Annotated in this window: 76 protein-coding genes, 1 tRNA gene and 1 riboswitch; of the genes, 40 read left to right on the top strand and 37 right to left on the bottom strand. The window is 71.6% G+C overall.

Features of this window, described 5'->3' with window-relative positions; translation table 11 throughout:
- The first annotated feature begins 205 nt into the window (after nucleotides 1–205).
- Together ACIPEP_RS06300 and ACIPEP_RS06295 are read left to right on the top strand one after the other, a co-directional pair.
- Complete coding sequence (locus tag ACIPEP_RS06300; RefSeq protein WP_402716781.1) at nucleotides 206–328, top strand: hypothetical protein; 123 nt, start codon at nucleotides 206–208, stop codon at nucleotides 326–328.
- The gene (locus tag ACIPEP_RS06295; RefSeq protein WP_402716780.1) at nucleotides 325–1,677 is read left to right on the top strand and encodes a glycosyltransferase; all 1,353 of its coding nucleotides are present in this window, start codon (nucleotides 325–327) and stop codon (nucleotides 1,675–1,677) included. Before ACIPEP_RS06300 ends, ACIPEP_RS06295 begins: the two co-directional genes overlap by 4 nt.
- A gap of 39 nt (nucleotides 1,678–1,716) precedes the next feature.
- Here the strand turns inward: ACIPEP_RS06295 and ACIPEP_RS06290 are convergent, their stop codons facing one another.
- Nucleotides 1,717–2,574, bottom strand: a complete 858-nt coding sequence (locus ACIPEP_RS06290; RefSeq protein WP_139219755.1) for a glycosyltransferase family 2 protein — start codon at nucleotides 2,572–2,574, stop codon at nucleotides 1,717–1,719.
- A 107-nt stretch (nucleotides 2,575–2,681) separates the two neighbouring features.
- On the opposite strand from ACIPEP_RS06290, the gene ACIPEP_RS06285 reads away from it, so the two are divergent.
- The 6 genes from ACIPEP_RS06285 (at nucleotide 2,682) to ACIPEP_RS06260 (ending at nucleotide 12,089) form a co-directional block, all read left to right on the top strand.
- Complete coding sequence (locus ACIPEP_RS06285) at nucleotides 2,682–4,847, top strand: DUF6350 family protein (RefSeq protein ID WP_402716779.1); 2,166 nt, start codon at nucleotides 2,682–2,684, stop codon at nucleotides 4,845–4,847.
- A 23-nt stretch (nucleotides 4,848–4,870) separates the two neighbouring features.
- Nucleotides 4,871–5,464, top strand: coding sequence for a phosphoribosylglycinamide formyltransferase (gene purN, locus ACIPEP_RS06280; protein WP_070417751.1), 594 nt, complete (start codon nucleotides 4,871–4,873; stop codon nucleotides 5,462–5,464).
- Nucleotides 5,461–7,095, top strand: a complete 1,635-nt coding sequence (purH, locus tag ACIPEP_RS06275) for a bifunctional phosphoribosylaminoimidazolecarboxamide formyltransferase/IMP cyclohydrolase (RefSeq protein ID WP_402716778.1) — start codon at nucleotides 5,461–5,463, stop codon at nucleotides 7,093–7,095. The genes purN and purH overlap by 4 nt, the downstream gene beginning before the upstream one ends.
- Before the next feature lie 705 nt (nucleotides 7,096–7,800).
- A complete protein-coding gene (locus ACIPEP_RS06270; RefSeq protein ID WP_261647072.1) occupies nucleotides 7,801–9,624 on the top strand; it encodes an ABC transporter ATP-binding protein in 1,824 nt (607 codons plus the stop codon).
- Between the two features lie 110 nt (nucleotides 9,625–9,734).
- Nucleotides 9,735–11,543: an ABC transporter ATP-binding protein gene (locus ACIPEP_RS06265; protein ID WP_374474842.1), complete on the top strand. Its 1,809-nt coding sequence runs from the start codon at nucleotides 9,735–9,737 to the stop codon at nucleotides 11,541–11,543.
- Nucleotides 11,544–11,663: 120 nt separating this feature from the next.
- Complete coding sequence (locus ACIPEP_RS06260) at nucleotides 11,664–12,089, top strand: DUF805 domain-containing protein (protein WP_071294760.1); 426 nt, start codon at nucleotides 11,664–11,666, stop codon at nucleotides 12,087–12,089.
- A gap of 9 nt (nucleotides 12,090–12,098) precedes the next feature.
- Here ACIPEP_RS06260 and ACIPEP_RS06255 read toward each other — a convergent pair whose 3' ends face one another.
- Both ACIPEP_RS06255 and ACIPEP_RS06250 read right to left on the bottom strand, forming a co-directional pair.
- Nucleotides 12,099–12,434 carry an MGMT family protein gene (locus ACIPEP_RS06255; protein ID WP_070417756.1) on the bottom strand — a complete coding sequence of 112 codons (336 nt, stop codon included), beginning with the start codon at nucleotides 12,432–12,434 and terminating at the stop codon, nucleotides 12,099–12,101.
- Complete coding sequence (locus ACIPEP_RS06250; RefSeq protein WP_070417757.1) at nucleotides 12,431–12,889, bottom strand: GNAT family N-acetyltransferase; 459 nt, start codon at nucleotides 12,887–12,889, stop codon at nucleotides 12,431–12,433. The genes ACIPEP_RS06255 and ACIPEP_RS06250 overlap by 4 nt, the downstream gene beginning before the upstream one ends.
- A gap of 108 nt (nucleotides 12,890–12,997) precedes the next feature.
- Between ACIPEP_RS06250 and ACIPEP_RS06245 the strand changes: the two genes are divergently transcribed.
- The 7 genes from ACIPEP_RS06245 to ACIPEP_RS06215 all read left to right on the top strand — a co-directional run bounded on the left by ACIPEP_RS06245 (nucleotide 12,998) and on the right by ACIPEP_RS06215 (nucleotide 24,459).
- Complete coding sequence (locus tag ACIPEP_RS06245) at nucleotides 12,998–14,242, top strand: ROK family transcriptional regulator (protein ID WP_070417759.1); 1,245 nt, start codon at nucleotides 12,998–13,000, stop codon at nucleotides 14,240–14,242.
- Between the two features lie 188 nt (nucleotides 14,243–14,430).
- Nucleotides 14,431–16,902, top strand: coding sequence for a lamin tail domain-containing protein (locus tag ACIPEP_RS06240; protein ID WP_402716777.1), 2,472 nt, complete (start codon nucleotides 14,431–14,433; stop codon nucleotides 16,900–16,902).
- A 129-nt stretch (nucleotides 16,903–17,031) separates the two neighbouring features.
- Nucleotides 17,032–17,871 (top strand): PhzF family phenazine biosynthesis protein, encoded by an 840-nt coding sequence (locus ACIPEP_RS06235; protein WP_402716776.1) that lies wholly within the window; start codon nucleotides 17,032–17,034, stop codon nucleotides 17,869–17,871.
- Nucleotides 17,872–17,992: 121 nt separating this feature from the next.
- Nucleotides 17,993–19,351 (top strand): extracellular solute-binding protein, encoded by a 1,359-nt coding sequence (locus tag ACIPEP_RS06230; RefSeq protein ID WP_229085244.1) that lies wholly within the window; start codon nucleotides 17,993–17,995, stop codon nucleotides 19,349–19,351.
- A 113-nt stretch (nucleotides 19,352–19,464) separates the two neighbouring features.
- A complete protein-coding gene (locus tag ACIPEP_RS06225; protein ID WP_083295172.1) occupies nucleotides 19,465–20,415 on the top strand; it encodes a carbohydrate ABC transporter permease in 951 nt (316 codons plus the stop codon).
- 68 nt (nucleotides 20,416–20,483) lie between these two features.
- Nucleotides 20,484–21,314, top strand: a complete 831-nt coding sequence (locus tag ACIPEP_RS06220; protein WP_181015180.1) for a carbohydrate ABC transporter permease — start codon at nucleotides 20,484–20,486, stop codon at nucleotides 21,312–21,314.
- A 31-nt stretch (nucleotides 21,315–21,345) separates the two neighbouring features.
- Nucleotides 21,346–24,459 (top strand): alpha-mannosidase, encoded by a 3,114-nt coding sequence (locus ACIPEP_RS06215; RefSeq protein ID WP_402716775.1) that lies wholly within the window; start codon nucleotides 21,346–21,348, stop codon nucleotides 24,457–24,459.
- 274 nt (nucleotides 24,460–24,733) lie between these two features.
- Here ACIPEP_RS06215 and ACIPEP_RS06210 read toward each other — a convergent pair whose 3' ends face one another.
- Both ACIPEP_RS06210 and ACIPEP_RS06205 read right to left on the bottom strand, forming a co-directional pair.
- Nucleotides 24,734–25,579, bottom strand: coding sequence for a hypothetical protein (locus ACIPEP_RS06210; RefSeq protein WP_402716774.1), 846 nt, complete (start codon nucleotides 25,577–25,579; stop codon nucleotides 24,734–24,736).
- Between the two features lie 53 nt (nucleotides 25,580–25,632).
- Entirely contained in the window at nucleotides 25,633–26,070 is a 438-nt protein-coding gene (locus ACIPEP_RS06205; protein ID WP_402716773.1) for a YdeI/OmpD-associated family protein, read from the bottom strand.
- Nucleotides 26,071–26,289: 219 nt separating this feature from the next.
- Here ACIPEP_RS06205 and ACIPEP_RS06200 point away from each other — a divergent pair, with 219 nt between their 5' ends.
- The 4 genes from ACIPEP_RS06200 to ACIPEP_RS06185 are packed head-to-tail and all read left to right on the top strand — an operon-like array spanning nucleotide 26,290 to nucleotide 30,396.
- A complete protein-coding gene (locus ACIPEP_RS06200) occupies nucleotides 26,290–27,432 on the top strand; it encodes an ABC transporter substrate-binding protein (RefSeq protein WP_402716772.1) in 1,143 nt (380 codons plus the stop codon).
- A 5-nt stretch (nucleotides 27,433–27,437) separates the two neighbouring features.
- Entirely contained in the window at nucleotides 27,438–28,424 is a 987-nt protein-coding gene (locus ACIPEP_RS06195; RefSeq protein WP_402716771.1) for an ABC transporter permease, read from the top strand.
- Nucleotides 28,421–29,329, top strand: a complete 909-nt coding sequence (locus ACIPEP_RS06190) for an ABC transporter permease (protein WP_229085249.1) — start codon at nucleotides 28,421–28,423, stop codon at nucleotides 29,327–29,329. The genes ACIPEP_RS06195 and ACIPEP_RS06190 overlap by 4 nt, the downstream gene beginning before the upstream one ends.
- A complete protein-coding gene (locus tag ACIPEP_RS06185; protein WP_402716770.1) occupies nucleotides 29,326–30,396 on the top strand; it encodes an ABC transporter ATP-binding protein in 1,071 nt (356 codons plus the stop codon). The genes ACIPEP_RS06190 and ACIPEP_RS06185 overlap by 4 nt, the downstream gene beginning before the upstream one ends.
- 61 nt (nucleotides 30,397–30,457) lie before the next feature.
- Here ACIPEP_RS06185 and ACIPEP_RS06180 read toward each other — a convergent pair whose 3' ends face one another.
- Complete coding sequence (locus ACIPEP_RS06180) at nucleotides 30,458–30,937, bottom strand: NUDIX domain-containing protein (RefSeq protein ID WP_309777185.1); 480 nt, start codon at nucleotides 30,935–30,937, stop codon at nucleotides 30,458–30,460.
- A 61-nt stretch (nucleotides 30,938–30,998) separates the two neighbouring features.
- Here ACIPEP_RS06180 and nagB point away from each other — a divergent pair, with 61 nt between their 5' ends.
- Nucleotides 30,999–31,784 carry a glucosamine-6-phosphate deaminase gene (gene nagB / locus ACIPEP_RS06175; protein ID WP_402716769.1) on the top strand — a complete coding sequence of 262 codons (786 nt, stop codon included), beginning with the start codon at nucleotides 30,999–31,001 and terminating at the stop codon, nucleotides 31,782–31,784.
- A 9-nt stretch (nucleotides 31,785–31,793) separates the two neighbouring features.
- Here nagB and ACIPEP_RS06170 read toward each other — a convergent pair whose 3' ends face one another.
- The 3 genes from ACIPEP_RS06170 to ACIPEP_RS06160 all read right to left on the bottom strand — a co-directional run bounded on the left by ACIPEP_RS06170 (nucleotide 31,794) and on the right by ACIPEP_RS06160 (nucleotide 35,903).
- Nucleotides 31,794–32,981, bottom strand: a complete 1,188-nt coding sequence (locus ACIPEP_RS06170; protein WP_402716768.1) for a MalY/PatB family protein — start codon at nucleotides 32,979–32,981, stop codon at nucleotides 31,794–31,796.
- A gap of 26 nt (nucleotides 32,982–33,007) precedes the next feature.
- The gene (locus tag ACIPEP_RS06165) at nucleotides 33,008–35,149 is read right to left on the bottom strand and encodes an acyltransferase family protein (protein ID WP_402716767.1); all 2,142 of its coding nucleotides are present in this window, start codon (nucleotides 35,147–35,149) and stop codon (nucleotides 33,008–33,010) included.
- Nucleotides 35,150–35,237: 88 nt separating this feature from the next.
- Nucleotides 35,238–35,903, bottom strand: coding sequence for a hypothetical protein (locus ACIPEP_RS06160; RefSeq protein ID WP_402716766.1), 666 nt, complete (start codon nucleotides 35,901–35,903; stop codon nucleotides 35,238–35,240).
- Nucleotides 35,904–36,012: 109 nt separating this feature from the next.
- On the opposite strand from ACIPEP_RS06160, the gene ACIPEP_RS06155 reads away from it, so the two are divergent.
- Nucleotides 36,013–38,469: a GH92 family glycosyl hydrolase gene (locus ACIPEP_RS06155; RefSeq protein WP_402716765.1), complete on the top strand. Its 2,457-nt coding sequence runs from the start codon at nucleotides 36,013–36,015 to the stop codon at nucleotides 38,467–38,469.
- Between the two features lie 12 nt (nucleotides 38,470–38,481).
- Here ACIPEP_RS06155 and nagA read toward each other — a convergent pair whose 3' ends face one another.
- The 8 genes from nagA to clpS form a co-directional block, all read right to left on the bottom strand.
- On the bottom strand, nucleotides 38,482–39,654 hold the full coding sequence (nagA, locus tag ACIPEP_RS06150) for an N-acetylglucosamine-6-phosphate deacetylase (RefSeq protein ID WP_402716764.1): 1,173 nt from the start codon (nucleotides 39,652–39,654) through the stop codon (nucleotides 38,482–38,484).
- Entirely contained in the window at nucleotides 39,651–40,049 is a 399-nt protein-coding gene (locus ACIPEP_RS06145; RefSeq protein WP_083295174.1) for a YrdB family protein, read from the bottom strand. Before ACIPEP_RS06145 ends, nagA begins: the two co-directional genes overlap by 4 nt.
- Before the next feature lie 7 nt (nucleotides 40,050–40,056).
- Nucleotides 40,057–40,944 (bottom strand): formyltetrahydrofolate deformylase, encoded by an 888-nt coding sequence (gene purU, locus ACIPEP_RS06140; protein WP_229085257.1) that lies wholly within the window; start codon nucleotides 40,942–40,944, stop codon nucleotides 40,057–40,059.
- Between the two features lie 244 nt (nucleotides 40,945–41,188).
- The gene (locus tag ACIPEP_RS06135) at nucleotides 41,189–42,523 is read right to left on the bottom strand and encodes an MFS transporter (protein ID WP_402716763.1); all 1,335 of its coding nucleotides are present in this window, start codon (nucleotides 42,521–42,523) and stop codon (nucleotides 41,189–41,191) included.
- A gap of 164 nt (nucleotides 42,524–42,687) precedes the next feature.
- On the bottom strand, nucleotides 42,688–43,119 hold the full coding sequence (locus ACIPEP_RS06130; protein ID WP_402716762.1) for a MarR family winged helix-turn-helix transcriptional regulator: 432 nt from the start codon (nucleotides 43,117–43,119) through the stop codon (nucleotides 42,688–42,690).
- Nucleotides 43,120–43,170: 51 nt separating this feature from the next.
- Complete coding sequence (locus tag ACIPEP_RS06125; protein ID WP_402716761.1) at nucleotides 43,171–44,112, bottom strand: GNAT family N-acetyltransferase; 942 nt, start codon at nucleotides 44,110–44,112, stop codon at nucleotides 43,171–43,173.
- A complete protein-coding gene (locus ACIPEP_RS06120; protein ID WP_070417774.1) occupies nucleotides 44,109–44,585 on the bottom strand; it encodes a DUF2017 family protein in 477 nt (158 codons plus the stop codon). The genes ACIPEP_RS06125 and ACIPEP_RS06120 overlap by 4 nt, the downstream gene beginning before the upstream one ends.
- On the bottom strand, nucleotides 44,582–44,881 hold the full coding sequence (gene clpS, locus ACIPEP_RS06115; protein WP_083403394.1) for an ATP-dependent Clp protease adapter ClpS: 300 nt from the start codon (nucleotides 44,879–44,881) through the stop codon (nucleotides 44,582–44,584). The genes ACIPEP_RS06120 and clpS overlap by 4 nt, the downstream gene beginning before the upstream one ends.
- 37 nt (nucleotides 44,882–44,918) lie before the next feature.
- Nucleotides 44,919–45,004, top strand: a riboswitch (ZMP/ZTP riboswitch).
- Between the two features lie 59 nt (nucleotides 45,005–45,063).
- On the opposite strand from clpS, the gene glyA reads away from it, so the two are divergent.
- From glyA to ACIPEP_RS06095, 4 genes are all read left to right on the top strand, one after another.
- On the top strand, nucleotides 45,064–46,347 hold the full coding sequence (gene glyA, locus ACIPEP_RS06110) for a serine hydroxymethyltransferase (protein WP_302847420.1): 1,284 nt from the start codon (nucleotides 45,064–45,066) through the stop codon (nucleotides 46,345–46,347).
- A 26-nt stretch (nucleotides 46,348–46,373) separates the two neighbouring features.
- The gene (locus tag ACIPEP_RS06105) at nucleotides 46,374–47,285 is read left to right on the top strand and encodes a tetrahydrofolate dehydrogenase/cyclohydrolase catalytic domain-containing protein (protein ID WP_261647001.1); all 912 of its coding nucleotides are present in this window, start codon (nucleotides 46,374–46,376) and stop codon (nucleotides 47,283–47,285) included.
- Nucleotides 47,286–47,492: 207 nt separating this feature from the next.
- Complete coding sequence (locus ACIPEP_RS06100; protein ID WP_402716760.1) at nucleotides 47,493–47,945, top strand: hypothetical protein; 453 nt, start codon at nucleotides 47,493–47,495, stop codon at nucleotides 47,943–47,945.
- A 29-nt stretch (nucleotides 47,946–47,974) separates the two neighbouring features.
- The gene (locus ACIPEP_RS06095; protein ID WP_402716759.1) at nucleotides 47,975–48,478 is read left to right on the top strand and encodes a hypothetical protein; all 504 of its coding nucleotides are present in this window, start codon (nucleotides 47,975–47,977) and stop codon (nucleotides 48,476–48,478) included.
- Nucleotides 48,479–48,513: 35 nt separating this feature from the next.
- Here ACIPEP_RS06095 and galK read toward each other — a convergent pair whose 3' ends face one another.
- Entirely contained in the window at nucleotides 48,514–49,650 is a 1,137-nt protein-coding gene (gene galK / locus ACIPEP_RS06090; protein ID WP_071302107.1) for a galactokinase, read from the bottom strand.
- Entirely contained in the window at nucleotides 49,647–50,756 is a 1,110-nt protein-coding gene (galT, locus tag ACIPEP_RS06085) for a galactose-1-phosphate uridylyltransferase (RefSeq protein ID WP_070417779.1), read from the bottom strand. Before galT ends, galK begins: the two co-directional genes overlap by 4 nt.
- 64 nt (nucleotides 50,757–50,820) lie before the next feature.
- Between galT and ACIPEP_RS06080 the strand changes: the two genes are divergently transcribed.
- Nucleotides 50,821–51,699: a DeoR/GlpR family DNA-binding transcription regulator gene (locus tag ACIPEP_RS06080; protein WP_402716758.1), complete on the top strand. Its 879-nt coding sequence runs from the start codon at nucleotides 50,821–50,823 to the stop codon at nucleotides 51,697–51,699.
- Nucleotides 51,696–52,628: an aldose 1-epimerase family protein gene (locus tag ACIPEP_RS06075; RefSeq protein ID WP_402716757.1), complete on the top strand. Its 933-nt coding sequence runs from the start codon at nucleotides 51,696–51,698 to the stop codon at nucleotides 52,626–52,628. The genes ACIPEP_RS06080 and ACIPEP_RS06075 overlap by 4 nt, the downstream gene beginning before the upstream one ends.
- 242 nt (nucleotides 52,629–52,870) lie before the next feature.
- Here the strand turns inward: ACIPEP_RS06075 and ACIPEP_RS06070 are convergent, their stop codons facing one another.
- The 5 genes from ACIPEP_RS06070 to ACIPEP_RS06050 all read right to left on the bottom strand — a co-directional run bounded on the left by ACIPEP_RS06070 (nucleotide 52,871) and on the right by ACIPEP_RS06050 (nucleotide 55,695).
- Nucleotides 52,871–53,191, bottom strand: coding sequence for a hypothetical protein (locus tag ACIPEP_RS06070; RefSeq protein WP_070417782.1), 321 nt, complete (start codon nucleotides 53,189–53,191; stop codon nucleotides 52,871–52,873).
- A gap of 165 nt (nucleotides 53,192–53,356) precedes the next feature.
- The gene (locus tag ACIPEP_RS06065; RefSeq protein WP_402716756.1) at nucleotides 53,357–54,166 is read right to left on the bottom strand and encodes an SGNH/GDSL hydrolase family protein; all 810 of its coding nucleotides are present in this window, start codon (nucleotides 54,164–54,166) and stop codon (nucleotides 53,357–53,359) included.
- 63 nt (nucleotides 54,167–54,229) lie between these two features.
- Complete coding sequence (locus ACIPEP_RS06060) at nucleotides 54,230–55,333, bottom strand: acyltransferase (RefSeq protein ID WP_070417784.1); 1,104 nt, start codon at nucleotides 55,331–55,333, stop codon at nucleotides 54,230–54,232.
- 75 nt (nucleotides 55,334–55,408) lie between these two features.
- A tRNA-Lys gene (locus ACIPEP_RS06055) sits at nucleotides 55,409–55,481 on the bottom strand.
- Between the two features lie 52 nt (nucleotides 55,482–55,533).
- Nucleotides 55,534–55,695 carry a hypothetical protein gene (locus ACIPEP_RS06050; RefSeq protein ID WP_175473634.1) on the bottom strand — a complete coding sequence of 54 codons (162 nt, stop codon included), beginning with the start codon at nucleotides 55,693–55,695 and terminating at the stop codon, nucleotides 55,534–55,536.
- A 125-nt stretch (nucleotides 55,696–55,820) separates the two neighbouring features.
- On the opposite strand from ACIPEP_RS06050, the gene ACIPEP_RS06045 reads away from it, so the two are divergent.
- The 3 genes from ACIPEP_RS06045 (at nucleotide 55,821) to ACIPEP_RS06035 (ending at nucleotide 58,466) form a co-directional block, all read left to right on the top strand.
- Nucleotides 55,821–56,450: a DNA-directed RNA polymerase subunit beta gene (locus ACIPEP_RS06045; protein ID WP_070417785.1), complete on the top strand. Its 630-nt coding sequence runs from the start codon at nucleotides 55,821–55,823 to the stop codon at nucleotides 56,448–56,450.
- 538 nt (nucleotides 56,451–56,988) lie between these two features.
- Nucleotides 56,989–57,588: an ECF RNA polymerase sigma factor SigK gene (gene sigK, locus ACIPEP_RS06040; protein WP_070417786.1), complete on the top strand. Its 600-nt coding sequence runs from the start codon at nucleotides 56,989–56,991 to the stop codon at nucleotides 57,586–57,588.
- On the top strand, nucleotides 57,585–58,466 hold the full coding sequence (locus ACIPEP_RS06035) for an anti-sigma factor domain-containing protein (RefSeq protein WP_402716755.1): 882 nt from the start codon (nucleotides 57,585–57,587) through the stop codon (nucleotides 58,464–58,466). The genes sigK and ACIPEP_RS06035 overlap by 4 nt, the downstream gene beginning before the upstream one ends.
- A gap of 368 nt (nucleotides 58,467–58,834) precedes the next feature.
- On the opposite strand, the gene pstB is transcribed toward ACIPEP_RS06035, so the two are convergent.
- From pstB to ACIPEP_RS05995, 8 genes are all read right to left on the bottom strand, one after another.
- Complete coding sequence (gene pstB / locus ACIPEP_RS06030) at nucleotides 58,835–59,614, bottom strand: phosphate ABC transporter ATP-binding protein PstB (protein ID WP_070417788.1); 780 nt, start codon at nucleotides 59,612–59,614, stop codon at nucleotides 58,835–58,837.
- A 31-nt stretch (nucleotides 59,615–59,645) separates the two neighbouring features.
- Nucleotides 59,646–60,731 (bottom strand): phosphate ABC transporter permease PstA, encoded by a 1,086-nt coding sequence (gene pstA, locus ACIPEP_RS06025; protein WP_092385143.1) that lies wholly within the window; start codon nucleotides 60,729–60,731, stop codon nucleotides 59,646–59,648.
- 13 nt (nucleotides 60,732–60,744) lie between these two features.
- On the bottom strand, nucleotides 60,745–61,692 hold the full coding sequence (gene pstC, locus ACIPEP_RS06020) for a phosphate ABC transporter permease subunit PstC (RefSeq protein ID WP_229085268.1): 948 nt from the start codon (nucleotides 61,690–61,692) through the stop codon (nucleotides 60,745–60,747).
- Between the two features lie 145 nt (nucleotides 61,693–61,837).
- Complete coding sequence (locus tag ACIPEP_RS06015; protein ID WP_070417791.1) at nucleotides 61,838–62,947, bottom strand: phosphate ABC transporter substrate-binding protein PstS; 1,110 nt, start codon at nucleotides 62,945–62,947, stop codon at nucleotides 61,838–61,840.
- A gap of 267 nt (nucleotides 62,948–63,214) precedes the next feature.
- The gene (locus tag ACIPEP_RS06010; RefSeq protein ID WP_229085269.1) at nucleotides 63,215–64,162 is read right to left on the bottom strand and encodes an NUDIX hydrolase; all 948 of its coding nucleotides are present in this window, start codon (nucleotides 64,160–64,162) and stop codon (nucleotides 63,215–63,217) included.
- A complete protein-coding gene (locus ACIPEP_RS06005) occupies nucleotides 64,159–66,324 on the bottom strand; it encodes an RNA degradosome polyphosphate kinase (protein WP_071295873.1) in 2,166 nt (721 codons plus the stop codon). Before ACIPEP_RS06005 ends, ACIPEP_RS06010 begins: the two co-directional genes overlap by 4 nt.
- 90 nt (nucleotides 66,325–66,414) lie before the next feature.
- Nucleotides 66,415–67,233 (bottom strand): mycothiol synthase, encoded by an 819-nt coding sequence (gene mshD, locus ACIPEP_RS06000; RefSeq protein WP_402716754.1) that lies wholly within the window; start codon nucleotides 67,231–67,233, stop codon nucleotides 66,415–66,417.
- The gene (locus ACIPEP_RS05995) at nucleotides 67,233–67,916 is read right to left on the bottom strand and encodes a winged helix-turn-helix domain-containing protein (RefSeq protein WP_022906634.1); all 684 of its coding nucleotides are present in this window, start codon (nucleotides 67,914–67,916) and stop codon (nucleotides 67,233–67,235) included. The genes mshD and ACIPEP_RS05995 overlap by 1 nt, the downstream gene beginning before the upstream one ends.
- Before the next feature lie 127 nt (nucleotides 67,917–68,043).
- Between ACIPEP_RS05995 and ACIPEP_RS05990 the strand changes: the two genes are divergently transcribed.
- From ACIPEP_RS05990 to ACIPEP_RS05980, 3 genes are all read left to right on the top strand, one after another.
- Nucleotides 68,044–68,325 (top strand): hypothetical protein, encoded by a 282-nt coding sequence (locus ACIPEP_RS05990; RefSeq protein ID WP_083403399.1) that lies wholly within the window; start codon nucleotides 68,044–68,046, stop codon nucleotides 68,323–68,325.
- Between the two features lie 163 nt (nucleotides 68,326–68,488).
- Nucleotides 68,489–69,091: an FABP family protein gene (locus tag ACIPEP_RS05985; protein WP_071295875.1), complete on the top strand. Its 603-nt coding sequence runs from the start codon at nucleotides 68,489–68,491 to the stop codon at nucleotides 69,089–69,091.
- Nucleotides 69,091–70,176, top strand: a complete 1,086-nt coding sequence (locus tag ACIPEP_RS05980; protein ID WP_402716753.1) for a YgfZ/GcvT domain-containing protein — start codon at nucleotides 69,091–69,093, stop codon at nucleotides 70,174–70,176. Before ACIPEP_RS05985 ends, ACIPEP_RS05980 begins: the two co-directional genes overlap by 1 nt.
- Before the next feature lie 118 nt (nucleotides 70,177–70,294).
- On the opposite strand, the gene ACIPEP_RS05975 is transcribed toward ACIPEP_RS05980, so the two are convergent.
- Nucleotides 70,295–71,068 carry a class I SAM-dependent methyltransferase gene (locus tag ACIPEP_RS05975; protein WP_402716752.1) on the bottom strand — a complete coding sequence of 258 codons (774 nt, stop codon included), beginning with the start codon at nucleotides 71,066–71,068 and terminating at the stop codon, nucleotides 70,295–70,297.
- Nucleotides 71,069–71,124: 56 nt separating this feature from the next.
- On the opposite strand from ACIPEP_RS05975, the gene ACIPEP_RS05970 reads away from it, so the two are divergent.
- Nucleotides 71,125–71,871 carry a phosphoglyceromutase gene (locus ACIPEP_RS05970; protein WP_070417798.1) on the top strand — a complete coding sequence of 249 codons (747 nt, stop codon included), beginning with the start codon at nucleotides 71,125–71,127 and terminating at the stop codon, nucleotides 71,869–71,871.
- A gap of 66 nt (nucleotides 71,872–71,937) precedes the next feature.
- Here ACIPEP_RS05970 and ACIPEP_RS05965 read toward each other — a convergent pair whose 3' ends face one another.
- Nucleotides 71,938–72,486 (bottom strand): AAA family ATPase, encoded by a 549-nt coding sequence (locus ACIPEP_RS05965; RefSeq protein WP_402716751.1) that lies wholly within the window; start codon nucleotides 72,484–72,486, stop codon nucleotides 71,938–71,940.
- A gap of 49 nt (nucleotides 72,487–72,535) precedes the next feature.
- Nucleotides 72,536–73,207 (bottom strand): phosphate signaling complex protein PhoU, encoded by a 672-nt coding sequence (gene phoU, locus ACIPEP_RS05960; RefSeq protein ID WP_070417800.1) that lies wholly within the window; start codon nucleotides 73,205–73,207, stop codon nucleotides 72,536–72,538.
- A gap of 146 nt (nucleotides 73,208–73,353) precedes the next feature.
- Here phoU and ACIPEP_RS05955 point away from each other — a divergent pair, with 146 nt between their 5' ends.
- Together ACIPEP_RS05955 and ACIPEP_RS05950 are read left to right on the top strand one after the other, a co-directional pair.
- Nucleotides 73,354–74,520, top strand: a complete 1,167-nt coding sequence (locus tag ACIPEP_RS05955) for a cell wall metabolism sensor histidine kinase WalK (RefSeq protein WP_070417801.1) — start codon at nucleotides 73,354–73,356, stop codon at nucleotides 74,518–74,520.
- Nucleotides 74,517–75,197: a response regulator transcription factor gene (locus ACIPEP_RS05950; protein ID WP_022906624.1), complete on the top strand. Its 681-nt coding sequence runs from the start codon at nucleotides 74,517–74,519 to the stop codon at nucleotides 75,195–75,197. The genes ACIPEP_RS05955 and ACIPEP_RS05950 overlap by 4 nt, the downstream gene beginning before the upstream one ends.
- A gap of 167 nt (nucleotides 75,198–75,364) precedes the next feature.
- Here ACIPEP_RS05950 and ACIPEP_RS05945 read toward each other — a convergent pair whose 3' ends face one another.
- Nucleotides 75,365–75,970 carry a hypothetical protein gene (locus tag ACIPEP_RS05945; protein ID WP_071295879.1) on the bottom strand — a complete coding sequence of 202 codons (606 nt, stop codon included), beginning with the start codon at nucleotides 75,968–75,970 and terminating at the stop codon, nucleotides 75,365–75,367.
- A gap of 158 nt (nucleotides 75,971–76,128) precedes the next feature.
- Between ACIPEP_RS05945 and ACIPEP_RS05940 the strand changes: the two genes are divergently transcribed.
- Genes ACIPEP_RS05940 through rlmB form a run of 4 tightly spaced genes read left to right on the top strand, consistent with a single transcriptional unit; the run spans nucleotide 76,129 to nucleotide 80,302 of the window.
- A complete protein-coding gene (locus ACIPEP_RS05940) occupies nucleotides 76,129–76,611 on the top strand; it encodes a CarD family transcriptional regulator (protein ID WP_017888066.1) in 483 nt (160 codons plus the stop codon).
- A gap of 49 nt (nucleotides 76,612–76,660) precedes the next feature.
- On the top strand, nucleotides 76,661–77,836 hold the full coding sequence (ispD, locus tag ACIPEP_RS05935; RefSeq protein ID WP_402716750.1) for a 2-C-methyl-D-erythritol 4-phosphate cytidylyltransferase: 1,176 nt from the start codon (nucleotides 76,661–76,663) through the stop codon (nucleotides 77,834–77,836).
- A 17-nt stretch (nucleotides 77,837–77,853) separates the two neighbouring features.
- Entirely contained in the window at nucleotides 77,854–79,263 is a 1,410-nt protein-coding gene (gene cysS, locus ACIPEP_RS05930; RefSeq protein ID WP_402716749.1) for a cysteine--tRNA ligase, read from the top strand.
- A 28-nt stretch (nucleotides 79,264–79,291) separates the two neighbouring features.
- Nucleotides 79,292–80,302, top strand: a complete 1,011-nt coding sequence (gene rlmB, locus ACIPEP_RS05925) for a 23S rRNA (guanosine(2251)-2'-O)-methyltransferase RlmB (protein WP_070417805.1) — start codon at nucleotides 79,292–79,294, stop codon at nucleotides 80,300–80,302.
- A gap of 131 nt (nucleotides 80,303–80,433) precedes the next feature.
- Here the strand turns inward: rlmB and ACIPEP_RS05920 are convergent, their stop codons facing one another.
- On the bottom strand, nucleotides 80,434–81,741 hold the full coding sequence (locus ACIPEP_RS05920) for a DUF4032 domain-containing protein (RefSeq protein ID WP_092385133.1): 1,308 nt from the start codon (nucleotides 81,739–81,741) through the stop codon (nucleotides 80,434–80,436).
- Nucleotides 81,742–81,908 lie beyond the last annotated feature (167 nt).

Raw genomic sequence — 81,908 nt, 5'->3', positions numbered from 1 at the left:
CCGCCGGGCGGCGGCGCCGGCGGGCGCGGGGGACACAAAGCAGCCCCCCCCCCCCGCGTGGGGGGGGGGGGGGGGGGGTGGGGTGGTGGGGGGGGGGGGGGGGGGGGGGGGGGGGGGGGGGGGGGGGCGGGCGCCCCCCCCCCCTCCCGCATTTCCTGACGAGCGTTGGTGATATTCGACATGTTGTGTGTCGTAGATTTGCCGGGTGCAAGAAACGTTCCCGCTCCTGATCGCCTCCGCCCCGGTGGTCGTCATCGCCGCTGCTCTGGTCCTCCGCGCCTTCGCCCGACGGTGGTCGGGCGACTCCGACCGGGGAGATGCTTCGTGACCGTCGAGGAGCGCCTTCCCAGCGCCCGCCGCGTCGGACCGGTCGCGCGGGTGCTCGGCACGATCGGCGTCATGCTGTTCGCCTCGGTGGTCGTGGTGACGGTGGCGTCCCGAGGGCTCGACACACCGGCCCGTGCGGTGTTCGTCGTCATCGCCGTCGCCGCGTGGCTGCACCTGCTCTTCGCCGTGCTGCCCGACCGAGCACACCGGCGACGCCTCGTGACGGATCCGACCCACGCAGAGCTCGACGTCGCGGTCCTCGTCCCGGTCTACAACGAGGATCCCGGGGCACTGAGGCGGTGCCTCCGATCCTTCCTCGAGCAGACGCGCCGCCCGCAGACCGTGGTGGTGGTCGACGACGGCTCGACAGCGGCGGACTACGACGTCGTTCGGGCGTGGTTCCTGCGCGAGGCGGGAGCGGTCGGCGTCCGTGGGGTGTGGCACCGCACCGTGAACCAGGGCAAGCGTCACGCCCAGGTCGAGGGGGTCCGGTTCACGCCCGGAGCCGACGTCTACGTGACGGTCGACAGCGACAGCATCCTCGATCACCGGGCGATCGCCAACGGACTCCAGCCGTTCGCCGACCCGCGGGTGCAGTCGGTCGCGGCGCTCATCCTCACGACGAACTACCGCCAGAGCCTGCTCGCCCGGTGGATGGACGTGTACTGCTTGGGGCTCCAGCTGTTCGAGCGCTCGGCGTTCTCCCGCTTCCGCGCCGTGATGGTGAACTCGGGCGGTTGTTCGTTCTACCGCGCGGCTGTGATCCGGGACAACCTCGACACGTACCTCGGCGAGACGATCCTCGGCCGGCCGGTCCAGTTCTCCGACGACAGCATGCTGACCCTGTTCGCCCTCCGTCGCGGCCGTGCCGTGCAGCGCGAGGACTGCTTCGCCTTCACCCTGATGCCGGCGACCCTCGACCACCACGTCCGTCAGCAGGTCCGCTGGATGCGCGGTTCCTTCATCCGGTCGATCTGGCGGATGCGGTACCTGCCGCTCGCGCGCGCCGCGTACTGGCTCCACCTCGTCAAGTGGATGCTCTACGTCCTGGCCTCCGCGACGCTCCTGCAGTTGCTCCTCGACGGAGCGCTCTTCCGGTGGGAGACGCTCGTGAGCGGTGGGCTCGCGGCCGTTCTGCTGTACGTCACCGCCGTGCTCCGCTACGTGTTCGTGATCCGGTCCGACCAGGGGCACCTGCAGCGGTGGCTGACCTTCGCGACGGCGCCGCTGGCTGCGGTCTGGGGACTCACCGTGCTGCGGGTCATGCGCTGGTACGCCATCGCGACGTTCGCCCGCACGGAGTGGGGCACGCGTGGGGAGATCGAGGTCCGTGACGGGTCCGCTGCCTGAGCGGCGGTCGGATCGGTGGGCGCCCGGACTCGACGCTGGTCAGGCGGGCACGTTCAGCGGCACCGGGCTCGCGCGCATCGTGTCGACGAGGTGGGCGGGCCATGCGGCGGCGATCTGCCGGTCGTTGCCGGAGCCGTCGACGTTCGCCGAGGCGAGGGTCTGACCGCCGTCCGGCAGGTGGAGGAAGTCACGGTGGGTGAACGCGCCGGTGACCTTCGCGGCCGTCCCGGTCTCGACGGCGACCCGGTGGAGCCAGACGTCGTCGGCCGCCGGGGAGAGTCGCATGAACTCGCCGTGGCGGTCGCGCAGCGCCTCGAGCATCTCGGGGGTCATCGCGTGGCCCCGGGTCCCGGTGGCGAGGTTGCGCGGGGACGCCGGGCCGCGCTGCACCTCGGCCCAGGATGCGTACGGGGCGAGCCCGACGCCGGCGAACGTGACCTCGCGCGAGCGGTGCGCCGTGTTCGTGGTCGGGTCGGTGGCGTGTGCCGACATCAGTCGGGCGAGCCACTCGCGCGGGTACATGAGGTCGTCGTCGGCGGTGACGAGCGGGACGTCGTGGGTCCGGAGGGACTGCACGTACGGGTAGTACTTGGTGTGCGGCCGGTAGCCGGGCGTCGACCGGAGCTCGAGGCCGCGGCGGACGAGGCGGCGGAGTCCCTTCGGCGGGTCGGCCACGGCGTCGGCGTCGTCGAGCCAGAGGACGAGTCGGCTCGGCAACACCGTGCCGGCCGCGATGCTCTCGATGGCCAGGTGCACGGTGGCGATGCGTCGGCCGTGGCTCGTCAGGCTCACCGCCGGGCCGTCCGCGGCGCCGAAGACGGGCGCCGCAGTGGTCAGGTTGCGCAGCGCCAGCGTCGCTGCACGCTGGAGCTTCCGACTTCTGATTCCCTGATACATCACATGACAATGGTGCCGCACGCCGTCCCGCCGCACAAGGGCCGATCCTGCGCGGTGTCCCGCGCGGCTGCCCGACGAAGCGGGTCGCGGCACGTATCCTCGCTGCGATGAACCGCCTGGGAACCGCAGTGCTCGCCGCGATCGAGGCGGTCGTGACGGTCGGCGTCGGCATCGGGATCGCCCTCGTGCCGCTGACGCTCCTGTGGGGCTTCGAGTACGGACTCCAGGTCGACTGGGACGTGTTCTGGAAGGCCACGGGGAGCGTGTGGCTCGTCGGGCACGGGGTCGACGTGTCGTTCGTGCTCGGCTCGGCGCTCGCGAGGTCGTCCGGCGTGAGCGGCGCCACCGACCCGATCCACGTGACGCTCGCGGCGCTCGGGTTCGCCCTCGTGACCGCCTGGCTCGCCGGACGTGCCGGGCGCCGGTTCGCCGAGACCGAGCACCGCACGACCGGGCTCCTCGTCGGCACCGGCGTCGTCGCCGTCCTCGGGCTCCTCGTCGCACTGTCCTCCCGGTCCGCGGCGACCGTGCCGACGCTCTGGCAGGCGATCGTCCTCCCGGCGCTCTGGTTCGGGATCCCCGCGCTCGTCACGAGCGAGGTGTGCCGACGGCGACGGGGGCTCCCGGCCGACCCGGTCACCGGGCGCGTGCTCGACCAGCTCGACCGTGTCCCGACCGCCTGGCGTGCGATCGCGGCGTTCGGCCTCCGTGCCGGCACCGCCGCGACGGCTGCGGTCGTCGCCGTCGCCGGGGTCGTCGTCGCCTTCCTCCTCTTCGCCTCCTTCGCCGAGGTCATCTCCCTGTACGAGCGGTCGCACGCCGGCGTGGTCGGCGGGATCGCCCTGACGGTCGGCCAGCTCGCGTTCCTGCCGGACTTCGTCGGCTGGGCGACGTCGTGGCTCGTCGGGCCCGGCTTCGCGATCGGGACCGGTTCCAGCGTGTCGCCGATCGGCACGACGCTCGGGCCGATCCCCGGTCTGCCGGTGTTCGGCGCGCTGCCGGCGTCCGGGCACGCGTTCGGCCTGGTCTGGGTCCTCGTGCCGGTCGTGGCCGGGTTCGCGGCCGGCGGCCTCCTGCGCCCCCGGCTCGTGCAGGCCCTCGGCAGTGCGAACTCCGCCCTGCACCGGGCGCTCGGCGGCGTCGCGGCGGGCATCGTCGCCGGTGTGCTCACCGGGCTCGTGGCCTGGCTCTCGGCGGGGTCGTTCGGCCCGGGCCGCCTGGCAGACGTCGGTCCGCACGGGCTGGTCGTCGGGGCCTTCGCGGCCCTCGAGGTCGGTGTGCCCGCCGTGGTGGCGCTCGCGGCCGGCAGCGACCTCGTCCGGATGCCCGAGCGCGGGTGGGCCCGGGAACAGTGGCACGAGACGGACGACGGACCTGCGGACGCGGACGCCGAGACCGCTGCCGACGGCTCGCTGCTCGCCGCACTCGACCGCGCCGGTGCCGGTCGGACCACCGACGTGCACCGCTTCGTGGTCGAGGAGACGCACGGCGGCACCACGGCCGAGGCCGCACGCGCGGACGACGCCCATGCCGACGGCGGCCATGCCGACGGTGCCCACGGCGGCGACGCCCGGGGTCTGCCGGGGCGCGGCGGACCCGAGCAGGGCGATCGGGCACGGGTCGCCGCCACCCGGTACGACCGCGACGACGCGACCGTGGGCAGCGCCCCGACAGCACCACGCGGCGAGCACGCCCCTGGGGTCGTCGCGGAGCACGACGGCACGACGGAACCGACCCGCACCGAGACCGAGGCGGGCGGCCCGGCGGAGTCGAGCCGCGCCTCCCGAACCGCATCCGACCCCGCACCGGACCGCGACCCGGACGCCGACGTGGCGCTGCCGGACTGGGCCCGCACCGACGCCGTCGCCGCCGACCGGGTGCCCGCCGACCACGTCACCGATCGCCCGCGTGCCACCGGCCGCGGGGGAGTCGGCGCGATCCGCGACCGCCTGCGCGGAGCGGCCGACGGCGTCCGCGAGCGCGCCGGCGACCTGCGCGACCGGGTCACCGGAGCCGACGTCGACCGCGAGCCGGACGAGGCCGCCACCGCCGTGCCGCGTGCGCCGGGGACGGAGCCGCAGCCCGCGTTCCCGTGGAGCACCGAGGAGTTCGTCGCGGGTCGCGACGACGTCGACGACCGGCACGACGACCGGGCCCGTGCCGGCGGCTCGGTGTCGTCCGCGCCGCCCGTGCAGCAGCAGCGGTGGGACGCCACGGACCAGATCCCCGAGGACGAGCTGCCGTGGTGGCGCCGCCCGAAGGACGACCGGTGACCGCAGCCCGGTAGGGTTGTCCCGTGCTCGAACTGGTCGTCCTGATCTCCGGTGCCGGCTCGAACCTCCGGGCCCTGCTCGAGGCGACCCTCGACGCGGAGTACCCCGCTCGGGTCGTCGCCATCGGTGCCGACCGCGACGCCGAGGGGCTCGGTCTGGGCGAGGAGTTCTCCATCCCGACGTTCACGGTGCCGTTCTCGCGGTTCGACTCGCGCGAGGAGTGGGGCCGCGAGCTCGCCGCCCAGATCCGGCCGTGGTCGCCGGACCTGCTCGTGCTGTCGGGCCTCATGCGGCTGCTGCCGCCGGCGGTCGTCTCCGAGTTCGGCCCCGCGGTGATCAACACGCACCCCGCGTACCTGCCCGAGTTCCCGGGCGCCCACGGCGTGCGGGACGCCCTGGCCGCCGGCGTGGAGCAGACCGGTGCGAGCGTGATCCAGGTCGACGACGGCGTCGACAGCGGTCCGATCCTCGCGCAGGAGCGCGTCCCCGTGCTCCCCGGCGACTCCGAGTCGACGCTGCATGACCGGATCAAGCCGGTCGAGCGACGCCTGCTCATCCAGACCATCCTCGACATCGCCAACGGCACCACCGACCTGAAGGGCACCCCGAGCGCATGAGCGTGCACGCAGCCGACCCCAGCCTGTACCGCGACCGGGACCTCGTCCCCGTGCGGCGGGCGCTCATCTCGGTGAGCGACAAGTCCGGCCTGCTCGAGCTCGCCGGGGCCCTCGCCGACGCCGGTGTCGAGATCGTGTCGACCGGTTCCACGGCGCAGACCATCCGCGACGCCGGGTACGCCGTCACGGACGTGTCGAGCGTCACGGGCTTCCCCGAGTCGCTCGACGGCCGGGTGAAGACGCTGCACCCGTCGGTGCACGCGGGGCTCCTCGCCGATCTCCGACTCGAGTCGCACGAGCAGCAGCTCGCCGACCTCGGCATCGAGCCGTTCGAGCTCGTGGTGGTCAACCTGTACCCGTTCGTCGAGACGGTGGCCTCGGGTGCCGACACCGCGACCGTGGTCGAGAACGTCGACATCGGCGGCCCCGCGATGGTCCGCGCCTCGGCGAAGAACCACCCGAACGTCGCGATCGTCGTGTCGCCGTCGTCCTACGCCGAGGTGGTCGAGGCCGTCCGCGCCGGCGGCACCACGCTCGAGCTGCGGAAGCGCCTCGCCGCCCAGGCCTTCGCGCACACCGCCGCGTACGACACCGCGGTCGCCGGCTACTTCGCCAGCGACGTCGTGGCGGACGCCGCGGCACCGACCACGCGCGGGGACATCGAGACGCCGGGGTCGTTCGACGAGCACCTGACGGTGGACGCCGACCTCGCGGCGACGCTCCGGTACGGCGAGAACGCCCACCAGGCCGCGGCGCTGTACACGAGCGCCGGTGGCACCGGGATCGCCCAGGCGGCGCAGCTGCACGGCAAGGAGATGTCGTACAACAACTACGTCGACGCCGATGCCGCCGTCCGCGCGGCCTACGACTTCGCCGAACCCGCCGTCGCGATCATCAAGCACGCCAACCCGTGCGGGATCGCGATCGCACCGGCGGACGCGGCGGACCCGATCGCCGCCGCGCACGCCGCTGCGCACGCGTGCGACCCGCTCTCGGCGTTCGGCGGGGTCATCGCCGCCAACCGACCCGTCACGAAGCAGATGGCCGAGACGGTCGCCGACATCTTCACCGAGGTCGTCGTCGCGCCGGCCTTCGACCCCGAGGCGATCGAGATCCTCTCGCGGAAGAAGAACATCCGCCTGCTCACACTGCCGACCGACTTCGCCCTCGCCCCGCGCGAGCTCAAGCAGATCTCCGGCGGCTTCCTCGTGCAGGACGCCGACCGCTTCACCGGGTTCGACCAGTCCACGTGGACCCTCGTCGCGGGCGGACCGGCCGACGAGCAGACCCTGGCCGACCTCGCCTTCGCGTGGAAGGCGAGCCGTGCGGTGAAGTCGAACGCGATCCTCCTGGCGAACCAGGGCGCGAGCGTCGGCGTCGGCATGGGCCAGGTGAACCGGGTCGACTCGTGCCACCTCGCGGTGAACCGTGCGGGTGAGCGCGCCACGGGCAGCGTCGCGGCCTCCGATGCCTTCTTCCCCTTCGCGGACGGGCTGCAGGTGCTCCTCGACGCGGGCGTCCGTGCGGTCGCCCAGCCCGGTGGGAGCGTCCGCGACGACGAGGTCATCGCCGCGGCCACGGCTGCCGGCGTGACGATGTACTTCACGGGCGAGCGACACTTCTTCCACTGAGTCGAACAACCGGCAACTCCGGGAAACGCTTGCGCACCACGTTCGACTGTGAATAGTCTGTAAGGCTCCGCGACAGGCACGCCGACGGCCCCAGTGTCCACGACAGACACCGGCCGGCGGCACCGCGGACACAACGGTGACGATGACGACGACTGGAGTGACGATGAACACGACGACCGGAACCGTGGCGACGGCTGCCCGTGCGGGTCTCGTGCTCTTCGTGGGGACCGCTCCCGACGCACGACCGTTCGGTGGGGCACGTGGCATCCGCCCACGTCCCGCACACGCGGCCGTCGCGCCGTACCCCCACCGGGGTGCGCCCGCCGTCACGGCACCGCTGTCCGCGTAGGGCTGCCTCCCACAGCCAGCGACGAGCCGTCGGCACCGCCCGACGACGACGAGCACGCGACGAGCCGCCGCGACACCAGCGACGACGACGAGCACGGGCCAGCGCGAGCCCACGCCTGAACCCGGGGGACGACTGTCTCCCGGTGCACTCCGACCGAACCGACGCCGCGCGCGACGCGGCGGCGGGCGACCGCGACGAGGACCGAGCACGCCCCACCGGGGTGGGCACGGCCCGGGACGCGACCGACCCGCTCGGCCGACGACCACCACGCAACGGACACCGAGCCTCCAGATCGACGGCTGCGACAGCAGCGGCCGGTCCAGAGGGTCTCGGCACGACGCACGAGGACGCAATCCATGTCCAAGACGCCAGACCAGGCGCGCCCGTCCACCGACCGCCCCTCGACCTTCCGCGCGATCGCGCGGATCTACCCCTACGTGAAGCCCTACCAGGGCCGGCTCATCGGCGGCATGTTCGCCGCCATGGGCGCCTCCCTGGTCGCGCTCGCGATCCCCTACGTCCTGCAGTGGCTCGTCGACGGCCCGCTGTCCTCGAAGGACTCCGCACAGATCTGGCCCGCGGGTCTCGGTGTGCTCGCGCTCGGCGTGCTCGAGGCGTTCTTCATCGCGTCCCGGCGTCGGATGGTCATGCGGCCGTCGACGCGCATCGAGACGAGCATGCGGAACGCGCTCTACGCGAAGCTGCAGGACCTGCCGGTGGCGTTCCACGACCGGTGGGAGTCCGGGCAGCTGCTGTCCCGCTCCGTGTCCGACCTGTCGCTGATCCGCCGGTGGCTGGCCTTCGGCGTCGTGCTGCTGGTCGTCAACATCGTGACGATCGTCGTCGGCTTCGTCGTGCTGTTCACCTTCGGGTGGCTGCTCGGCCTGGTGTTCCTCGTCGCGTCGATCCCGCTGTGGATCAACGGCCTGCTGTTCGAACGCCGGTACTCCGTCGTCGCGCGCCGCAGCCAAGACCAGGTCGGCGACCTCGCCACGAGCGTCGAGCAGTCGGTGCACGGCATCCGCGTGCTCAAGGCGTTCGGGCGCGGTCGCTACAAGCTCGACGAGTTCAGCGAACAGGCCGAGGCGCTGCGCGGCACCGAGATCGAGAAGGCGAAGGCGATCGCGGGCATCTGGCTGTGGCTGCTGCTCGTGCCCGACGTCGCGTTCGCGCTCTGCCTGCTCGCCGGCATCTGGCTCGCGAGCCAGGGGGAACTGTCCGTCGGGCAGCTGTTCGCGTTCTTCGCGACGGCGACGGTGCTCCGGTTCCCGATCGAGTCGATCGGCTTCCTGCTCTCGATGACGTTCGACACGCGCACCGCGGTCGACCGCTTCTTCGAGGTCATGGACTCGGAGAACACGATCACGGACCCCGAGCACCCGGAGACGATCACGGAGCCGCACGGTGCGCTGTCGTTCAACGGCGTGCACTTCCGGTACCAGGACTCCCCGCCGCAGTTCCCGGACCTCATCAACGGGGTCGACCTGCAGCTCCGACCCGGTGAGACCATGGCGCTCGTCGGGCTGACCGGCTGCGGCAAGACCACGCTGCTGTCGCTCGTGCCACGGCTGTACGACGTCACGGGCGGCTCCGTGACGATCGACGGCGTCGACATCCGCTCGCTGACCCGTGCGGAACTGCGGCGCCACGTCGGTGTCGCGTTCGAGGACGCCACGCTGTTCTCGACGACCGTGCGCGAGAACGTGCTGCTCGGTCGCCCGGACCTGTCCGGGGACGAGGCCGAGGCCCTCATGCGCGAGGCCCTCGACATCGCCCAGGCGTCCTTCGTGGACGACCTGCCCGACGGGGTCGACACCCGTGTCGGCGAAGAGGGCCTGTCCCTCTCCGGCGGGCAGCGGCAGCGCCTGGCGCTCGCCCGTGCGATCGCGGCGCGGCCGTCGGTGCTCGTCCTCGACGACCCGCTGTCCGCGCTCGACGTCGACACCGAGGCGCGGGTCGAGGCCGGTCTCCGCCGCGTCCTCGCCGAGACCACGTCGCTCATCGTGGCGCACCGCCCGTCGACCGTGACGCTCGCCGACCGGGTGGCGCTCATGGAGAACGGCGTCGTCACGGCCGTCGGCACCCACTCGGAGCTGATGGCGAACAACGACCACTACCGCTACGTCATCTCGTCGCTCGACGACGACGACGCCACCGCACGAGAGGAGGCGATGGCATGAGCCAGCAGGAGAAGAACCTTCCGGTCGACACGTCGGCCGGTCCAGGAGGCGCGGATCCCGTCCTCGACGACATCGCCGACACGCAGGCTGCCGCGCCCGTCACCGCGTCGATCACCACGCTCGGCGTGCGCGGCGAGGAGCGCGAGGACTTCACCAAGGCGGAGAGCAAGCGCCTGCGGCGCCGCTCCCTCGCCCTGCTCGGGTCGCTCGCCGCGCCGCTCAAGGCCCGCCTCGTCGTCCTCGCCGTCGTGGTCGTGGTCTCGACCGCGGGCACGGTCGCGGGCCCGGCGCTCATCGCCTGGGGCATCGACAACGCGCTGCCGGCGGTGATGGAGCAGAACGACTGGGTGCCGGCGTTCGGCGTCGTCGCGACGTACATCGTCGTGGCGGTGCTCGGTGCCGTGCTCACGGCCTGGTACACGGTGCTGGCGGCGCGGATCAGCCAGGCGATCCTGTTCGACCTGCGCAAGCGGGTGTTCCTGCACACGCAGCGGCTCTCGCTCGAGTTCCACGAGACCTACACGTCCGGTCGGATCATCTCCCGCCAGACGAGTGACCTCGACTCGATCCGCGAGCTGCTCGACTCCGGGCTGAACCAGCTCATCCAGGGCGTGCTGTACATGGTGTTCACCGCCATCGCACTCGTGGCGCTCGACCCGACGTCCGGGCTCGTGCTCGCGGTGTCGCTCGTGCCGCTGTGGTTCCTGATCCGCTGGTTCCAGTCCAACTCGCAGACGCTGTTCCGTGCCACCCGTGTCACCTCGGCGCGCGTGATCGTGCACTTCGTCGAGACGATGACGGGCATCCGGGCGGTGCAGGCGTTCCGCAAGGAGTCCCGCAACCGCGACGAGTACGGCGGCTACGTCGAGGACTACCGGCAGGCGAACACGAAGGTGTTCAACCTGTTCGGGACCTTCGACCCGGTGCTCGTGCTCATCGGCAACGTGACACTGGCCGCGGTCGTCGTCGTCGGCGGCTTCCGGATCGTCGGCGGGACGCTCGAGGTCGGCGCGCTGCTCGCGGTCGCGCTGTACGCCAAGCGCTTCTTCGACCCGGCCCAGGAACTCGCGATGTTCTACAACGGGTACCAGTCGGCCTCGGCCGCGATGGAGAAGATCTCGGGCGTGCTCGAGGAGCGGCCGAGCGTGCCGGACCCCGCGAAGCCGGTGAAGCTGCCGGACGCCACCGGGAAGATGGACTTCGACGACGTCGTGTTCGCGTACAACAAGGGCAAGGTCGTCCTGCCCGAGTTCGACCTGCACATCCCGGCGGGGCAGACGATCGCGCTCGTCGGGTCGACCGGTGCCGGCAAGTCGACACTCGCCAAGCTCATGGCGCGCTTCTACGACCCGTCGCAGGGCTCGGTCAAGCTCGACGGCGTGGACCTGCGGGACCTCGACACGAAGGACATGCGCCGCGCGATCGTCATGGTCACGCAGGAGGCGTACCTGTTCTCCGGCACCGTCGCGGACAACATCGCGCTCGGCAAGCCGGGAGCGTCACGGTCCGAGATCGAGTCGGCCGCGAAGGCGGTCGGTGCGCACGAGTTCATCATGGCGCTGCCCGACGGGTACGACACCGACGTGAACAAGCGCGGTGGCCGGGTGTCGGCCGGGCAGCGGCAGCTCCTGTCGTTCGCCCGGGCGTTCATCGCGGACCCGAAGGTGCTCATCCTCGACGAGGCCACGGCGTCGCTCGACATCCCGTCGGAGCGACTCGTGCAGGAGGGGCTTGAGACGCTGCTCGCCGACCGGACCGCGGTGATCATCGCGCACCGGCTTTCGACCGTGGCGATCGCGCACCGGGTGCTCGTGATGGAGTACGGCCGGATCGTCGAGGACGGCACCCCGGACGACCTCATCGCCGGGACCGGACGGTTCGCGCAGCTGCACGCGGCCTGGCGGGACTCACTCGTGTAGCGGCACCGTCGATCGACGCCCTCGGACGGCCCTGTCGGACGAACCACGGATCCGACGTGGAACCACGCACTCGCGCTGGTTCCACGTCGGATTCGTGGTTCCACGTGGTTGGGTTGACCCATGAGCGACGACAGCGTGCAGCCCGGCGGCGTGGCCCTGCGCGACCCCTTCTACGGGGCACCCTTCACCGAGGCCGTCCGGCGGTTCTGGCGGAAGTACACCGTGTTCACCGGGCGGGCCTCCCGTTCCGAGTTCTGGTGGTGGTGGATCACGTCCCTCGCGATCGGCCTCGTGCTGCAGCTCGTGCCGCAGGTCTTCACGCCGGACACCCCGGTGCTCGAGAACCCGGTCGGCTCCTACCTGTTCGTGCTGTGGGGGTTGGCGACGCTGATCGGTTCCCTCGCCCTCGGCGCCCGACGGCTGCACGACGCGAACCTCTCGGGCTTCTGGCAGTTCCTGCACGTGGTGGTCGGCATCGGCTCGCTCGTGCTCTTCGTCATGTGCCTGCTGCCGTCGAACCCGAAGGGCACACGCTTCGACGCGTGACGGTGCCGCTCAGAACGGGTCGTCCGCGTCCGTGGCGGGTGACCAGCGCGCCCGACGCATGTCGATCCTCCAGGTCGTCGTCCCCTGCACGAGCGGGGTGCCCTCGGCGCGGTAGTGCTCGTGCGCCCGGGCCTCGTGGTGCACCGGGGGCAGACCGCCGGACCGCACCACGCGCCACCACGGCAGGTCGGAGCCCTCGTGCGCCATGACCTTGCCGACGGCACGCGACGCCCGGGAGCCGAGCGCCGCGGCCACGTCGCCGTAGGTCATCACGTGACCTGCCGGGATGAGCCGGACGACCTCGGCGACGGCTGCGCCGAAGTCGTCGGGGGGAGCCTCGGTCACACCAACTGCAGGACCGCGAAGTGGTCGCCGTACTGGGTCTCACGCACGACCTCGAACCCGACGGCGCGGAAGAACGCCTCGGGGCTGTCGTCGCCACCGGGCTCGTACACGACCGTGAGACGCTCGAGCCCACGGTTGCGGGCCTCGTCGGCGAGGCCGTGCACCGCGAAGCGACCGACGCCGCGGCCCTGGGCCGTCGCGGACACGTTGACGCGCCAGATCGCGCTGCGCAGTTCTTCCTCGGCGTTGTCCTCGTCGAAGGTGCCGATGATCATGCCGACGACCTCGTCGCCGTCGAGGACCACGCGCGTCCACGCCGAGCTCGGCTTCACGTCCGACTCCGCGACGCCGTAGGTCGTCGGCTGCACGAACTGCTCCTGCCCGGGCTTGAGCGTCAGGGAGTTCGCCGCCGCAGCGGTCGACGCGGAGAGTTCTTCGAGGCGGAGGTCCGTCATGCCGCTCAGGGTAGCCGTGCGACCCGTGTGGGGGCCAGCGGGGCGGGAGACCGATACCGCACCGTTGTGCCGACCGTGCACGATCGACCAGCGCGGTATGGTCGCGGCATGGCAGAGCATCGGCGCGGGGCGAACCTCCCGTCGATCGGCGGGTTCAACCGGACGGTGGTGCTCGACGCCGTGCGCCGCTCGCCGGACGGCCTGAGCCGCGTCGAACTCGCGTCCCGCACGGGCCTCAGCGCGCAGACCGTGTCGAACGTGACGCGGTTCCTCATCGAGGCGGGGATGATCGCCGAGTCCGGCACGGTCGTGTCCGGTCGCGGCAAGCCCCGCACGATCCTGCGGCTCGAGGCCGGCAGCCGCTACGCCGTCGGGGTGCACGTCGACCCGGCCGTCGTGACGTACGTGCTGCTCGACCTCGCGGGCACCGTGGTCGCGTCGAGCACCACGTCGACCCCGACCGCGGACGACCCGTCCGAGGTCGTCCGGACCATCGCGACCGCGATCGACGAGCTCGTCTCGGGGGCGCGCGTCGACGTCGAGGCCGTGCTCGGGGTGGGCATCGCCAGCCCCGGACCCATCGACGTCGACGCCGGCGTGGTGCTCGACCCGCCCTTCCTGCCGCGGTGGCGCGACGTCCCCCTGCGCGACGCGCTCGCCGAGGCGACCGGGTACCCGGTGCTCCTCGAGAAGGACGTCACGGCGGCCGTGGTGGGGGAGATGTTCCTCGCCGGGGAGTCCTCCGCGCGGAACTTCGCCTTCGTGTACTTCGGCACGGGCTTCGGCGTGGGCCTCGCCGTCGACCACGAGCCCGTCCGCGGGGTCGGGTCGAACGCCGGTGACGCCGGGCACATCATGGTCGACCAGGGCTCGCTCGCCGGGACGCCGGACGGCGAGGGCACGCGGGGCGAGGTCGGTGCGGCGGTGGCACCGGACCGCCTCGTGCACATCGCGCAGGCCCGGGGGCTCGCGCTCGGCGGCGCACCCGCGGACGTCGCCGCGGTCGACCGTGCCTGGGACGCACTCGGCGCGGCGATCGACGCCGAGGACCCGGTCGCTGTGGGGCTCGCGGCCGAGGCGGGGACCGTGATGGGCAACGCCGTCGTCCTCATCGTGAACCTGCTCGACATCGACCGCGTCGTGTTCGGTGGCCCGTTCTGGTCGCGGATCGCGAGTGCGGCCCTCCCCGCTGCGCGCGAGGCGATCGTCGGTTCGCCGCTGCTCGTGCCGAAGCACCCCGTCGTCGTGACCGAGAGCGGTCGCGGAGCGGACGTGGCCGCGGTCGGCGCGGCCTGCCTCGTCCTCGACGCGGCGCTGTCGCCGCGGGCGAGCACCCTCCTCATCCGTCGCTGACGGGGGTCGGTCGCGACCAGCCCGTGACGGGAGGCGCGGTGCGGGCCCGACCCGCGCCTCCCGTCCGACACACGGTGCCGTTCCCCGTGTCGCGCGCGACACCTGTCGTTCACCTCGCCGCCACCGGCCGGATGCCCGGATGCTGAACAGTCGTGCAGGCCCCCCCGAACTCCCGAGAAGGACTCTGCATGCATCCCCGTGCTCTGCGCCTCGGCGCGTCCGTCGCCGCCGCCCTCGTCGTCGCCGCCGGCGTGCTGACGACGTCGCCCGCCTCCGCTGCCGTCGGTGACGACGACCCGTCCGTGGGCGCCGCGAGCCCGAACGGACTCGTCGTGAACGAGGTCGAGTCGAACGGCGACGACACCGACTGGGTCGAACTGCGGAACACCTCGTCGGCGGCGATCGACCTGTCCGGGTACGCGTTCCTCGACGACGACAGCTCGCACGAGGCGTACGTCCTGCCCGCCGGTTCGACCATCGCCGCCGGCGGGTACTTCGTCATCGACCAGGTGTCGGCGACCGCTCCCGGCTTCGACTTCGGGCTCGGCGGCGCCGACACCGCCAGGGTCTACGACCCGGCGGGCGACCTCGTGCTGCGGTACTCGTGGACGGCGCACGCCGCGGTGACGTACGGGCGCTGCCCGGACGGGACCGGCGCGCTCGTGGACACCACGGCGTCGACGAAGGGTGCGGCGAACGACTGCTCCTCGCCGGTGCGCATCAACGAGGTGGAGTCCGACGGTGGGACCCCGGGCGACTGGGTCGAGCTGACGAACGTCGGGACGACCACGGTCGACCTCGGCGGGTACGTGTTCCGGGACAGCGACGACACGCACGCGTACACGATCCCGAACGGGACGACCGTCGCACCGGGCGGCTTCACCGTCCTCGACGAGCAGGACTTCGGGTTCGGGCTGGGCAAGGCGGACTCGGCGCGGGTCTTCGATCCTCGTGGCGACGTCGTCGACTCGTACACGTGGAGCGCGCACGCCGCGACGACGTACGGCCGGAACCCCGACGGCACCGGCGCGTTCGCGGAGACCTCGGTGCCGACCAAGGGCACCGCGAACCGGTTCGCCGGGGTGGTCACCGCCGAGGCGTGGCCCGGCGGTCCGGACGAGCGGGTGCTCGACGACGAGGACACCTTCACCGGTGACCTGAGCGGCATCGACTGGACGACCTCGGGTTCGACGTCGGGTTCGGCCGCCGGGCAGCTCTGGGCCGTGCAGAACGGGGACGGGCTGCTCTACCACCTCGTGTCCGACGGCGAGGGCGGATGGGCGCCCTCGAACGCGGCCGGTACGGAACTGCACTACGCCGACGGTTCTGGCACCCCGGATGCCGAGGGCGTCACCGTCACGTCGGACGACCCCGGCGCGGTCTACGTCTCGACCGAGCGGAACAACGACGTGTCGTCCACGAGCCGCCCGGCCGTCCTGCGCTTCGCCACGTCCGACGGCTCCCAGTCGACGCTGGACGCCACCGACGAGTGGAACCTCTCGGCGGACTTCCCCGGGCTCGGCGCGAACGCGGGCCTCGAGGGCGTCACCTGGGTCCCGGACTCCTGGCTCACCGCGCACGGCTTCGCGGACGAGCACACCGGCGCCGCGTACACGCCGGCGACCTACACCGGACACGGCGACGGGCTGTTCTTCGTCGGCGTCGAGGGCACGGCCAGCGTGTACGCGTACGCCCTGATGTCCGACGGTGCCTTCCAGCGGGTGGCCACGATCGCGACGCCGTTCTCCGTCGTCGCGGACGTCCAGTTCGACCCGACGCTGGACGCGCTCTGGGTGGTCTGCGACGACGCGTGCTCGGGCCGGACGGCGCTGTACGAGGTGGCCGACGGGGCCTTCGCGGCGACGACCGTGTACGAGGCGCCGTCGAACGCCGACCGGACGCTGGCGAACGAGGGCTTCGCGATCTCGGGTGTCTGCACGGGTGGCTCGCGGGCGACGTTCTACGCCGACGACAACGACACGGACGGGTTCTCGCTCCGGACGGGCACCTACCCGTGCGACTCGTCGACCCCGGGCGACGGTGGGACGCCGGGCGACGGTGGGACGCCGGGCGACGGTGGGACGCCGGGCGACGGCGGGACGCCGGGCGACGGTGGCACGACGCCGACGCCGACGCCGGGTGGTGGGTCGACGCCCGCCCCGGGTGACACCGCCCCGGGTGACACCGCGCCCGGTGGTTCCACCCCCGGAGCGGGCACCTCGCCCTCGGGTGCGCCCGCCGCACCGTCCGAGTCGTCCCTGACCGAGGCGAACCGCGGCACGCTCACCGCCCCGGCCACGGCGCGCCCCGGCGAGACGATCACGATCGGCGTCGGCACCCGGTACGCCGGGCAGGAGGTGCACGTCTGGATGTTCTCCACGCCGACGCTGCTCGAGACCGCCACGGTCGCGGCGGACGGCACGGTCACGGCGACCATCCCGGCCGACGCCCCCGCGGGCGAACACCGCATCGTGGTGACCGCCGAGGACGGCACGGTGCTGGGCTGGACCACGATCACGATCGACCCCGTGACCGGTGCGCTGGCGTTCACGGGTGCCGAGGGGCTCGGGGTCGGCGCCGTGGCGGCGTTCCTGCTCCTGGCCGCCGGTGCGGGCGTGCTCGTGCTCCGTCGGCGCCGGGGGACCCCCGCCTCGGAGTGATCCGGTGAGCAGGAATGGTCGGGTTCGTGATGCGGACCCGACCATTCCTGCTCACGAACGCGCGCCCGCGGGCCACTCGCCCGCGATCGGCCCGCGAGGCCCACGCGCCCGCGGCGGTACGGTCGCAGGGTGCACAACGAGATCCTCCGGTACACCGCCTTCGCCGCCGAGCCGGGCGGCGGCAACCCCGCGGGCATCGTGCTCGACGCGGCGGACCTCTCCGTTGACGAGATGCTCGCGATCGCGCAGGAGGTCGGGTACCCCGAGACCGCCTTCGTCACCGGGCAGACCGCCACGGGCCCGCGCCTGCGGTACTTCTCGCCGGCGGCCGAGGTCCCGTTCTGCGGCCACGCCACGATCGCCACGGCCGTGGTGCTCGCCGAGCGCGAGGGCCTCGGGCGCCGGGTGTTCACGACCGCCGCGGGGGAGATCGCCCTCGACGCCACGACCGCTCCGGACGGCAGCGTGCAGGTCGCGATGACGAGCGTCCAGCCGGCGTCCCGGCCGCTCGACCCCGACCTCCGCGACCGCCTGTTCGCCCTGCTCGGCCTGACGGTCGACGACGTCGCGGCAGGCTTCCCGGTGCTCGAGTCCTTCGCCGGCAACTGGCACCCGGTCGTCGTGCTCGCCGACGTCGAGCTGTTCCACCAGTTCCGCTTCGCCCCGGAGCCCCTCGCGGCCCTCAAGCGCGAGGCCGGCTGGGCGGGGACGGTCACGGTCCTGCACCGCACCGACGCGCTGGAGTACGAGGCGCGCAACCTCTTCCCGGCCGGCCGGATCACCGAGGACCCGGCGACCGGTTCGGCGGCGGCGTCGACCGGCGCGTACCTGCGCGAGATCGGGGCCGTGCAGCCCGGCGACCGCGTGGTGATCCGGCAGGGACGCCACGTCGGACGGCCGAGCGTGCTGCTCGTCGACGTCCCGGCGACCGGCGGCATCACGGTCACGGGCGGTGCCACTCGGGTCTGAGCCGTCCGGGAGCGTGACCGAATCGACACGCCACAGCTCTTGACACGGATAAGTCAATACGGTGGAGTAATCCTGCGCGCGGGTGACGGAGCCCGCGAACATCCCGTGCAAAGGAGCACCGATGAAACGCCGCACCCGAATCATCGCCGGACTCGCAGCCGTGGCAGTCGCCGCGGTCGGTCTGGCTGGTTGTTCCAGCTCAGGCTCCGCCTCGAGCGACACCATCAAGATCGCGTACCAGAAGTTCGGTGCCTTCCAGCAGCTCGACGCCCAGATGAAGGTCGTCAAGACGGAGTACGAGAAGGAGAACCCGGGCAAGAAGGTCACGCTCGTCCCCATCCAGGCCCAGGGCAACGACTACTACACGAAGCTCGCGCTCATGAACAAGGCGCCGGCGACCGCGCCGGACGTCATGTACGAGGACACCTTCCTCATCAAGGCCGATGCCGAGGCGGGCTACCTCCTGCCGCTCGACAAGTACACGGCGAAGTGGAAGGACTGGAGCCAGTTCTACGACAACGCCAAGCAGGCCGGGCAGGGCGACGACGGCAAGATCTACGGCGTCCCGATGGGCACCGACACCCGGGCCCTCTGGTACAACAAGGACATCTTCAAGGAGGTCGGCCTGCCCGTCCCGTGGCAGCCCAAGACCTGGGACGACGTGCTCGCGGCCGCGAAGACGATCAAGGACAAGAAGCCCGACATCATCCCGTTCAACATCTACTCGGGCAAGGCGCAGGGCGAGGCCTCGACGATGCAGGGCTTCGAGATGCTCCTGTACGGCGCGGACGGCTCCGGCAACACGCTCTACAAGGACAAGAAGTGGGTCACCGGCTCGAAGCAGTTCGAGGACTCGCTGCAGTTCATCAAGGACGTCTACCAGGGTGACCTCGGACCCACACCGCAGCAGGCGCTCGACACGAACGTCGGGACGACCATCGCCCAGACGTGGCTCCCGCAGGGCAAGCTCGCCATCGACCTCGACGGGTCCTGGCAGTCCGGCACGTGGCTGAAGTCCGGCACGGCTCCGTGGGCCGAGTGGAACGACGTGATGGGCCAGGCGCCGATGCCGACCCAGAACGGCCAGGAGCCCGGCTACAACTCGATGTCCGGTGGCTGGACCCTCGCGGTCGGCAAGAACTCGAAGAACCCCCAGGCCGCGTTCGACTTCATCGCGAAGTTCCTCGACAAGGACGGGTCGCTCAAGTACGACAGCGAGAACAGCCAGATCGCCGTCCGCAAGGACGTCGCCGAGGACACCGCCTACACGGACGCGAACCCCACGTTCAAGTTCTTCTCCGGGCTCGTCGAGCACACCAACTTCCGCCCGGCGACGAGTGACTACTCGCAGGTGTCCAACGCGATCCAGGTCGCGATGGAGGCGGTGATGACGGGGCAGCAGACGCCGAAGCAGGCGGCCGCCGCCTACGACAAGGCCGTCGAACAGGTGGTCGGCAAGGAGAACACGGTCTCCGGCTGATCGCTGCGGCGACCACCTGACGGACTGGAGGCGCGGCTCGCGTCGTGCGCCGCGCCTCCCGTCCGACCCCACCCACCTTCGGAACCCCTCTCCGCACCCGGAAGGCAACCACCGTGTCCAGCACCCCCCTCGCGCCGACGCTGTCGGCGCCCGGTGCGCCGAAGCGCACCGATCCGCCGGTCCCGCGCAAGCGGAAGCCGCTGCGGAACGTGGGACGAGCGGTCCCGCTCCTCCCCGCCGTCGTCCTCCTCGTCATCTTCCTGCTCGGCCCCGTCATCTCGTCGTTCTACGGGTCGTTCACCAACTCGGCGCTGACCGGGGTCGGCGCCGCCGACCAGCAGTTCGTCGGCTTCCAGAACTACGTCGAGCTGTTCCAGGACCCGGACTTCCCGAAGTCCGTCATCCTCACCATCGTGTTCCTGCTCGCGTCCGCGGTCGTGGGCCAGAACGTGCTCGGGCTCGGGCTCGCCCTGCTCATGCGCTCGGCGAACAAGGCCGTCCGCGCGATCGTGGGCACGTTCGTCGTCGCCGCGTGGGTCCTGCCCGAGATCGTCGCCTCGTTCGCCGCGTACGCGTTCTTCAACGACGAGGGCACGCTCAACGAGTTCCTGCGGTCGATCGGGATCAGCGGCCCGAACTGGCTCTACACGTACCCGATGCTCGCCGTCATCCTGGCGAACATCTGGCGCGGTACGGCCTTCTCGATGCTCGTCTACTCCGCCGCCGTGCAGGAGGTCCCCGAGGAGATCACCGAGTCCGCCGAGGTGGACGGAGCCGCCGGCTGGCAGCGCCTCGTCTACATCACCCTGCCGGTCATCCGCCGGTCGATCTCGACGAACCTCATGCTGACGACGCTGCAGACGCTGTCGGTCTTCACGCTGATCTTCGTCATGACCGGCGGCGGTCCCGGGACCAACTCGTCGACCCTGCCGATCCTCGCCTACCAAGAGGCGTTCAAGTTCTCGCAGCTCGGCTTCGGGACGGCGATCGCGACGATCCTGCTCGTGGTCGGCGCGGTCTTCTCGATCATCTACATCAAGGCACTGAAGCCGGAGGTGGACTGATGGCCATCACTGCCCCGTCCCTCGACCAGACCACCACCCGTTCGGTGACCGCACCGGGCTCGCTGCACATGACCTCCCCGCGGGGTCGGACGATGCGCTGGGTGTCGAACGTCGTGCTGCTCGTCATCGCGGTGTGCTTCGCGGTCCCGCTGCTCTGGCTCGTCCTCGCGTCGGTCGACACCCAGGCGTCGCTGTCCGTGAAGATGCCGACGCAGTTCACGCTCGACAACTTCACGAAGGTGCTCACGCCGGAGCTGTCGTTCATCCCGCTCGCGAACAGCCTGCTGCTCTCCGGCGGCACGGCGGTCGTCACCGTGGTGTTCGCGCTGCTCGCCGCCTACCCGCTGTCCCGCTACAAGATGCGGGTCAACAAGCCGTTCCTGTACAGCATCCTGTTCGGGACCGGCCTGCCGATCACCGCCATGATGGTGCCCGTCTACGCGCTGTTCGTGTCGCTCAACCTCATCGACAACGTGTGGGGCTGCATCTTCTTCCTCGCCGCCACCTCGCTGCCGATGGCGATCTGGATGGCGAAGAACTTCATGGACTCGGTCCCGGTGTCACTCGAGGAAGCGGCGTGGACCGACGGTGCCTCGATGATGACGACCCTGACCCGCATCGTGATCCCGCTCATGCGCCCGGGGATCGCCGTGGTGTTCATCTTCGTGTTCATCCAGGCCTGGGGGAACTTCTTCGTCCCCTTCGTCCTGCTCCTCTCGCCCGACAAGGTGCCCGCCGCGGTGAGCATCTTCAACTTCTTCGGGCAGAACGGGGCGGTCGCGTACGGGCAGCTCGCCGCGTTCTCGATCGTGTACTCCGTGCCCGTCATCGCCCTCTACGTGCTCGTGTCCCGGGGCCTCGGCGGCGGCAACGCCCTCGCCGGCGGCATCAAGGGCTGACACCCGTCCCTGCTGGAAAGGAACCACCTCCATGCACCACGACGAACCCCTCGTCGAAGCCCGCATCGCCCGGCTCGTCCGGGACCGCATCGACCCCGCCGTCCTGCGCCGGTCCGCACCGGTGGAGATCGCCGCCTGGACCGTGCCGGACGAACCGGTCCCGTTCGACGTCGCGGTCGCGGCCGACTACGAGCCGTTCACGGTGGGCGGCTCCTGGGGCGGCCGACCGTGGGGGACCACCTGGTTCCGGATCCGCGGCACCGTGCCCGAGGACTTCGGGACGGCGCCGGGCACCACGGCGGAGCTCCGGGTCGACCTCGGCTTCACGAAGCGCCACCCCGGGTTCCAGGCCGAGGGGCTCGCGTGGCGACCGGACGGCACGACCGTCAAGGGCATCGAGCCGAAGAACGACACCGTCCCGCTCGAGGTCGGTCCCGGTGAGTCCTTCGAGCTCTACGTCGAGGCCGCGGCGAACCCGGACATCGGCGGCGACTCGTTCCAGGGGGCGACCCCGCTCGGGTCGCGCTCCACGGCCGGGACGAAGCCGATCTACAAGGTGAAGGCGCTCGAGATCGTCGAGCGGGACGACACCGTGTGGGAGCTCCAGCAGGACTTCTGGGTCCTCCGCGGCCTGATGGCCGAGCTGCCCACCGACGGCACCCGCGGCGCGGACGTCCTGCGCGTGCTCGAACGCGCCGCCGACGCCCTCGACCCGGACGACGTCGCCGGGACGGCCGCCGACGCACGAGCGGTCCTCGCGCCCGTCCTCGCCGTGCCGGCCAGCGCCGCCGCGCACCGGGCGATCGCCGTCGGCCACGCGCACATCGACTCGGCGTGGCTCTGGCCGGTGCGCGAGACCGTCCGGAAGTGCGCCCGCACCTTCTCGAACGTGCTCGACCTGATGGACCGCGACCCCGACTTCACGTTCGCCTGCTCCTCGGCGCAGCAGTACGCCTGGATCCGGGACGGCTACCCGTCGATCTGGGCCCGCATCAAGGAACGCGTCGCCGAGGGCCGGTGGATCCCGGTCGGCGGCATGTGGGTCGAGTCGGACACGAACCTCCCCGGCGGTGAGGCCCTCGCGCGGCAGTTCGTCGCCGGCAAGCGGTTCTTCCTCGAGGAGTTCGGCATCGACACCCCCGAGGCGTGGCTCCCGGACTCGTTCGGGTACTCCGGAGCCCTGCCGCAGATCGTCCGCGCCGCCGGCTCGAAGTGGTTCGTCACGCAGAAGCCCTCGTGGAACGAGACGAACGTCATCCCCCACACGTCGTTCCACTGGGAGGGCATCGACGGCTCCCGGGTCCTCACGCACCTGCCCCCGGCGGACACCTACAACTCGGACGTCTCACCCGCCGACCTGCACCGCGGCGAACGGCAGAACAAGGAGCGCGGCGTCGCGAACACCTCGATGCTGCTCTACGGCTTCGGCGACGGCGGCGGCGGACCCACCCGCGAGATGGTCGCCGCCGCCCGACGCCAGCACGACCTCGACGGGTCCCCCCGGGTCGACCTCGGCACCCCGGCGCAGGTCTTCGAGGAGATCGAGGCCGCACTGCCGACGCCGGCGGTGTGGTCGGGCGAGATGTACCTCGAGTTCCACCGCGGCACGTACACGTCCCAGATCCGCACGAAGCAGGGCAACCGGCGCTCCGAGCACCTGCTCCGCGAGGCCGAGCTCTGGGCGTCCACCGCCGCCGTCCGACTCGGACTCGACTACCCGTACGAGGAGCTCGAGCAGGCCTGGCACACCGTGCTCCTGCAGCAGTTCCACGACATCCTGCCCGGCTCCTCGATCGCCTGGGTCTACGAGAACGCCGAGGCGAACTACGCCGAGGTCGCCCGTGTGCTCGAAGGCCTGATCGGCAACGCCACGACGGCGCTCGCGAACGGCGGTGCCGCGGCGCTCGCCGGGGTCGGTGCGTCGTCCACCGCCCGGGCCGGCGGTGGGAGCGCCCTGCTGGACGCACCGTCGGGGGCGGACGCCGCCGGCGGTAGCGGCTCGAGCGGGAACGTCGTGCGCTTCAACGCCTCGCCGATCGCGGCGGGAGACGCAACCGCCCTGGGTGGTTCGCTGGGCGACGAACCGCGAGCCGTGCCTCCCGTCCGGAACGGCGACCGCTTCGTGTTCGACACCGGTGTCGTCACGGCGACCATCGACGCGGCCGGTCACGTCGTGTCGCTCGTCGACCACGCGTCCGGACGCGACGCCGTCGCCCCGGGTGCGGCCGCCGCGGAGTACACCGTGTTCCGCGACACCCCGAACCAGTGGGAGGCGTGGGACATCGACCGCGCCTACCAGCGCAGCGGCACGGTGCTGGAGGCGTCCTCGGTCGAGGTGTCCGGCGACGAACTCGTCGTGTCGCGGTCCTTCGGGTCCTCGACCCTGACGACTCGGTACTCCGCCGTCGCCGGCCAGTCCGAGCTCACGATCGTGACCGAGGTCGACTGGCACGAGCGCCAGAAGCTCCTCAAGCTCGCGTTCCCCCTCGACGTCCGCGCGGCGTCGGCGTCGAGCGAGATCCAGTTCGGCCACATCGACCGCCCGACCCACCAGAACACCTCGTGGGACATGGCCCGCTTCGAGACCAGCGCCCACCGCTGGGTGCACGTCGCCGAGCCGGGGTTCGGCGTCGCCGTCGCCAACGACTCCACCTACGGACACGACATCACCCGGAACACCCGTGCCGACGGCGGCACCACGACGCTCGTCCGGGAGTCGCTGCTGCGGGCCCCGACGTTCCCGGACCCGCACGCCGACCAGGGGCACCACGTGTTCCGGACGGTACTGCGGGTGGGCGCCTCGGTGCTCGACGCCGCCGATGCCGGGTACCGGCTCAACCTGCCGGTGCGCACGGTGGAGGGGACGACCACGGTCGACCCGCTCGTCACGGTGTCGTCGCCGCAGGTGTTCGTCGAGGCGGTGAAGCTCGCCGAGGACCGCTCCGGCGACGTCGTCGTGCGGCTCTACGAGGCGTCGGGCGGTCGCGCGGCCGACGTCGGCGTCGACTTCGGGTTCGACGTCGCCGGGGTGGCGGCGGTGGACCTGCTGGAACGCCCGCTGGGGGACTCGTGGGAGTCGGGGGAGCCGGTCGTGCTCACGCTCCGGCCCTTCGAGATCGTGACCCTCCGGGTGCGTCGGGCCTGAGGCAGCGGGCTCGCGCGCGAAGGACCGCGGCGCCGGACGGGACACGGGTGCGTTCCGTCCGGCGCCGTGCTGCGTCCGGGAGGCGCGGGTCGCCTCAGTGCGTCGAACGACTCGTCGACCTCCGGCATCGGCGGCGTTTGCTGTAGCCTTGAGCGCAGGAGTTCGGCTCGGGCCGCGCCCGGTTCACGACCGGGGACTTCACAGAAACGCGGAGACCCGGGTGCAAGTCCCGGCGGGAGACCGTAGCTCAACGAGAAGAGCCCCGTTTTGTTCTTCACCGTGACACCAACGCGGTGTCCACTTCGTGGCGTTCGATCGCGAGCGGACCGTAGTGGTGGCGGGTGAACCCGTGCACCTTGCGATTCGCAGCGTTCCCGCGCAGGACGTCCGGTACCGACGCCAGCGCATCGTCCACGGCGATGCGGATCCACTCCGCCCTGGGCAACCCGAGCTGGAGGAGCCGGTTGGAATCCCGCTCGACGTTCTTCGTCACCGCGAGGGCGAGCAGCATCTCGCCGTGACCGAATCGGAGGCGATCTCCTACTCGAAGCGTCGCCGGATCGTTCTTGGCGACCTTCGTCCACCCGGCCAAGGCTTCCGGTGACAGGGAGGCGATGCTGCCGACGAGACCGCTGCCCACGCGCCCGCCGTCGTGGATCACCGCGTTGCGCATACGCCTGAGCACGTCCAGCTGTTGCAGCGGGACAGAGTCGAGCGTGTCCCCGCACGCTTCCTCCAGGAGTCCGTGCTGCCCTGCCGCGTGAGCGTCCCGCGCGCGTCGGCGGGAGAGCACCCCGGCCTCGGCGAGCATGAGCAGGCTCGTCTTCATGTGGTCCTCATGGAGGGCGAGCGCGTACGCGATGCTCATCGCACCGAGGTGGACGTCAGCCTCGCCGAGGATGTCGCTCGCTGCGTCGGCCGTGAGGTTGAACCGCCGGATGTGGGGAACGTTCGGGTAGACCTCGGGCAGGAGCCGTTCCGACCCGCGGTTCAGCTGCAGGAGGTGGTTCGACAGCTGGGCGCCGGCCAGCAGTCCCATGAGCGCGTTGCTCGCCTCGATGCGGAGCGCCTCGTACTGACGATGTGCGGGGAACCGGACGACGCCGCTCGCTGATGACATGCCACATATCTTCGCCTGCGAGCGTGCGCCGCCCGCGTCACTGCCCGGCGCGCCTACGAGCGCAGGGACTCGACGGCCTTCGCGATCCGACGCGCACGAGTCTCCGGGGACTTCGCCTGCACGACCGGGTCGGCGAGGGCCCGCTGCCGCGAGTTCGACAGCGTGTCGAAGGCCGCTCGGACCCCGGCCTCCTGCAGCGCCGATGCGAGGTCCTCCGGCAGGTCGACGACGCGGGGCAGCGTGTCGACCTCGATCGTGACCTCGACGGTGTCGCCGGCCGCGACCCCGGAGGCGGCACGGTGCTCCGCCGACAGCGGGACGAGGGACTGCTCGTTCATCACGCCGATCGACGACCGGTACGTGTAGGCACCGTTCAGGGTGACGACCACGGGTGGGCGGCGCCCCGCGCCCAGCGCGTCGACGACGTCGGACGGGACCGGCAGGCCGGTGGCCGTCTTCCGCGCCTGCAGGACGGTCGTCGTGAACTGCATCCGTGCCTCCTGGACTGAACCGGGCTGACCCGGCCGGCCCGATGCGGGCCGACGCCGGTGCCGGCGCCTGTGCCGACAAGCGAAACCGTACAGGCGAACCCGCTGTTCCGCCGCCGTTCACCGCCGCAGCACTGGCCGGAAACCGGACGCGTCCACGATCGTCCAGGACCCGGACCCCGGTCCACCCCGACGCACCACAGCACCCGAAAGGCACACCCCGTGCAGCACAAGCGCACCCTCGCCGGCATCGCCCTGGCCGCCGCCGCCATCGTCACCCTCGCCGGCTGCTCGGCCACGAGCTCCGCCAGCACGACCAAGGACGACACCGACTGGAAGAGCGCCACGAGCGCCGAGTCCGCCGGTGGCATGGACGCCCTCGTGAAGGCCGCCAAGGCGGAGGGGCAGCTCAACGTCATCGCGCTGCCGCCGTCGTGGGCCAACTACGGCAAGATCATCGACGGCTTCACCAAGAAGTACGGCATCAAGATCACCTCCGCGAACCCGAACGGCTCGAGCGCCGACGAGGTCGCCGCGGTGAAGTCGCAGAAGGGCCAGTCGACGGCACCGGACGTGCTCGACCTCGGCAACGCCGTGCTGCAGCAGAACCTCGACCTCCTGACCGACTACAAGGTCGCGAACTGGAGCGACATCCCCTCGGACCTCAAGGACGAGGACGGCGCCTGGACCCGCGACTACACGGGCCTGATGTCGATCGGCTACGACTCGTCGAAGATCACGGACGCCCCGAAGGACCTGGACGACCTGCTCGGCTCCGAGTACAAGGGCAAGGTCTCGATCGCGGGCGACCCGACCCAGGCGAACCAGGCCGCGTCGGCGGTGTACCTCGCGGCGCTCGAGAACGGCGGCTCGGCCGATGACATCACGAAGGGCGTCGACTACTTCGGCAAGCTGAAGCAGGCGGGCAACTTCCAGAACGTGCTGCCGTCGCAGGCGACCGTCGCCTCGGGTGAGACGCCCGTCGTGATCCAGTGGTCCTACAACAACCTCGCGTGGGGCCCGGCGGCCGGCGCGAGCGGGAACAAGAACTGGAAGACCGTCGTCCCCGAGGGCCAGGCGCTCGGCTCGTACTACTCGCAGGCGATCAACAAGGACGCCCCGCACCCCGCGGCTGCGCGCCTCTGGCAGGAGTACATCGCCAGCCCGGACGTGCAGAACCTGTACCTCCAGGCCGGCGCCTTCCCGTCCACCCTCGCCGCGCTCGAGAAGTCGGGCAAGGTCGACCAGGACGCCCTCGACGCCGCCGGTGGCGCGCCGAAGGACTACGTCGAGCTGACCGACGAGCAGGTCACCGCCGCGGCGAAGGTGCTGTCGGCGAAGTGGGCCTCGACGATGGGCTCCTGAGCAGCATGACCACCGCATCGGCACCGGGTGTGCCCGCCCCCGCGGCGGGCACGACCGCATCGGCACCGGTCGCCGGGGCGACGCTCGTCACGAGCGAGCAGCCGGCCGATGCCACCGCCCGCCGCGTCGCCGGACCCCGTGTCCGGCGCCGCGGCGGCATCGCGTGGCTCGGCCTCACCCCGTTCGCCGCCTACGTCCTGCTGTTCCTCGCGGTCCCCGCGGTGGTCGCGATCGGCAGCGGCTTCTTCACGAGCGACGGCGCGTTCACGTTCGCCAACCTCGCCGCGTTCGCCGACCCGTCGGTCATCCGTGCCTTCGGCGGCTCGTTCGCCCTGTCGGCCGTGTCCGCCGTGATCGGTGCCGTCGTCGGGGCGATCGTGTGCTGGGCGCTCGCCGCGCTCCGACCCGACGGGCTCGTCCGGTCCGTGATCGATTCCGCCGCGAGCGTCCTCGCCCAGTTCGGTGGCGTCATGCTCGCGTTCGCGTTCATCGCCACGATCGGCGCGCAGGGCCTCGTCACGACGTGGTTGGTGTCCGTCTTCCACATCGACCTCAACGCCGAGGGCACCTTCCTCTACACGGTCCCCGGGCTCGTCATCCCCTACGTCTACTTCCAGGTGCCGCTGATGGTCCTCACGTTCATGCCCGCACTCGAGGGCGTCAAGACCCAGTGGGGTGAAGCCGCCGCCACCCTCGGCGCCTCCCGCGCGACGTACTGGCGCCGCATCGGCCTGCCCGTGCTCGCGCCGGCGTTCTGGGGATCGCTGCTGCTCCTCTTCGCGAACGGGTTCTCGTCGTTCGCCACCGCGGCGGCCCTGATCTCCCAGGGCGGGATCGTGCCGCTCACCATCCGCACGCAGCTCACGAGCGAGACGATCATCGGGCTGCAGAACGTCGCCGGTGTGCTCGCCTTCGGCATGGTCGTCGTCATGGCGGTCGTGATGGGCGCGTACTCGCTGCTGCAGCGTCGGGCATCGAGGTGGCAGCGATGAGCGCGGCCGCCCCGGTGCGTCCGTCGCGTGGGTCGGGTGAGTCGCGTCCGTCGCGCCCGTCGTCCCGTCGTCGGCCAGGAGGCGCGGCTCGCCCCGGCCGCTTCGGCGCGGCCCCGTCACGGGTCACCGCCGCGATCGTGCTCGTCGTGGTCGGCCTCGTGTTCGCCGTGCCGCTCGTCGCCCTCGCGCAGTTCACCTTCCGCCAGGGGACGGACGGCAGCCTGACGCTCGCGCACTACGGCGCACTCGTCGACCCGGTGAACGCCGCGACCTACCAGCCGGTGTTCGACGGACTCGGGGCATCCCTGCTCATCGCGCTCATCACCGTGGGGATCGTGCTGCTCGTCCTGCTGCCGGCCCAGATCATCACGGCCCTGCGGTACCCGCGGCTCCGTCGGGTCCTCGAGTTCGTGTGCATCGTGCCGATCACCGTCCCCGTGGTCGTCCTCGTCGTCGGGTTCATCCCCGTGTACCAGGTCGTCGCCCAGGTCTTCGGCTCGGGCGCGTGGACCCTGTCGTTCGCGATCGGCATCGTCTCGCTGCCCTTCGCGTTCCGACCGATCGCCGCGGCCATCACCGCGATGGACATGGCCGTGCTCTCCGAGGCCGCCCGGTCGCTCGGCGCGTCGTGGTGGACCGTCACGTGGCGGGTGCTCCTGCCGAACCTCCGCCGCGGCATCACCGCCGCCTGCTTCCTGACCATCACGGTCGTCCTCGGCGAGTACACCCTCGCCTCGTTCCTCTCCCGCACGACGTTCCAGACGGCGCTCCTGCTCGTGCAGTCGACCGACCCCTACGTCGCCGCGATCTTCTCGCTGGGCGCACTCGTCTTCGGATTCGTGCTGCTCGTCGTCATCGGCCGGGTCGGCTCCCGCCGTCGCCGTGCCCCGAAGGAGTCCGCATGACCGTCACCGCCCCCGCCGCCCCGGCATCGCTCGCCACCGACGGCGCGACCGTCGAGCTGCACGGCGTCGAGAAGCACTACGGCGCGCACCGTGCCCTCGCCGGCCTGTCGCTCCGCATCGAACCCGGCGAGTTCGTGTCGCTGCTCGGGCCCTCGGGCTGCGGCAAGACGACCGCGCTCCGGGCGCTCGCCGGCCTCGAGGCCATCGACGCCGGCTCCATCCGCATCGACGGCGTCGACGTCGCGGGCACCCCGGTGGACAAGCGGGACATCGGCATGGTGTTCCAGCAGTACTCGCTGTTCCCGCACATGACCGTGCGGCAGAACGTCGCGTTCGGCCTGGAGATGCGCCGGGTCCCCGCAGCCGCGCGCCGCGAGCAGGTCATCGACGCGCTCGACATGGTGCACCTCGCCGAGTTCGCCGACCGCTACCCGCACCAGCTCTCCGGCGGCCAGCAGCAGCGCGTCGCCCTCGCCCGGGCCCTGGTCACCCGGCCCCGTGTGCTCCTGCTCGACGAGCCGCTGTCCGCGCTCGACGCCAAGGTGCGGGTGACCCTCCGCGACGAGATCCGCCGCATCCAGAGCGACCTCGGCATCACGACCGTGTTCGTCACCCACGACCAGGAGGAGGCGCTCGCCGTCTCGGACCGCATCGCGGTGATGAACGCCGGCGACATCGAGCAGATCGGCACGCCCGAGGAGCTCTACCGGTCCCCGTCCTCGGCGTTCACGGCGGACTTCGTCGGGCAGTCGAACCGGCTCCGCGGGGACCTGCGTGGCGGCGACGTGTTCGTCTACGGGTTCAGCGTCCCGGCGCTCGACGCCTCGGTGCCGGACGGCCCGGTGCTCGCCTACGTCCGCCCGGAGGACGTCGCCTTCGCCTCGGAGGGCGTCACCGGCACGGTCGTGGCCTCGAGCTTCCTCGGGTCGATCCGGCGCACCACGGTCCGGCTCGACGACGACACCGTGGTGACGGTGCAGCACGAGGTCGGCGACCGTCGTGCGGCCGGCGAGTCCGTCGCCGTGCGCCTGCTCGGCGCGCCCGTGGCGGTCGCCCCGCTCGCGTAGCCGCGAACTGCCGGACGGGAGGCGCGGTGCGGGCCCGCACCGCGCCTCCCGTCCCGTCGGGTCAGCGCTGGAAGCGCGTGGCCGGGTCGTCGGACAGGGCCGCCTCGATCCGTGCCCGCATGGTCGCGGGCATCTCCGGCAGCGCGTCGAGCCGCGCCCAGAAGGCCTCGGTGTTCTCACCGTCGGCGGGGAAGGGCTCCCCGGAGACGTACCGGCAGGCGAACACCAGGTCGAGGTACTGCGCCCGGTCACCGTTCGGGTACGTCATCTCCGGCAGCACCTGCACCCACGCGAGGCGCTCGGCGACGGCGACGACGTCGGCTTCCTCGAGGACCTCGCGTTCGGCGGCGACCGCGGGTTCCTCGCCGGGGTCGACGATGCCGGTGACCGGCGTGAACGCGTGGTTGTCGGCCCGGCGCACGACGAGGAGCTCACGGTCCGGGCCCTCGCCGCGCGTCACGACGGCGGTGACCCCGGTGAGCCAGAGCGGCTCGTTCCCGATCTTCGAGCGGAGGGACAGGACGAAGTCAGGCGTGGGCATGCCGCCACGCTACCGACACGGGACCCTGTCGCGGACTGGTCATGACCAGTAGGCTGTCACCGTGGAGATCATCATCCTGCCCACGCCGGCTGAGGTCGGTCGCGTCGCCGCGGCCAAGATCGCCTCCGTCGTCGCGAAGAAGCCGTCCGCCGTCATCGGTGTCGCCACCGGGTCCAGCCCGCAGGGCATCTACGCCGACCTGCAGCGTCGTGTCGACGCGGGGGAGATCTCGTTCGCCGAGGCCCGCGCGTTCGCCCTCGACGAGTACGTCGGCATCCCGCTCGAGCACCCCGAGTCGTACGCCTCGGTGATCCAGCGCGACGTCATCGATCCGCTCGGGTTCGAGCCCTCCCGCGTGCGGGTCCCGGACGGCCGCGCGTCCGACCTCGAGTTCGCGGCGAAGGAGTACGACGCCGCGATCCGTGCCGCGGGCGGGGTCGACGTGCAGATCCTCGGGATCGGCGCGAACGGGCACATCGGGTTCAACGAGCCGACGTCGTCGTTCGCGTCCCGCACTCGCATCAAGACCCTCGCCCCGTCCACGCGCGAGGCCAACGCCCGGTTCTTCGACAGCCTCGACCAGGTCCCGACGCACTGCATGACGCAGGGGCTCGGCACCATCCTCGAGGCCCGTGAGCTCGTCCTCGTCGCCCAGGGCTCGTCGAAGGCCGACGCCGTGGCCGCCGCGGTCGAGGGGCCGCTGTCGTCGTTCGTCCCCGGGTCCGCGCTGCAGCTGCACGAGCACGCCACCGTCGTCGTCGACGAGGACGCCGCGGCGGGCCTCAAGCTCGCCGATTACTACACGTACACGTACGCGAACAAGCCGGCCTGGCAGCTGTTCGAGTAGGGCCGCGGATCAGCCGCCTGCACGTCGTTCGAACGCGGTGTGCAGGCGGCTGAGTCCGTCGTCGAGGGTCTCCGCCGAGCACCCGAAGTTGAGTCGCGCGAACCCGGCCCCCTGGCGCCCGAAGTCCGGTCCGCCGCCGAGCGCGACCTTCGCCTCGTCGACGAGCAGGGCTGCGGGGTCGTCACCCCACGGGAGCGCCCGCAGGTCGAGCCACGCCAGGTAGGACGCCTGCGGCTGCCGGTACCCGGTGCCGGGCAGCACGTCACCGAGTCGCTCGGCCAGGGTGCGGCGGTTGGCGGCGAGCTCGGTCAGCAGCGACGCGAGCCAGGGTCCGCCCTCGCTGAACGCCGCCACGCTCGCGGTGTACCCGAGGATCCCGGTGCGCTCGACGACCTCGCCGGGCATGCCGTCGAACCAGGCGCGGGCACGCTCGGAGGCGCCGACCATCAGGGCGCACTTCGTCCCCGCGAGGTTCCACGCCTTGCTCGCGCTCGTCAGGGTGACCCCGAGCTCCGCCGCCTCGGGGCAGGAGTCGAGGAAGGGCGTGAACGTCGCGTCCGCGTGCACGAGCGGCGCGTGGATCTCGTCCGAGACGACCACGGCGTCCCACTCGGCGGCGAGTCGGGCGAGGGCGGCGAGGTCCTCGCGGGTGTGGACGAGTCCGAGGGGGTTGTGCGGGTTGCAGAGCAGCACCGTGCGGGCCCCGTCCGCGAACGCCCGGCCGATCCCGTCGAGGTCCATCCGCCACCCGGCCGTCGTGTCGAACGGGTCCGCGGTGCCCTCGGGTGCGAGCAGCGGGACCTCGGTCACGGAGCCACCGGCCTCGGCGACGTACTCCCAGAACGGCGGGTACACGGGCGGCATGATGACGACCTGGTCCCCGGGCTCGATGACCCGGCGGAGCGTCTCCACCGCAGCCACCGAGACGTCCGTGGTGGTCCGCACGAGGTCCGGGTCGAGGCGCCACGACCAGCGGGCCTCGGCGAAGTCGGCGAACGCCTCGGGGAGCGCCCGGCCGTGCCCGACGTACCCGGTGTCGCCGTTCGTGACCGCGGCCACGAGGGCGTCCCGCACGGGTTCGGCGAGCATGCTGTCCATCTCCGCGACGAACATCGGCAGCACGTCCGGCGGGTAGGCCGTGTACTTCTCGCTGGTGCGGGTGCGGTGCGCATCGAAGAGGGAGACCATGACGCTCATGCGGCCATCCTCGCAGCGCGGCCCGGTCAGACGCCGAGTGCGTCGCGCATGACGGCCCCGAGACGCTCCGACATCTCCGCCGTGAGGTGCAGGGGGTCCGGCCGGACCAGGGTGCCGTCGATGATCAGCGGGCATGCTCCCTCGGGCGTGCACAGCCAGCTCGTGGTCGGGACGTAGTGCGTGTCGCCGCCGACTGCGGACACGGCGCGTTCTTCGGCGGCGCGCTTCTCCGCGACGATCGGCCGGACGGTGCCGGTGCACTCCGCGACGCCGGTGATCCGGTTGGCACACGCGGTCGGGGAGTCGACGTCGGGGGTGCCCTCGAGCAGGACGACACGGCCTGCGGATGCCTCGAGCGCACGGAGGCTGTCCTCGGTGGACCGCTGCCACGCCGCGGCCGCCGTGGAACCCGACGGCACCTGCATGTGCTCCGGGTAGGACTCCGCGGACGACGCGATCACGAGGTCGGGCCGCACGTCGGCGACCGCGTCGAGCATCGCCTGCTGGGCTCGCTCGCACTGTCCGGGGTACCGGAGCTGCGTGCCGATGACACCCGGGGTGAACCGGCCGACCGGACACAACGCGTACCCGACTGCGATCACCCGCCAGTCGTCGTCGAGCGCGGAGACGACGGCCGGTGTCCAGCTGAGGGCCACGGAGTCGCCGATCACCACGGCGGTCTTGGGAGCATCTGGTGCACCCCACTCGCAGGTTCGGGGATCGGTGATGTCGCCGTCGTGGAGCCCGTTCCGGCATCCGTCCGCGGCCAGTGCAGGGGCCAGTGACTCCGGCGTCGCCGCGCGGACGAGGCTCGACTCCGTGCGGCCCGCGGCGGCGTCCTGGACGGCTTGCGAGACCCGTCCGGGGAGGTCGTCCGGGGTGAACGCTGCACGGGGAGTGGAATCGGCGGGTGCCCCGTCGGTGATGCGCGCCGCGAGTTCCTGTGCTGGCCTGAACACCGACGCTCCGCGGAGCTGATCGAGGCTGAGTGCTCCGAGCACGACGATCGTCACGCTCGCGAGGGAAGCTTCGACCACACGGCGCGCACGCGTACGATCGCCCGTGTCGGACCGGTGGCGCCGGGGGGCCGACCGGAGGAACGGCCGCTCGACCCAGCGTTCGCTGGCCGCCGCGAGCGCCAGCGAGCCGAGTACCGCGATCGACATCGGGAGGACGCCGGTGCCGTACACGCCCGCGACGATCACCACCACGGGGAAGTGCCAGAGGTACAGCGAGTACGAGATCCTGCCCACCCACCGCAACGGCCGGTTGCGCAGCACGGCTCCGGACCGCCCGACCCGATCGCCGGCGGCCAGGACGAGGACGGTGCCGACGACCGGCGCGAGCGCTGACGGCCACGGGAAGGCGGTGCCCGACGTCACGAGGAAGGCGCTGGCGGCGATCAGGGCGAGCCCGGTCCAGAAGAGCACGGTGTGCACGCGTGGTGCCAGCCGACCGAGCACCGGGCCGGCCATGGCGAGCACCGCGCCGGCTCCGAGCTCCCAGGCCCGGGAGACGCTGTCGAAGTACCCGATGCTCGGGGAGATCGTGCTCTCGACAGCGGCGAACGTCATCGAGGCAGCGGTCAGGACGACCGCGACGATGAGCGGACCGCGGCGCCCGAGCACCCGGCGCGCAGAGGGAACGGTGGCCAGCACCATCACGATCGGCCACACGGCGTAGAACTGTTCCTCGACCGCCAGCGACCAGAAGTGCTGCAGCGGGCTCGCCGGATCGGTCGCGTGCAGGTAGTCGGTGCCCTCCGCGATGAGGTGCCAGTTCTGGACGAAGAGCGCAGAGGCGATCCCGTCGAGGGCGATGGCCCAGGCCCGCGGGCTGAACCAGACGAGTGCCGATCCGGTCACCGTGACGAGGAGCACGAGCAGCGCTGCGGGGAGGATCCTCCGTGCGCGTCGACCGTAGAAGCCGATGATCGAGACGCGGCCCGTCCGGTCGACTTCACGGAGGAGGATCCCGGTGATGAGGAAGCCCGAGATGACGAAGAAGACATCGACGCCGGTGAAGCCACCCCGGGGGAGCCCGAACGCGTGGTAGGCGAGGACGACGAGCACCGCGGCGCCGCGGAGGCCCTCGATGTCCGTGCGGAATCGGTGCGGTGCCGTCGATCGGAGCCTGGCGCGCTGGCGCGCGGGGGCGTCGGTGGTCATGCGGCCTCCATCGGGGTCGGGCAGGTGCAGCGCGTCCCATTGTAGCCGTGAATATATCAAATATCGATAGGTCGATCCGCTGGTCGCCTCAGTCGACGTCGGCGAGGGTGTACGGTCCGCTCGCGCCCGCGAAGGACACCACCTGCGCCCGGACGCCGACGTCGCCCTGCATGCGTGCTGCCGTGCGGAGTCCCAGTGCTCGGGTCCCCGCGTCACCGAACGGACCCCCGGCCCGCTCGGTCAGCGCGCGCCACCCGACGATCGCGCGCGCGGTGCCCTCGCGGAGCTCGGCGGCGCGCGCGGACATGATCTCGGCGCGGCGGCGGCCGTTCCAGGACTCGACCTCGGTGCCGACGCGGTCGGCGGGCGCCACCACGACGGGGTGCGCGACCGGGAAGGTGTCGATCCCGCCGCCGGCGCCGCACCAGACGTGGACACCGTCGCCGAGTTCGAGCTGCACCCTGCTCGCGAGCGTGAACGCGTCGACCCGGTGGGCGTCACGGACGGCGGCCGAGGGCCACTCGAACGACGTCCCGCTCAGCGCGTCGAACACGTCGTTCCACGCCTCGAGGTCGTGCCGCAGGGCAGCGCTGAGGCCGAGGCCGTCCGCGTCCGGATCGACGAGGCCGACGTCCTCGGAGGATCCGCGGTACCAGAGCGGCGAGTCCCCGACGCCGTACTCGGCCATCACGAGGACGATCGCCCGCGGTGGGCGCCGTCGACCGCCCGGCGCGTGCTCGTCCCCGTGGTGCATGGCGTCCATCCAAGCAGGCGCGGGCGGGACGACCGATCGACGTGAACAGCAGGAGAGCGCTCGGTGACCGATCGCGCGTCCCCCGTCCGAGGGGTCTAGCGTCGCGGGCGTGAACCGTTCCCGCGTGCACCGTCGCCCGCTCCTCCGCCCGCTACCGCTCGCCGCGGTGGCCACGATCGCCGCGCTGCTCGGGACGGGGATGGTCGCCGCGCCGGCGGCCGCCTCGCCGTCCGGGCAGGCAGGGCAGGCCGCCCGGACCGTCTCCGACCCCGCCCGGTACGTCGACCCGTTCATCGGCACGAGCGGCGACGGCAACACCTGGCCCGGCGCGACCGCTCCGTTCGGCATGCTCCAGTGGAGCCCCACCGGCACCGCGGGCGACCAGACCTCGACCCCGGTCGCGAACGGCTACTCGTACGACGTCGACCGACTGCGGGGGTTCAGCCTGACGCACCTCAACGGTGCGGGCTGCGCGCCGGGGGCCGCCGGTGACGTGCCGATCATGCCCGTCACCACACCGGTCACGACCTCGCCGTCGGCGGACTCCACCGACGCGGTCTACGCCGCCGGCTACTCGCACGACGACGAGTCCGCGAGCCCCGGCCGCTACACGGTCCGCCTCGACAACGGCGTCCGCACCGACCTCGCCGTCACCACGCGCGCCGGCATCGGCGAGTTCGCGTTCCCGGCCGGCAAGGACGCGAACCTGCTCTTCCGCACGTCGAACTCGATCAACGGCAGCGAGGCGGCGACCACCCGCGTCGACGCACGGACCCGCACGGTCAGCGGCAGCGTCCTGACCGGCGGCTTCTGCAGCCGCCGAGCGAACGGGGGCGGGGCCACGAACCCCGACCGCCGCAGCTACTACCGCCTGTTCTTCACGGCGACCTTCGACCGGGCGTTCACGAGCACCGGCACCTGGCAGGACGGCACGGTCCAGCCAGGAGGCACGTCCTCCTCCGGCGGGGAGGGGTACCTGACCGGCGCCGACCGTGCCGGACGCGGCTCCGGCGCGTGGGTCGGGTTCGACGCGCGTCGCGGTGCGACGGTGCACGCGAAGATCGGCATCTCGTACGTGAGCGCCGCAGGAGCCGTCGCGAACCGCGACGGCGAGGTGACCCCGCGCTCGACCGTCGCCAGCGTGGCGGCCGGCACCCGCGCCTCCTGGAACCGCGAACTGTCACGCCTGCGCGTCGGTGGCGGCACGGCGGACCGGACCACCCAGCTCTACACGTCCGTGTACCACGCGCTCATGCAGCCGAACACGCTGAACGACCGCGACGGCCGCTACCTGGGGCCGGACCAGCGGGTGCACCGGATGGACCGGGGACACCGGGCCGTCTACGGCACGTACTCCGGGTGGGACCAGTACCGGGCGCAGATCCAGCTGCTCGCCCTGCTGCGACCGGACGTCGCCGGGGACATGGCGCAGTCGATGCTGCGGTTCGCCGAGCAGAACGGCGGGGTGTGGGACCGCTGGCTCCACCTCGGTGCGCCGACGCACGTCATGACCGGCGACCCCTCGGCCGCGACCCTCGCCACCTGGTACGCCATGGGTGTGCGGAACTTCGACGTGCGGGCCGCCTACGCCTCGCTGAAGCACCAGGCGACCGTCGAGAACGCCGACGCCGAGAGTGACATCGGCTGCCCGGGCCAGTGCCTGGCGCAGCGACCGGCGCTCGACGAGTACCTGCAGCGGCAGTACGCGGCGAACGACGACTGCTCGTGCTGGGGTGGCGCTGCCGAGACCCTCGAGGACTCGATCTCCGACAGTGCGCTCGGGTACTGGGCCTCGTCGCTGGGGCTGCGCTCGGACGCCCGGATGTTCGCGGAGCGCGGGACCTACTGGAAGAACACCTTCAACCCGGCCGTCGGGTACCAGGCCGCTCGCCAGGCCGACGGATCGTGGACGCCGGACTGGTCGCCCTCGACCGGCACCGGGTTCGCGCAGGGGACGAGTGCGCAGTACACGTGGCTCGTGCCGCAGGACGTGCACGGACTGTCGACCGCGCTGGGCGGTGACGACGCGGCTGCGGCTCGCCTGGACGCCTTCTTCCACGACAGCTCCGGCGCGTTCGCGGTGACCGGTGGCGACCCCACCAAGTTCGACCCGACCAACGAGCCCGACATCCACACGCCGTGGATGTACAACGCGCTCGGCAAGCCGTGGAAGACGCAGGAGACCGTGCGTCGGGTCGTCGACGACGCCTACACGACCGGGCCGAGCGGGCTGCCGGGCAACGACGACCTCGGCACGATGAGCGCCTGGTACGTCTTCGCGTCGATCGGGTTGTTCCCGCAGACGCCGGGGCGCGCGGAGATGCTCATCGGCAGCCCGACGTTCAGCACGGTCGACATCCGGCGGTCGAGCGGGGAGCGGATCGTCGTCCGGTCCTCCGGCACGGCGCCGTACGTCCACGGTGCACGCCTGGACGGCCGGACGCTCGAGAGGTCCTGGGTGCCGGCGTCGTTCGTGACCCGCGGTGGGACGCTGTCGCTGCGGGTCGGGGACACGGCGGACACGTCGTGGGCGAGCGGGGCACGGGGGCGGCCGGTCGACCGGTAGGCACCGCGGCGATCAGCGGAGCGGCCGCCCGGCACCCCAGACGCGGCGGACCTCGAACGACGGCGACAACGCCACGAGGTCGGCGGCGTACCCCGGCGCGAGCCGACCCAGCCGGTCGCCGAGCCCCAGCGCCGCCGCCGGCACGCTGGTCAGCGCCGCCACGGCGTCCGGCAGCGTCTGTCCCGCGAGGGTCACCGCGTTCCGCAGCGCCACGTCCTGCGTCAGCGTCGACCCCGCGATGGTGTCCGTCCCCGCCACGTGCGCGATCCCGTCCGTCACGGTCACGGCGAGGGACCCGAGCGTGTACGAGCCGTCGGCCGCACCGGCAGCACCCATGGCGTCGGTGATGAGGGCGACGCGGCCCGGTGCCGCACGCAGCAGCATCGACGCCACGGACGGGTGCACGTGCACGCCGTCGAGGATGAGCTCGAGCGTCACGCGGTCGTCGGCCACGGCGGCCGCGATCGGCCCGGGAGCCCGGTGGTGGATGCCCGGCATGGCGTTGAACGCGTGCGTGAGCAGGGTCGCCCCGGCGTCGAACGCTGCCCGGGCCTGGTCGTACGTGCCGACCGTGTGGCCGACGGCGACGGTGACGCCCGCGGCGACGAATCGTTCGGTCGCGTCGAGGGCGCCGGCGAGCTCCGGCGCGATGGTGACCTGGCGCACGACGCCCTCGCCGGCCTCGAGCAGGTCCGCGACCGGACCGGGCGCCGGGTCGACCAGGAACGACTCGTTGTGAGCACCCTTGTTGTGCGGGGAGAGGAAGGGTCCCTCGAGGTGGACGCCGAGCACGAGCGGGTCGTCGGCCATCACCGTGCGGATGCGGTCGAGCGAGGCGGTCAGCGCCCTCACCGGGTTCGCGACGAGGGACAGGACCGAGCGGGTCGTGCCGTGCGAGCGGTGGACCTCGAGCGCGGCTGCGATCGAATCGTCCTCGTACGCGGTGCCGCCGCCGCCGTGGCCGTGCAGGTCGATGAAGCCGGGCGTCAGGACGGCGTCGCCGAGGTCCACGACCTCGTGCACCGAGGTCGCCGCAGGTGCCTCGGGGCCGGAGCCGACCGCGTGGATGGTGTCACCGACGACGAGGACCCAGCCGTCCGCCGTGGAGCCGGCCGCGTCGACCACGTGGGTCGACCGGATCAGCGTGCGCCGCGCCTCCTGGCCGCCGGAGCCGCCGACGTTCACCGGGTCTCCTTGCGGAACTGCACCACGCCCGACAGGGCCGCCACGAGGATGAAGACCAGCCCCACCACCGGGTGCCCGATCGAGATCCAGCACCCGCCGGCCGCGATCACGAGGGCGACCTCGACGATGGTCTTGCCGACGATGTCGGTCTCGATCGGCGACGCCTGCGACCGGAACAGGTACCAGACCACCGCGGCGAACACCGGCGCGCCGATCATGAACAGGATGCCGGGCATCGGGAACGGCCACGCGATGTAGCCCCAGTACGCCAGCGAGACCAGGCCGAAGGCGCACACCAGGATGCGGAGCACCGTCCAGCCGTCGAGCCTCCGCGGGCGGATGGCGTGCGGGTCCGGGGTGTCGCCCCAATCGACGGGGGACTGCGGTGCTGACATGCGGTGCCTACTTGAAGATGATGGTGCGGGCGCCGTCGAGGAGGACACGGTCCTCGGCGATCCAGCGCACCGCCTGGGTGAGCGTGCGGGACTCTTCGTCCTGGCCGATCGAGACCAGCTCGGCGGGGTCCTTCGTGTGGTCCACGCGGACGACGTTCTGCTCGATGATCGGGCCCTCGTCGAGGTCGCTCGTCACGAAGTGCGCCGTCGCCCCGATGAGCTTGACCCCGCGGGCGTGCGCCTGCCGGTAGGGGTTGGCGCCCTTGAAGCCCGGCAGGAACGAGTGGTGGATGTTCACCGCGCGGCCCTCGAGGGCGGCGCACAGCTCCGGCGAGAGGATCTGCATGTACCGGGCGAGGACGACGAGCTCGATGTCGTGCTCCTCGACCGCCTGCAGCACCCGGCGCTCCATCTCCTGCTTGCTCGCGGCGTCGGTCACCGGCCGGTGCTCGAACGGCACGGAGTAGAACGACGCGAGCTCGGAGAGGTCCGCGTGGTTCGAGAGCACGAGCGGCACCTCGATCGGGAGCTGTCCGCCGCGCTGCCGGTACAGCAGGTCGTTCAGGCAGTGTCCGGCCTTCGACACGAGGACGAGGGTGCGGAGCGGCCGGCCGACGACGTCGAGCTGGACGCGGGCGTCGTAGCGCTCGGCGACGGGGGCGAGCGCGGCCTCGAACGTGGTGCGGTCGACGGGGGCCATGACCTGGAGGCGCATGAAGAACGTGTTCGTGTCGACGCTCGAGAACTGCTGCGACTCGGTGATGTTCCCGCTCGCGGCGACGACGGCTCCGGAGACGGCGTGCACGATCCCGGGCTGGTCGTCGCAGACCAGCGTGAGGGTCCAGTGCGTGGGGGTCTGCTCGCTCGGGGCGGTCGGAGCGGTCGGGTCGGTCACCGGATCAGGGTACCGGGATCGGGCTGTCGGGAGGCGCGGCGCGGGCGCGCCGGTCGGGCTGCGGCCCGCCGGCGGTCGCGCGGGCGCGGCGGCCCCGGCGGCTCCGGCGCCGCCGGGCGGCGGCGCCGGCGGGCGCGCACAACCAAAGTCACGTCGAACCGGACGATTGCGCGGTTCGACGTGACTTTGGTTGTGCGTGCGTCTGGCCGGCGGTCGGCCGGCCGGGCGCGCTCCGCCCGCGGCGTCAGCGCGGGAGCGGCCGCGACAACGCCCGGTCGGCGATCGTCAGGACGCTCAACAGCACCGCGACCCCCACGATCACCCACGCCAGCACGTGCAGGTCCGGCGTCGTCGGGGCCTGGCCGAACACCCCGCCGATCAGCGAGGACGCCCCGATCGCCCCGATGTACACGCTCGTCCGGGACAGCCCCGCCGCCGTGCCGATGTACTCCGCGGGCACGACTCGGTAGAGCGCCGCCTGGTTCGACACGGACGCCAGGGCCTGCGGCACGCCGAACAGCGCCGGCGCGAGGACGAGCAGGAACACCGGCGACCCGGTGTGGAGCAGCAGGAGGAGCAGCCCGCCGACGATCGGCACCACGGCCGCGACGATGAGCGGCCCCCGCACGGCGGTCTTCCGGGCGATGAGGAACGACGCGACCCCGGCGACGATCGCGGCGGGCAGCTGCATGTACCCGGCGACGTCGCTCGAGTACCCCGCGACGTCCTGCACCCACTGCGAGAAGCCGTAGGTCATCGTGTACGCCAGCAGGTACACGAGGAACAGCCGCATGTACGTGCGCGAGAGGGCACCGTTCCGGGCGAGCATCCGCACGTCGACGAAGGGCCGCACGGCGCGGAGCTCCCAGAGCACGAGCGCGACGAGCAGCACGACCGCCGTGCCGAGCAGCCACCAGAGTCCGGCGGACAGGTCGAGCAGGAACACGAGCAGCGCCGACACGAAGCCGGTCATGAGCAGCATCCCGAACGGGTCGAGGGCGGTGAGGACGGGCAGGTCCTCGTCGGTCCGCGGCCGGAGCCTGTCGGACGGCAGCCACAGCGCGGAGACGACGATCCCGAAGGCGGCGAGCGGGACGTTCACGAGGAAGATCGCGTGCCACCCGAACGCGGCGATGAGCGCTCCGCCGAGGGGCGGCCCGGCGGCGGCGGACACGAGCGACGTGATCGACAGCGCACCGAGCACGAGCGGCGGGGTGGGCTTCCCGATGCGGGCGGAGTGCTGGCGCAGGGTCGTCAGCGCGGCCGGGTACGCCGACGAGGTCCCGATGCCGATCAGCACGCGCGCGAACACCGCGCCGCCGAAGCCGGTCAGGAACTCGGGCACGATCCCGGCGACCCCGACGATGACGAGTCCGGTCAGGAACACCTTCTTCGGACCGAACCGGTCGGCGAGCTTGCCCATCGTCGGCTGCGCGATGGCGCTCGCGAGGTACAGCGCCGCGACGAGCCAGATCGCCTGCGCGGCACCGATCCCGAGGTCGCGGGAGATCGGCGCGAGGGCGACCGACACCATCGTCGTGTTGATCGGGTTGAGCAGCGGTCCGACCAGGACCGGCACGAGGAGCTTCGGGCCGAAGCCGCTGCTGCCGGGGCCGGTCGACGGGGAGACGGGTGTGGACGCGGTTGCGGTGGACGTGGTCGGCTGCCTTTGCGAGGGGGTCGCGTCGTGACGGCCAGGAGGCGCGGCTCGCGTCGGTCGACGCGGGTCGCCCCTCCTGGTGGTCACGGTTCGACGAGGGGTTCGAGGATGCGGAGGGAGCGGGCGACCGTGGCACGATCGTCGGGGTCGAGCGTCGCGAGGCGCTCGGCGAGCAGGCGGGTCCGGGCGCGGTGGGACTCGTCGCGGGCGGTGCGGCCGGCGTCGGTCGCGGCGACGATGGTCCGGCGCCCGTCGGTCGGGTCCTGCGTGCGGGTGACGAGGCCGAGGTCCTCGAGCGCCTGGACGGTCGCGCCCATCGACTGCGGCCGGACGCCCTCGGCGCGGGCGAGTTCGGCGGTCGTGGTCGAGCCGTCGCGGACGAGCCGACCGAGTGCGGCGGACTGCGAGGCCGTGACGTCGTCGACCTTGCCGACCAGGGTCGTGCGGCGGATCTTGCCGTACAGCGTCAGCAGCGCACCGGCGAGCACGTCCGAGCCGTCACCGTCCGATTCCATACCGTCACGGTACTACTTCGACAGGCGAACTTGCAAGGCTGCCTTCTGAACTCAAGGCTCGAAGACGATCCGCCGCTTCGTCACCACGAACCCCGCACGCTCGAACGCCCGACGCATCGGGGTGTTCGTCGCGTCCGTCGTCCCGACCACCCGCGGTGCACCGGCAGCGGCGTGCACCCGGACCGCCTCGGCCAGCAGCCCGTCGACGATGCCGCGCCCCCGGTGCTGCGGCAGGACGCCGATGGAGCTGACGGCCGCGTCGTACGCCGTCCGGGTCGCGATGACGAAGCCGACGACGAGCCCCTCCGCGTCGAGGGCGATCCGCCACCCGTCCCGTGATCCGGGCAGCGACCGGTAGAACGCGAGGTCGTCGGCGGCCGCACCCCGCGAGCCCAGTTCGGCGACGGAGGCCAGCGTGTGTGCATCGAGGCTCCCGACCGCGACGCGCGCGAAGAGGTCCACGAACTCGGCGTCGTCGCCGCCGCGGAACCGCAGGGCCAGCGTCGACACCGACCCCGTCGCGGGAGCGCCCGGCTGTTCGAGCGCGACGCTGACCCGCTCGGTCATCCGTCCGAGTCCGGCGGCACGGGCCGCTTCCGTCCGCCACCGCACGGCCGCGACGGCGTCGTCGTCCGTGTGCCAGTCCACCGCGACGTCGACGATCCACTCCGGCAGCGAATTGAACGCGGCGGCCCCGGCGGCGATGAGTCCGGCGGCGATCTCCCGGCGCTCGTCGGGGTCGGACGACCCCGGTGCGATGAGCAGGTCGTCGAGTGTCGACGGTGCCGTGGCGTCCGCGCCGCCCCACCAGAGCGCACGGCCGACGGGGCGACCGTCCCGCAGGGCCAGCCACGACCACTCCGGGCGGTAGTTCCCCGTGGCGGACTCGGCCCGGTACCGGTCCGCACCGATCCACGCGACCGGTTCGTCCGTCGAGAAGGCGAGCAGCGCCTCCAGGTCGTCACCGTCGACGGGGCGGAAGGCGACGCTCACCGCGGACCGGTCAGGGTCTCGACCAGGTGTTCCTGCACGTACCCGAGCCAGTCGTAGACGTCCCGCAGGCCGACGCCCGCGTCGGCGGTGTACGACTGCTCCTCCGTGGCGGAGTCCACGATCCCCAGCCGGTCCGCGATCGTCAGCCGCAGGTCCGTCAGGCAGCGCAGCCAGGCCTGCTCGTCCGAGGTCTCGAAGGCGCCGTCCCGTGCCCCGGTGAGCCACGCGTGCACGGCCCGGGCGTTCTCGGTCTTCCTCGCCACCAGGTCCGACTCGGTCCACCGCCGGAACTCCGCGCTCGCCTCGGCGTCGTCGCGGTAGGCGTCCGGGAACATCCGCGCCGCGACCGGGTCGGATGCGAGGTCCCCGTCGAGCACCTGCTGCAGCTGTTCGGTCAGCGACGTGAGCACGCCGCGCTCGCCGGAGGACATGGCGAGGTGCACGCCGTCGGCACGGCGGACGAACGGGATCACGGAGCGGGCGCCCTGTCCACCGAGGCCTGCAGCCCGTACCCGTGCATGGCCTCGACGTGGGCCTCCATCGCTTCGCGGGGGCCGGTCGCGACGATCGCGCGTCCCTCGTCGTTCACCTGGCGCATGAGTCGCTCCGCCTTCGCCCGTGGGAAGCCGAAGTACTGCTGGAAGACGTAGGTCACGTAGGACATGAGGTTCACCGGGTCGTCCCACACGACGGCGACCCACGGCGTGTCCGGTCGCACGCTCGTGCGGGCGTCGGTGCGCTCGTCCACGTCGGGCGTCAACAGGGTCATGCACCCAGGGTGACACGAACCTGCTCGCTCGGTACGATCGGGGGGTCGCGACTGGCGTTGGATGGGTCACCATCGGGGAGCGACACCTGACACGGTGCGCGGCCGTACGCCTGGGCCGCGCCCACCCGTCCACCTCGTCGTGCGCGTGCGCGACGGAACAGACAACGAGGAGTCCCGTGTCCATCACCGATCTGCCCCCCGCGGCCACCAACACCGCCTTCAACGCCCCGCTGAACGAGGTCGACCCCGAGATCGCCCGCGTCCTCGAGCAGGAGCTCGGCCGCCAGCGCGACACCCTCGAGATGATCGCGTCGGAGAACTTCGTGCCGCGCGCCGTCCTCGAGTCGCAGGGCTCCGTGCTCACCAACAAGTACGCCGAGGGCTACCCGGGCAAGCGCTACTACGGCGGCTGCGAGTACGTCGACGTCGCCGAGCAGCTCGCCATCGACCGCGCGAAGGCCCTCTTCGGCGCCGAGTACGCCAACGTCCAGCCGCACTCGGGTGCGACCGCGAACGCGGCCGTCCTGCACGCCATCGCGTCCGCCGGCGACACCATCCTCGGCCTCGAGCTCGCGCACGGCGGTCACCTGACCCACGGCATGAAGCTCAACTTCTCCGGCCGCATCTACAACGCCGTCGCGTACGGCGTCGACCCGGAGACGTTCGAGGTCGACTACGACGACATCCGCGCGAAGGCCATCGAGCACCAGCCGAAGGTCCTCATCGCCGGTTGGTCGGCCTACCCGCGCCAGCTCGACTTCGCGAAGTTCCGCGAGATCGCGGACGAGGTCGGCGCGAAGCTCTGGGTGGACATGGCGCACTTCGCCGGTCTCGTCGCCGCCGGCCTGCACCCGTCCCCGGTGCCGCACGCCCACGTGGTGTCCTCGACGGTGCACAAGACCCTCGGCGGTCCCCGCTCCGGCATCATCCTGTCCAACGACGAGTCGCTCTTCAAGAAGCTCAACTCGGCCGTGTTCCCGGGCCAGCAGGGCGGTCCGCTCATGCACGTGATCGCCGCCAAGGCCACCGCGTTCCTGCTCGCAGCCACCCCGGAGTTCAAGGAGCGCCAGGAGCGCACGATCCGCGGTGCACAGGCGCTCGCCGCACGGCTGACGGCCGACGACGCGAAGGCTGCGGGCATCGACGTCCTCACCGGTGGCACCGACGTGCACCTCGTGCTCGTGGACCTCCGCACGTCCGAGGTCGACGGCAAGCAGGCCGAGGACCTCCTGCACGAGGTCGGCATCACCGTGAACCGCAACTCCGTGCCGTTCGACCCGCGCCCGCCGATGGTCACCTCGGGTGTCCGCATCGGCACCTCGGCGCTGGCCACCCGTGGCTTCGGCGACGCGGAGTTCACCGAGGTCGCGGACATCATCGCGCTGACCCTCATGCCGAACCCCGACATCGACGCGCTCTCGGCCCGGGTCAAGGCCCTGACCGACGCGTTCCCGCTCTACGCGTGAGCGGCGCCGCCCCGTCGCCCGCGCCGCTGCCGCGCGAGCGCTGGGCGGGTGAGGGCAGTGCCGTCCGCATCGACGGCACCGCCCTCGCCGCCCGCACGCTCGACGACCTGAAGGTCCGCATCGACCGGCTGCACGACCACGGGTTCCGCCCCGGGCTCGGCACGATCATGGTCGGCCAGAACGCGGGCTCGGTGTCCTACGTCGCGGGCAAGCACCGCGACTCGGCGCAGATCGGGCTCGACTCGGTCCGCATCGACCTGCCCGAGACCGCGTCGGCCGCCGACATCCGGGCAGCGATCCTGCAGATGAACGACGACCCCCGGGTCACCGCGTTCATCGTGCAGCTCCCGCTGCCGCAGGGGATCGACCCGATCCCGATGCTCGAGCTGATGAACCCGGCGAAGGACGCCGACGGCCTGCACCCGACCAACCTCGGTGAGCTCGTGCTCGCCGTCCCGGGCGGTGCCGGCACGATCGACGCACCCCTGCCGTGCACCCCGCGCGGCATCGTCGCGATGCTCGAGGCGTACGACGTCCCGATCCGGGGCCAGCACGTCACGATCATCGGCCAGGGGCTCACGGTCGGTCGTCCACTCGGGCTGCTCCTCACCCGGCTCGAGGCCACCGCGACCCTCACCCACTCCCTCACCGAGGACGTCGCCGCCGAGTGCCGCCGCGCGGACATCATCGTCGCCGCGGCCGGTGTCGCGGGGCTCGTGCAGCCGGACTGGGTGAAGCCCGGTGCCGCGGTCATCGACGTCGGCATCAGTCGCGTGGTCTCCCCGGAGACGGGCAAGGCTCGCCTCCGGGGCGACGTCGACCCCGCGGTCGCCTCGGTGGCGGGCTTCCTGTCGCCGACGCCCGGCGGTGTCGGCCCGATGACCCGCGCGATGCTGATGAAGAACGTGGTCGAGGCCGCCGAGCGCCACCTGCACTAGCGCGCGTCGCGCGCCGCGCCGCGCCGCTTGCTTCGTGAGCAGAAATGGTCGGGTCCTGTCGTGGAACCCGACCATTTCTGCTCACGAAGCACGGTCGGGAGGCGCGGGTCGGCGCCGCCACGTCCGCGCGGGCCCGAGGTGGCCGGGCACGGGGCGTGCCCCGGACGGGCGCTTCTGCCGCGGCCGGCACCGCGCTACCGTTCGAGCATGACCACCTCCGCCGCGGAGCCCCGGGCACGCGAGTCGCTCTTCACGAAGGACGCCCGCAAGCTCGTCTGGATCACGCTGCTGTGCCTGTTCCTGCAGGTCCTCGGACAGAACTGGTCCGCTCAGCCGCGACTGCCCGGCAGCACGGACGTGCACGAACTCGGCTTCGTGCAGTTCGAGGCCCGGCCGTGGATCGGGTGGGTGCTCCTCACGGTCGGCTTCGCGGTGGCCGGCTTCGTCGTCGGGGTCGCTCGGCGCGGTGCCGAACGGTGGGACCAGGACCGCGTGCTCGCGCTCGGTCTGGCCGGGGTGGTCGGGGTGACCGTGCTGGTGTGGGTGCTGTTCATCGTGCAGTGGCAGTGGGTGTACTGGGCCGTCGCGCACGGCGACCTGCACCCGTTCACGATCGGCGACGTCTCGTGGTCGATCCAGCGACTCGAGGGCGCGCCGTGAGCGTCGACCGCAGTGCTACGGTCTCGAACATGGGGGAGAACGTGCAGACCGCGCCCGTGATGGCGCACGCCGGACGGAGGCTGCGACCGCGAGCGCGGGGCCTCGTGCTGATCGGGGCCGTCGCGCTCCTGTCGTACCCGACGCTCACGATGTGGTCCGCCTCGTCGGAGTACGGCGGGACGGACGGCGACGGGCACTGGATCGACAACGCCGGCAACCCGCTGTCGAGTGCGCCGCCCACCGTGCACGTCGAGGGACACACGGCGCCGGCCGCGATCGCCGTCCTGCTCCTCGTGGTCGTCGTCGGGGTGTTCCTGCCGCCGATGCTCGCGCGGTTCGGCAAGCGATCGCTCGGCGACGTCGTCCGGTTCGCGGCGTACCTGGCCGCGCCGGTGGTCGTCGTGGTCGGCGTGCTGATCTACACCGTGTGGCAGGGGCACGTCGTGATGGACCAGATCGACCACGAGGTTCTGCACCCGCACGGCTTCCCGTGGGGCGGCGTGACCGTCACCACGGGGCACGCGACCCGCTGACCCGCGGCCCCGGTCGGCCCGCGGGACCCGGCGCGTCAGTCGCGACGGGCGCCCTGCGCGGCGTGCACCGTGAACACCGTCGGCTCGCGGTACCCGGCCGCGGCGAAGGCGGCGGTGACCGCGTCTGCGATCGTCTGCCGCGCCTCCTGGTCGACCAACGCGATCGCTGCACCACCGAAGCCGCCACCGGTCATCCGCGCGCCCACCGCACCGTGCTCCATCGCGGTCGCGACCGCGAGGTCGAGCTCCGGCACCGAGATCTCGAAGTCGTCCCGCATCGACTCGTGCGACGCGACCAGCAGGGACCCGATCGCCCGCGGCCCGTGCTCGCGCAGCGTGCGGACGGTGTCGAGGACGCGCTGGTCCTCGGTCACGACGTGCCGGACACGGCGGAAGGTCTCGTCGTCGAGGAGTTCCTGCGCGCGGGGCAGGTCGTCGACCGACAGGTCGCGGAGCGCCTCGACGCCCATCACGGCCGCACCGTGCTCGCACGACGCGCGACGGGCCTTGTAGCCGCCGGTGGCGTGCGCGTGCTCGACACGGGTGTCGACGACGAGGACCTCGAGCCCGTTCGCCTCGAGCGCCAGGTCGACCACGGCGGTGTCGAGCGTGCGGCAGTCGAGGAAGACGACCGCGTCCTGCTCCCCGAGCAGCGACGCGGACTGGTCCATGATCCCGGTGGGGGCGCCGACGGCGTGGTTCTCGGAGTACTGGCCGACCCGGGCCAGGGTCTTCCGGTCGAGCCCGAGCTCCCACAGGTCGTTGAAGGCGAGTGCGACGCCGCACTCGATCGCGGCGCTCGACGAGAGCCCGGCACCGACCGGGACGTCCGACTCGATGAAGACGTCGAAGCCGGTCTTGCCGGTGAGGTCCGCGCCCGCCTGCTCGCGGAGTGCCCACGCGATGCCGAGGACGTACGCCGACCAGCCGTCCATGCGCTCGGGCGCGAGCTCGTCGAGGGAGAGCTCGACGACGGTGCCCGCGTCGAACGCCGACGCGACGCGCAGCTGCCGGTCGTCCCGGGGCGCGATCGAGGCGGTCGTGCGACGGTCGATGGCGAAGGGCAGCACGTACCCGTCGTTGTAGTCGGTGTGCTCGCCGATGAGGTTGACCCGGCCGGGCGCGGAGTACCGCACCGCGGGCTCGTACCCGTAGACCTGCTGGAACGTCATGCGCGTTCGATCCCTCCTCGGATGAACTCGGCCGCCTTCTCGGGGACGAGGTCCCCGATCCACGCGCCCATGGCGGCTTCGCTGCCGGCCAGGAACTTGAGCTTGTCCGCCGCGCGTCGCGGGGACGTGATCTGGAGCATGAGCCGCACGGTGTCGCGCCCGGTGTGCACCGGCGCCTGGTGCCACGCGGCGATGTAGGGCGTCGGGTCGTCGTAGAGCTTGTCGATCCCGCGGGTGAGTCGCAGGTGCATGTGCGCCAGCTCGTCCTTCTCGGCGTCGGTGAGCCCGGCGAAGTCGGGGACGTGCCGGTGCGGGAGCATGTGGATCTCGATGGGCCAGCGTGCGGCGAAGGGCACGAAGGCGGTGAAGTGCTCACCGGCGAGGACGACCCGGTCGGAGGCGCGCTCGTTCGCGAGGTGCTGCTCGAACAGGTCCGGCCCGAACCGCTCGATGCTCTCGAGCAGGCGCTGGGTTCGCGGGGTGACGTAGGGGTAGGCGTAGATCTGCCCGTGCGGGTGGTGGAGCGTGACGCCGATGGCCTCGCCCCGGTTCTCGAACGGGAAGACCTGCTGGATGCCGGGCATCTCAGACAGCGCCGCCGTGCGGTCCGCCCACGCCTCGACCACGGTGCGGGCGCGTGACTCGGAGATCGACGCGAAGGAGCCCTCGGTCGCGGGCGAGAAGCAGACGACCTCGCACCGCCCGACGCTCCGGAACTGCCGGTTCAGCCCGACCTCGGTCAGGGAGTCGAGCGACGGCGGGGCGTCGTCCGCCCCGTCGGGTCCGGCGAGCATCGGGCCGAAGGACGGGGATCGGTTCTCGAACACCGCGACGTCGTACCGGCTCGGGATCTCGGAGGGGTTCTCCGCCGACTGCGGCGCGAGCGGGTCCTGGTCGGCCGGCGGCAGGAACACGCGGTTCTGCCGGCTCGCCGCGATGGACACCCACTCGCCCGTGAGGACGTCCTGCCGCATGCGCGCCGTCTCCGGCCGCGGGTCGAGGACACGCTGGTCGATACTGCGTTCTGCGGGCAGCGTCGAGTCGGCGTCGTCGAAGTAGAAGAGGTCGCGTCCGTCCGCGAGCTTCGTCACGCGCTTGGTGATCACCGCACAACCCTAGCGGCTCCACGAAGCATTGCGAAAGTGTTCGTAAGCACGCGAAACTGGTGGCATGACGGACGACGACCTCTCCTTCCTGGCCGGCGCGCTCCCCGCGCCGCTGCGGCAGGACCGCATCGTCTCGATCGTCGAGGGCGCGCCCGGACTCGTCCGAACGGCCGCCCTGGCAGCGGCCCTGGGCACCAGCGAGGTGACCGTCCGGCAGGACCTCTCCCTGCTCGACCAGGAGGCGCGGATCCGGCGGGTCCGCGGCGGTGCCGTCCGCCTCGGGGCCGGTTCCACCGAGCGCCCCTTCGAGGAGACCGCCGTCGAGCACCAGGTGGCCAAGGCCGCCATCGGCCGCGCCGCGGCGGCGCTCGTGCGCTCCGGGCAGTGCGTCGTGCTCGACGTCGGCACCACGCCCGCCGCCGTGGCGACGGCACTGGTCGCCCGCGAGGACCTCGTCGACGTCACGGTGGTCACGAACTCGCTGACGACCGCGCTCGTGCTCGAGGCCGCCGTCCCGCGCTTCACCGTCATCGTCACCGGGGGGACGCTCCGTCCGCTGCAGCACTCCCTCGTGGCGCCGTTCAACGGCACGCTGCTGCCGATGATCGCCGCGGACCTCGTGTTCCTCGGTGGCACCGGGGTCGACGTCGCGCACGGCCTCACCAACGTGAACCTGCCCGAGACCGAGGCGAAGCGGATGCTCGCGGCCGCGGCTCGGCGTACGGTCGTGGTCGCGGACGGGTCGAAGTTCGGCCGGGCCCACATCGGGGTCGTCCGCGCGCTCGAGGACATCGACGTCGTCGTCACCGCCGAGACCACGGCGGAGCAGGTCGCCCCGATCCGGGCGGCCGGCGTCGAGGTGGTCGTGGCGGACGAGCCGGCAGGACCCGCACCATCCGCACGATCCGCACCATCCGCACCGGGAAGGACCCGTACCTCATGACCGCAGCTCCCACCGGAGGCCAGTACCACCTCCGCCACGCCGGACCCGACGGGGTCGTCGAGGCGATCGTCACCGAGGTGGCCGCCGGCATCCGGGAACTCCGCGTCGCGGGGTTCGACCTCACCGAGCCGTTCCCCGTCACGTCGCAGCCACCCGGGGCGAACGGCATCGTGCTCGCGCCGTGGCCGAACCGCGTCGCCGGCGGCGTGTGGGAACTCGACGGCAAGCAGCAGCAGCTCGACGTCTCCGAGCCGAAGTACGGCAACGCGTCGCACGGGCTGCTCCGGTTCGCGCCGTACCGCGTGGTCTCCCAGACCGAGTCCGGCATCGTGCAGGAAGCCACGATCCACCCGCAGCACGGCTGGCCCTTCACGCTCGAGACCCGCGTGCACCACGAGCTCGTCGACGACGGCATCCGAGTGACGCACGAGGTCGTGAACCGCTCCGGCGTGCGTGCGCCGTTCGCGATCGGCGCGCACCCGTACCTCCGCGCCGGGGACACCCCCGCCGAGGACCTCGTCGTCCGGCTCGACGCGGCGACGGCGTTCACCGTGGACGAGCGGAAGATCCCGAACGGCACCGTGTCGGTCGACGGCACCCCGTTCGACCTGCGCTCCGGTGTCCGCGCCGGTGACGCCGACCTCGACACCGCCTACACGGACGTCACGCCCGACGCCGAGGGGATCCGCCGCACGACGATGCACGGGCCGGAGGGCGACGGCGTCGAACTCTGGCAGGACGGGTCGTTCCCGTACGTGCAGGTGTTCACCTCCCGCGAGTTCCCCCGTGGCGACGGCACCGGGCTGGCCGTGGCGGTGGAGCCGATGACGGCGCCGGCCGACGCGCTCAACTCCGGGGAGGGGCTGCGCTGGCTCGAGCCCGACGAGGCCTGGACCGGCAGCTGGGGCATCCGCCGCGTCTGGTCCTGAGCCGGGCGCGGCCGGTCCGTAGCCGAGACTCGGCCCGGCGGACAGTTTCGCGTGTCCCGCGCCGCGACGGTGTCCGCGGAGCGGAGACTCGGCCCTGCTTACACGTTCGCGCCTCGTGCGGCGCGAGGGTGTCCGCGAGGGCGAGACTCGGGCGGGCGGGTGGGGCACCCGCCGCTGGTCCGCGCCGGACACGACGAAGGCCGCCCCGGGGAGGGGCGGCCTTCGTCGTTCGTCCGGGAGGGTCAGGCGCGACGCATGCGCAGCGCCTCGACCGCGAGGGACTCGCTCGCGTAGCGGCCCACCTCGTGCGCCCACGCCGGGTCGTCGCCGCGGAGGGCGATGAAGTCCTTGCGCTGCCGGCAGACGTAGCCGAGCACCGCGGTGCCGGTCGCGACCTCGACGAAGTCCTTGCGGATGTGGCGGGTCGTGACCTGGGCGTTCCGGCGGAGCGTGTCGAGCAGGAGCTCGTTGCTCATCGTCGTGTTGGTCGCTGCTGCGAGCTCGACGATGCGGCGCGCGTCACCGGTGGTGCTGGTCTGCGTGGCTTCGATGGGCTCGATCACGGTGTACCCCGTTCGTTCTGCGATGGTGCGGTGCTGCAGGATCCGTCGATCGGATCCGGGAACGACACTATCGGCGGCAGCCCAACAGTCGGCTGAACGCGGACTGAACTGTGCAGTGGAACCACCCTGAGGCTCCTGAGGACGACTTGTACCCCGGCCGGGTGCTCAGAGGCACTGCTCGCCGTCGGGCTGCGTCGCGAGCTGCTCGAGCTCGGCGTCGATCTTGCCCGCGAGGTACAGGTACCCGGCGTCGTTGAGGTGCTGCTGGTCCGTCGCGGCGTAGCTGCCGCTGTTCATCGCGGTGAACCACTGCCCGTCGATCGCGTCGATGTACGGGACGCCCACGGCGCTGGCGCCGGCGGCCACCGCGTCGTTGATGCCGGTCGTGGCCTCGGCGCGCGGCTGGGGTGCCGACGGGCCGATCGCCACCACGACCGCGTCCGGCCACTGCACCTCGGCCTGCCGGAGCGTCCGTTCGACGGTCTTCTCGAGGGTGGCGGAGTCGGTGAGCCAGTCGTTCTGGCTGCCCTGGACGATGACGAGGTCCGGCGTGAGTGCTGCGCGCTGCTCGATCCGGGACAGGTAGACGGCGCGCGAGGAGCGACCGCGGCCGGGGTTCACGTAGCCGGTCCCTGGGTAGCCGTTGATGGTCGCGTCCCACTGCCGCTCGGACACGAGGTCCTGCGCCCACCCGTGCACGTCGTCGTAGGAACCGCGACCCGTCGTGTACGAGTCGCCGACGATGAGGACGTCGGAGCCCGGGGCGATCGCGTCCGCGACCTGCTCAGCCGAGAAGTCGGACGTCGCGGGCGCTGGCTGGCAGGCGTCGGACACGGCGGGCAGCATGACGAGCAGCCCGGCGATGCCGAGGCACATGGCGCCGAGGGCGATCGCGGGGACCGCTCGTCGGCGCCTGGTCTGCGCGGTGGACCGACGGGAGCCGCCGGGCACACCGCCGTCGGTTCGTCGAGCCACACCGGGATTGTAGGTGCTCAGCATCCGTGCCCCCGGACACCCGCCCGGCGAGGTGCTGAACCGTCAGACAGCCTGCGGGACGGGTGGACGGCTCGAGAGCGACTTCGCGATGTGCTTCGCCAAGCGGTGCGCCGGCAGTTCCACGAGCCGCGAGAACACGTAGGCGACGCCGATGCCGATCGGGATCGCGACGAGGACCAGCCAGGACGGCAGGGCACGCGGGAGGAGGTTCGCGACGGACACCGTGATGGGTTCGTGCACGAGGTAGAGGCTGAACGAGAGCCGTCCGAGCTCGCGGGGGATCGCTCCGAGCAGGAAGCGCTCGGCGGGCAACCACCTGCCGGCGAGCACGACGATCGTGCCGGCCGAGGCGAGGATGATCGCGGGCAGCACGGGGGACCACCACGCCGTCGTCGGCAGCCACCACTTCACGGTGATGCCGAGCAGGCTCACCACGAGCAGGACCCAGCCGAGCAGCGTCGGGACGTCCGGCAGGCGCTCCCAGCCGGCCGCGAGCGCGGAGCCGAGCAGGAACATCGGCAGGTACATCAGCCACTTCGAGTGCTCGTACTCGCCGAGTGCCGACAGGAAGACGGCGACGATGGCGGTCACCCACCACCAGCGTCGGGTCACCGCGGCGATCGAGACGAAGAGCGGCAGGAGCAGGGAGAAGAGGACCTCCCACGTGAGCGACCAGAGCGGGCTGTTCACGAGCGTCGGAGCGAGGAGCGTGAGGTCGTTCACGAGCCCGTGCAGGGTGAACGGCTCGGCGTGCCGGTTGATCCAGAACGACTGGTGCGGCTGGTCCTGCCGGGGCACGAGGAAGAAGAACACGAGCGCGAGTGCGATCGACGCCACCACCGGCAGGTAGAGGCGGACGAGCCGGCTCGGGTAGTAGGCGATCCAGTCCTGCGACCGGCGGAGCGCCGGGAGGGTCAGGACGAAGCCGCTCAGCACGAAGAAGACGAAGACGGCCTCGCTGCCGGCCCACACGAGGTGGGCGGGGGAGTACACCATCCAGCTCGCCCAGTCGGGGACGTCGCGGCGGTAGTTGCCGTCCGAGAGGGTCGGGATCGAGAGGAAGGCGTGGTGGACGACGACGACGGCGGCAGCGACGCCGCGGAGTCCGTCCAGTGAGCCGATCCTGCCGGTTGGGCGATCGCGCATGCCGACGATCCTACGGGAAGCCCGGCCAAGCCAAGGAACGGTCACGTTCGGTGGGCGCGACATCGGAACACGATGTGGGCCCCGTGGGGCTCGAACCCACGACCCTCGGATTAAAAGTCCGGTGCTCTACCAACTGAGCTAGAGGCCCTCACCCGCAAGGCTAGCGGGTGAGGGCCTCTGGGAAGAACCGAGGGGACGGGTCAGCTGCGACGCCCGGTGAGCGTGCGGACGAGCCACAGCACGACCGCGACGATGAGCAGCACGAGGCCGACCCAGAGCAGGAACTTCAGGCTCGCGGTGAAGCCACCGACGAACAGCAGGATGACCGCGATCACGGCCAGGATGATGAGCAGGGGGTTCATGGGAGTCCTCTTCCTTCGCGTGCGGGAGGAGCGCCTCCCGATCAGACACCGTACGCGCGACGGAGCGGTTGCGTTCTGGGCGAACGGAGGGCGGGCGCGTCACCGGCCGTGCCTACACTGACGCGGTGCCTCGCGATCACCACCGTCCCGTCCACTTCACCGACCAGGAGTTCGCCGCGATCCAGGGCGGCGAGGACCCGGCCGTGGTGAACCGCGTCGCGCACGAGACCGCGAACGCCCTGCTCCACCGCGTGCGGCAGGACCCGGACCCGGCGGTCGTCGAGCGCCTGGTGACCTACACGGACGTGCACGGCATCGACGCCATCGCCGAGCTGTGGGCGCGGGTGGGGGCGCACACGCTCCCGGGCGCACTGTGGCGGATCTACCTCGTCCGCACCGTCATCCGGCAGAACCCGGAGGAGATCGCGTACCTCTTCGCGCGCGGCACGGAGCGGATCGGCACGATCGACCAGGCCGTCGCGGGCGCCGAACAGCCGACCGGACCGGCGGAGATCCTGACGCTGGCGGACCGGATCCTGCACGGCCTCTACACGGGTGACCTCGCGGTGGCGCTCGACCGTGGTGCCGCGTTCTGCCGGCTCACGGCAGCGGGCGCGACCGCGGTGGCGGACGACGCGGACCTCACGGCGGGGGACCGGGCGTCCGAGCTCACGACGCGTGCGCTGCGCCTGTCGGAACTGGCGGCCGACCTCACCGAGGCGGCGTCGCTCTGGCGCCGCGACAGCCTGGACTGAGCGGGCCGCGGGGCGGACCCGCACCGCGCCTCCTGGCCCGAACGCGACGACGCCCACCGCACACGCGACACGCACGCAAGAAGCGGGCACGGAACGCGCACGCACGAAGCGGGCAGAGAAGAACCGGGCCGCAGAAGCGCCTCTCGGCGCGAGGCCGCTCGAAGCGGCGAATTTTGGAGCCCGGGGCTTGCTGCGGCCCGGCGACATCGATTCTACGAGACTGCGGCCGTGCACACGACCCTGTTCACTCTCGGTGGACAGAACCGACGCCGGGCGTGCCCCGAGCGTGCCCCAGCGACAAGCCATGAGAACCGCTCCAATCCGGTTGGGCGAGGGTGCCGAATCATCACCGTGACAGGCGATGAGCCGGTCACGACAGCGAGGGTCCCGCGAGACCCGGTCCGCTCCCTGGCGGTCAATTCCCTGCGGGTCACGCGGGCCCTCGTGATGTCCTGCACCACTGTCCGACCACGAGACCCGAACGCGTGGTCGGACAGGACTCACAGCCAGATCGCAACCGAGAGGAGGGAAACCTGCAATGCTTGCCATCGTGGACAGTGACACCGAGAGCTGGAGCTCGACCGAGCCGGCTCAGGCGTCCCCAGACGACCTCCTCACCCGCGTGGCGACCGGCGACCAGGCAGCCTTCTCCGACCTGTACGACGTGCTCTCGGGCCGCGTGCTCGGCCTCGTGACCAGGCTCCTCCGGGACCGCGCGCAGTCGGAAGAGGTCACGCAAGAGGTCTTCCTCGAGGTCTGGCAGCAAGCCACCCGCTACGACCGCAAGCGCGGCACCGCAGCGAGCTGGATCCTCACCATGGCCCACCGCCGAGCGGTCGACCGGGTGCGGGCATCGCAGTCCTCGCACGACCGTGACACGAAGATCGGCATCCGCGACTTCGAGGCCGGCTTCGACCAGGTCTCCGAGTCGGTCGAGATCCGGATCGAACACGAACGCGTCAGCCGGGCGCTCGCGAAGCTCACCGAGTTCCAGCGCCAGGCAGTCCAACTCGCGTACTACGGCGGCTACTCGCACAGCGAGATGGCCGACCACCTCGGTGTCCCGATCGGCACCGTCAAGACCCGTCTCCGTGACGGGATGATCAGACTCCGCGACGAGATGGGGGTGACATCATGACCGAACGACACGACGACCCCGCACTGCTGACGGGTTCACACGCCCTCGACGCGCTGTCGGAGGACGAGCGGGCACTGCTCGACTCGGCGCTCGCCACCTCTCCGGAGCTGCAGGCCGAGACCGACTCGCTGCGCGAGACCGCGCTGCAGCTCGCCTACGCCGTCACCCCGATCGAGCCGCCCTCGTCGCTCAAGGCGTCGCTGATGGCCCAGATCGCATCGACCCCGCAGGCTGCTCCGGTGCCCTCGCGGTCCGAGCCGGCTGCCACGACCGCTCCGGTCGCTGACGCGCCGGTCGGCGATGCCGGCCAGGAGGCGCGGTTCGCCCCCGCCACGGACCTCGCGTCCGCCGGTGGTGCGGCTTCGGAGAAGGCTCGCCGTCGCTGGTTCCAGCGTCCGGCAGCGGCACTCTCCGCCGCGGCCGCCGTCGCCGTGGTCTTCCTCGGCGTCGGACTCGGCGTCGGCACGTCCTTCACGCCCTCGAACGAGCCCGGCCCGGGCACGACCCAGGCGTCCGGCGGACTCGACCAGATCTACGCCGCGTCGGACTTCCAGCGCAGCACCGCGAAGGTCGCGGGCGGCGGGACGGCCACGGTCGTCTGGTCGAACGAGGTCGGCAAGTCCGCGGTCATCCTCGACGGGGTCCCCGCGGCTCCGGAGGGCAAGACCTACGAACTCTGGTACATCGGCTCCGAGGGCACCGGCGGCAAGATCAACGCTGCCGGCCTGATGGACGGGGTGTCCTCCGGGGTGCACTCGGCGGTCCTCAAGGGGTCGCTGTCGCACGGTGCGACGATCGGCATGACGGTGGAGCCCGCCGGTGGCTCGGACCAGCCGACGACGACGCCGATCATGGCGGTCCCGACCACCTCGGCCTGACCCGGGCACTGGTTCGCACGTCTCCCCGCTCGCGTGGCACGGTCCGCGGGCGGGGAGTTCGTCGTTCCCGGCGGGTGGTGGTCGCGCGGCGGGGGCGGGGGCGTGGGCGGGCGTGCGCGGGCGGTTCTTGCCCGTGCATCTTCCGACATCGCGCTCGTCGATCGACACGTGCAACGTCGACACATGCACCCGCACCGTCTGCGTGCGCATCGTTCGACGTTCCACCGGTCGATCGACTGGTGGAACGTCGGAACATGCACGGGCACGAGCGCCCGGCGCCCCGCGCACGCCGGGAGGCCCGGTGCGCGTCCGTGGCGGACGTACACCGGGCCTCCTGGTCGACCGTCAGCGCGACGGGCGGACGACGATCACCCGAAGCGGCCGGAGACGTAGTCCTCGGTGGCCTGCACGGACGGGTTCGAGAACATCGTCGCGGTGTCGTCGAACTCGATGAGCTTGCCGGGGGCACCGGTGCCGGCGATGTTGAAGAACGCCGTCTTGTCGCTGACGCGCGAGGCCTGCTGCATGTTGTGGGTCACGATGACGATCGTGTACTCCTTCTTCAGCTCCTCGATGAGGTCCTCGATCGCGAGGGTCGAGATCGGGTCGAGCGCCGAGCACGGCTCGTCCATGAGGAGCACGTCCGGCTGCACCGCGATCGCACGGGCGATGCAGAGGCGCTGCTGCTGGCCGCCGGACAGCCCCATGCCGGGCTTGTCGAGGCGGTCCTTGACCTCGTTCCAGAGGTTCGCGCCCTGCAGGGACCGCTCGACGACGTCGTCCGACTCGGAGCGGGAGAGGCGCTTGTTGTTGAGCTTCACGCCCGCGAGCACGTTGTCCTTGATGGACATCGTCGGGAACGGGTTCGGACGCTGGAACACCATGCCGACCTGGCGACGGACGAGCACCGGGTCGACGCCCGCGCCGTACAGGTCGTCGCCGTCGATCTTGACCGAGCCCTCGACGTAGGCGCCCGGGATGACCTCGTGCATGCGGTTCAGGGTGCGGAGGAAGGTGGACTTGCCGCAGCCGGACGGACCGATGAACGCAGTCACGGTGCGGGGCTCGATCGTCATGTCGACGCCCTCGACCGCCTTGAACTTCGAGTAGTAGACGTTGAGGCCGTCGACCTCGATGCGCTTGGACACTGTGTTCCTTCGGGGTGGGTGGATCCGCGCGTCAGCGCGAGAGCTTGGGGGCGAAGAGGCGGGTGATGAAGCGGGCGAGCAGGTTCAGCAGCATCACGATGAGGATGAGCAGGAGCGCTGCCGTCCAGGCCCGGTCGACGAACGGCACCGGGTTGGCGCCCTGCTGCGAGTACTGCGTGTACGCGAACACCGGCAGGGTCATCATCGGGTTCTTGAACAGGTCGTAGTTCATGCTCGCGGTGAACCCGGCGGTGACCAGCAGGGGGGCGGTCTCGCCGATGACGCGGGCGATCGAGAGCATGACGCCGGTGGTGATGCCGGCGAGCGACGTGGGGAGCACGACCTTGAGGATCGTGAGGTACTTCGGGACGCCGAGGGCGTACGAGGCCTCGCGGAGCTCCATCGGCACGATCTTCAGGACCTCTTCGGTGGAGCGCACGACGATCGGGATCATCAGCACCGACAGCGCCACCGAGCCGACGAGGCCGAAGCGGGCTCCCGGGCCGAGGAACAGCGCGAAGAGCGAGTACGCGAAGAGGCCGGCGACGATGGACGGGATGCCCGTCATGACGTCGACGAAGAACGTGATGCCCTTGGCGAGGGCGCCCGTGCCGTACTCGACGAGGTAGATCGACGTGAGCAGCCCGATCGGCACCGAGATCAGGGCCGCGAACAGCGTGATCTCGAGCGTGCCGATGAGGGCGTGCAGCGCGCCGCCGCCCTCGGAGATGACGCCGCGCATCGAGTACGAGAAGAACTCGACGTCGAAGCGGGCGAGGCCGTCCGCCAGCACCGTGTAGAGCAGGGAGACGAGCGGCAGGACCGCGATCACGAACGCCGTGACGACGAGCGAGGTGATGAGCCGGTCGACGGCCTTGCGACCACCCTCGACGATCCGCGAGACGACCACGATGAGGACGTCGAACAGGACGGTGCCGAGGAAGAGCGCCGCGACGACGTTGAAGTCCTTGACCGCGCCGCCGGCGTTGAGCAGGGCGAAGACGAGGATCAGCGCGACCCAGGAGCCGACGAGGAGCAGCCACGGCACGGACTTGTGCAGCTTGCCGTTGGCGTAGACGTTGCCGGCGACGCCGGACTGACGGATGGCGAGGGACATCGGGTCGTACCTCTCAGCTCACTCGCTTGCGGACGATGTACCGCGCGAGCATGTTGATGACCAGGGTGATGACGAAGAGGATCAGACCCGACGCGATGAGCGCGTTCAGGGCCGTGCCGGACGCCTCGGCGAACTGCAGGGCGATGTTCGCCGCGATCGTCGAGGGGTTCAGCGACGTGAGCATCTGGAAGGTGACGTTCGTCGACACCGACAGCACCAGCGCGATCGCCATCGTCTCGCCGAGCGCACGACCGAGGCCGAGCATGATCGCGGACACGATGCCGGACTTGGCGAACGGCAGGACCGACAGGCGGATCATCTCCCACCGGGTCGCGCCGAGGGCCAGGGCCGCTTCCTCGTTGAGGCGCGGTGCCTGCAGGAAGATCTCGCGCATGACCGCGGTCATGATCGGGATCGCCATGACGGCGAGGACGATCGATGCGGTCAGGATCGTGCGACCCGTGCCGGAAACCTGCCCGGAGAACAGCGGGATCCAGCCGAAGTAGGTGTTCAGGAAGACGTAGAACGGCTTCACGAACTGTGCCAGCACCACGATGCCCCAGAGGCCGTAGACGACCGACGGCACCGCGGCCAGCAGGTCGATCACGTAGCCGAGCACCGGCGAGATCCGGCGCGGGGCGTAATGCGAGATGAAGAGCGCGATCCCGAGCGAGAGCGGCACGGCGATCACGAGCGCGATGAGCGCGGACCAGACGGTGCCGAAGACGAGGGGGCCGACGTAGTCCCAGAAGTTCGTGGCGCTGTTCGGCAGCTCGCCGACCTTCGCGGAGAACGCCGGGATGCTCTGCCAGACCAGGAAGGCGGCGACGAGCACCAGCACGAAGAGGATGAGTCCGCCGGCGATGACCGACGCGGCGGAGAAGACGCGGTCGCCGATGCGGACGACGGGCTTCGGCTTGGGGGTGACGGGGGCCACTGGCTGGGCCGGTGCGGACGTCATGGGACTCCTGTCGGAGGAACGCCGGGGGAGGCGACGGGTCGGGGGTGTCCGGTGGTGCGCGGTCCGCTCGGAGCGTGGAGCGGACCGGCGAGGGCCCGGACGCCGGTCAGGTGGGTGGGAACGGCGTCCGGGCGCTCAGGGTGTCTTACTTGATGGAGGCGACGGCCTTCGCGGCCTTCTCGGCGAGGTCGGTCGAGAGGGCGGCCGACTTGGCCTCCTTCGCGGCGGCGTCCTGCGCGTCCTTCGAGACGACGTAGTCGAGGTAGCCCTTCACGAGCTTGCCCTTGTCGGCGTCCTTGTACTCCTGGCAGGCGATCGCGTAGGAGACGAGCACCAGCGGCCAGGCGTTCTCGGCCGTGTCGGTGCGGTTGATGTCGATCGCGAGGTCGTTGTCCGCGCGGCCGGAGACCGTCTCGGAGTCCGCGACGACCTTGGCAGCACCCTCGGCGGAGATCTCGGTGGCCTTGTCGCCGACCATGAGCTTCGCCTTGTCGAGGTCACCGGCGCCGGAGTCGTCGATGTAGGTGATGGCGTTCGAGGCGCTGGCCATGGCCGAGGCCACACCCGAGGTGCCCTTCGCGCTGTCGCCGACCTGGTACGGGAAGGTCTGGCTGGGGGCCTCGGTCCAGACGTCCTTGGCGTTCGCCGCGACGTACTCGGAGAAGTTCTGCGTGGTACCCGAGTCGTCGGAGCGGTGCACGACCGTGATGTTCGCGTCCGGCAGGGTCGCGTCCTTGTTCAGGTCGGCGATCTGCGAGTCGTTCCACTTCGTGATCTTGCCCGAGAAGATGCCCGCGATGGTCTTCGCGTCGAGCGTGAGGTCCTTGACGCCGTCGACCTTGTAGGCGATGGCGATCGGGGAGATGTAGACCGGGATGTCGATGGCCTTCGAGTCCGCGGCGCACAGGGCGAACGAGCCCGCGAGCTCCTCGTCCTTCAGCGCGGCGTCGGAGCCGGCGAAGTCGGCGGCACCCGAGATGAAGTTCTTGCGGCCGGCGCCCGAACCGTCGGGCGAGTAGTTGACCGTCACACCGGAGGCGACGTTCTGGAAACCAGCGGCCCAGGTGGCCTCGGCCGTCTGCTGGGCGGACGAACCCGAGCCGGTCAGCGTGCCCGAGAGCTTCGAGTAGTCGGTGCCGGAGCTCGAGCTGGACGAGGGCGTGTTGCCCGCGTCCTCGTTCGCCGCGCACGAGGAGAGCACGACCGCGCCGGCGATCGCGATTGCCGCGACCGTGCCGATTCGCTTGATGTTCACAGGGGTCCCTTCGGGAATGTCAGTGCAGGTGGGACCGCTGCTGGTCCCGTGGGCCGGTGCTGACCCGGGAGCGACTGTAGGGACGCGAGGTGACGGGGATCACCCGCCCTGGTGAACGGGAGGTGAACGAGGGGTTGTCCTGGACGGGGCGCCGTGCGTCGGAGCACGCACGGGTGCAGGATCGGGAACGCTGCGCCGTGCGCGGGCGCATGCGTGCGCATGCACACCGCAGGGGCCTGGAGGCGCGGCTCGGCCCGGGCGCTCGGCCTAGGCCGAGACGGGGTTGCGGTGCGTCTCGACGGCCACGAGCCTGCCGTCGGCGATGTGCAGCACCGAGAAGTCGCCGACCGAGAGCATCGCGGCACGACGGAGGTCGAACCGGCCGGACTCGTCGGCCGTCGCGGTCGCGATGCGGGCGATGATGTCCGGCAGCACGGGCCCGTGCGAGCACAGGACCGTCGTCTTCGCCTTGTCGAGGCGCTTCTGCACGACGCCCTTGACGTCGGCGGCACCTCGGTCGTGGGCGTCCTGGCTGATGTCCGGCGTGCTCGAGACCCCGAGGTGCGTCCGGTCGGAGAGCGGTTCGACCGTCGCGAGGCACCGGGCCGCGGTGCTGCTGACGATCTTCTTCGGACCGAAGGCGGCCACCGGCGACGCGACCGACTTCGCCTGCGACCGGCCGACGGGCAGGAGCGGACGGGTGGCGTCCGGTCCGTTCCACTCCGAGCCGGGGACCGTCTTGGCGTGCCGGAGGGCGATGAGGGCGAAGGTGCGGTGTTCCCCGGCGGCGACGCGGTCGGCGAACCGGTCGAGGATCGCGACGTCGCGCTCGTACGTCAGTCGGTGCCGGGCGTCGTCGAGCGTGACCCACTCGACCGAGGCGACCTCGTCGTTCGGGCGGAACTTGCCGGCGCGCTCGTACTCCTTCGCGGGGACGCGGGCGGACCAGTAGTGCACCACCTTGTCGCGGCCGCTCGGCAGGACGTACTCGGCGGTGCCCAGCGGAGCGCCGAGGTGCACGCGGTAGCCGGTCTCCTCGTCGATCTCGCGCACGGCGGTCGTCGGGACGCTCTCGCCCGGGTCGACCTTGCCCTTCGGGAACGAGACGTCCTTGTGGTGGTCGCGGTGGATGAGCAGCACGAGCGGGACGCCGTCCTGTTCACGCCAGACGACGGCACCTGCAGCGACGACCGGCCCTGAGGAGCCGCCGCTCACCGAGTGGAGCGCTTCCGCGCCGAGATCTTCCGCATGAGGACATTCTGCACGTCATCGAGCGGTCGGCCGTCCTCGTCCGTCGAGTGGCGCGTCCACTCGCCGTCCGACTCGAGGTGCCACGAGCTCGTCGTGTCCGCCATGGCGAGGTCGAACATCTCGTGGACCTCGTTCACGTGGCCGGGGTCGGACAGGCGCACGAGCGCCTCGACGCGGCGGTCGAGGTTGCGGTGCATCATGTCCGCCGAGCCGATGAACACGGCCGGGTCGCCGTCGTTGTGGAACGCGAACGCCCGCGAGTGCTCGAGGTACCGGCCGACCACGCTGCGCACCCGGATGGTGTCGCTGACGCCTTCCATGCCGGGCTTGAGCGAGCAGATGCCGCGGACCCAGACGTCGATCGGCACACCGGCCTGGCTCGCCAGGTACAGCGCGTCGATGATCTGCTCGTCCACCATCGAGTTGACCTTGATGCGGATCCCCGAGGGCTTGCCGGCACGGGCGTTGTCCGCCTCGGTCGTGATGCGCTTGAGCAGACCCTTCCGCAGGTGCAGCGGCGCGACGAGCAGGCGCTTGAACTTCTTCTCGATCGCGTAGCCCGACAGCTCGTTGAACAGGCGCGTGAGGTCCTTGCCCACGGTGTCGTCCGACGTGAAGAGCCCCATGTCCTCGTAGATGCGCGAGGTCTTCGGGTTGTAGTTGCCCGTCCCGATGTGGCTGTAGTGCTTGAGCGTGCCGCCCTCCTGCCGGATGACGAGCACGAGCTTCGAGTGCGTCTTCAGCCCGACCAGGCCGTAGACCACGTGCACGCCGGCCTTCTCGAGCTTGCGGGCCCACGTGATGTTGTTCTGCTCGTCGAAGCGCGCCTTGATCTCGACGAGTGCGAGCACCTGCTTGCCCGCGGCCGCGGCGTCGATGAGCGCCTCGACGATGGGGCTGTCGCCCGAGGTGCGGTAGAGCGTCTGCTTGATCGCGAGCACGTTCGGGTCGGCCGCGGCCTGCTCGAGGAACGCCTGCACACTGGTCGCGAAGGACTCGTACGGGTGGTGCACGAGGACGTCCTTCGCCGCGATCGCGCGGAAGAGGTCCGGCTTCGTGTTCGGTTCGCCCGGCTGGAACTGCACCGGGGTCGTCGGCACGTGCTTCGGGTAGTGCAGGTCCGGGCGGCCGATCTTGGCGATCTCGAACAGGCCGCCGAGGTCGAGCGGCGACGGCAGGCGGAACACCTCCTGCTCGGTGATGTCGAGTTCGCGCACGAGCAGGTCGAGCGTCACCGGGTCCATGTCCTCGGTGATCTCGAGACGGATGGGCGGCCCGAACCGACGACGGAGCAGCTCGCGCTCGAGGGCCTGGATGAGGTTCTCGGCCTCGTCCTCCTCGATCTCGACGTCCTCGTTGCGGGTGACCCGGAACACGTGGTGCTCGAGGACCTCCATCCCCGGGAAGAGGTCGTCGAGGTGGTTCGCGATGAGGTCTTCGAGCGGGATGAAGCGGAGCAGCCCGGAGTCGTCGTCCGGCAGCTTGATGAACCGCGAGAAGTTCTGCGGGACCTTGAGGCGGGCGAACTCCTGCCGCTGCGACTTCGGGTTGCGCACGCGCACCGCGAGGTTGAGCGACAACCCGGAGATGTACGGGAAGGGGTGCGCCGGGTCGACCGCGAGCGGCATGAGCACCGGGAAGATCTGCTCGTTGAAGTACTCGCGCATCCGGAGCCGGTCGGCCTCGTCGAGGTCGGACCAGTGCTCGATGTGGATGCCTGCGGCGTCGAGGTCCGGCTTGAGCGACCCGATGAACGCCTGCGCGTGGCGGTCCTGCAGCTCGTGCGCCTTCGTCGCGATGTCGCGCAGCACGTCGCTCGGTGCGCGACCGACGTTGGTCGGCACGGCGATGCCGGTGTCGATGCGGCGCTTCAGGCCGGCGACCCGGACCATGAAGAACTCGTCGAGGTTGGACGCGAAGATCGCCAGGAAGTTCGCCCGTTCGAGGAGCGGCTGCGTGCGGTCCTCGCCGAGTTCGAGCACGCGCTGGTTGAACCGGAGCCAGCTGAGTTCACGGTCGAAGTAGCGGTCGGTGGGCAGCGACTCGTGCTCGATCTCGACGACCTCGTCGAAGTCGTCGAGGTCCGGTGCGACGGAGTCGCCGTCGAGCTGCGGTTCGGTGTCCATGCCCACATCCTGCCACCCGCCCCCTGCGCCAGGAGGGCCGCACGTGGACGCTGTGGAAACGGGCGGTGAACGACGCCGTGTGGAGGAGCGTCAGCCGGCCGCGTACTGGACGTCGATCGCGTGCTGCTCGAACCCGGATCGGCGGTACAGGGCCAGCGCCGGGGCGTTGTCCCCCTCGACGTAGAGCGCCGCGGCGGAGAGGCCCCGGCCGGTCAGGCGTGCCGTCCCCGCGCGCATCAGGACGCCGCCGAGTCCCCGGCCCTGCAGGTCGGGTCGGACGGCCACGGCGTAGAACTCGCCGGTGTCGCCCTCGACCTTGAGCCAGCACGACCCGGCGAGGTGCCCGGAGTCGTCGCGGAGCAGGAGCAGGTCGTCGCCGGAGAACCAGTCGTCGGCCTCGCGGGCGCGCAGGTCGTCGAGCGTCATCCGGCCCTGTTCCGGGTGGTGCGCGAACGCGGCGGCGTTGAGCGCCAGCCAGTCGGCCTCGTCGGCGGGGTCGCCCGTCCGGAACGACGACAGGGACCAGCCGGCCGGCACCGCGGGGTCGGGGGCGACGGACGCGATCGGGGCGCGGAGCTGCAGGAGCGTGCGGACCGCCGTCCAGCCGAAGCGCGCCGCGAGTGCTCGGGCAGCGGGGTGGTCCCCGTGCGCCCACGCGAGCCGAGGGGCCGGCCCGTCCACGGGAGCGGCCCCGCCGCCCGGGGCGAGCGCCTGCCGGGCCAGGGCGGTGCCGAGACCGTGGCCCCGCGCCTCCTGGGCGACCACGAGTTCCAGCTCGCCGTCACGGACCACCGCGACCCCGCGCTCGTCGCCGAGCACGGTCGCGCGGCCGGCACGAACGTCGACCAGGGTCTGGTCGGAGAACGGCGGTGCTTCGTCCGGGACGACGAAGCGCGACAGGTCGACCACTACTGGCCCGCGAGCCGGTCGGCCTCGTCGTCGTAGACGTTGAAGCGGTACCCGACGTTGCGGACCGTCCCGATGAGGGACTCGAGGTCGCCGAGCTTCGCGCGGAGGCGCCGCACGTGCACGTCGACCGTGCGGGTGCCGCCGAAGTAGTCGTAGCCCCACACCTCGCTGAGGAGCTGCTCGCGGGTGAAGACCCGCGACGGGTGCGTGGCGAAGAAGCGGAGGAGCTCGAACTCCTTGAAGGTGAGGTCGAGCGGCCGACCGCGGACCTTCGCCGAGTAGCTGGCCTCGTCGATGACGACACCGGACGCCTGGATCTTCGACCCGGTCTGGTTCTTCGACGCGCGACCGGCCGTGAGCCGGATGCGGGCGTCGACCTCGGCCGGGCCGGCGGTCTCGAGCACGACGTCGTCGACGTTCCACTCGCTGTTGACCGCGGTCAGACCGCCCTCGGTGACGACCAGGATGATCGGCGTCGTCGAGCCGCTCGTCGCGAGGATCTTGCACAGGGCCTTGGCGCTCGCGAGGTCCGTCCGGGCGTCCACGAACATGAGGTCGCTCTGCGGGGCGTTGACCAGCTGTGCGGCCTCGGCGGGGACGTGGCGGATCCGGTGGCTCAGCAGTCCGAGGCTCGGCAGGACGTCGCCGGGCGCGGCTGAGGTGAGTACCAGGAGCTGGGCCACAGGACCTCCAGGGCGTGGGGGAGTCGTGCACACATCCTAGTGATGCTCGGGAAGCATCCCTCCCGGCCGGACGGTCGGGGACGCGTTCCGGGCACCTTCGGCACGCGGCCCTGTCATGATGGGGCGCGTGACCGAGCCTGTGCAGCCCACCGACCAGCGCCGCCTCCGGCTGACGTCCGTGCTGCCGGTCTGGCTGCTCGCGGTCGTCGGCGCCGTGCTCGTCCTCACCCTCACCGACAAGGACTCGTTCGCGTGGCTGCTCCTCGTGTTCGTGCTCTGCGTGCTGGTCAGCTTCGTGCTCCAGCTCATCACCGCGACGAAGGACGGGCTGGTCGAGCGGATCAGCATCGCGTCGTCGGGGGCGTTCGTCGTCGTGCTCGTCACCGCGGTGGTCCTGCTGGTGCGTTGACGCGCCGCCGTCCGCCTGGCGCCGTCAGGCGTGACGCGTAGACTCCAGCCATGGATTCGCTGCTTGCGCTCGAGCTCTTCTACGTGGGCCTGCTCGGCCTCGCGTCGCTCGCGATCGCGTTCGTCTCGGTGACCGTCGTCGTGAAGCTGTTCAAGGGTCAGCGTTGATCGAACTGCCGGAGGGCCTCGCGCCCGAACTCGTCCCGCTGTCGTGGCTCGTCGGCGTCTGGGAGGGCACCGGCGTGGTCGAGTACCCCGTCGGTGACGAGGACGAACCCCGGAAGTACGAGTTCGGCCAGCGCGTGAGCTTCAGCCACGACGGTCTGCCCTACCTCAACTACTCCTCCACGACGTGGCTGCTCGACGACGAGCACACCCCGCTCGCGGCCGAGATGGGCTACTGGCGGATCGACCGTCCGTCCGAGCCCGGTGACCGCGGCCCGGCGATGCTCCTCGGCGAGGGGCCGACGCCGTTCGGCACCGTCGAGAGCGTCGAGGCGCTGCGGAACACCACGGACGGCTTCGACGTCGAAGCGGCGATCATCCACCCCACCGGCGTCAACGAGCTCTACGTCGGGCGGGTCCGCAAGGGCCGCATCGACCTCGCGACCGACGCCGTGATGCGTTCGCCGAACGCCAAGGACTACTCCGCGGCCACCCGGCTCTACGGCCTGGTCGAGGGCAAGCTCTTCTGGGCGTGGGACATCGCCGCGCTCGGCAAGGAGCTGACCTCGCACGCCTCGGGGCAGCTCGCGAAGGTCGACTGATGTCCGCGTTCGCCGGCCGCGCTGGCTTCGTGGCGGCGGACTCCGGCCCCGCCGCGCACTTCGGCAACCCGCTCGGCGAGCAGCGTCTGCTCGCCCGCGGCCGTGCCGTCGTCGAACTCGGCCTCGGTGTCGTCACCGTCACCGGCCCGGACCGTCTGTCGTGGCTCAACTCGATCACCTCGCAGCTGCTCACCGGGCTCGCCGCCGGCGTGAGCACCGAGACGCTCGTGCTCGACCAGTCCGGTCGGGTCGAGCACGCGGCGCGCGTCGTCGACGACGGGTCGGTGGCGTGGCTGCTGACCGAGCCCGCGGACGCGGCACCGCTCGCTGCCTGGCTCGACTCGATGCGGTTCATGCTGCGCGTCGAGGTCGCCGACCGTTCGGCGGACTTCGCGACGATCGGCTGGTTCGGCGAGTCCGCGCCGTTCGCGTCGACCGACCTGCCCGAGACCCCGGTCGCCGAGTGGGTCGACCCGTGGGCGTCCGTCACGCCCGGCGGGTGGGGCTACGCCGACCAGGAGGCGCACCCCGCATCCGACTGGACCCTCCGCATCGCCGTGGTCACCCCCGGCACCGCGAGCGCGATCGCCGCGTCGGACGAACCCGTCGCGGGTCTCCTCGCGTACGAGGCCCTGCGCATCGCCGCCTGGCGCCCCTCGCTGTCCGACGTCGACGAGCGCACGATCCCGCACGAGCTCGACTGGCTCCGGTCCGCCGTGCACCTGTCGAAGGGCTGCTACCGGGGGCAGGAGACCGTGGCCAAGGTCCACAACCTCGGACACCCGCCGCGCCGGGTCGTCATGCTGCACCTCGACGGGTCGGACGGCGTGCTGCCGGCTCCGGGGACGCCGGTCGTGTCCGGCGAGAAGGAGGTCGGGCGTCTGACGGCGTCGGGCATCCACCACGAGCTCGGGCCGATCGGGCTCGCGGTCGTGAAGCGTTCCCTCGACCCTGCCGCCACGCTGACGCTCAGCGCCGACGACGTGGTCGTGTCCGCCACGCAAGAGGTCATCGTGCCGCCGGGCGCCGGCGCCACCGCCGACGTCCCGCGCCTGCCGCGCCTCGGCGCCGTCCGCCGCTCCTAGCCCGCCCAGGCGCCCGCCCCCGGCCCCCGGCCCCGAGTCTCGGCTCCGCGGACACGTTCGCGCCATCAGGGCCACGAAACTGTCCGCCCGGCCGAGTCTCGGGGTCCCGCGGCGCCGGTCAGGCCGGGGCCACCGCGGCCCACGGGACGCTGAGCTCGCCGAGCCGCCACCGCGTCACCCCGTGCAGCACCGGCCACCCCCGGTCCCGCATGCCCCGGACCGTCGCGATCCACCGCTGCCGGGGGCCGTACGTGCCGAGCGGTGCCGCGACCGCCCACGCCAGGTCGAGGTCGCCGAGGAACGCGTGCACCCGCTCGCCGGGAACGTTCCGGTGGATGAGGGCCTTCGGCAGCCGTTCGGCCACGACCGAGGGGACGTCGAGCCCCGCCAGCCGGAGCGACACCGTGAAGGTGCGTGGCGCGACGTCGTCGAGCGTCACCCACGAGGCCACCCGCCCGACCTCGTTGCAGGTCCCCTCGACGAGCGCGCCGCCCGGTTGCAGGCGGTCCTGCATGATCCGCCAGGACTCCGCCAACGCGGACTCGTCGTACTGCCGCAGCACGTTGAAGGCGCGGATCACGGCGGGCCGGCGGTTCCCCGGTGTCGGTGTCTCGAACCCGCCGAGCCGGAACGTCACCCCGTCCCGCGTGCCGGCGTTCGCGAGGGCCACCCGGGCCGGCTCGATCTCGATGCCGGTGACCTCGACGTCGGGGCGGACGGCGGCCAGGCGGTCCCGGAGTTCGAGCGTCGTCGTCGGCGAGGCCCCGTACCCGACGTCGGCGACGAGCGGGTCGGCGCTCCGACGGAGGGCCGGCAGCGTGGCGATCCACCGGTCGACGCGGCGGAGCCGGTTGTACCCGGTCGTCCCGCGCGTCACGTTCCCGATGGGCATGCCGACCAGGGTACGGGCCCGGGGACCGGCTGCACGGCGCTCGGTAGACTCGGGGCATGACCTCCACGCTCGTCCTGCTCCGTCACGGCAACAGTGACTGGAACCAGAAGAACCTGTTCACCGGTTGGGTCGACGTCCGGCTCAGCGAGCTGGGCGAGAAGGAGGCGAAGCGCGCCGGCGACCTCATCGCCGAGTCCGGCATCGTCCCCGACGTCCTGTACACCTCGCTCCTCACCCGTGCGATCCAGACGGCCGACATCGCGCTGCTCCAGGCCGACCTGGCGTGGCTGCCGGTGAAGCGCGACTGGCGCCTCAACGAGCGCCACTACGGCGACCTGCAGGGCAAGGACAAGGCCCAGACGCTCGAGCAGTACGGCGAGCAGCAGTTCATGGAGTGGCGCCGGTCGTTCGACGTGCCGCCGCCCCCCATCGCCGACGACGCCGAGTGGTCGCAGTTCGGGGACCGCCGCTACGCCGACCTCGGCGACCAGCTGCCCCGCACCGAATCGCTCAAGCTCGTGATCGACCGCCTGCTGCCCTACTGGGAGTCCGACATCACGAAGGACCTCGGTGCGGGCAAGACCGTCCTCGTCACGGCGCACGGCAACTCGCTCCGGGCGCTCGTGAAGCACCTCGACGGCATCTCCGACGAGGACATCGCCGGCCTGAACATCCCGACCGGCATCCCGCTGGTGTACGAGCTCGACGACGACTTCCGTCCGACGAAGCCGGCGTACTACCTCGACCCCGAGGCCGCCGCGGCCGGAGCCGCCGCCGTGGCCGCCCAGGGCGCCAAGAAGTAGCAGCACTGCACACACGAACGCCCCGCCCGGACTGACCGGGCGGGGCGTTCTGCGCGTTCTGCGCGTTCACACGAAGTGGGAGGCGATCTCCTGCACCAGGGCGCCGACGTCGTACGGCTTCGTCGTGTCGACGCGGACCACCGGGACGCCCGGCAGGCCGACCGGCTGGGCGGCGTCGCCGTGCTCGTCCCAGAACGCGAGCACGTCGGCCAGGTCCCCGTGCACCTCGTGGCGCACCGGCACGGTGCCCGGGTCGTACCGGTCGCGCAGCCGCTCCTCGGCGGTGGCCCGGTCCGTGTCGCACCACACCTCGACAGCGCGCGGCGACCCGGCGGAGGCGAGCCGCGCCTCCAGGAGTCCGCGGTCCCGCGACGGCAGCCAGACGGCGTCGAGGACGACCCCGTTCTCGACGGCGTGCGCCATCGACCACATGGTGTCCATCGCGATGCCGCCGAGCGGACGCGACGCGATCATCGGGCCGACGAGGTCGGCGAGGGGCTCCTTGATCCGGTCCTTCGACAGGAACGGGCAGCCGAGCACCTCGGCGAGGGCGGCACCGATGGTGCTCTTGCCGGAACCGGGCATGCCGTTGACGATGATCGCGACCTGGGCCATGCCTCGATCCTGTCAGAACCCAGCGAGCCGAACGGAACGCAGCGTCGGGTCAGGCGGGCGACACCGTCACCGAGGACGCGCCGGCCCAGTCACCCGTCGCCAGGTACTCGACCTTCTTGGCGATCGAGACCGCGTGGTCCGCGAAGCGCTCGTGGTAGCGCGATGCCAGGGTCGCGTCCACCGTGTCGATCGGCGCACCCTTCCAGGTCTCGCCGAGCACGAAGTCGAACACGCTCGCGTGCAGCTCGTCGATGGCGTCGTCCTCGTCGCGGATCTCCCCGGCGAGGGCGATGTCCTCGGTGGCGAGCAGCCGCGTGAGCTTCTGCGCCATCGCGACGTCGAGCTGGCCCATCTTCTTGAAGGTGCCGCGGAGGCCCTTCGGCACGACCTTCTCGGGGAAGCGCTGCCGGGTGAGCTGGGCGATGTGCTCGGCCATGTCGCCCATGCGCTCGAGCGACGAGCTGACGCGCAGGGCCGTGACCACGACGCGGAGGTCGCGGGCGACGGGGGCCTGACGCGCGAGGATGTCGATCGCGATCTCGTCGAGGCTGTTCGCCGCCTCGTCGATCTTGACGTCGTCGGCGATCACCTCCTCGGCGAGGGACACGTCGGACTCGCTGAACGACTGCGTGGCTCGGGTGATGGCGGACTCGACGAGCCCGGCGATCTCGGTCAGTCGCTCCTGGACGTCCTGGAGTTCCTGCTGGAAGACTTCGCGCATGGGGGAGTACCTCTCTCTGCGTACCGGTCGAGTGTCGTCACGTCAGGTGAACGAACGGTGACGTGCGGTTGAACGCTTCGCGATCCGGCCTTCCGCAGACGGTGAACGGTACCGGAACCCCGCATGACCATCCCTACACTGACGGCATGGACAACGCGTGGCTCGTGCCACTGTCGATGCTCCTCGGCGGGGTGTTCGGAGCAGGCGTCGTGGTGCTGATCATCACCGCCGAGCGCACGGCTCGTGCTGCCGACGTGGCGGAACGCACCCTGCCCGACGGTGTCGCCGCGGTCATCGCCACGATGCACAACCCGGCCGTGGTGGTCGACCCCTCGAACACGGTCGTCGCTGCCTCGCCACAGGCGCTGACGGTCGGGCTGGTGGTGCGGCGGAAGCTCGTGCACCGCGAGCTCGTCGACCTCGTCGACCGCGTGCGCAAGAGCGGGGAGATGGGCGCCGAGGACCTCGAGCTGCCCCGTGGCCGGGGCAGCGACCAGATCGGCTACCTGAGCTTCCGCGCCGCGCAGCTCGGCAACCGGTACGTGCTCGTCACGGCCGACGACCTGACCGAGACCCGGCGCATCGACGAGGTCCGGCGGGACTTCGTCGCGAACATCTCGCACGAGTTGAAGACCCCGATCGGCGCGATCGGCCTGCTCTCCGAGACCCTCGTCGCCGCCGCGGACGAACCCCAGCACGTGCGGAAGTTCGCCGCGCAGCTCGTCACCGAGTCGGAGCGGCTGGCCGCCCTGACGAAGGACATCATCGAACTCTCGCGGTTGCAGTCCGTCGACACGCTGGAGAACAGCGAGGAGACGTCGATCGACCGCATCGTGCAGGCCGCCGTCGACGCGAACGAGATCGTCGCCCGCGCCCGGGACATCGAACTCGTGCGGGCGAAGAAGTCGAAGCTGCGGGTGATGGGCGACCCCGCCCTGCTGCAGATCGCCGTGTCGAACCTCATCGCCAACGCGGTCAAGTACTCCCCGGACAACACCCGCGTCGGCGTGGGCGTCCGGTCCGCGAAGGGCTTCGTCGAGATCGCGGTGACCGACCAGGGCGTCGGCATCCCCGAGGCCGACCTCGACCGGGTGTTCGAGCGGTTCTACCGCGTCGACCCCGCCCGGTCGCGTGCCACGGGCGGCACCGGCCTCGGCCTCGCCATCGTGAAGCACGTCGTCGGCAACCACGGCGGGGACGTGCGCGTCTGGTCGCAGCCCGGCAAGGGCTCGACCTTCACCATCCGCCTGCCCGAGGCGGACCCAGAACTGACCACAGCACTCGAAGAGCAACTGGAAGAGCAGCCATCGTGACCAAGATCCTCATCGTCGACGACGAGCCGGCCCTGAGCGAGCCCCTGGAGTTCCTGCTGCAGCGCGAGGGGTACGACACCTCCGTCGCTGCGGACGGCGTGACCGCGCTGTCGAAGTTCGACGCGGAGAACCCCGACCTGGTGCTGCTCGACCTGATGCTGCCGGGACTCTCCGGCACCGAGGTCTGCCGACAGATCCGGACCCGCTCGAACATCCCGATCATCATGCTCACCGCGAAGGACTCCGAGGTGGACATCGTCGTCGGGCTGGAGCTCGGCGCGGACGACTACGTGACGAAGCCGTACTCGACCCGCGAGCTCCTCGCCCGCATCCGTGCGGTCCTGCGTCGCCGGACCGAGGACGACCCCGCGGACAGCGGGATCCTGCAGGTCGGTGGCATCCGGATGGACGTCGAGCGGCACACCGTGGCGGTGGACGGCTCGGAGACGCCGATGCCGCTCAAGGAGTTCGAGCTCCTCGAGCTGCTGCTCCGCAACGCCGGGCGCGTGCTCACCCGGGGGCAGCTCATCGACCGGGTGTGGGGCTCCGACTACTTCGGCGACACGAAGACCCTGGACGTGCACATCAAGCGCATCCGCTCGAAGATCGAGCGCGTGCCGAGCGCGCCGGAGATCCTGGTGACGGTCCGTGGGCTCGGCTACCGCATCGAGGGCTGACGCGAGGTCGGCTGACGCACAGGAGGCGGGGGGGGGGGGGGGGGGGGGGGGGGGGGCGCCCCCCCCCCGCGGGGGGGGGGGGGGGGGGGGGGGGGGGGGGCGGGCGGGCCCCGGCCGCCCCCCCCCCCCCCCCCCCCCCCCCCCGCCTCCTGTGCGTGCGTCTGCTGCTAGTTGCCGGCGTCCTGCGTCGCGTCGTCCGTCGGCGTGGCCGCGGGCGTCTCGACCGGGAGGGTGATCTCGCTGGTGGGCTCCGGCGAGGAGGTCGGCGCGAGCGTCGCGTACTCCTCCTGCTGGCTGGTCAGCACCGGGACGCTCGCCGAGACGCCCTCGGCGCCCGAGTACGAGAAGTAGACCTTGACCAGCGAGCCGGGCTTGGTGTCGGCGTCGTCGAAGACGACCTCGCGCGAGTCGCCGGCGGCCGTGCCCTGCGTGGTGCCGTCGCCCTCTTCCGTCGAGGCGGTGGCCTGCTCGGAGGGCTCCGCGGCGCCGCCGAGGTCGATGTGCGTGTTCGCCGGGACCGTGACGGTCTGGGTGTCCCCGCCGACCTCGATCGAGAGGGTGATGTCGTCCCGCTCGGCGTTGTTCACGATCGTGCCCACGAACCGGGCACCGTCGGCGTCGTCCGCGATGAGGAGCGCGTTGCGGATGTCCACCTTGCCGGTCGACACGTTCACGCCGTCGGTGATCTGCTTGATCTCCGTCGTCTGTGCGGGCGACATGAACTCGCAGCCGGTGGCGCCGAGCGCGATGGTTGCCGCAACGGCGACGGACACGAGTACCCGAGCTCGCAAGAGATTCCTCCGGAAGATCACGATTGTGGACCGGACGGTCCGGCACCATCCTACCGATCAGCGGGGGTGCCAGTTGTTAGGCGCCCCTTACCCGAACAACGCTTGTGGTAAACTGGGTGTCTCGGAACGGAGCCTGATACATGCAATTCGAGGTCGGCGAGACCGTCGTCTACCCCCATCACGGGGCGGCAACCATCTCTGAAGTCAAGACGCGCGTCATCAAAGGTGAGGAAAAGGTCTACCTGAAGCTGCGGGTCACCCAGGGTGACCTCACGATCGAGGTCCCGGCGGACAACGTCGACCTGGTCGGAGTCCGTGACGTGATCGGCAAGGAAGGCCTCGACAAGGTGTTCGAGGTCCTGCGTGCCCCCTTCACCGAAGAGCCCACGAACTGGTCGCGTCGCTACAAGGCGAACCTCGAGAAGCTCGCTTCCGGTGACGTCATCAAGGTGTCCGAGGTCGTCCGCGACCTCTGGCGCCGCGACCAGGACCGCGGCCTGTCCGCGGGGGAGAAGCGGATGCTCGCCAAGGCGCGGCAGATCCTGATCTCCGAGCTGGCGCTGGCCGAGAAGACCGACGAGGACAAGGCATCGACCGTCCTCGACGAGGTCCTCGCCTCCTGAGCGCACCGGACCACTGAACACGTCCTCGACCGTTCTGTTCCCCCACGGGGTGGACAGGGCGGTCGTCGTCGTTGCGGCCGGTTCCGGCACGCGGCTCGGCATCGGGACGGCCAAGGCGTTCGTCCCGGTGGCCGGCACACTGATGCTCGCGCGGGCGCTCGAGCCGCTGTTCGCCCTGCCGTCGCCGATGCTCGTCGTGGTGGTCGCGCCGGCGGCGCTCCTCGACGACTGCCGACAGGTGGTCGCGTCCGTCGCCGGGGCTGCGGTCGCGTACACGGCCGTCGTCCCCGGAGGCGCTGATCGCCATGCCTCGGTCGAGGCCGGCCTGGCCGTGCTGCCGGACTCCGTCACCGCGGTGCTGGTGCACGACGCGGCGCGCTGTCTGACGCCACCAGCCCAGTTCGAGCGGGTGTTCGATGCCGTCGCCGGTTCGCTGCACGACGGGGCGGGTGCCGGGTTCGTCCCCGCACTGCCCGTCACGGACACGATCAAGCGCGTCGACGGGGACGTCGTCGTCGAGACCGTCGACCGCGCAGCACTCGTCGGGGTGCAGACGCCGCAGGGCTTCCCGCTCGCCGCGCTCCGGCAGGCGTACGCCGTGTCGCAGCAGGCCGAGACCGACGACGCCGGGGCGTTCCAGGCGGCGGGCGGCACCGTGCGGTTCGTCCCCGGCGACGCCGACGCCTTCAAGATCACCACCCCGTGGGACCTCGGTCGTGCCGAGTCGATCGTGCGTGCCCGCGCCGCCACCCCAGTGGACACCCGGGTCGGCCTCGGGGTGGACGTGCACGCGTTCGACGCGGCATCCCCGTGCCGGGTCGGGCTGCTCGACTTCCCCGGTGAAGCGGGGCTCTCCGGCCACAGCGACGGCGACGCGGTCGCGCACGCGGTCTGCGACGCCCTGCTCTCGGCGGGCGGGCTCGGCGACATCGGCGGGACGTTCGGCACGTCGGACCCCGCCTACGCCGGGGCGGCGGGTGACGTCTTCGTCCGGGGTGCGGTCGCGATGCTGGCCGCCGCCGGTCTGGCGCCCGTGTCCGTCACCGTGCAGGTCATCGGGAACCGCCCGCGCATCGGCGCCCGTCGGACCGAGATGCAGGACGCCCTCGGCGCCGTCGTCGGGGCCCCGGTCGCGGTCTCCGGCACGACGACGGACGGTCTCGGGTTCACCGGCCGCGGCGAGGGGCTCGCCGCGATCGCGACAGCCGTCGTCCGACCGGTCTGACGTCCTAGGCTGGACGCGTGACCGTTCGCCTCTACGACTCCCGCGCCGCTGCCGTCGTCGACCTCGTCCCGCTGGTCGACGGACAGGTGAGCATGTACGTGTGCGGTCCGACCGTGCAGTCGTCGCCGCACATCGGGCACCTCCGCTCCGCGCTCGTCTACGACATCTGGCGCCGCTGGCTCACCCACCGCGGCCTCCGGGTCACGCTCGTGCGGAACGTCACGGACATCGACGACAAGGTGCTCGACCTCGCGCACGGCACCGACGAGGCCTGGTTCGCCCGGGCGTACCGCGTCGAGCTCGAGTTCACGGCCGCGTACAACGCCCTCGGCATCCTGCCCCCGACGTACGAGCCCCGAGCCACCGCGAGTGTGCCGCAGATGCACGACATCATCACCAAGCTCATCGACCGCGGGCACGCCTACGCTGCGGCGGACGGCTCCGGCGACGTCTACTTCGACACCGGCAGCTGGGCGTCCTACGGGGCGCTCACCCGGCAGCGGCGCGAGGACATGGTCGAGGCCACCGACGCCGATCCCCGCGGCAAGCGCGACCCCCGTGACTTCGCGCTCTGGAAGGGCGCCAAGGCCGGGGAGCCGTCGACGGCGAACTGGGACTCGCCCTGGGGCCCCGGCCGCCCGGGCTGGCACATCGAGTGCTCGGCGATGTCCCGGCGCTACCTCGGCCCGGCGTTCGACATCCACGGCGGCGGACTCGACCTGCGCTTCCCGCACCACGAGAACGAACTCGCGCAGTCCACGGCGGCCGGGGACCCGTTCGCCTCCTACTGGCTGCACAACGGCCTGGTCTCCGTCGACGGGCAGAAGATGTCGAAGTCGCTCGGCAACTCGATCTTCGCCGCGGACTTCCTCGGGTCCGCGCGTCCCGTGGTCGTCCGGTACTTCCTCGGCGCCGCGCACTACCGCTCGTCGATCGACCACCACGACGGCTCCCTGGCCGAGGCCGAGGCGGCGCTCGACCGGATCGAGGGCTTCCTGACCCGGGCCGCACCGCGGCTCGAGGGCGTCCGGCTGGCCGATGCCCCGGGGGTGCCCGAGGCCTTCGCCGCGGCGATGGACGACGACCTCTCGGTGCCCCAGGCCCTCGCCGTGCTGCACGAGACCGTCCGCTCCGGGAACGCCGCCCTCGACGCGGACGATGCGGAAGCGCTCGGAACCGCGTACCATCAGGTGGCTGCGATGGTGGAAGTGCTCGGCATCGATCCGCGAGCCGCCCACTGGTCGGGTGGTGGCCACGACGCATCGGCCGCACCGCTCGCAGCACTCGTCGAACGCCTCGTGCAGGAACGCGCCGACGCCAGGGCCGCACGCGACTTCGCCACGGCCGACCGCGTGCGCGACGACCTCGCATCCGCGGGCATCACGATCGAGGACACCGCAGCAGGTACACGCTGGAGCATCGCCTGACAACGGCAGTGCCGGACAGGAGAGAGCAATGAAGAACGTCTCGGGCAGCAAGAAGGGACGGCCGGGCGCCGTCCGGACCGGTCGCAAGGGCAACAAGCAGGTCGGCTCCGGCGGTCAGGGCGCGCAGGCGCTCGAGGGCCGCAAGCCCACGCCGAAGGCCGAGGACCGTCCGTACCACCCCGCAGGCAAGCGCAAGGCGGCGAAGGAGCGCTTCGAGGCCGCTCGCGGGCGCCACGGTGCGTCGAGCTCGCCGCAGCAGCGCACCGGTCGTCCGCCGCAGCGGAAGACCGACGACTCCGAGCTGGTCACCGGCCGCAACTCGGTGCTCGAGGCCCTGCGCACGAAGACCCCCTCGACGACGCTGTACATCGCCTCCCGCATCGAGGTCGACGACCGCGTCAAGGAGATCCTCGCGCTCGCCAACCACCGCGGCGTCCCGATCATGGAGATCATGCGTCCGGAGCTCGACCGCATCACGGGGCACGACAGCGTGCACCAGGGTGTCGCGCTCAAGGTCCCGGCGTACGAGTACGCCGTGGCCGAGGACGTCGTCGAGCGGGCGTTCGCCAAGGACGAGGTCCCGCTGCTCGTCGCCCTCGACGGCATCACCGACCCGCGCAACCTCGGTGCGATCATCCGCTCGACCGCAGCCTTCGGCGGCCACGGTGTCGTCGTCCCGCAGCGGCGTTCGGTCGGTGTGACCGCGTCCGCGTGGAAGACCTCGGCCGGTGCGGCCGCCCGGACCCCCGTCGCGATGGCCCCGAACCTCACGCAGACCCTCAAGTCGCTCAAGTCGATGGGCCTGTTCGTCCTCGGCCTCGACGGTGACGGCGACGTGGAGCTCGACGGCCTCGAGCTCGCCGACCGTCCGATCGTGATCGTCGTCGGTTCCGAGGGCAAGGGCCTCTCGCGCCTCGTCACCGAGACCTGCGACGCGATCGTGTCGATCCCGATCTCGAGCGCGACGGAGTCCCTGAACGCGGGCATCGCCGCGAGCGTCACCCTGTGGGAGGTCGCCCGGCGCCGTCGCGCCGAGTAGTCGCACACTTCGTGAGCAGGAATGGTCGCCTCCCGGTTCGGGAGGCGACCATTTCTGCTCACGAAGCGAGGCGCGCGGGCGCGCGGGCGCGCGGGCGCGCGGGCGGGCGCGCGCCGGGGCGCCCGCGCCCGTCAGACCCCGGCGCGCCAGTCCTCGACGTCGTCGGGCGACGCCGGCACCGCGTCGTCGACGACCGGGATCGGCAGCGTCATCGACGAGGTCGGCGGGTTGATCAGCAGCCGCTCGTCGCGACGGTGCCGGAGCACGTCGTTGATGTAGGCGGTCGTCGCCTCGGGGAGCGACACCGAACGCTCTTCTTCCTGCGACATGAACCAGCGGTGCTCGAGCAGCTCGTGGAACACCTCGGCCGGCTCGAGCCGCCCGCGCAGGTCCCGCGGGATCGAGCGGATCACCGGCTCGAACACCCGCGACACCCACTCGTGCGCCACCATCTCCTCGTCGAGCAGGTCGCGGCCGTTGCGCGCCCGGTACGAGTCGAGGTCGTTGAGGAGCCGCCGCGCCTGGTTCTCGCCGGCGTCGATCCCGGTGAGGCGCAGGAGCCGTCGCTGGTGGTGTCCGGCGTCGACGACCTTCGGCTGGATGCGCACCTGCGACCCGCCCTCGGTCGTGTGGATCGAGAGCTCCTCGATGTCGAAGCCGAGCGCGTTGAGCCGTTCGACGCGGTCGTTGATGCGCCAGCGTTCCTTGACGTCGAACTGCTCCGTGCCGGTGAGCTCCTTCCAGAGCGTCCGGTACTGCGCGACGATCCGGTTCGAGACGTCCACGGCGTCGGCGTTCTCGTCGAGTCGACCGCCGGCCTCGAGGTCGAGGAGCTCGCCGGCGATGTTCACGCGCGCGACCTCGAGGTCGTTCTCCCGCTGCCCGTTCGACAGGCCGCCGGGGTAGAGCTTGCCGGTCTCCGCGTCCACCAGGTACGCCGCGAAGGCACCGGCGTCACGTCGGAACAGCGTGTTCGAGAGCGAGACGTCGCCCCAGTAGAAGCCGATGACGTGCAGCCGCACGAGCAGGAGCGCGAGGGCGTCGACCAGACGTGTGGCCGTCTCGGGCCGCAGTGTCTGCGAGTAGAGGGCGCGGTACGGCAGCGAGAAGCGCAGGTGCCGGGTGACGAGCACCGGGTGCAGGGCCTCGCCGTCGGCGCTCACCCGGTTCGTGATCACCGCGACGGGGTCGACGCACGGCACGTCCATGCGCTGCAGGGTGCGGAGCATCTCGTACTCCGAGCGGGCGACCTCTTCGCCGGTCTCCTTCACGGCGACGACGTACCCGCCGAGCTGCACGAACCGCACGAGGTGCCGCGAGATGCCCTTCGGGAGCGCGACGATCGTCTCGTCCGGCCAGTCCGCCAGTGGGAGGTCCCACGGCAGGTCGAGGAGTCCGGGGTCGACGGTTGCGGCGGTGATGGACATCGAGTCGGGCACGGTTGGTTCCTCTGGTACGTGTGCGACGGACGGGAGGCGGGGGGGGCGCGGGGGCCCCCCCCCCCCGGGGGGGCCCCCCCCCCCCCCCCCCGGCCCCCGGCCGGGGGGGGGGGCCCGCCCCCCCCCCCGGGGGGGCGCGGGGGGCCGGGGGGGGGGGCGGGGGGGCG

Source organism: Curtobacterium sp. NPDC087082 (assembly GCF_044745045.1).
Classification (GTDB): domain Bacteria; phylum Actinomycetota; class Actinomycetes; order Actinomycetales; family Microbacteriaceae; genus Curtobacterium.
Note: the sequence above shows the minus strand (reverse complement) of the source record. Positions and strands in the feature narration are given on the sequence as shown.

Coding starts and splice junctions, on each gene's coding strand:
- ACIPEP_RS06290 (WP_139219755.1), bottom strand. CDS start 2,574: ATGTATCAGGGAATCAGAAGTCGGAAGCTCCAGCGTGCAGCGACGCTG.
- ACIPEP_RS06285 (WP_402716779.1), top strand. CDS start 2,682: ATGAACCGCCTGGGAACCGCAGTGCTCGCCGCGATCGAGGCGGTCGTG.
- purH (WP_402716778.1), top strand. CDS start 5,461: ATGAGCGTGCACGCAGCCGACCCCAGCCTGTACCGCGACCGGGACCTC.
- ACIPEP_RS06270 (WP_261647072.1), top strand. CDS start 7,801: ATGTCCAAGACGCCAGACCAGGCGCGCCCGTCCACCGACCGCCCCTCG.
- ACIPEP_RS06260 (WP_071294760.1), top strand. CDS start 11,664: ATGAGCGACGACAGCGTGCAGCCCGGCGGCGTGGCCCTGCGCGACCCC.
- ACIPEP_RS06250 (WP_070417757.1), bottom strand. CDS start 12,889: ATGACGGACCTCCGCCTCGAAGAACTCTCCGCGTCGACCGCTGCGGCG.
- ACIPEP_RS06245 (WP_070417759.1), top strand. CDS start 12,998: ATGGCAGAGCATCGGCGCGGGGCGAACCTCCCGTCGATCGGCGGGTTC.
- ACIPEP_RS06240 (WP_402716777.1), top strand. CDS start 14,431: ATGCATCCCCGTGCTCTGCGCCTCGGCGCGTCCGTCGCCGCCGCCCTC.
- ACIPEP_RS06230 (WP_229085244.1), top strand. CDS start 17,993: ATGAAACGCCGCACCCGAATCATCGCCGGACTCGCAGCCGTGGCAGTC.
- ACIPEP_RS06220 (WP_181015180.1), top strand. CDS start 20,484: ATGACCTCCCCGCGGGGTCGGACGATGCGCTGGGTGTCGAACGTCGTG.
- ACIPEP_RS06215 (WP_402716775.1), top strand. CDS start 21,346: ATGCACCACGACGAACCCCTCGTCGAAGCCCGCATCGCCCGGCTCGTC.
- ACIPEP_RS06210 (WP_402716774.1), bottom strand. CDS start 25,579: ATGTCATCAGCGAGCGGCGTCGTCCGGTTCCCCGCACATCGTCAGTAC.
- ACIPEP_RS06205 (WP_402716773.1), bottom strand. CDS start 26,070: ATGCAGTTCACGACGACCGTCCTGCAGGCGCGGAAGACGGCCACCGGC.
- ACIPEP_RS06195 (WP_402716771.1), top strand. CDS start 27,438: ATGACCACCGCATCGGCACCGGGTGTGCCCGCCCCCGCGGCGGGCACG.
- ACIPEP_RS06190 (WP_229085249.1), top strand. CDS start 28,421: ATGAGCGCGGCCGCCCCGGTGCGTCCGTCGCGTGGGTCGGGTGAGTCG.
- ACIPEP_RS06185 (WP_402716770.1), top strand. CDS start 29,326: ATGACCGTCACCGCCCCCGCCGCCCCGGCATCGCTCGCCACCGACGGC.
- ACIPEP_RS06180 (WP_309777185.1), bottom strand. CDS start 30,937: ATGCCCACGCCTGACTTCGTCCTGTCCCTCCGCTCGAAGATCGGGAAC.
- ACIPEP_RS06170 (WP_402716768.1), bottom strand. CDS start 32,981: ATGAGCGTCATGGTCTCCCTCTTCGATGCGCACCGCACCCGCACCAGC.
- ACIPEP_RS06165 (WP_402716767.1), bottom strand. CDS start 35,149: ATGACCACCGACGCCCCCGCGCGCCAGCGCGCCAGGCTCCGATCGACG.
- ACIPEP_RS06160 (WP_402716766.1), bottom strand. CDS start 35,903: ATGCACCACGGGGACGAGCACGCGCCGGGCGGTCGACGGCGCCCACCG.
- ACIPEP_RS06145 (WP_083295174.1), bottom strand. CDS start 40,049: ATGTCAGCACCGCAGTCCCCCGTCGATTGGGGCGACACCCCGGACCCG.
- ACIPEP_RS06130 (WP_402716762.1), bottom strand. CDS start 43,119: ATGGAATCGGACGGTGACGGCTCGGACGTGCTCGCCGGTGCGCTGCTG.
- clpS (WP_083403394.1), bottom strand. CDS start 44,881: ATGACCCTGTTGACGCCCGACGTGGACGAGCGCACCGACGCCCGCACG.
- ACIPEP_RS06100 (WP_402716760.1), top strand. CDS start 47,493: ATGACCACCTCCGCCGCGGAGCCCCGGGCACGCGAGTCGCTCTTCACG.
- ACIPEP_RS06095 (WP_402716759.1), top strand. CDS start 47,975: ATGGGGGAGAACGTGCAGACCGCGCCCGTGATGGCGCACGCCGGACGG.
- galK (WP_071302107.1), bottom strand. CDS start 49,650: ATGACGTTCCAGCAGGTCTACGGGTACGAGCCCGCGGTGCGGTACTCC.
- ACIPEP_RS06080 (WP_402716758.1), top strand. CDS start 50,821: ATGACGGACGACGACCTCTCCTTCCTGGCCGGCGCGCTCCCCGCGCCG.
- ACIPEP_RS06075 (WP_402716757.1), top strand. CDS start 51,696: ATGACCGCAGCTCCCACCGGAGGCCAGTACCACCTCCGCCACGCCGGA.
- ACIPEP_RS06060 (WP_070417784.1), bottom strand. CDS start 55,333: ATGCGCGATCGCCCAACCGGCAGGATCGGCTCACTGGACGGACTCCGC.
- ACIPEP_RS06050 (WP_175473634.1), bottom strand. CDS start 55,695: ATGAACCCCCTGCTCATCATCCTGGCCGTGATCGCGGTCATCCTGCTG.
- sigK (WP_070417786.1), top strand. CDS start 56,989: ATGCTTGCCATCGTGGACAGTGACACCGAGAGCTGGAGCTCGACCGAG.
- ACIPEP_RS06035 (WP_402716755.1), top strand. CDS start 57,585: ATGACCGAACGACACGACGACCCCGCACTGCTGACGGGTTCACACGCC.
- pstA (WP_092385143.1), bottom strand. CDS start 60,731: ATGTCCCTCGCCATCCGTCAGTCCGGCGTCGCCGGCAACGTCTACGCC.
- pstC (WP_229085268.1), bottom strand. CDS start 61,692: ATGACGTCCGCACCGGCCCAGCCAGTGGCCCCCGTCACCCCCAAGCCG.
- ACIPEP_RS06005 (WP_071295873.1), bottom strand. CDS start 66,324: ATGGACACCGAACCGCAGCTCGACGGCGACTCCGTCGCACCGGACCTC.
- ACIPEP_RS05980 (WP_402716753.1), top strand. CDS start 69,091: ATGTCCGCGTTCGCCGGCCGCGCTGGCTTCGTGGCGGCGGACTCCGGC.
- ACIPEP_RS05975 (WP_402716752.1), bottom strand. CDS start 71,068: ATGCCCATCGGGAACGTGACGCGCGGGACGACCGGGTACAACCGGCTC.
- ACIPEP_RS05970 (WP_070417798.1), top strand. CDS start 71,125: ATGACCTCCACGCTCGTCCTGCTCCGTCACGGCAACAGTGACTGGAAC.
- ACIPEP_RS05965 (WP_402716751.1), bottom strand. CDS start 72,486: ATGGCCCAGGTCGCGATCATCGTCAACGGCATGCCCGGTTCCGGCAAG.
- phoU (WP_070417800.1), bottom strand. CDS start 73,207: ATGCGCGAAGTCTTCCAGCAGGAACTCCAGGACGTCCAGGAGCGACTG.
- ACIPEP_RS05955 (WP_070417801.1), top strand. CDS start 73,354: ATGGACAACGCGTGGCTCGTGCCACTGTCGATGCTCCTCGGCGGGGTG.
- ACIPEP_RS05940 (WP_017888066.1), top strand. CDS start 76,129: ATGCAATTCGAGGTCGGCGAGACCGTCGTCTACCCCCATCACGGGGCG.
- rlmB (WP_070417805.1), top strand. CDS start 79,292: ATGAAGAACGTCTCGGGCAGCAAGAAGGGACGGCCGGGCGCCGTCCGG.